This window comes from Streptomyces sp. NPDC056734, from assembly GCF_042790455.1.
Taxonomy (GTDB): Bacteria; Actinomycetota; Actinomycetes; order Streptomycetales; family Streptomycetaceae; genus Streptomyces.
This window is the reverse complement of record NZ_JBHTZD010000007.1, coordinates 255,075-361,303: the sequence shown is the minus strand read 5'-3', so window position 1 is coordinate 361,303 and position 106,229 is coordinate 255,075. Positions and strand designations below refer to the sequence as shown.

Annotated in this window: 97 protein-coding genes, 11 tRNA genes, 1 other RNA gene, 2 pseudogenes, 1 CRISPR repeat array and 1 riboswitch; of the genes and pseudogenes, 59 read left to right on the top strand and 52 right to left on the bottom strand. The window is 70.9% G+C overall.

What is annotated here, in order from left to right; genetic code table 11:
* Nucleotides 1–458: 458 nt before the first annotated feature.
* The 4 genes from ACFRFC_RS13750 to ACFRFC_RS13735 all read left to right on the top strand — a co-directional run bounded on the left by ACFRFC_RS13750 (nt 459) and on the right by ACFRFC_RS13735 (nt 5,992).
* The gene (locus ACFRFC_RS13750; protein ID WP_382682141.1) at nt 459–1,883 is read left to right on the top strand and encodes an MFS transporter; all 1,425 of its coding nucleotides are present in this window, start codon (nt 459–461) and stop codon (nt 1,881–1,883) included.
* Between the two features lie 283 nt (nt 1,884–2,166).
* On the top strand, nt 2,167–3,402 hold the full coding sequence (lhgO, locus tag ACFRFC_RS13745) for an L-2-hydroxyglutarate oxidase (RefSeq protein WP_382682144.1): 1,236 nt from the start codon (nt 2,167–2,169) through the stop codon (nt 3,400–3,402).
* 234 nt (nt 3,403–3,636) lie between these two features.
* The gene (trmB, locus tag ACFRFC_RS13740) at nt 3,637–4,431 is read left to right on the top strand and encodes a tRNA (guanosine(46)-N7)-methyltransferase TrmB (protein WP_382682147.1); all 795 of its coding nucleotides are present in this window, start codon (nt 3,637–3,639) and stop codon (nt 4,429–4,431) included.
* Between the two features lie 121 nt (nt 4,432–4,552).
* Entirely contained in the window at nt 4,553–5,992 is a 1,440-nt protein-coding gene (locus ACFRFC_RS13735; RefSeq protein WP_382682151.1) for a PrsW family intramembrane metalloprotease, read from the top strand.
* Between the two features lie 15 nt (nt 5,993–6,007).
* Here the strand turns inward: ACFRFC_RS13735 and ACFRFC_RS13730 are convergent, their stop codons facing one another.
* From ACFRFC_RS13730 to ACFRFC_RS13715, 4 genes are all read right to left on the bottom strand, one after another.
* Nucleotides 6,008–7,057 carry a M23 family metallopeptidase gene (locus tag ACFRFC_RS13730; RefSeq protein WP_382682850.1) on the bottom strand — a complete coding sequence of 350 codons (1,050 nt, stop codon included), beginning with the start codon at nt 7,055–7,057 and terminating at the stop codon, nt 6,008–6,010.
* A 12-nt stretch (nt 7,058–7,069) separates the two neighbouring features.
* A riboswitch (cyclic di-AMP (ydaO/yuaA leader) is annotated at nt 7,070–7,226 on the bottom strand.
* Nucleotides 7,227–7,450: 224 nt separating this feature from the next.
* Nucleotides 7,451–8,593, bottom strand: a complete 1,143-nt coding sequence (locus ACFRFC_RS13725) for a PP2C family protein-serine/threonine phosphatase (RefSeq protein ID WP_382682852.1) — start codon at nt 8,591–8,593, stop codon at nt 7,451–7,453.
* Nucleotides 8,594–8,888: 295 nt separating this feature from the next.
* Nucleotides 8,889–8,962, bottom strand: a tRNA-Met gene (locus ACFRFC_RS13720).
* 69 nt (nt 8,963–9,031) lie between these two features.
* Complete coding sequence (locus ACFRFC_RS13715; RefSeq protein ID WP_382682153.1) at nt 9,032–10,213, bottom strand: dihydrofolate reductase family protein; 1,182 nt, start codon at nt 10,211–10,213, stop codon at nt 9,032–9,034.
* Nucleotides 10,214–10,300: 87 nt separating this feature from the next.
* On the opposite strand from ACFRFC_RS13715, the gene ACFRFC_RS13710 reads away from it, so the two are divergent.
* Entirely contained in the window at nt 10,301–10,834 is a 534-nt protein-coding gene (locus ACFRFC_RS13710; RefSeq protein ID WP_382682156.1) for a MarR family winged helix-turn-helix transcriptional regulator, read from the top strand.
* A 126-nt stretch (nt 10,835–10,960) separates the two neighbouring features.
* Nucleotides 10,961–11,647 (top strand): GTP cyclohydrolase II, encoded by a 687-nt coding sequence (ribA, locus tag ACFRFC_RS13705; protein WP_382682159.1) that lies wholly within the window; start codon nt 10,961–10,963, stop codon nt 11,645–11,647.
* Between the two features lie 64 nt (nt 11,648–11,711).
* Here ribA and ACFRFC_RS13700 read toward each other — a convergent pair whose 3' ends face one another.
* The 7 genes from ACFRFC_RS13700 to ACFRFC_RS13670 form a co-directional block, all read right to left on the bottom strand.
* Complete coding sequence (locus tag ACFRFC_RS13700; protein WP_382682162.1) at nt 11,712–12,770, bottom strand: PucR family transcriptional regulator; 1,059 nt, start codon at nt 12,768–12,770, stop codon at nt 11,712–11,714.
* 195 nt (nt 12,771–12,965) lie between these two features.
* Nucleotides 12,966–14,555, bottom strand: a complete 1,590-nt coding sequence (locus ACFRFC_RS13695; RefSeq protein WP_382682164.1) for a flotillin family protein — start codon at nt 14,553–14,555, stop codon at nt 12,966–12,968.
* 71 nt (nt 14,556–14,626) lie between these two features.
* The gene (locus ACFRFC_RS13690) at nt 14,627–15,136 is read right to left on the bottom strand and encodes a hypothetical protein (RefSeq protein WP_382682167.1); all 510 of its coding nucleotides are present in this window, start codon (nt 15,134–15,136) and stop codon (nt 14,627–14,629) included.
* Between the two features lie 124 nt (nt 15,137–15,260).
* Nucleotides 15,261–16,127 (bottom strand): M15 family metallopeptidase, encoded by an 867-nt coding sequence (locus ACFRFC_RS13685; RefSeq protein ID WP_382682169.1) that lies wholly within the window; start codon nt 16,125–16,127, stop codon nt 15,261–15,263.
* Nucleotides 16,124–16,777: a GNAT family N-acetyltransferase gene (locus ACFRFC_RS13680; RefSeq protein WP_382682172.1), complete on the bottom strand. Its 654-nt coding sequence runs from the start codon at nt 16,775–16,777 to the stop codon at nt 16,124–16,126. The genes ACFRFC_RS13685 and ACFRFC_RS13680 overlap by 4 nt, the downstream gene beginning before the upstream one ends.
* Nucleotides 16,778–17,182: 405 nt before the next feature.
* Complete coding sequence (locus tag ACFRFC_RS13675) at nt 17,183–17,602, bottom strand: arsenate reductase ArsC (protein WP_382682174.1); 420 nt, start codon at nt 17,600–17,602, stop codon at nt 17,183–17,185.
* A 25-nt stretch (nt 17,603–17,627) separates the two neighbouring features.
* Nucleotides 17,628–18,326, bottom strand: coding sequence for a low molecular weight phosphatase family protein (locus ACFRFC_RS13670; RefSeq protein ID WP_382682176.1), 699 nt, complete (start codon nt 18,324–18,326; stop codon nt 17,628–17,630).
* Nucleotides 18,327–18,442: 116 nt separating this feature from the next.
* Here ACFRFC_RS13670 and ACFRFC_RS13665 point away from each other — a divergent pair, with 116 nt between their 5' ends.
* Both ACFRFC_RS13665 and arsB read left to right on the top strand, forming a co-directional pair.
* Nucleotides 18,443–18,751 (top strand): ArsR/SmtB family transcription factor, encoded by a 309-nt coding sequence (locus ACFRFC_RS13665; protein WP_382682178.1) that lies wholly within the window; start codon nt 18,443–18,445, stop codon nt 18,749–18,751.
* Between the two features lie 65 nt (nt 18,752–18,816).
* Nucleotides 18,817–19,920, top strand: a complete 1,104-nt coding sequence (gene arsB / locus ACFRFC_RS13660; protein ID WP_382682855.1) for an ACR3 family arsenite efflux transporter — start codon at nt 18,817–18,819, stop codon at nt 19,918–19,920.
* A 148-nt stretch (nt 19,921–20,068) separates the two neighbouring features.
* Here the strand turns inward: arsB and ACFRFC_RS13655 are convergent, their stop codons facing one another.
* Nucleotides 20,069–20,440, bottom strand: a complete 372-nt coding sequence (locus ACFRFC_RS13655; protein WP_382682180.1) for an ArsR/SmtB family transcription factor — start codon at nt 20,438–20,440, stop codon at nt 20,069–20,071.
* Between the two features lie 184 nt (nt 20,441–20,624).
* Here ACFRFC_RS13655 and ACFRFC_RS13650 point away from each other — a divergent pair, with 184 nt between their 5' ends.
* Nucleotides 20,625–21,941 carry an NAD(P)-binding domain-containing protein gene (locus ACFRFC_RS13650; RefSeq protein ID WP_382682182.1) on the top strand — a complete coding sequence of 439 codons (1,317 nt, stop codon included), beginning with the start codon at nt 20,625–20,627 and terminating at the stop codon, nt 21,939–21,941.
* A gap of 305 nt (nt 21,942–22,246) precedes the next feature.
* Nucleotides 22,247–22,397: a CRISPR direct-repeat array (repeat unit 20 nt; unit sequence GCCCCGCGCCTGCGGGGGTG).
* A gap of 286 nt (nt 22,398–22,683) precedes the next feature.
* On the opposite strand, the gene ACFRFC_RS13645 is transcribed toward ACFRFC_RS13650, so the two are convergent.
* The gene (locus ACFRFC_RS13645; protein WP_382682184.1) at nt 22,684–23,238 is read right to left on the bottom strand and encodes a GNAT family N-acetyltransferase; all 555 of its coding nucleotides are present in this window, start codon (nt 23,236–23,238) and stop codon (nt 22,684–22,686) included.
* A complete protein-coding gene (locus ACFRFC_RS13640) occupies nt 23,208–24,422 on the bottom strand; it encodes an XRE family transcriptional regulator (RefSeq protein ID WP_382682187.1) in 1,215 nt (404 codons plus the stop codon). The genes ACFRFC_RS13645 and ACFRFC_RS13640 overlap by 31 nt, the downstream gene beginning before the upstream one ends.
* A 482-nt stretch (nt 24,423–24,904) precedes the next feature.
* On the opposite strand from ACFRFC_RS13640, the gene ACFRFC_RS13635 reads away from it, so the two are divergent.
* The 8 genes from ACFRFC_RS13635 (at nt 24,905) to ACFRFC_RS13600 (ending at nt 28,173) form a co-directional block, all read left to right on the top strand.
* Nucleotides 24,905–25,114 (top strand): hypothetical protein, encoded by a 210-nt coding sequence (locus ACFRFC_RS13635; RefSeq protein WP_382682189.1) that lies wholly within the window; start codon nt 24,905–24,907, stop codon nt 25,112–25,114.
* Entirely contained in the window at nt 25,111–25,449 is a 339-nt protein-coding gene (locus tag ACFRFC_RS13630; RefSeq protein WP_382682191.1) for a hypothetical protein, read from the top strand. Before ACFRFC_RS13635 ends, ACFRFC_RS13630 begins: the two co-directional genes overlap by 4 nt.
* Nucleotides 25,446–25,619, top strand: a complete 174-nt coding sequence (locus ACFRFC_RS13625; RefSeq protein ID WP_382682193.1) for a hypothetical protein — start codon at nt 25,446–25,448, stop codon at nt 25,617–25,619. Before ACFRFC_RS13630 ends, ACFRFC_RS13625 begins: the two co-directional genes overlap by 4 nt.
* Before the next feature lie 47 nt (nt 25,620–25,666).
* On the top strand, nt 25,667–25,834 hold the full coding sequence (locus tag ACFRFC_RS13620; protein ID WP_382682195.1) for a hypothetical protein: 168 nt from the start codon (nt 25,667–25,669) through the stop codon (nt 25,832–25,834).
* Between the two features lie 154 nt (nt 25,835–25,988).
* Entirely contained in the window at nt 25,989–26,393 is a 405-nt protein-coding gene (locus tag ACFRFC_RS13615) for a hypothetical protein (RefSeq protein ID WP_382682198.1), read from the top strand.
* Nucleotides 26,394–26,712: 319 nt separating this feature from the next.
* Nucleotides 26,713–26,901 carry a hypothetical protein gene (locus tag ACFRFC_RS13610; protein ID WP_382682200.1) on the top strand — a complete coding sequence of 63 codons (189 nt, stop codon included), beginning with the start codon at nt 26,713–26,715 and terminating at the stop codon, nt 26,899–26,901.
* Between the two features lie 102 nt (nt 26,902–27,003).
* A complete protein-coding gene (locus tag ACFRFC_RS13605) occupies nt 27,004–27,660 on the top strand; it encodes a hypothetical protein (protein ID WP_382682202.1) in 657 nt (218 codons plus the stop codon).
* A 36-nt stretch (nt 27,661–27,696) separates the two neighbouring features.
* A complete protein-coding gene (locus ACFRFC_RS13600) occupies nt 27,697–28,173 on the top strand; it encodes a DUF6907 domain-containing protein (protein ID WP_382682204.1) in 477 nt (158 codons plus the stop codon).
* A 585-nt stretch (nt 28,174–28,758) separates the two neighbouring features.
* On the opposite strand, the gene ACFRFC_RS13595 is transcribed toward ACFRFC_RS13600, so the two are convergent.
* The 5 genes from ACFRFC_RS13595 to ACFRFC_RS13575 form a co-directional block, all read right to left on the bottom strand.
* Nucleotides 28,759–29,052 (bottom strand): hypothetical protein, encoded by a 294-nt coding sequence (locus ACFRFC_RS13595; RefSeq protein ID WP_382682207.1) that lies wholly within the window; start codon nt 29,050–29,052, stop codon nt 28,759–28,761.
* Nucleotides 29,049–29,966: a TauD/TfdA family dioxygenase gene (locus ACFRFC_RS13590; protein WP_382682210.1), complete on the bottom strand. Its 918-nt coding sequence runs from the start codon at nt 29,964–29,966 to the stop codon at nt 29,049–29,051. The genes ACFRFC_RS13595 and ACFRFC_RS13590 overlap by 4 nt, the downstream gene beginning before the upstream one ends.
* Nucleotides 29,967–30,191: 225 nt before the next feature.
* Nucleotides 30,192–30,362 (bottom strand): hypothetical protein, encoded by a 171-nt coding sequence (locus ACFRFC_RS13585; protein ID WP_382682213.1) that lies wholly within the window; start codon nt 30,360–30,362, stop codon nt 30,192–30,194.
* 197 nt (nt 30,363–30,559) lie between these two features.
* Nucleotides 30,560–31,081: a hypothetical protein gene (locus tag ACFRFC_RS13580; protein ID WP_382682216.1), complete on the bottom strand. Its 522-nt coding sequence runs from the start codon at nt 31,079–31,081 to the stop codon at nt 30,560–30,562.
* 5 nt (nt 31,082–31,086) lie between these two features.
* Nucleotides 31,087–31,452 (bottom strand): ATP-binding protein, encoded by a 366-nt coding sequence (locus tag ACFRFC_RS13575; protein WP_382682219.1) that lies wholly within the window; start codon nt 31,450–31,452, stop codon nt 31,087–31,089.
* Between the two features lie 283 nt (nt 31,453–31,735).
* Between ACFRFC_RS13575 and ACFRFC_RS13570 the strand changes: the two genes are divergently transcribed.
* On the top strand, nt 31,736–32,980 hold the full coding sequence (locus tag ACFRFC_RS13570; RefSeq protein ID WP_382682221.1) for a helix-turn-helix transcriptional regulator: 1,245 nt from the start codon (nt 31,736–31,738) through the stop codon (nt 32,978–32,980).
* A 55-nt stretch (nt 32,981–33,035) separates the two neighbouring features.
* Here ACFRFC_RS13570 and cutA read toward each other — a convergent pair whose 3' ends face one another.
* Complete coding sequence (cutA, locus tag ACFRFC_RS13565) at nt 33,036–33,359, bottom strand: divalent-cation tolerance protein CutA (protein WP_382682223.1); 324 nt, start codon at nt 33,357–33,359, stop codon at nt 33,036–33,038.
* A gap of 163 nt (nt 33,360–33,522) precedes the next feature.
* Entirely contained in the window at nt 33,523–33,903 is a 381-nt protein-coding gene (locus ACFRFC_RS13560; protein ID WP_382682226.1) for a hypothetical protein, read from the bottom strand.
* Nucleotides 33,904–34,043: 140 nt separating this feature from the next.
* Between ACFRFC_RS13560 and ACFRFC_RS13555 the strand changes: the two genes are divergently transcribed.
* From ACFRFC_RS13555 to xerC, 3 genes and pseudogenes are all read left to right on the top strand, one after another.
* On the top strand, nt 34,044–35,009 hold the full coding sequence (locus ACFRFC_RS13555; RefSeq protein ID WP_382682228.1) for an ISL3 family transposase: 966 nt from the start codon (nt 34,044–34,046) through the stop codon (nt 35,007–35,009).
* Nucleotides 34,915–35,559, top strand: coding sequence for a transposase (locus tag ACFRFC_RS13550; RefSeq protein WP_382682231.1), 645 nt, complete (start codon nt 34,915–34,917; stop codon nt 35,557–35,559). Before ACFRFC_RS13555 ends, ACFRFC_RS13550 begins: the two co-directional genes overlap by 95 nt.
* Before the next feature lie 318 nt (nt 35,560–35,877).
* Nucleotides 35,878–37,550, top strand: a pseudogene (gene xerC / locus ACFRFC_RS13545) (tyrosine recombinase XerC).
* Here the strand turns inward: xerC and ACFRFC_RS13540 are convergent.
* The 4 genes from ACFRFC_RS13540 to ACFRFC_RS13525 all read right to left on the bottom strand — a co-directional run bounded on the left by ACFRFC_RS13540 (nt 37,548) and on the right by ACFRFC_RS13525 (nt 42,839).
* Nucleotides 37,548–37,620: transfer RNA gene (locus ACFRFC_RS13540), tRNA-Lys, on the bottom strand. The pseudogene xerC and the gene ACFRFC_RS13540 overlap by 3 nt on opposite strands.
* A 188-nt stretch (nt 37,621–37,808) precedes the next feature.
* Nucleotides 37,809–39,380, bottom strand: a complete 1,572-nt coding sequence (locus ACFRFC_RS13535; protein WP_382682233.1) for an amino acid permease — start codon at nt 39,378–39,380, stop codon at nt 37,809–37,811.
* A gap of 133 nt (nt 39,381–39,513) precedes the next feature.
* The gene (locus ACFRFC_RS13530; RefSeq protein ID WP_382682236.1) at nt 39,514–41,979 is read right to left on the bottom strand and encodes a DEAD/DEAH box helicase; all 2,466 of its coding nucleotides are present in this window, start codon (nt 41,977–41,979) and stop codon (nt 39,514–39,516) included.
* Between the two features lie 287 nt (nt 41,980–42,266).
* On the bottom strand, nt 42,267–42,839 hold the full coding sequence (locus ACFRFC_RS13525; protein ID WP_382682239.1) for a hypothetical protein: 573 nt from the start codon (nt 42,837–42,839) through the stop codon (nt 42,267–42,269).
* 268 nt (nt 42,840–43,107) lie between these two features.
* Between ACFRFC_RS13525 and ACFRFC_RS13520 the strand changes: the two genes are divergently transcribed.
* From ACFRFC_RS13520 to ACFRFC_RS13480, 9 genes are all read left to right on the top strand, one after another.
* A complete protein-coding gene (locus ACFRFC_RS13520; protein WP_382682242.1) occupies nt 43,108–43,458 on the top strand; it encodes a metallopeptidase family protein in 351 nt (116 codons plus the stop codon).
* Between the two features lie 102 nt (nt 43,459–43,560).
* Nucleotides 43,561–45,210, top strand: coding sequence for a metallophosphoesterase (locus tag ACFRFC_RS13515; RefSeq protein ID WP_382682244.1), 1,650 nt, complete (start codon nt 43,561–43,563; stop codon nt 45,208–45,210).
* 80 nt (nt 45,211–45,290) lie between these two features.
* Nucleotides 45,291–45,363: transfer RNA gene (locus tag ACFRFC_RS13510), tRNA-Glu, on the top strand.
* A 37-nt stretch (nt 45,364–45,400) separates the two neighbouring features.
* Nucleotides 45,401–45,475: transfer RNA gene (locus ACFRFC_RS13505), tRNA-Asp, on the top strand.
* Between the two features lie 24 nt (nt 45,476–45,499).
* Nucleotides 45,500–45,573: transfer RNA gene (locus ACFRFC_RS13500), tRNA-Phe, on the top strand.
* 60 nt (nt 45,574–45,633) lie between these two features.
* Nucleotides 45,634–46,893, top strand: a complete 1,260-nt coding sequence (locus ACFRFC_RS13495) for an SLC13 family permease (protein WP_382682247.1) — start codon at nt 45,634–45,636, stop codon at nt 46,891–46,893.
* 67 nt (nt 46,894–46,960) lie between these two features.
* On the top strand, nt 46,961–50,950 hold the full coding sequence (gene hrpA, locus ACFRFC_RS13490) for an ATP-dependent RNA helicase HrpA (protein ID WP_382682250.1): 3,990 nt from the start codon (nt 46,961–46,963) through the stop codon (nt 50,948–50,950).
* Between the two features lie 94 nt (nt 50,951–51,044).
* Nucleotides 51,045–51,119, top strand: a tRNA-Asp gene (locus tag ACFRFC_RS13485).
* Between the two features lie 214 nt (nt 51,120–51,333).
* Complete coding sequence (locus ACFRFC_RS13480) at nt 51,334–51,537, top strand: DUF6274 family protein (protein WP_382682254.1); 204 nt, start codon at nt 51,334–51,336, stop codon at nt 51,535–51,537.
* A gap of 461 nt (nt 51,538–51,998) precedes the next feature.
* On the opposite strand, the gene bldC is transcribed toward ACFRFC_RS13480, so the two are convergent.
* Nucleotides 51,999–52,205, bottom strand: coding sequence for a developmental transcriptional regulator BldC (bldC, locus tag ACFRFC_RS13475; protein ID WP_003949541.1), 207 nt, complete (start codon nt 52,203–52,205; stop codon nt 51,999–52,001).
* Nucleotides 52,206–52,707: 502 nt separating this feature from the next.
* Complete coding sequence (locus ACFRFC_RS13470) at nt 52,708–53,559, bottom strand: hypothetical protein (protein ID WP_382682256.1); 852 nt, start codon at nt 53,557–53,559, stop codon at nt 52,708–52,710.
* A gap of 504 nt (nt 53,560–54,063) precedes the next feature.
* Between ACFRFC_RS13470 and ACFRFC_RS13465 the strand changes: the two genes are divergently transcribed.
* Both ACFRFC_RS13465 and ACFRFC_RS13460 read left to right on the top strand, forming a co-directional pair.
* On the top strand, nt 54,064–55,161 hold the full coding sequence (locus tag ACFRFC_RS13465; RefSeq protein WP_382682257.1) for a Leu/Phe/Val dehydrogenase: 1,098 nt from the start codon (nt 54,064–54,066) through the stop codon (nt 55,159–55,161).
* Between the two features lie 307 nt (nt 55,162–55,468).
* A complete protein-coding gene (locus tag ACFRFC_RS13460; protein WP_382682259.1) occupies nt 55,469–55,729 on the top strand; it encodes a DUF3073 domain-containing protein in 261 nt (86 codons plus the stop codon).
* Between the two features lie 137 nt (nt 55,730–55,866).
* Here ACFRFC_RS13460 and purM read toward each other — a convergent pair whose 3' ends face one another.
* The 10 genes from purM to purS form a co-directional block, all read right to left on the bottom strand.
* A complete protein-coding gene (gene purM, locus ACFRFC_RS13455) occupies nt 55,867–56,967 on the bottom strand; it encodes a phosphoribosylformylglycinamidine cyclo-ligase (RefSeq protein ID WP_382682261.1) in 1,101 nt (366 codons plus the stop codon).
* A gap of 35 nt (nt 56,968–57,002) precedes the next feature.
* Complete coding sequence (purF, locus tag ACFRFC_RS13450; protein WP_382682264.1) at nt 57,003–58,532, bottom strand: amidophosphoribosyltransferase; 1,530 nt, start codon at nt 58,530–58,532, stop codon at nt 57,003–57,005.
* A gap of 72 nt (nt 58,533–58,604) precedes the next feature.
* A complete protein-coding gene (locus ACFRFC_RS13445; protein ID WP_382682266.1) occupies nt 58,605–59,432 on the bottom strand; it encodes an META domain-containing protein in 828 nt (275 codons plus the stop codon).
* Nucleotides 59,433–59,561: 129 nt separating this feature from the next.
* On the bottom strand, nt 59,562–60,365 hold the full coding sequence (locus ACFRFC_RS13440) for a sterol carrier family protein (protein WP_382682269.1): 804 nt from the start codon (nt 60,363–60,365) through the stop codon (nt 59,562–59,564).
* Between the two features lie 41 nt (nt 60,366–60,406).
* Nucleotides 60,407–61,258: a M23 family metallopeptidase gene (locus ACFRFC_RS13435; RefSeq protein WP_382682858.1), complete on the bottom strand. Its 852-nt coding sequence runs from the start codon at nt 61,256–61,258 to the stop codon at nt 60,407–60,409.
* Nucleotides 61,259–61,296: 38 nt separating this feature from the next.
* Entirely contained in the window at nt 61,297–61,806 is a 510-nt protein-coding gene (locus tag ACFRFC_RS13430) for an ArsR/SmtB family transcription factor (protein ID WP_382682272.1), read from the bottom strand.
* A 44-nt stretch (nt 61,807–61,850) separates the two neighbouring features.
* Complete coding sequence (locus ACFRFC_RS13425) at nt 61,851–63,065, bottom strand: hypothetical protein (RefSeq protein WP_382682274.1); 1,215 nt, start codon at nt 63,063–63,065, stop codon at nt 61,851–61,853.
* A gap of 140 nt (nt 63,066–63,205) precedes the next feature.
* Nucleotides 63,206–65,464: a phosphoribosylformylglycinamidine synthase subunit PurL gene (purL, locus tag ACFRFC_RS13420; RefSeq protein WP_382682277.1), complete on the bottom strand. Its 2,259-nt coding sequence runs from the start codon at nt 65,462–65,464 to the stop codon at nt 63,206–63,208.
* Nucleotides 65,461–66,141, bottom strand: coding sequence for a phosphoribosylformylglycinamidine synthase subunit PurQ (gene purQ, locus ACFRFC_RS13415; RefSeq protein WP_382682280.1), 681 nt, complete (start codon nt 66,139–66,141; stop codon nt 65,461–65,463). Before purQ ends, purL begins: the two co-directional genes overlap by 4 nt.
* Nucleotides 66,138–66,410, bottom strand: coding sequence for a phosphoribosylformylglycinamidine synthase subunit PurS (purS, locus tag ACFRFC_RS13410; protein WP_382682283.1), 273 nt, complete (start codon nt 66,408–66,410; stop codon nt 66,138–66,140). Before purS ends, purQ begins: the two co-directional genes overlap by 4 nt.
* Before the next feature lie 278 nt (nt 66,411–66,688).
* Between purS and ACFRFC_RS13405 the strand changes: the two genes are divergently transcribed.
* The 8 genes from ACFRFC_RS13405 to ACFRFC_RS13370 all read left to right on the top strand — a co-directional run bounded on the left by ACFRFC_RS13405 (nt 66,689) and on the right by ACFRFC_RS13370 (nt 71,748).
* The gene (locus ACFRFC_RS13405) at nt 66,689–67,006 is read left to right on the top strand and encodes an Lsr2 family protein (protein ID WP_382682286.1); all 318 of its coding nucleotides are present in this window, start codon (nt 66,689–66,691) and stop codon (nt 67,004–67,006) included.
* Nucleotides 67,007–67,187: 181 nt separating this feature from the next.
* Nucleotides 67,188–67,259: transfer RNA gene (locus ACFRFC_RS13400), tRNA-Gly, on the top strand.
* An 80-nt stretch (nt 67,260–67,339) separates the two neighbouring features.
* Nucleotides 67,340–67,415: transfer RNA gene (locus ACFRFC_RS13395), tRNA-Gly, on the top strand.
* A gap of 188 nt (nt 67,416–67,603) precedes the next feature.
* A complete protein-coding gene (locus ACFRFC_RS13390) occupies nt 67,604–68,611 on the top strand; it encodes an ABC transporter ATP-binding protein (RefSeq protein ID WP_382682288.1) in 1,008 nt (335 codons plus the stop codon).
* Nucleotides 68,608–69,441: an ABC transporter permease gene (locus ACFRFC_RS13385; RefSeq protein ID WP_382682291.1), complete on the top strand. Its 834-nt coding sequence runs from the start codon at nt 68,608–68,610 to the stop codon at nt 69,439–69,441. The genes ACFRFC_RS13390 and ACFRFC_RS13385 overlap by 4 nt, the downstream gene beginning before the upstream one ends.
* Nucleotides 69,442–69,475: 34 nt before the next feature.
* Nucleotides 69,476–70,774: a sensor histidine kinase gene (locus ACFRFC_RS13380; RefSeq protein ID WP_382682294.1), complete on the top strand. Its 1,299-nt coding sequence runs from the start codon at nt 69,476–69,478 to the stop codon at nt 70,772–70,774.
* A gap of 173 nt (nt 70,775–70,947) precedes the next feature.
* On the top strand, nt 70,948–71,553 hold the full coding sequence (locus ACFRFC_RS13375; RefSeq protein WP_382682297.1) for a response regulator transcription factor: 606 nt from the start codon (nt 70,948–70,950) through the stop codon (nt 71,551–71,553).
* Nucleotides 71,554–71,672: 119 nt separating this feature from the next.
* Nucleotides 71,673–71,748: transfer RNA gene (locus ACFRFC_RS13370), tRNA-Gly, on the top strand.
* Nucleotides 71,749–71,812: 64 nt separating this feature from the next.
* Here ACFRFC_RS13370 and ACFRFC_RS13365 read toward each other — a convergent pair.
* The 6 genes from ACFRFC_RS13365 to ffs all read right to left on the bottom strand — a co-directional run bounded on the left by ACFRFC_RS13365 (nt 71,813) and on the right by ffs (nt 81,317).
* Nucleotides 71,813–72,712 carry a phosphoribosylaminoimidazolesuccinocarboxamide synthase gene (locus ACFRFC_RS13365; RefSeq protein WP_382682299.1) on the bottom strand — a complete coding sequence of 300 codons (900 nt, stop codon included), beginning with the start codon at nt 72,710–72,712 and terminating at the stop codon, nt 71,813–71,815.
* A gap of 146 nt (nt 72,713–72,858) precedes the next feature.
* On the bottom strand, nt 72,859–74,391 hold the full coding sequence (locus tag ACFRFC_RS13360; RefSeq protein WP_382682301.1) for a N,N-dimethylformamidase beta subunit family domain-containing protein: 1,533 nt from the start codon (nt 74,389–74,391) through the stop codon (nt 72,859–72,861).
* A 212-nt stretch (nt 74,392–74,603) separates the two neighbouring features.
* Nucleotides 74,604–77,000 (bottom strand): hypothetical protein, encoded by a 2,397-nt coding sequence (locus ACFRFC_RS13355; RefSeq protein WP_383112616.1) that lies wholly within the window; start codon nt 76,998–77,000, stop codon nt 74,604–74,606.
* A 304-nt stretch (nt 77,001–77,304) separates the two neighbouring features.
* Complete coding sequence (purD, locus tag ACFRFC_RS13350; RefSeq protein WP_382682306.1) at nt 77,305–78,582, bottom strand: phosphoribosylamine--glycine ligase; 1,278 nt, start codon at nt 78,580–78,582, stop codon at nt 77,305–77,307.
* A gap of 86 nt (nt 78,583–78,668) precedes the next feature.
* A complete protein-coding gene (locus tag ACFRFC_RS13345; RefSeq protein ID WP_382682308.1) occupies nt 78,669–81,092 on the bottom strand; it encodes a DNA polymerase III subunit gamma and tau in 2,424 nt (807 codons plus the stop codon).
* A gap of 126 nt (nt 81,093–81,218) precedes the next feature.
* Nucleotides 81,219–81,317: signal recognition particle sRNA small type (gene ffs, locus ACFRFC_RS13340), an RNA gene on the bottom strand.
* 71 nt (nt 81,318–81,388) lie between these two features.
* Here ffs and ACFRFC_RS13335 point away from each other — a divergent pair.
* Nucleotides 81,389–81,476: transfer RNA gene (locus tag ACFRFC_RS13335), tRNA-Ser, on the top strand.
* A 141-nt stretch (nt 81,477–81,617) separates the two neighbouring features.
* Here the strand turns inward: ACFRFC_RS13335 and ACFRFC_RS13330 are convergent.
* The gene (locus tag ACFRFC_RS13330) at nt 81,618–82,001 is read right to left on the bottom strand and encodes an ATP-binding protein (protein WP_382682310.1); all 384 of its coding nucleotides are present in this window, start codon (nt 81,999–82,001) and stop codon (nt 81,618–81,620) included.
* Between the two features lie 76 nt (nt 82,002–82,077).
* On the opposite strand from ACFRFC_RS13330, the pseudogene ACFRFC_RS13325 reads away from it, so the two are divergent.
* The 5 genes and pseudogenes from ACFRFC_RS13325 to ACFRFC_RS13305 all read left to right on the top strand — a co-directional run.
* Nucleotides 82,078–82,325, top strand: a pseudogene (locus ACFRFC_RS13325) (hypothetical protein); the annotation flags it as partial.
* Between the two features lie 748 nt (nt 82,326–83,073).
* A complete protein-coding gene (locus tag ACFRFC_RS13320; RefSeq protein WP_382682313.1) occupies nt 83,074–83,841 on the top strand; it encodes a S1 family peptidase in 768 nt (255 codons plus the stop codon).
* A 290-nt stretch (nt 83,842–84,131) separates the two neighbouring features.
* Complete coding sequence (locus ACFRFC_RS13315) at nt 84,132–84,446, top strand: hypothetical protein (protein ID WP_382682315.1); 315 nt, start codon at nt 84,132–84,134, stop codon at nt 84,444–84,446.
* A gap of 3 nt (nt 84,447–84,449) precedes the next feature.
* Nucleotides 84,450–84,767, top strand: coding sequence for a hypothetical protein (locus ACFRFC_RS13310; RefSeq protein WP_382682317.1), 318 nt, complete (start codon nt 84,450–84,452; stop codon nt 84,765–84,767).
* A gap of 425 nt (nt 84,768–85,192) precedes the next feature.
* Nucleotides 85,193–85,684 carry a hypothetical protein gene (locus ACFRFC_RS13305; protein WP_382682320.1) on the top strand — a complete coding sequence of 164 codons (492 nt, stop codon included), beginning with the start codon at nt 85,193–85,195 and terminating at the stop codon, nt 85,682–85,684.
* A 218-nt stretch (nt 85,685–85,902) separates the two neighbouring features.
* Here ACFRFC_RS13305 and ACFRFC_RS13300 read toward each other — a convergent pair whose 3' ends face one another.
* The 3 genes from ACFRFC_RS13300 to ACFRFC_RS13290 all read right to left on the bottom strand — a co-directional run bounded on the left by ACFRFC_RS13300 (nt 85,903) and on the right by ACFRFC_RS13290 (nt 90,374).
* On the bottom strand, nt 85,903–87,705 hold the full coding sequence (locus ACFRFC_RS13300; protein ID WP_382682322.1) for a stealth family protein: 1,803 nt from the start codon (nt 87,703–87,705) through the stop codon (nt 85,903–85,905).
* Nucleotides 87,706–87,719: 14 nt separating this feature from the next.
* Nucleotides 87,720–89,417, bottom strand: coding sequence for a stealth family protein (locus ACFRFC_RS13295; RefSeq protein WP_382682325.1), 1,698 nt, complete (start codon nt 89,415–89,417; stop codon nt 87,720–87,722).
* Between the two features lie 219 nt (nt 89,418–89,636).
* Nucleotides 89,637–90,374 carry an SDR family oxidoreductase gene (locus ACFRFC_RS13290; RefSeq protein ID WP_382682327.1) on the bottom strand — a complete coding sequence of 246 codons (738 nt, stop codon included), beginning with the start codon at nt 90,372–90,374 and terminating at the stop codon, nt 89,637–89,639.
* A gap of 166 nt (nt 90,375–90,540) precedes the next feature.
* Between ACFRFC_RS13290 and ACFRFC_RS13285 the strand changes: the two genes are divergently transcribed.
* The gene (locus tag ACFRFC_RS13285; RefSeq protein WP_382682329.1) at nt 90,541–90,987 is read left to right on the top strand and encodes an SRPBCC family protein; all 447 of its coding nucleotides are present in this window, start codon (nt 90,541–90,543) and stop codon (nt 90,985–90,987) included.
* 5 nt (nt 90,988–90,992) lie between these two features.
* Here the strand turns inward: ACFRFC_RS13285 and ACFRFC_RS13280 are convergent, their stop codons facing one another.
* Nucleotides 90,993–91,664, bottom strand: coding sequence for a response regulator (locus ACFRFC_RS13280; RefSeq protein WP_382682331.1), 672 nt, complete (start codon nt 91,662–91,664; stop codon nt 90,993–90,995).
* The gene (locus ACFRFC_RS13275) at nt 91,661–92,938 is read right to left on the bottom strand and encodes a sensor histidine kinase (RefSeq protein WP_382682860.1); all 1,278 of its coding nucleotides are present in this window, start codon (nt 92,936–92,938) and stop codon (nt 91,661–91,663) included. The genes ACFRFC_RS13280 and ACFRFC_RS13275 overlap by 4 nt, the downstream gene beginning before the upstream one ends.
* A 352-nt stretch (nt 92,939–93,290) precedes the next feature.
* On the opposite strand from ACFRFC_RS13275, the gene ACFRFC_RS13270 reads away from it, so the two are divergent.
* Nucleotides 93,291–93,917, top strand: coding sequence for a heme-binding protein (locus tag ACFRFC_RS13270; RefSeq protein ID WP_382682334.1), 627 nt, complete (start codon nt 93,291–93,293; stop codon nt 93,915–93,917).
* Between the two features lie 27 nt (nt 93,918–93,944).
* Here the strand turns inward: ACFRFC_RS13270 and ACFRFC_RS13265 are convergent, their stop codons facing one another.
* Both ACFRFC_RS13265 and ACFRFC_RS13260 read right to left on the bottom strand, forming a co-directional pair.
* Nucleotides 93,945–95,747: a copper resistance CopC/CopD family protein gene (locus ACFRFC_RS13265; protein WP_382682862.1), complete on the bottom strand. Its 1,803-nt coding sequence runs from the start codon at nt 95,745–95,747 to the stop codon at nt 93,945–93,947.
* 189 nt (nt 95,748–95,936) lie between these two features.
* Nucleotides 95,937–98,135 carry a penicillin acylase family protein gene (locus tag ACFRFC_RS13260; protein ID WP_382682336.1) on the bottom strand — a complete coding sequence of 733 codons (2,199 nt, stop codon included), beginning with the start codon at nt 98,133–98,135 and terminating at the stop codon, nt 95,937–95,939.
* A 174-nt stretch (nt 98,136–98,309) separates the two neighbouring features.
* Here ACFRFC_RS13260 and ACFRFC_RS13255 point away from each other — a divergent pair, with 174 nt between their 5' ends.
* The 8 genes from ACFRFC_RS13255 (at nt 98,310) to ACFRFC_RS13220 (ending at nt 102,938) form a co-directional block, all read left to right on the top strand.
* Complete coding sequence (locus ACFRFC_RS13255; RefSeq protein WP_382682338.1) at nt 98,310–99,032, top strand: siderophore-interacting protein; 723 nt, start codon at nt 98,310–98,312, stop codon at nt 99,030–99,032.
* A 27-nt stretch (nt 99,033–99,059) separates the two neighbouring features.
* Nucleotides 99,060–99,686 (top strand): HhH-GPD-type base excision DNA repair protein, encoded by a 627-nt coding sequence (locus ACFRFC_RS13250; protein WP_382682341.1) that lies wholly within the window; start codon nt 99,060–99,062, stop codon nt 99,684–99,686.
* 70 nt (nt 99,687–99,756) lie between these two features.
* Nucleotides 99,757–100,440: an HdeD family acid-resistance protein gene (locus tag ACFRFC_RS13245; protein WP_382682344.1), complete on the top strand. Its 684-nt coding sequence runs from the start codon at nt 99,757–99,759 to the stop codon at nt 100,438–100,440.
* Complete coding sequence (locus ACFRFC_RS13240) at nt 100,437–101,024, top strand: hypothetical protein (protein WP_382682347.1); 588 nt, start codon at nt 100,437–100,439, stop codon at nt 101,022–101,024. Before ACFRFC_RS13245 ends, ACFRFC_RS13240 begins: the two co-directional genes overlap by 4 nt.
* Nucleotides 101,025–101,074: 50 nt before the next feature.
* Nucleotides 101,075–101,212, top strand: coding sequence for a hypothetical protein (locus ACFRFC_RS13235; RefSeq protein ID WP_382682349.1), 138 nt, complete (start codon nt 101,075–101,077; stop codon nt 101,210–101,212).
* A gap of 141 nt (nt 101,213–101,353) precedes the next feature.
* Entirely contained in the window at nt 101,354–101,542 is a 189-nt protein-coding gene (locus tag ACFRFC_RS13230) for a YegP family protein (RefSeq protein WP_382682352.1), read from the top strand.
* Between the two features lie 272 nt (nt 101,543–101,814).
* Nucleotides 101,815–102,111, top strand: a complete 297-nt coding sequence (locus tag ACFRFC_RS13225) for a type II toxin-antitoxin system VapB family antitoxin (protein ID WP_003991361.1) — start codon at nt 101,815–101,817, stop codon at nt 102,109–102,111.
* 137 nt (nt 102,112–102,248) lie between these two features.
* Complete coding sequence (locus ACFRFC_RS13220) at nt 102,249–102,938, top strand: LytR C-terminal domain-containing protein (RefSeq protein WP_382682354.1); 690 nt, start codon at nt 102,249–102,251, stop codon at nt 102,936–102,938.
* A 69-nt stretch (nt 102,939–103,007) separates the two neighbouring features.
* On the opposite strand, the gene upp is transcribed toward ACFRFC_RS13220, so the two are convergent.
* Nucleotides 103,008–103,643 (bottom strand): uracil phosphoribosyltransferase, encoded by a 636-nt coding sequence (gene upp, locus ACFRFC_RS13215; protein ID WP_382682357.1) that lies wholly within the window; start codon nt 103,641–103,643, stop codon nt 103,008–103,010.
* 1,189 nt (nt 103,644–104,832) lie between these two features.
* Between upp and ACFRFC_RS13210 the strand changes: the two genes are divergently transcribed.
* The 3 genes from ACFRFC_RS13210 (at nt 104,833) to ACFRFC_RS13200 (ending at nt 106,012) form a co-directional block, all read left to right on the top strand.
* Nucleotides 104,833–105,360 carry a hypothetical protein gene (locus ACFRFC_RS13210; protein WP_382682864.1) on the top strand — a complete coding sequence of 176 codons (528 nt, stop codon included), beginning with the start codon at nt 104,833–104,835 and terminating at the stop codon, nt 105,358–105,360.
* 5 nt (nt 105,361–105,365) lie between these two features.
* Nucleotides 105,366–105,860 carry a tRNA adenosine(34) deaminase TadA gene (gene tadA, locus ACFRFC_RS13205; RefSeq protein WP_382682360.1) on the top strand — a complete coding sequence of 165 codons (495 nt, stop codon included), beginning with the start codon at nt 105,366–105,368 and terminating at the stop codon, nt 105,858–105,860.
* A gap of 64 nt (nt 105,861–105,924) precedes the next feature.
* Nucleotides 105,925–106,012: transfer RNA gene (locus tag ACFRFC_RS13200), tRNA-Ser, on the top strand.
* Nucleotides 106,013–106,229 lie beyond the last annotated feature (217 nt).

Sequence of the window (106,229 nt, the reverse complement as noted above, 5' to 3'; positions counted from 1 at the left end):
GTTTTTTGCCTGCGGGCGGGTCTGTTTTTTTTTGGCCAACAGCCGCCCCCCCTCCACCACCCAGATCGCGTTTTTGAACACCCCCGCTCGATGCTCGGCCCCCCCCCGGGGGGGGCCCGGTCCGGGAGGCGGCAGTGCGCCTCCCGGACCCTTCCGCCGCCCGCGGGGATGAAGGCGGCGGTGTCCCCCAGCCCACTGGTCCAGTACAGCGGGCCGACCCACGCAGAGCCATGGAACCGCTCCCCCGATGGCCGGAGAAGAGCGCACGGACAGGCGCACGGCCACACACCGGGAGCACGCCGCAACGCACCGTGCCCGGGCCGCACTTCCGTACGGACCACAATCCCGCCATCCGGAAAAAGGCCCCTTAACGCTTGGGATGCGGCGAACTACGCTGGGTTTACGAATGCCGCGTGCCTATGCCAGAGCGGCAGCCGGATGTGTCGAGGGGTGGCGCAATGTCCAGGGAGCAACGCGGGCCGAACGACAAACTCGGCGCCGTTCTCGCCCTCGCGGGCATCAGCAACGCAGGGCTCGCGCGACGCGTCAACGACCTCGGGGCGCAACGCGGGTTGACGCTGCGCTACGACAAGACCTCGGTGGCGCGCTGGGTCTCCAAGGGCATGGTGCCGCAGGGCGCGGCGCCGCACCTGATCGCCGCCGCCATCGGACAGAAGCTCGGCCGCCCGGTGCCGCTGCACGAGATCGGGCTGGCCGACGCCGACCCCGCGCCCGAGGTCGGCCTCGCCTTCCCGCGCGACGTCGGACAGGCCGTGCGCTCGGCGACCGAGCTGTACCGCCTCGACCTCGCCGGACGCCGGGCCGGATCCGGCGGCATCTGGCAGTCGCTGGCCGGCTCCTTCGCGGTGAGCGCGTACGCGACGCCCGCCTCGCGGTGGCTGATAACCCCGGCCGACAGTTCGGTCGCGCGCGACGCACACCTCTCCGAGGGCTCCGGCGCACCGCTCAAAGTCGGCCACAGCGATGTGCGCAAGCTGCGCGAGGCAGCGGAGGACGCCAGGCGCTGGGACTCCAAGTACGGAGGCGGCGACTGGCGTTCGTCGATGGTGCCGGAGTGCCTGCGCGTGGAGGCGGCCCCGCTGCTGCTCGGGTCGTACTCCGACGAGGTCGGCCGCGCCCTGTTCGGCGCCGCCGCCGAACTCACCCGGCTCGCGGGCTGGATGGCCTTCGACACCGGCCAGCAGGAGGCGGCGCAGCGGTACTACATCCAGGCGCTGCGGCTCGCCCGCGCGGCGGCGGACGTCCCGCTCGGCGGCTATGTGCTGGCATCGATGTCGTTGCAGGCGACCTATCGCGGCTTCGGCGACGAGGGGGTGGACCTCGCGCAGGCCGCGCTGGAGCGCAACCGGGGGCTCGCCACCGCCCGCACCATGAGCTTCTTCCGGCTCGTCGAGGCACGCGCGCACGCCCGCGCGGGGGACGCCCAGGCGGCGGGGGCGGCGCTGAAGGCGGCGGAGGGGTGGCTGGAGCGGTCGCGTGAGGGTGATCACGATCCGTCGTGGCTGGGGTTCTACTCCTACGACCGGTTCGCGGCGGACGCGGCCGAGTGCTACCGGGATCTGAAGGCGCCGCGTCAGGTGCGGAGGTTCACCGAGCAGGCGCTGTCCCAGCCCACGGAGGAGTTCGTGCGGTCGCACGGTTTACGGCTGGTGGTGTCGGCGGTGGCCGAGCTGGAGTCGGGGAATCTTGACGCGGCGTGCGAGCAGGGGGTGCGGGCGGTTGAGGTGGCGGGGCGGATTTCGTCCGCGCGGACTACCGAGTACGTGCGGGATTTGTTGCACAGGCTTGAGGCGTATGGGGATGAGCCTCGGGTTGTGGAGTTGCGGGAGCGGGCTCGGCCGTTGTTGATGGCGCCGGCGTAGGGGTTCTCGTTGCCGGGGGCGGCTGCCTGGCTGGGGTGGGTTTCGGGCTGACCGCCGTGGGGGGTTCTCGCGCAGTTCCCCGCGCCCCTGAAGGCGTGGGCTGATCCGGCGATTCCACCTGGCGGTCCTAGTGACATCTGCTGATCCGGCGATTCCACCTGGCGGTCCCAGTGACATCTGCTGATCCGGGGATTTCGCGTGGCCCCAGGGTGCGGATACAGGATGCCGGGGGCGGTGCGTTTGAAGGGGGTGTCAGTGGCGCAGTGCACTATCTAGGTGGGAGGTGGTGCAGGTGCGAGGTGGTGTGTACGACTGTGATGTGCTCGTCGTCGGTGGGGGGATCGTCGGGCTGTCCACGGCGTATGCGATCAGCCGTGCCGCGCCCGGCACCCGGGTGACCGTGCTGGAGAAGGAGCCGGGGCCCGCCCGGCACCAGACGGGGCACAACAGCGGGGTCATCCACAGCGGGATCTACTACCGGCCGGGCTCCCTCAAGGCGCGGTACGCGGTGCGTGGCGCCGCCGAGATGGTGAAGTTCTGCGCCGAGTACGGCATCGCGCACGCCGTCACCGGCAAACTGATCGTCGCCACCGACCGCGCCGAGCTGCCCCGCCTGCACGCCCTGGTGCAGCGCGGCCGGGAGAACGGCATCCCGGTGCGCGAGCTGGGCGCCACCCAGATCGCCGAGTACGAGCCCGAGGTGCGCGGCCTCGCCGCCATACACGTCGGCACCACCGGAATCTGCGACTTCGTGGGCGTCGCCCGCCGCCTGGGCGAGGCGTCCGGTGCGGAGATCCGGTACAGCCAGGAGGTCGTCCGCGTCGACCGGCGCCCGGAGCGGGGCGTGGCCGTGCGCACCCGCGCCGGGGACATCGTGCGCGGCCGGGTGCTGGTGAACTGCGCGGGGCTGTACTGCGACGAGATCGCCCGGCTGACCGGCGACGACCCGGACATGCGGATCGTGCCGTTCCGGGGCGAGTACTACGAGCTGGCGCGGCCCGGTCTGGTGCGCGGACTGGTGTATCCGGTGCCCGATCCGGCGTTCCCGTTCCTCGGCGTCCATCTCACCCGGGGCATCGACGGCGGCGTCCACATCGGCCCCAATGCCGTCCCCGCCCTCGCCCGCGAGGGATACCGGTGGGGTGTCGTACGGCCCCGGGAGATCGCCACGACCGTGAGCTGGCCCGGGTCATGGCAGCTGGCCCGGCAGCACTGGCGGTACGGCGGCGGTGAGCTGCGGCGCTCGCTGTCGAAGGGGGCGTTCACGGCGGCCGTGCGCCGGCTGCTGCCCGTCGTACGGGAGGACGATCTGGTGCCCGCGCCGGCCGGGGTGCGCGCGCAGGCCGTGCTGCGGGACGGGTCCCTGGTCGACGACTTCCTGATCAAGGAGGCGCCCCGGGCCGTCCATGTCCTCAACGCCCCCTCCCCGGCCGCCACCGCCTCCCTGCCGATCGGGCGGGAGGTGGCCCGGCGCGCGCTGTCGGCGCTCTCGGCGCTCACGACGCCGGGGGACCTGTGAGGCGCGGTGACGCGGGGCGGACCGTGGTGGTGGGGCGCCTCCAGTGACCTGCGAGGACGCCGGGCGGGCAGGCGCAGGGGTGGAGACCCCGTCCGCTCCCCGGCGTAAAATCGACCCACTGTGTCTGACTCGCCCCTCTCCCCAGAAACCTCCCGGCCCGCCCGGGACCCGCAAGCCCGGCAAGAGGCGCGGCCCACCCCGGACCCGCACCCGCACCCGCCGCACCACCCCGGCGTGCCCCTGCGGCACACCCGGGCCAAGGGGGAGCCCCGGTTCCCGGACGGGCCCCGGGCCGATCCCGCCGGGTCGCACTTCGAGCGGCGGATCCGCAGCTTCCAGCCCCGGCGCAGCCGGGTGACCGCCGGGCAGGCGGACGCGCTCCAGCGGCTGTGGCCCGGGTGGGGGCTGGACATCGACGGTCAGCGTGTCCTCGACCTGGCGGAGATGTTCGGCAACGCCGGTCCCGTCGTCCTGGAGATCGGGTTCGGGATGGGTGAGGCGACCGCGCGGATGGCCGCCGCCGATCCGGACACCAACATCCTCGCCGTGGACGTCCACACCCCCGGCCAGGGCAATCTGCTCAACCTCGCCGACCAGGACGGACTCACCAACGTCCGGGTCGGCAACGGCGACGCCATCATCCTGCTGCGCGAGATGCTCGCCCCCGACTCCCTCGACGGACTGCGCGTCTACTTCCCCGACCCCTGGCCCAAGAAGCGGCACCACAAGCGGCGGCTGATCCAGCCCGAGTTCCTCGACCTCGCCGCGACCCGGCTGCGGCCCGGCGCGCTGCTGCACTGCGCCACCGACTGGGAGCCGTACGCCGAGCAGATGCTGGAAGTCCTGACGGCACACCCCGACTTCGTGAACACCCGGGCCGACGGCGGTTTCGCGCCCCGCCCCGCCTTCCGCCCGCTCACCCGCTTCGAGGGGCAGGGGCTGGACAAGGGCCATGTGGTGAACGACGTCATGTTCCGCCGCGTACCGCACGGGGAACATGCCCAGAACCCTGCCCACAACCCCGCTTGAAACCCCGCCCAAAGCCCCTTCCACCAGCACCGCCAGGACCGTTCCGCGACCCGGCGGCCCCACGCCGGCTGAGCACCGGGCACCGTCGCGGGCGGTACGCCGCCTCGTTAGGGTCGATGCCGTGGCCAGCAACTCCCCGTATCCGACGCCCTCCTGCGATCCGCCCGCCGACCCGCCCCGGCCTATGCGGTGGTGGCGGCGCTGGGGCTACCGGTACACCCGGGCCGCGCAGGCCCACCCCACCGCCTGGCGCCGGGTGCGGCACGGCTCGCTGGCCATCCTGCTGGCGCTGTCGGGGCTGGTCATCCTCGCGCTGGTCCGCCAGGAGACCGGCACCGAGGGCTTCCTGGTGGGCCTGGGACTGGCCGTGCTGCCGGTGCCGCTGCTGATCGGCGCGTTCCGCTGGCTGGACCGGGTGGAGCCGGGCCCCTGGCGCAATGTCGTGTTCGCCTTCGCCTGGGGGGCCTGCGCGGCGGCCCTGATAGCGATCGTCGCGAACAGCTTCGCGACCCGCTGGATAGCCATCGCGACCGCCGACCCGGCCGGCGCGGACACCTTGGGGACGACCGTGATAGCGCCGGTGGTCGAGGAGTCCGCGAAGGGCGCCGCGATCCTGCTGCTCTTCCTGTTCCGCAGCCGGGACTTCACCGGGATCGTCGACGGCGTGGTGATCGCCGGGGTCACCGCGACCGGCTTCGCCTTCACCGAGAACATCCTCTACCTCGGCACCGCCTTCGGCACCGACCAGTCCCGCGGCGACGCCGGGCTCGCCTCGGTCACCGTCGCCACCTTCTTCGTACGGGTCGTCATGTCGCCGTTCGCGCATCCGCTGTTCACCGTGCTCACCGGCATCGGCTTCGGCATCGCGGCGGCGGGCGGGGAGCGCCAGCGGATGCGGCGGGTGCTGCTGCCGCTGTCCGGGCTGCTGCTCGCGATGGGCGTGCACGCGTTCTGGAACGGCTCCGCGGCCTTCGGCGACCACGGCTTCTTCGCCGTGTACGGCGCCTTCATGGTCCCCGCGTTCGCGCTGCTGACCTGGCTGGTGATCTGGACCCGGCAGCGGGAGCTGCGGGTGGTGCGCGAGGAGCTGCCCGCGTATGTCACCACCGGCTGGTTCTCCCCCGCAGAGCCCTACGCGCTCGGCTCGATGCGGGCCCGCCGCCTCGCCCGCGAGTACGCCGGACGCCGGCTCGGCAAGCAAGCGGCCCGCGCGGTGGCCGAGTACGAGGCGTACGCCACCTCGCTCGCGGTGCTGCGCCGGCGGGGCAGCCGGGGCCGGGCCCGCGCCGACTTCGTCCCCCGCGAACGGGAGCTGCTCGGTGAGCTGTGGCGCCGCCGGGACCTCGCGGCCCCGGCCCTGACCCACGCGGCCCACGCCACGGCCCCGCCGCCCCCCGTACCTACGCCGATGCCGGTCCCACCCTGGCCGCCATACCGAGGCGACGGGTACGGCACCGGTCACGGCACCGGGTACGACGGCGGCCACAGCACCGGTCACCCGGGCCCCGGCGGTGCCGTCACACCGCACCCCGCGTACTACAACAACCCTTACCGCACCTGAGGCCGAGGGGGGCCGTCAGGGATTGAGGCCCTTGTCGCGCAGCCAGGCCAGCGGGTCCACGCCGCCACCCGACGCGGTGTGCACCTCCAGGTGCAGATGGGCCCCGGTGACATTGCCGGTGGCGCCGACGCGCCCGATGACATCGCCGGTGGTGACCTGCTGGCCGACGCTGACGCTGATCGAGGACTGGTGCGCGTACCAGATCTCGGTGCCGTCATCGAGGGTGAGCACGGTCTTGTAGCCGTACGAACCGTCCCAGCCGGCCTGGGTGATGGTGCCGGAGTGGACGGCCTTGATGAGGGTGCCGGTGGGGGCGGCGAAGTCGAGGCCGGTGTGGTAGCCGGAGGACCACAGCGAGCCGGCCTGGCCGTAGGTCGAGGTGAGGGTGTACGAGGAGGTCGGCAGCGCGAACTGCTTGGCCAGCTCGGCGAGGCGCTCTTCCTCGGCCTTGCGCGCGGCTTCCTCCTCCGCCTCCTTCTTCTCGGCGGCGGCCTTCTCGCGGGCTTCCTGCTCCGCCTTCTCGGCGGCCTCGGCGGCCTCCTTCTCGGCGGCGGCCAGGAGCGCCTCGGCGGCCTTGGTGTCGAGCTGCTCCTGCTGGCTCTCGGCCTGCGCCATGATGCGGGCGCGCAGCGCCTCACCGGCGTCGGTGGTGCCCTGCTCGCTGTCGGCCGGGGTGACACCGAGGCTGCTGAGCGGGGTGGCCTCGATCGCGGTGGCCGGCTCGGCCGTGTCCTCGCCGTCGTCCGTGAAGGTGGCGAGGTCGGGCAGGGAGATGGCGACCGGCGGCTTGCCGGTCTGCGCGGTGGCCATGCCGCCCGCGCCGACGGCGGCTATGACACCGACGCCGAGGACCGTGGAGCTGCGGGCCAGTCCGCCGCGGGCGAGTCCGCCGCGCTGCTTGGCGACGCGGTGCCGGCCGCCACGGACCGGGCGGACGGTCTCCGCGGTGGGGTTCCATTCCTCCCACGGGCCCTCATCGGTGCGGGGGCCGCCGTAGACGACGGTGTCGTCGGTGCGCTGGGCGGGCACGAACGAGGCCCCTGGAGCAGGCCGGTTGGACGCCACGTAGGCGTACTCCTTTCCTTCCCTCATCGCCTACCGGGTTAGCTGACGGGTTCGGAGAGGAAGGTCTCCTACGCGCGTCAATCAGCCATGTCTCCATGGTGACGTACGCGCGATTCACCCCAAGTTGGTGGTTCCCCGGTTCCCTCACGAGATTCGGCGCTTGAGCACGGAGCCGACTCTTGTGACGGCTGGGACGACCGCGCTGCGTTATCGGACAGTAATAGAACCCAGGGGTGATTTCCAAGCGCTTCCACTTGATCTTTAACGCTCTTCCGCCGGACGTACAGGCTATGAGCGGCGAAAATCGGGCGAGTCGACCTCGCCATCAGGGCCGTTCGGGCAGTGCCAATTTCTGACGGTGACTCAGATGTTATGCGGAGGGCAGTCGCTCACTTACCCACCGTGACCGAGGCCCGGACCGTCGTGCGCCGGACCCGGCCGCCGTACCGCGAGCAGCGCCATGTCGTCCGTCATCCAGCCCCCGGCATGCCCGCGCACCTCTTCGGCCAGGGCCGCCACCAGTTCCTCCGGCCCACGGAAGAGCCGGCCCGCCAGCCGCTCCTCGGGTTCGTAGAACCTCCCGTGCCCGTCCCGCGCCTCCGACAGCCCGTCGGTGAACAGCAGCAGCGTGGCCCCGTCCGGGAACTCCGCCTCCTGCGCCCGGTCCGGCCAGCTGCCCAGGTCCCCCATCCCCAGCGGCAGCGCGGGCTCGTCGGCGGACAGCGCGCGCAGGGTGCCGTCGGCGTACAGCAGCAGCGGCCCGGGGTGCCCTCGGTTGACCATCCGTACGATCCCGTGGCCGTGCGGGATCTCGGCGAGCACGGCGGTGGTGAACCCCTCGAAGGCGTCGAGCCCGTTCCGCCGGGTGCCCTCGCGGGCCAGCGCCCGCTCCAGCCGCGCGGCGACCGCCTCCAGCGTCGATTCCTGCTCGGCGGCCTCCCGGAACGCCCCGATCAGCACGGCCACGGCGGCCACCGCGCCCATGCCCTTGCCGCGTACGTCCCCGAGCACCAGCCGGACGCCGTGCGGGGTGTCCTGCACCGCGTACAGATCGCCGCCGATGAACGCGCCCGCCTGCGCGGCCTCGTAACGGGCGGCGATCTCGAAACCGCCGATCCGCTCGTCCGGTTCGGGCAGCACCGCCCGCTGCGCGGCCTCGGCGATCTCCCGGGCGGAGGCCAGCCGGGCGTCGCTGCGCCGCACCAGCGTGTTGATCAGCACGGCCAGCACCGCGACGGTCGCCACCGTGACGACCTCGGTGATCGTCTCCGCCGCGAACGGCTGGTCGACCCCGAAATGCACCACGAACAGCACCAGCACCGCCGCGATCCCGGTCAGCACGGTGTAGCGCCGCCCGAACAGCGGCGCGGCGACCAGGGGCGCGGCCGTGAAGAACGGCACGCCGGTGAACTGTTTCGGGGTCACGTACTCGTACAGCGCGCCGCCGAGGATCAGCAGGACCGGCAGCAGCCGTACGAACGGGCGCGCGTAGGAGATGCTCCCCGACCGCCCCGGCCGCGCGGGCGGCGCCACCATGCCCGCCGCGCTCCCCGGTGGCCCGGTGTACGGCCCCTCGCCCTGCGCCTCACCCGGCCCCACCACGCGTCTCCCGCCTCGTCTCCCGCCGCAGGTCCTCACCGGTCACGGCCCGGCCTCTTGGTCCAGGGTTGCCGCAGCGGGGCGCCCCGGCGAGCCGGGCGGGCCGACCGGATGACACGACGACCGGCCGGGAAGGGGCGGGGGAGGCGACCGAGGCGACCGAGGGGACCGAGGGTCGGGAAAACACTCAGGGCCGGAATCCGTGATCCGGATTCCGGCCCTGAGCCTTGAGTAGCGGGGACAGGATTTGAACCTGCGACCTCTGGGTTATGAGCCCAGCGAGCTACCGAGCTGCTCCACCCCGCGTCGTTGTGTTCACCAGCATACGCCATGGAATGGACGTGCTGCACACAGGTATGCGGACGGGGGTCCTGCTCAGCCCAGTAGGTGGGCGTTCGGGGACTTGGCCTGCTGCTCGTACTCCGGGAGTACGACGACCGTGGCGCCGGACGTGGTCAGCAGGCCGGTGCCGTCGGCGGCTGCGACGAAGGTGTCCGGCTCGCGCCACGCCGTCACCACGCGGCGGACGCCCGCGTCCAGGATCAGCCGGGCGCAGGGGCGGGGCCGGGACGCGCGGCGGGCGCAGGGTTCCAGGCTGGAGTAGACCGTCGCGCCGGGCAGGCGTGGATCGGCGGGGTCGATCTTCGCGAGGGCCGCCTCCTCGGCGTGTACGACGGGGTCGGCGCCCTCGCGGGAGTGGCCCCGGGCCAGTTCGGTGCCGTCCTCGGCGACGACGACCGCGCCGACGCTGAACGCGGTCCGCGAGGGCGGGCAGTCCGCCGCCAGGGCGCAGGCCAGCCGCAGCCAGTGCCGGTCGGCGGCGAACGGGACCTCGGCCGGGCCGGGGGCGGTGGGCTCGTAGCGCATGAGGACGATGTCCTCGATCCGCCGGGATTCCAGCAGGCGCAGCCGGCCGGGCGGGTAGCCGCCCGGACCGAAGAGGCGGGGGGCGGCCGGGTCGCCGACGAACAGCGGGGCGAGGACGAGGTGGAGTTCGTCGGCGAGGCCCTGGGTGAGGAGCTGGGTGTGGACCGTGCCGCCGCCCTCGACCATGAGCCGCCGGACGCCGTGCCGGTCGTGGAGGTGGGTGAGGAGGGTGTGCCAGTCGAGGTTCTTGCCCAGGGGGATGACATGGGTGGAAGTGCCGGTGCCGGTGCCGGTGCCGGTGCCGGTGTCGGTGTCGGGGGTGGCCAGGCCGTTCGTCCGGGCGCGCTCGGCGCCCTGGTCCGTGGTGTAGAGGAGCTTGGCGCCGCCGGTGTGCCAGAACCTGGCGGTGGGGTCGAGGTCGCCCGAGCCGCTGACGGTGACCTTGAGCGGGTACGCGGGCCGGCCGGCGGCGATCCGGGCGGCGCGGCGCTCGGGGGAGTTCACGAGCAGCCGGGGGTTGTCGGCGCGGATCGTGCCGGCGCCGATCAGGATCGCGTCGGCGGACGCCCGCACCTCGTCCACCCGGTCGAAGTCGGCCGGGCCGGAGAGCAGCAGGCGGTCGGGGCCGGTGTCGTCCAGGTAGCCGTCGAGGGAGACGGCTGCGGAGAGGAGGACGTGGGGGTGGGGCATGGGCTTCCCTCTGGTTCACATGTGGTTTGTGGTGCGCATTTGTGGTGCGCATTTGATTCAAGTTTTAAGCAAAACTACACTGGCGCCATGACGACTCGCTGGCTCACCCCGGAGGAACAGCGCGCCTGGCGTGCGTACGTGGGGGCCGCTCTGCTGCTGGAGGACGCGCTCGACCGGCAGCTCCAGCAGGAGGCCGGTATGCCGCATCTGTACTACTCCATCCTGGCCCACCTCTCCGAGGCCGAGGACCGCCGGCTGCGGATGACCGGCCTCGCCGGGCGGCTGAAGATCACCCGCAGCCGGCTGACGTACGCCGTCACCCGGCTGGAGCGGGACGGGCTGGTCCGGCGTGAGGACTGCCCCGGGGACCGGCGCGGCAGCATCGCCGTGCTCACGGACGCGGGGATCGCCCTGCTGGAGCGGATCGCGCCGAGTCATGTCGAGACGGTCCGGGCGGCGCTGTTCGACCGGCTCACGCCGGAGCAGGTGGGGCAGCTGGAGGAGATCTTCACGGCAGTCACGCGGGGGCTGGAGGGGGCGGAGCCCGGGGGTGGGGAGGATGTAGGTGGGGGTGGGGGTGGGGATCTGCCGTGGTTGCGGCGGTCGTCGCCCTGTTCTTGAGGCATCCGCGCCTCGCCGTAAATCGGGTTGCTTCAACTTTCAAGTGTGGCGTATGGTCACGTTCGTCCGATCATCTGCTTCAAATCTGAAGCAGTCAGCAGCGATGCGCACCGCTCGGAGATTCGTATGTCCGACAGCTCAGCAGACAGCCCGGCAGGCAGCTCGGTCGAGGGCGGCCCGGCCCCCGCCGCCGCCATCCGTACCCGCGTCCGCGTTCCGCTCCGCTTCGGGGACGGTTACGGCGTCGACGCCGAGTTGGTCACCTTCCACGGGCTGACGGACGGGCGGGAACACCTCGCCGTCGTCCTCGGCACCCCCGCGCCCGGCGCGACGCCCCTGGTGCGGCTGCACTCCGAGTGCCTGACCGGCGATGTCCTCGGCTCCGCCCGCTGCGATTGCGGTCCGCAGCTCCGCGAGGCCGTCGAGCGCATCGCCGAGCGCGGCGGCGTCCTGCTCTACCTCCGCCAGGAGGGGCGGGGCATCGGTCTCTACAACAAGCTCGACGCGTACGCCCTCCAGGACCAGGGCCTGGACACCTACGAGGCCAACGCGGCCCTCGACCTCCCGGAGGACGCCCGCGACTACACGGTGGCGGCCCAGATGCTGGGCGCCCTCGGGATCACCGGTCTTGATCTGCTGTCCAACAATCCGGACAAGGCCGCGCAGCTCCGGGGCCTCGGGGTCACGATCCACGACCGCGTCCCGACGGGGGTCTTCAGCACGGCCCACAACGTCCGCTATCTGCGGGCGAAGGTGCTCCGGACGAGCCACACCCTGCCGCTGGGCCAGCTGACGGAGCGGACGGCGGGGTGAGGAGAGTGAGGGGAGTGGGGGGAGTGGGGGGAGTGGGGGGAGTGGGCTTTGGGCGGGGGGGCGCTCACACCTCGGTCTCGGGCCAGCCCAGCAGCCGGGCGCCGATCACCGCGGTCTGGAGGGTGTAGCGGTGCATGGGGTCGGCGGGGTTGGTGCCGGTGAGCTTGTGGATGCGGTCGAGCCGGTAGGTCAGCGCGCGCACGCTCAGGCTGAGCCGCCGGGCCGTCTCCGCGGCAACGCAGCCGGAGTCGAAGTACGCGGTGAGGGTGTCGACCAGGGGCTTGGCACCACCCCGGGCCTCCCGTAGCGGGCCCAGGGTGTTGCGCACCAGGTCGGTCATGGCCTGCCGGTCGCGGGTGAGCACCGGGTAGACCAGCAGGTCGGCGGCGCGCAGTACGGGTTCCCGCAGGTGGAGGCGGGCCGCCAGGTCGAGGGCGTTGAGGGCCTCCTCGTAGGAGTGGGCGACGCCACCGGCGCCGGGGTGCGCGCGGCCGATGGCGACCTGGCCGCCCTCGGTGGCGGCGTGCGCCTGCTTGGCGAAGAAGGCGAGGATCTCGTCCTGGTCGCCGGGGACGATGCAGATCAGCCGCCCGTCCTTGGTGGCGAGCAGTATCCGCCGCTCGCCGAACCGCGCGAACAGCACCTGCTCGATCTGCCGGGTGGCCGGATGGGTGTCGTCGACCGGCGTCGCGGCCTGGGCGACGGCGACCGCGTGGGCGTGCGAGAGCAGCAGCCCGAAGCGTTCGGCGCGCTCGATGATCCGGCCGACGTCGCTGCGGCCGTACAGCAGGTCGTCGATGAACTCGCGCCGGGCGGCCTCCTCCCGGCGTACGGCGAGCTTCTGCGCGCGCTCGTGCCCCTCGGCGAAGGCGTCGATGGCGTGCTCGACGACCGCGAGGGCGTGTTCGCTGCCGGAGGACGGCAGCGTGGGCCAGATCGCCCGCGCCGCGGCCAGATGCCGGCGGACCTGCGTCCGCAGCCCGTGTCCGGCCTCGGCGGCCCGCTCCCCCTGGGCCCGCAGCGACTCCAGCTCGGCGCGGGTGAGCCGCCGCCCGGTGGCCCCCGCGTCGCGGACGATCTCGGCGTATCCGGCCAGGTGATCGTCGTCCCCGGTCTCGGCCATGGTTCCGTTCCCCCCTCTCTTCTCCCCGAACGGCTGATGCGCCACCGGTGTCTCCCCCCGATGGGAGAGGTGGGACCAGTGACGCATCGATTTTGCCGGATTCCGGAAGGAGAAGGGGCGGGGAAGGAGACGGGGCGGGGAACGGGAAGGGGAACGGGAAGGGGAACGGGGGGCGGGTGGACGGAGAGAGCGGATTCAGCCGGCGATCTCGATCTTCCCGTTGCCGCGCGGGACGTCGTTGCCGTCGGTGCGGTTGGGGCGGTTGGGGCCGTCAGGACCCTCAGGACCCTCGGGACCCTCGGGACCCTCGGGACCACTCCCCCGCCCGATAAGGCTCTTGAGCAGCGCGGGAAGGTCCATGCCCGTGGTGGCACCGAGGAGTTCGACGCCCTGGGCCACGTTGTCGGCGACGGTCCGGGAGAGCTGGCTCGCCCCGTCCGTGGAGATGACGGTCATCTTGTCCACGGCGCTCAGCGGCTCGGACGCCTTGGCCACGACCTCGGGCAGCACCTCGACCAGCATCTGGAGCACGGCCGCCTCGCCGTACCGCCCGAACGCCTCGGCCTTCTTCTGCATGGCCTCGGCCTCGGCGGCCCCCTTCGCCGCGATGGCCGCCGCGTCGGCGTCGCCCTCCAGCCGTACCGCCTCCGCGATCGCCGCACGCCGGGACCGCTCGGCCTCACCCTGCTTGAGGCCCTCCATGGCCTCCGCCTCGGCCAGCGCGGTACGCCGCTGCTTCTCGCCCTCGCCGGTCAGCCGGGCCCGCTCGGCCTCGGCCTGCGCGGCGGCGATCGCGGCGGCCCGCTCCGCCTCGGCCTGCTTGACCCGGGCGACCCGCTTGGCCTCGGACTCCTGCTCGGCGGCGTACCGCTGGGCGTCGGCGGGCTTACGGACCTGGGTGTCGAGCTGGCGGTCGGTGAGCGCGGCCTGGTGCTCGGCGACCTTCTCCTGCTCGGCGAGGATCTCCTGCTGCCGCGCGGCCTCGGCCAGCGGACCGGCGGCCGAGGCGCGGGCGGCGGCCTCGTCGGTCTGCGCCTTGATCTCGGCCTGCTTGAGGTAGAAGGTCCGCTGCGCGACCGCGATCTCCTCCTCGGCCTTCAGCCGCGCCTGCTCGGCGGCCCGCCGGGCGACCGCCTCGGCGATGTCGGCCTCCTGCTTGGCGCGGGCCGCCTCGGGGCGCCCGAGGTCCTCCAGATACGACCCCTCGGTGGTGATGTCCTGGATCTGGAAGGCGTCCAGCACCAGCCCCTGCCCCGACAGACTCGCCTCGGCCTCCTCGGCGACCTGCCCCGCGAAGGCGGCCCGGTCCCGTATGACGTCCTCGACCGACATCCGCCCCACGATCGCCCGCAGCGCGCCGGACAGCACCTCCTGGGTGAACCCGACGATGCCGTCCTGCTGCATCAGGAACCGCTGGGCAGCGGCCCGTATCGAGTCCTCGGTGCCGCCGACCTTGACGATGGCGACCCCGTCCAGGTTGGCCTTCACCCCACGCAGGGTGACCGCCCCGCGCACGGCGACCGGGATGTGCCGCGACGACAGGTCCAGCGTGAACTTCTGCTGCACGAACGGCACGACGAACACCCCGCCGCCGACCACGACCTTCTGGCCGCTGTTGTCCGTGAACACCCGCCCGGTCTCGGGATCGGTGGACTTCTTGCCGCGCCGCCCGGTGACGATGAACGCCTCGCTGGGCCCGGCGACTTTGTACCGGCTGACGACGACAAGGGCCAGCAGCACAAGGAGTACGACGACTCCGGCTACGGCGACAAGGACAGGACTCATGGCAGCACCCCCGGCGAATGGAACGACGTAGAGAACAGACGTGGAGAACACAGGTGGGGAGGACGGGACCGTCAGCGGGTGACCGGCCGGACCAGGACCGAGGTCGCCGAGGGCGTCGCCTCGACCCAGACCTCGGTCCCCCGGGCCACCGGCACGGCGCTGCGGGCCGCGTACTTGACCGGTTGTCCGGCGAGCCGCAGCAGCACCTCGCCGAACCCGTCCGCCGGAATGGCCGTGACCACACTCCCGGACGTACCGATCAAGTCCTCCCCCGTGGGTGCCACGGCCGTCCGGTCGCGCATCAGCGCCCGGCCGAACCGGTAGGTCAGCCACCCGGTGCCGCCCCCCAGCACCGCCCCCGCGCAGGTCGCGGCCACGGGACCGAGCCCGAACGCCTCCTGCGCGATGACCCCGCCGAAGCCGGTCATCGCCAGGAACCCGGCGACGACCGGCAACGACAGCCACCCGTCGAGACCGCCCCCCAAGGCCCCGTCGAGCACCCCCTCCAGCACCCCGTCGAAGATCAGCGACAGGGCGAGCAGCGCGACCCCCGCTATGCCGATTCCCAGAAACCAGGCCATCCGCGCACCCCCGTCCCGCCTGCCGCTGATCTCCGTCTTGACGGAATCTTGACACGGTTCGTCATGCTCGGACATTGCCTGAACCCGGCAATCTTTACGCGTTCTTAATGCCTTGTTCCGGCGCTCACGGTGCCGGGGTGCCCGGGGCGGAGTAGGGCGTCGACGGATAGCCGGTGTCGAAGTGCATGTAGTCCGGTACGTCGATGTCCTGCCAGACCCAGCCCTCGTCGTCGAACGCCTGCCAGACCGGCCCCCCTTCGAGGATCTTGCCCTCGCCCTCGGTGCGGGCCTGGAACTCGGCGCTGGGCTGCCAGCAGTCGCAGCGCAGGTCCTTCCAGGGGTTCTCCAGGGGGTTGATGTCGATGGCCCGGCCATTGGCGTGCGGTGACTCGGCGGGTGGCGCGTTGATCTGGTCCGGGGTACGGCAGTTGAAGGCGGCCGTGTTGTCGGCGGCGAGGCTCGCGGTGTTGTCGCCGTCGTACTCCTCCATCGGCCGCATGCTGCGGATCGGGAACTGGGCGTCGAAGATCTCCGTGAAGATCCGGGCGACGCTCTCGGCGGTGTCCGCGTTGACCACCAGCACGCCACGGTGGATCTGCCCGTCGAACCCGTGGTAGTTGACCTCCACCCGCCGCAACTGATCGGGCGAGGTCACCGGACACCCCTCCCGGACCATCCCGGCGTCCCGCATCTCCTCCCACTGTTCGGCGGGGACGTCCTCCACGACGGCATCGGCGGCGGGGGCGAGGGTCTGGGTGGGGGTGGGGGTGGCAGTCGGAGTGGGGGTGGGGGACGGGCTGCTGGAGGAAGGTGAAGGGGAGGGGGTGGAGGAGGGGGTGGCCTCGGGGGCGCCGGACGGGTTGTCCGAGGTGGTGGTGCAGGCGGTGGCGAGCAGGAGGGCCACCAGGGTGAGCGGGGCGAGGCGACGGGCATGGCCACGGTCATGGGTGCGGTCATGGGTGCGGGCGGGCCTGCGGGCGGGGCGGATCACGGTGCTGTTCCTCGTTGACGATGCCGGAGGGGAAACTCGTACGTCAGCATGAGCCGGCCCTCGGGGGTGCGGTGTTCGCCGGTACGGAGCCAGCCGAGCCGCTCGTAGTAGCGGCCCGCGCCGCCCGGCCCGGCGACGGTGACCAGGCAGACGCGGGCGCAGCCGGCCGCGTCCGCGTCCTGGACGAACCGCTGGACGAACGCCGAGCCGAGGCCGTACGAACGGAGGTGGGTACTGACGACGACATGGGCGAGCACGGCGCTGACGCCGGCACCGGATGTGCCGGGCGCGGGCTCCGGGTGCTGCTCGCGCACACGGGGCAGGAGTTTGCGGGCGTAACGCCCCAGCCGGGTACGGACGAAGTGCAGGGCGAGGCGGGGTCGTACCGACAGCGCGGCGCAGGCACGCAGGGCGAGCCCTCTGCCGTGCTCGTCCAGGACATGTCTGCGGTGCGCCACGGGGTCGATCACACCGACGAGGAAGCCGACCGCCACGCCGTCGGACTCGGCGACGTACGCACGTGCGTGACGGCTCGTCAGATAGGTGCGGGTGTAGGCCGTCAGATAGGGGCGCCCGAGCCGGGCGAAGAACCCGTCGGGGAAGTGCACCAGATGTTGGTCGACCACGAACGCCAGGTCCTCCGCCGCCATGGGGCGCAGGGCGCAGCTGCTCGGGTGGCCGTGGCCGGGGGTGCGTGGCGGCGGAACACGGCCGGCGGGCCCTTGGACGGACAGGCCAGGGCTCGACGCAGCGAGGGCGTTTCGGTCGGTATCCACGGCGCAAATTTGCTACCCGGAGTAGAAAATCCAGGTAAAACCCCGCTGTGTGCCAGCTGTCGGTGATCCGTTGCGGGCGGATCGTGGCCGGTCAGGGGGGCGGCGCCGGTACCGAAACTTTTTTGAATTCCTTGGTGGTCGGGGCGGGAGACCGGCCCCGGCCGGGGGGCGGACAGCCCACTCAGTGACCCGACCGCCCGCCACCTTCGCCACCGCCGCCACCCGTCATCGCTGCTACCGCCGCCCGGCGTCGCTGCTACCGCCCGCCCGGTGTCGCTGCTACCGCCCGGCGTCGATCGCGGCGACCAGATCCTCGACGCGCGCCCTGATCTCGTCGCGGATCGGACGGACGGCCTCGACGCCCTTGCCCGCCGGGTCCGCCAGGGCCCAGTCGAGGTACGTCCTGCCGGGGAAGACCGGGCAGGCGTCGCCACAGCCCATGGTGATGATGTAGTCGGACGCCTGTACGGCGTCGGCGGTGAGGATCTTCGGCCTGGCCTCGGAGATGTCGATGCCCAGTTCCGCCATGGCCTCGACGGCGGCGGGGTTGACCCGGTCGCCGGGCAGGGAACCGGCGGAGCGGACCTCGACGCAGTCACCGGCGAGATGGGTGAGGAATCCGGCGGCCATCTGGGAGCGGCCGGCGTTGTGGACGCAGACGAACAGGACGGACGCGAGGGGGCTGACGGGGTCGGACATCGGGACTTCTTTCGTGACGGGGAGGTCAGTTGGGCGGCAGCGACGCGAGGAGCTGGGTGATACGGGCGTCGATGGCGTCCCGGATGGCCCGTACGACGGCGATGGGAGCGGCCTTGAGGTCGGCGACCGGCCAGTCCAGATAACGGGGGCCCGGCAGCACGGGGCAGGCGTCGCCGCCGCCCATGGTGATGACGAGGCCGGCGGCCCGTACGACCTCGTCGGTGAGCGGCTTGGGGAACGCGTCCGACACGTCGATACCGGCCTCGGTCAGGACCAGGGCGACGACGGGCTCGATGTCGGGGCCGGGTTCCGTGCCCGCCGAGGAGACCACGACCTGTCCGGCGGCCCGGTGGGCGAGAAGGGCGGCGGCCAGTTGCGAGCGGCCGGTGTTGTGCCCGCACACGAACAGCACGCGCGGCAGGCCGGTGCCGGGTGCGCCCTCTATGTGGGCGAGGGCGTCGAGGCGTTCGGCGGCCAGTTGCTCGGTCAGCAGGGCGAGGTGGGCGCGGACGCGGGCGTGCTCGGCGAGACGGTCGTAGGAGTCGGTGACCAGGCGCTGGACGGTCTCCGGCGAGAAGTGCCCAGGGTGGCGCAGGGCCAGACGGGCGACGCCGGTGGCCAGGCGGTGGTCGGGCAGGGCGGGAAGATCAGACAGATCAGACAGATCAGGGACATCGGGGAGATCGGGGAGATCGGGGAGATCCGGGAGCGGGGACGTGGTCACGGAGGCCCTTTCAGGCTGCGGTCCCGGCGGGGGCCGGGTACGGGTCCCAGGAATCGTGGGTTGGAGTCAGCTCGGGCTGGTGTCGGTCTCGGCGGCCGATGTGAAAGTATCAGCACATGCTGACGTCAGTCGATACTGATCTATTGCGGGTCCTGGCCGATCCGCTCCGCCTCCGGATCGTCACCCTCCTCGCCAAGGAGACGCTCTGCACCACGCACTTGGTCGAGGAGACCGGCGCACGGCAGACGAACCTCTCCAACCATCTGAAGGTGCTGCGCGACGCCGGGGTCGTGGACACCGAACCGTGCGGCCGGTACACGTACTACCGGCTCCGCCCGGACGTCCTGGCCCAGCTCTCGGACCGGTTCGCCGAGCTGGCGGAGTCCGCACGCAAGGCCGCCGGCAGCAAGCGGGCGTGCCAGTGACCGAGGCCGAGGCGTCCGCGACCACCGCGAAGTCCCCCACGCAGACGTCCACCGCGCAGACGCCGATCGCGCAGACGTCCACCACGCAGACGCCGATCGCGCGGACGCCGATCGCCGCGAACCTGTCGACCCTCGACCGCTACCTCGCCGCCTGGATCCTGCTCGCCATGGCCCTCGGGCTGGGCCTGGGACGCGCGGTCCCCGCCCTGAACGACGCCCTCGCGAAGGTCGAGATCGGCGGGATCTCCGTCCCGATCGCCGCCGGCCTGCTGGTGATGATGTATCCAGTCCTGGCGAAGGTCCGCTACGACCGGCTCGACGCCGTCACCGGCGACCGCAAGCTGATGATCTCCTCGCTGCTCATCAACTGGATCGCCGGCCCGGCGGTGATGTTCGCCCTGGCCTGGATCTTCCTGCCGGATCTGCCGGAGTACCGCACCGGCCTGATCATCGTCGGCCTGGCCCGCTGCATAGCGATGGTCATCATCTGGAACGACCTGGCGTGCGGCGACCGGGAGGCGGCGGCCGTCCTGGTCGCCCTGAACTCCGTCTTCCAGGTCCTGGCGTTCGGTGTGCTGGGCTGGTTCTACCTGGACCTGCTCCCAGGCTGGCTCGGCCTCGGCGACGGCGAGAACCTCGACATCTCGATGTGGAAGATCGCCCTGAACGTGGTCATCTTCCTCGGCGTCCCCCTCCTCGCCGGATTCCTCACCCGCCGCATCGGCGAGAAGAGGCTCGGCCGCGACGCGTACGAATCCGGCTTCCTCCCGAGGATCGGCCCCTGGGCGCTGTACGGCCTCCTGTTCACCATCGTCATCCTCTTCGCCCTGCAAGGAAAGACGATCACCTCCCAGCCACTGGACGTCGCCCGGATCGCGCTCCCCCTGCTGGTCTACTTCGCGCTGATGTGGTTCGGCACCTTCGCCCTCGGCAAGGCCATCGGCCTGGCCTACGACCGCACCGCGACCCTCGCCTTCACGGCCGCCGGCAACAACTTCGAGCTGGCCATCGCGGTCGCCATCGCCACCTTCGGCGTCACCTCCGGCCAGGCCCTGTCGGGCGTGGTCGGCCCGCTGATCGAGGTGCCGGTCCTGATCGGGCTGGTGTATGTGTCCCTCGCGTGGCGGAGGAGGTTCACCGCAGGCGGCCGGGGGGCTTCGCCGCAGTAGCGGCGGACGCGCTGGGCAGCCCCGGGAGTGTGGCGCCGGACTGGGCACTGGGGCTGGCCTGCGGCACCGGCGGCCTGATCGGCGGCTACCTCGGCGCCCGACTCCAGCCCCGGCTTCCGACTCCAGCCCCGGTGGCCCGCGATCCGCTTCAGCCGGAGGCGGGCATCAGCAACGTACCCATGGCGGCGAGCACGGACGGCTCGACCCGGTAGTACACCCATGTACCCCGCCGCTCGGAGCTGAGCAGCCCGGCTTCCTTGAGCTTCTTCAGATGGTGGGACACGGTCGGCTGGGAAACCCCCACATCGGAGATGTCACACACGCACGCCTCACCCCCCTCATGGGAGGCGACGGCGGAGAACAGCCGCAGCCGCACCGGGTCCCCGAGCGCCTTGAACATCCGCGCGGCCGTCTCGGCCTCCTCGGCGGAGAACGGCCGCGCACTCAGCGGCGGGCAGCAGGCCACCACGGCATCGCCCCCTCCGGACTCGACCAGCGGAAACCCGCTCACATTCGACACACATCTATGTTGACACACATCGAATCAGGCACGCCAGAGCGGAGACAGCCGACCGAACACCCGAAGCCTCACCACTACATTGACGCCCATCAAATCAGCTGTCACGCTGGACTCCCGAAAGACATAGACGCTCATCAAATCAACTGTCGAATGAGCCATCGCATCGCACCAAAAGGGGACCCCCGTGAACGCACCACCCCCCAACCCCTCACCCCCCGTCGTCGTCATCGGCGCCGGTCCCATCGGTCTGGCCGCCGCGGCCCACCTCGTACAGCACGGCATCGAACCGCTGGTCCTGGAGTCAGGGCCCTCGGCGGGCACGGCGGTACGAGGCTGGGCCCACGTACGGCTCTTCTCACCGTGGGCCGAGATCACCGACGCGGCCGCCGAGAAGCTCCTCGCCGCCACCGGCTGGAACCGCCCCGACCCCACCGCCCACCCCACCGGCGGCGACTGGGCCGAGCACTACCTCCAGCCGCTGGCCGACGCCCTCGGCGACCCGGTCCGCTACGGCACCACGGTGACCGGCGTCGCCCGGGCCGGCCGGGACCGGATCGTGGACGCCGACCGCGACGCGCAGCCCTTCACCGTGCACGTCACCGCGTCCGACGGCGGCGAGGCCCGGATCACCGCGCGAGCCGTGATCGACGCGTCCGGCACCTGGTCCCTCCCGAGCCCGATGGGCGCGGACGGCCTCCCCGCCCTGGGCGAGCGGGCGGCAGCCGCCCACATCTCGTACCGCGTCCCGGACCTGACCGACCCGGAGGTCCGCGCCCGCCACGCCGGACGCCGCACGGCGGTCATCGGCTCCGGAGCCTCCGCCTTCACCACCCTGGCCCACTTGGCCGACCTGTCCAGCCTTGCACCCGGCACCCACACGGTATGGATCGTGCGCCGCGGTATCGGAGCGAACACCTTCGGCGGCGGCGAGACCGACCAGCTCCCGGCCCGCGGCGCCCTCGGCCTGCGAGCGAAGGCGGCGGTGGAAAACGGCCACGCGACCGCCGTGACCGGCTTCCGCACCCAGGCCGTGGAACACGCCGACGACGGACTCGTCCTACTCTCGGAGGACGGCCGCCGCCTCGCCCCCGTCGACGAGATCATCGTCCTGACGGGCCTGCGCCCCGACCTGTCCTACCTGTCGGAGCTACGCCTCGGCCTGGACGAACGCCTCCAGGCCCCAGCGGCACTGGCCCCGCTCATCGACCCCAACGTCCACTCCTGCGGCACCGTCTACCCCCACGGCGTCAACGAGCTGTCCCACCCCGAGAAGGACGTGTACCTGGTCGGCATGAAGTCCTACGGCCGCGCCCCCACGTTCCTGGCCATGACCGGCCACGAGCAGGTCCGCTCCGTGGCCGCCGCGATCGCCGGCGACCACGAGGCCGCCCAACGCGTAGAACTCACCCTCCCGGAAACCGGCGTGTGCGGCGGCGCGGGCCTGTACGACACCCAGCCCGACGGTTGCTGCACCACAACCGTCAACGCCGGGACCCGGTGACCCCGCAGACACGGAGCCGACCCCTCGTGCGAGTTCGACGGACGACATCCTCGGGGTGCGTTGCCCTCGGACTTCCCCGGCAGCCCGCCAGGAAGACCACGGCAACTGCGGGACGCCTCAACTCCGTTCGTGGAGTTCGGCTCCGTAAGGTGACTCGGGATCCTAAAGTCAGCACCGACAAGGAGCAGCGGACTGACCATCGTTGTCCTTCCTCACCGTCTATTGACGCATCCTGATCAAGGTTTCGGGACGCTCCCACTGAATGAGAATGGGGTCCTTCGCTGATAGAAGCGCAGGTCGCGAAGGGTCGGCCCCGCGCCTGCGGGGGTGGTCCGAAGCGCACGTCGGTGGGGGCAATGTGCCACGGTCAGCCCCGCGCCTGCGGGGGTGGTCCGGTCTGCACCTCGTCCTCGTTGGTGCCGGTCCAGTCGGCCCCGCGCCTGCGGGGGTGATCCGTCGATCGCGCACGAACTGGCCGAACTCCGGCGGACGATGGAAGTGGGTTCACGCGGGTCGACCGCCAGCTCCCGCCCCTGGTGCAGCGCGGCGAGCAGACGGACAGAACACTCGACGATCACGAGCAGCAGTCGGACACGCTGGAGCGGAACCGCTGGCCGGTGACGGCGCCACCGCACTGACGGCCGTGGGCGCGCTGGGCCTGGCCGTGTGGCAGGCACTCGCACGCTGAACCACGACGCCCCCTCGCACGGCCCGCATCAGGCCCAGGAAAGGGGGCGTTTCGTCATGCCCGGTTACTACGCTGGGGCTTGAGAAGTCTCAGCATTACGGCGAATACCGGGGAGTCTTCATAGGGTTTGGACTCGTCAACTTTCTCGTAACCCCATGATTCGTAGAGGGCCACGACCTTGGGATGTGAAAGGTCGACAAACAGCGTCACCGCCCCTTCGGTCCTGCTCGCCAGCAGGGTCTCGTGAAGTCTCAAAGAGGCGCCGGTCTTTCGCCACCGGGGCAACACCATCAGTTCAGACAGCGCGAAGGCTCGGTCCTCGGCGCCCAGAAACTCAGGCCGATTTGATCCCCTCCACCAGCCACCGGGGCTGAAAGGGGCTCCGTAAAGGTAGCCAACTGGTTCACCCTCGTCAAAGCCGATGAGGCAGACCCAGCCGTCCCGACTGCTCCAACCATCAACGAAATCAGCAAAACGCTCTCTGGAGTCAAAGGAATCCGTCGACCCCTCATAGGCCGCATCGTGGATATCCAGAAGCATCGTCCGGATACCCTTCGCATCCTGCTGTCCGTAGGATTTTACTTCCACTGCTGCGACCTTTCGATCCATGAAGTCACTTCAGGTGCCCTTGACCCCGCCGAGACAACCACAGTCCGCACCCTGCCCAGAGTGTCAATGGTGCGCTTCGATCCCGACCCAGCGAGCCGGCCAAGCGCTTCCTGGCTTGTGGCGCACGCCAACTCCAACTCCCCCTGACATGCTTGGGCCAGCGCGAGGTGAGCCGTGTACAGAGACACGTTGCGAACGAGTTCGGGACGGATCCCTGAGAGCGTTCGATGAAAGAAGTATTCGGCCTTCCCGAAGTCACCCACACAGAACCAGATGCTGGCCGAGAGTCCGTCCAGTTCGCTCTGATCATAGAAATCGATCCAGGCTGGCCGCTCTTCATTGCCAGCCCTGCAAAAGAATCTCTCTGCGGCGGCAAGGGCTCGGAGGGCTTCGCTTCGCCGACAACTCCGGGCCAATTCCTTTGCATTGCGCATGTGGGCAAGGGAAGCATACAGAGGATCACGCCGGGCGATCCAAAGCCCTTTCATGGTCTCAGCGGCGGCCACCCCTTCGACATGGTCTTCTCGCTGTCCGGCCGCCATCGCCAAGTGGTTCCACACGTGGTACTGCGTCTCGGATTCCCCGGATAGCCCAGCCAATGCGACGGCCCTGTCGAGGTGTCTACGAGCACGGGTGCGAACCTTGGCATCAATGGCGGCGAAGGCAGCAGTGCTGATTACGTCGGAGGCAAGGGAGTACAGCGCATGCCGCACCCGGGTCGAGGCCGTTCCCAAGGAGAGAGTGGACTGGATGCGCATGGAAAGCTCGACAGCATCGTTCTCCACCTTCCTTGCGCCCCCGACCTTCCAGTCATCCTGGAGGATCTGCACATACTCGCTGTGGAAGCGGCATACGTCACTCATACCGAGTCGGGTGAGTAGGGGAGCACCGGCTGGTAGAGGCCCGCTGGCGGCAGTGTTGGATCGGCGGCGCGCTTGAGCGGTCTTGCCCCGGCTGAACCCCAACTCGGTGGCCGATCGCCCAAATACCTTCTCAAGGCAGAGACGTTGCCTCGCATGAGGCCACTGGGTGTCGCCATCGAGGTACCGCCGCACATCCCGGTCCGTCAGGCGCCCTTCGGACCCCGTCAGTGCTTCGTTCTCGGCATTCAGTCTGCGGGCTAGCTCCGCTTGAGAGAGGACCAGATCAGCCATGGCTGCGGCCAGTGCTTTGTTCTTCGCCACATCTGCAAGGTAGCGCCGGCGTCTCGACTACGGCAGTCCGAAGGTAATAATCACCGGGGTCACGTTCTCACTGGCAAGGCATCTTCGCCTGGTCTACAGGCTGGTTCAGGGGTGGACTTCCTTCTGAGCCCCCGCCGTGTAGGTGGATTGCCCGCTCGGGCTTGGCAGGGCTCACACCCCGCGGCCCCCTGGAGAAGCCCGTGACCGGCACCATTCACGACATCCCGCCCTCCGTGATCGAGCGCCTCGCGATCCTGGAGGTGCAGCCGTGATCCCCCCGGCCAGCCCGCCCGAGCGGCGGATCTGCGGTGCGCCGGGGAGGATGCCGGTGGACCTGATCGCGCTCATGCTCATCCACATCCCGGACAGCAGCGACCCCCAGGTAATCGGTCCACTCGTCCCTGCTCTGCATCCTGGAGGAGCACCCGGACGGCCCCCACCGCGATCTGACATGGGAACTCGACACCCCGACCCACGGTGAGGTGTGGGCGGAGTGGGCGGACGGACGCCCCGCGGAGAAGGTCCTCGTCCTACCGGACTGCAACACCGACAACGCCGACGAAGTGTGCGTCTCGTTCGCGGGGCATCCGGGCTGCCACACCTTCGAGTACACCGACCCCGAGGATCCCGCCCACCTGTACCCGTCCGTAGGGATGAGCGCCGAGCGCGAGGCCGGAGGGCGGCCCCGGTGACCAGGACCCTGCACGACATCACGGGCGAGGCCGCCGCCCTGCTCGCGCTCCCCCCGCTGGACACCCTGACCGACGCCCAGGCGCGCGGCGCGGTCTGCGTCTGGGGCACCACCGAGAAGCCCCTGACGGCCGAGACCGCCATCGACCTCGGCGAGCGCCAGGACGACACCGGCCACTGGTTCCCCCGCGCCTGCCGCCACCACACCGCGGAGCGTGCGTACCAGGCCCTGTTGGACCACGCACCCGCGTGCGAGCAGTGCGTGGACGCTGCGGGCAACTGCCCGACCGGCATCGCCCTGCGGCGCCTCATGAAGGACGGACGACGCACCACATGAACTTCCCCCTGCCCCCACCCCAACCGCACCCCGGCTGCACCCAGTGCGCGAACTGGGCCCGCACCCGCCACCAGGCCCAGGCCGCCGGCGACCTGTCCCGCGTCATCGACATGAACGTCCTGATCCGCCGCCACCACCCGCCAGCTGCTGGCACCCGGAGGACACTGTGACCGGCACCGGGTGGCAGTGGCACGACGGAGGTAGCGGCACTGGCCACATGCAGCGCGCCGCGAGCAACATCGAGTACACCGCCAAACAGACCGCGTACCGCGCCTACATCGACCACGTCAGCAGCTGTCTGGTCTGCGCTGCGGACAGCGAGACCTGCGCCATGGCGCAGGCCCTGTGGGAGGCGTACACGGCGCGGGCGGAGACCAGCCTGTGACCGCCGCCCGCCCCTCAGTCGGTGAGTGGCGGGTGGTGTCCCCTGCGGTCCCGGCCGGTGCCCCCGTCCCGGCCGGGACCGCAGGCGCCAACGGCGCATCGCACTCCGCGCACTCCTGAACTGGCACGGCCCGCCCCGAGAGGAATTGATGCCCATGCGCTCCCGCCGGTTCCAAGCCTTCGCCCTCGACGCCCTGAAGAACACGCCGGGGGTGACCCAGGTGCAGACCCTGGCGGACGCCGGGGACACCAAAATCCCCAACGGCCTGGCCGTCACTGCGGACGGCAAGGAATCCCGCTGGCAGATCGTCGGGCAACTCGCCGACGGCGAGCGCCACGAGCACGACGAGCAACCGCAGCAGGGCACCCCGGCCACCTGGGCGGAGCCGACGCCGGGCGACAACGCCGAGGGCTGGTTCGCGGCGGCGATCGGCCGGGCCGAGTCCCCGGAGATCGAGCGCATCGAACGCTGGTCCGCCCGCGACGGCGAGCGCCCCGACAACCAGGGCGTCACCGTGTTCTTCCACAACGGCGCCCGCGCGTTCGTCCGCAAGCTCTAGATGTACTCGCACTTCGGGCTCGGCTACGAGGGCAACCTCGTCCAATTCATCGGCCCGAGGCCCGCACCGACTCGAACCGGCACTCCGGCGGGACGAGCGTCGTGTCTATCGAGACCGACAACCAGGACGAGCAGGTGCTTCGCTGTCCACTCACCCCTCGTGAGTAGAGAAGAATAGGAGTATCTTTTGGTACCAGAGAGAGGGTGTGAGCATGAGAATCACAGGGGAAGCCCGCAGTCGGACGACCCGGACGACAGCACCGTTGAAAGTCGATGCGGCCATAGACGAGCTGATCGCGGACGGCGCTCACTTTCTGGGGATGACGAAGAAGGACCTGGTCGCGGAGGCCGTCCGAACCTACTTGGAGATCCGCCGTGAGGAGGTTCGGGCCAGCATGCTGGAGAAGCTGCGCAAGCTTGACGGATCCGTGGAATCGAGCGTCTCGCTGCTCACCGGGCTGTCACCGGAGCGGATCAAGGAACTCGGTGGAGTAGGCGAGGACGACTGACCCGTGCGGCCCGTTCGACCCACCCTCCGCGCACTCCGCGAGGACTTGAAATTACCGCTTCCGCCAGCCAGGGAACCGCTCGATGAACTGGATCATCCGATCTTGGCCAAGGCCCGGGAACACTTCGCCGACGACGAGGCGGGACATGAGCGGATCCGCTCGGTCGATGATGAGGTGCTCTTCAAAGTCAAGGTCCGACGCTGGCGCGGAGCGGTCTGGACCGACGAGGATCTGCCCTGGCTCATCGCTGCCGGGCAACGCGAGGACGGGTCACCAGACGACTTCTACTCGGCCCTGGAGACGACCGCGAGCGCTGCACGAGCTCGCTACAACGCCGACAACCGCCAACCCCTGAGCACCAAGACGTACGTCGGGCATCTCCTCCCTGACCAGAACGACCGTGATCGCTACCAGCTCGAAGCCGGTATCCGGCTTGTCCGCCGTCTCGCTGCGACCGTCCGGGAGCTGGCTCGTGGATCACTGCACGACGGGCATGAGCACGCCGCCGACTTTCCCACTTTTCGCCTCGGCATCCTCGTACGCGCCGACGACGGCCATGAGACCTATGCTGCGGTGCGCATCACCGGCTCCGTACCCGACGATCTCATCGCGGTCATCCTGCGCCAGGTCCCCGGCTGCGACCCCACCGTCTGGTACCCCGAGTACGCCCTGCCCAGCCGCCCCCTGTTTCCCGCCGAGCAAGCCTGGTCGACCCTCATGGATCCGAAGGCCGCGGCTGAACTCCTGAACGAGGAATGAGCCGAGATCCCCACCCCAAACGCTGGCCCAGGACCGATGACTACCGGAACAAGGAACGCGCCCATTCCTGATCATGACAACTCATCCCGGACCGTGACTGTCCCCACTTGCGATCACGGACCCGTGACCGTCTGGGAACCCGACTGGTGTGCGGGAAGCGAGACGGAGCACCAGCCCGGCGGGTACCGCGTCGACATCGCGCACGCGAGCCCTGACTACCAATTCACTGTCTCAACAAGCAGTAGCACGCCGGTGGTTCTGCGTGCTTGCTTCGAACAGCGCCCCTTCACCGAGCGCCCACCCGGTCACGCCCCCTTCATCAACGTCGAGATTGATGGCGACTGGTATCCCCATGGCTCCGACGACTTGCGCCGCCTTGCGGACACCCTGACGGCACACGCGGATCGGCTCCGGGAACTTGCCGACCGCCTCGGCGGTCTCACCGACGCCTTCGATGCCACGAAGGCGGGCACGCCTGCGGCACCGAACCCTGAGAAAGGACACGGCGGCTGAACAAGCCACGCTGCCTGTCGGCACACCCGCTCACGCAGACGGACTCCACACAGGGCATGGCCCCGACCAGGAGGACTGGTCGGGGCCGCTAAACCGCTGGTCAGAACCTTAGAGCGGCTCTGGCCTCGGTAGGCCCTGTGGGACTCGAACCCACAACCAATGGATAAAAGTGAGAGGGAGATCGTGCCAGCGGGTGCGGGGCGCTGCAGTGTGACCCTGTTCTCGCTGGTCAACGCCGTGCAGCGTGCCACGCGGTCCGGCCTGTGACACCTCGTCCAGGAGGGTCCGCTCACGCATCGCTCACGCATCGACGAGGTCGGCAGCCTTGCCACTGCTGCCCCGGCCGACTGGCAATTTGGGCTGGCGGTCCGGCCGTCAAGGGCTTCCGGTTCCTAGCGCCGGGAGCCGCTGACCGTGGACCTCAGCGGTGCACGAGACCGGCAGCGCCACGTCACGTTTTACGCCAAAGAGAGCGCTGCCCGCCGGCCGGGACGACGTCATCCGCAGAATGGCGAACCAATCAGGCTGACAGAGGGGTCGGGCTCTGGGTGAATCCCAGACGGCCACAGGATCTACACCACCCTGTCAAAAAATAGTGGGAAGACTGAAAATCAGGTCAAAATGCGACATCTTGGGCTTCCGGGCCTTCGCCAGATCCGCCGGGAATTTGAAGATCTGCGGGACGAGTACGAAGTCCATGACGGTGGCGGCGTGGGTGGCGAGTCCGGCGACGGCCTGCGGCATCGTCTCGGCGGACACTGTCTGCTGTGTGTAGGTGAGGTCGCAGAGCCAGACCCTCAGGTTCGTCTTCGGCCGCCGCTCGGCTACGGCCGGGGAGAGCGCTACGGCGAGCGGCATCCCCAGGTCGGCGGTCGTCATCGCGCGTCGGCCTCCGTAGCGCGCAGGAACATCTGCCACAGCAGGCGACGCCGTTCCTCCGGCACCTCCTCCTGCCCCACTCCCAGGGCCTCGCGGCCGTGCACGCACAGGTGCTGGTTCACGACGATCAAGTCCCCGAAGCCGAGGAGGAACCTCTTCTGCTCGGCGATCAGCTCCCGCTCCAGCGCGCGTACGGCGCTGATGTGCGGGTCCCGGAGATCCATGGCGGGGAGCATCTTCGCGGTGAACCGCACGAAGCCTTCCGCCGGCGGCAGGCCGTCGAGCGCAGGGAACGGGTCGTACTCCGTGCCGACGCCGGTCAGGTCGTGGAACGCGCCGTCGTGGAACACCGGCTCGGCGAGGAGGGCACGCTCGCCCTCGCTGAGCCGGTCTACGGCCCGGCGGAGCCGAGAGACGATGCTGTACCCCTCGCCCTGCGGGTCGGGACGTACGCACAGCAGGGCGCTGTAGTCCGGCGGCTCGGTCGCGTTCACCACGTCGATGTGCAGCGGGTTGTACCCGGAGCCAGTGGCACGCATCGGGTCGATGGTCAGATTCGTGCCGATCGGCTTCCACAGCGGCCACTTGTCGAACGCCCGCAACGGCGTTCCGAGCCAGGAGAGCAGGACGGTCGCAGCTTTCTGTCCGTCGTCGAGACCGTACTGGTCGAGCAGCGGGCCGACCTCGATCACGGCGAAGCCTTCGCCGTCGGGGTCATCGAGGAGTTCACGGCAGCGGTCCACGACGATCTGCGCGTCGGGCGACATGACGCGGATGCGGTCGTAGGCCGCGCGCACGTTGTCGTGCAGCAGGCCCCTGGTGAGTCCGGCAGCCGGAAGGGCGGTGACCTGGCCGAGGCGTTCGATCAGGGGCTCGGGCAAGGGGACTCGGTAGGTGCTCGGTGCCATGGTCATACTGGCTTTCTCCTATGCCTTCGGAGTTCACGGAGCAGATGGAGGTACCGGCGTGGGGCGCCTGTACGCCCCGTGTGGAGAAGGCGGGTGGTGCCGCGTTCTCCACACGCCGGATGGTGGGAGCCGACTCCCGGCCCACGCCCTGTGAAGCTGCGGGCCGGGAGGCGGATCTTGGAACGGACCGCCTGCGTCTGCGGCTGGTGAGGCCCGAAGCGCAGGCGGAGATCAGGCGTTGTCCTGCTGCGACTCGTCCTTGAAGTGGTCGGCGAGAAGGCTGACAAGGCTCGCGTCCGCAGCGCGTTCCGCGTCGGTGCGCGAGGGGTCTGAAGCGCCGGCGGCTGCCTGGCCCATCACGACGAGGGGATCGAGTTCGCTGTCGTTCGGTCTATCGGTCATGTGGTGCTTTCTATGAGATTCGGAGCCGCGCGGAGGAAGCGGGTGGTGCCGCGGATTCGGTTGGATGTCGGAGCCGCCTCCCGACCTGCTTCGTGAGCAGCAGCGGGCTGGGATGGGGAGCAGGCAGTCAGAGCCAATGAGGGTGAGGACGGTCACCGGCTGGGCTGGCCAGCAGGCGCGCGGCAAGAGGCCCCCCTTCACCTCGGCCCTCCGCCGTCGAAATCGGGTAAGGGACCGGTGTCGTCGTCGCTGACGACATCGAGGAGGTCGGAAGCGGCCAGGGCCAGCCGACGCAGGTGGACGCGGTCATCCACGAACTCGCCCACAGGTCGCGTCCAACCGGCGCGTAGGCCCTCGGCACGTGCCACGGCCTCGGCGAGAGCGGGGACGGGGGCGCCGAGTCCACACATGCGCTCCCGGGCGATGCACACGAGTTCGCCGAGTATGCGGTCCAATCGAGTCAGGCACCGACCCAGCTCCGCGACCGCCGCACTTCCGGGTGCCGGGATCTCCTCCGCCATAGTCCGGTGGTGGCGAATCAGACCGCGCCCGTCAGTTCGATGCTTCGGTCCTGCGACGCCAACCGGTCCGGCGAATTCACCCAGGACGGCATCCAGATCGTTTTCCAAGTCATCGTCATGGAGAAAGGAGTGCCGCAGGGCGGCCAGCAGTACCCCGGCGCTCTTGGCGAACTGCTCATCGGTAAGCCGAGCCGACACAGAACTCATTCCGTCTCACCAGGCGTCGTCTCGTACAGGAACGAGCACCACGTCTCCTCGCCCGTGCTGTCCCAGTCGTCCGCGAGCGCGTTCACCAGGGCCATCCCCCGCCCTGAAACATCGTCCAGGCCGGTGGCTTTCAGCACTGCCGGAGCCGGATCACTGTCCACCACCGAGATAAGGAGCCTGCCCTCGGCGGCGCGGACCAGCAGATCGACCGGTCCGTCACCATGCTCGATGGCGTTGGTGACGAGTTCCGACAGCGCCAGCACAACGTCGTCGAGGACCGGCCCCATCAGCCCGGACCGCCTCAGGAAGGCTTTCGCCGCCGCCCGCATCTCCGCAACGGCGGACATGTCGGGCAGGAACACCGCCTGGAAGACATGGGTCTCCGCTGGTGCGCTCTCTTGCCTCGGAGGACTCTGTCGGGCCTGTCGAAACGAGTGCGCGCTCGACGGGCGTTCTGTCACTGCACGGATGTCGGTGCCCCCACCGGGCGGGGCCGCCTCTTGGAGCCTGGTCATGGAAGCCATGGCACCGCGTGTCAAAGCGAACCACCAGGGGAACTCAGAGGGGGGAAATTCTGTCAAGGGGGGAAATCCGAGGGGGAATTGGGGTCATGATTGGATTCGCCCCCCAACAGAGGTCACACTCATGTCAGAGCCAGATCCGTTCGCCGCGCTGCTGCTGCGGCTCCGGAAAGAGGCCGGCCGGACCCAGGAAAGGCACGCGGAGGCCATCAACGCCGTCTCCGGCAGAGAGACGCTTACCCGCCGCGAGATCAGCCGCTACGAGAAATTCGAGACGGTTCCGACCGACCACACGCTGGAACACATCGCGGTGGCCTGCGGTATCCCGTTCGAGGATCTGAGGCGGGAGGCCCAGGCCGCCCGCGCCAGACGGAAGGGACGTGATCGCAACGAAGAGGAACAGGACGACGTGAATCGCCGCAAATTGCTGGGAGGCGCCGCCATAGGTGTAGGCGCGGCAGCCGAGCCGTGGGGACGGCTCGCCTTCGCCCTCGACAAGGGCTCCAAGATCGACGCCCCTTCGGCGAACGCACTCGTCGAGCGCGCTGCCGAGCTGCACATCAGGGAACTCAACCTCAGCGCCAGGCAACTACAGAGCACCGTCGAATCCCACCTCGACGCGATCACCGAAGCCCTGCCCCGCGCCGGCGAGAACGAACGGGCGCTCACCATCGCCGCCGGAGAGACCGCGGCCCTGGCCGGATGGCTGGCCTGGGATCTGGGCCAGCACGACAAAGCGGGCGCCTACTACAAAGTCACCTCGCGATGTGCCGCCGCCTCCGGCTACCCGCCACTCCGAGCCCTGGCCCTGACGTACGCCAGCTACGGGACCATGGCACCCAAGAAGAAGCTGGAGATCCTCTCCCAGGCCACCCAGGACGTACGCGGCCGAGGAAACGCCGCCGCTGCCGCCTGGGTCTTCGGCCGGCACGCCGAGGAGAGGGCGGCACTGGGAGACGGTACGGGGGCGCTGCGTGCACTGGAACGGGCGTACATCGCCTACGACTTCGCGGATCACGCCAGTGAACAGTCCTGGGTGCGGTTCGTCACCCCGTACCGCATGGACTCGCTGTCCCTGTCCGTGTACGGACAGCTAAAGCGGTCCGAACTCACCACCATGGCCGACACCGCCGTGGACCGTCTCGGGCAGGGCCTGTCCGCCGGCGGGGTCGTCGTACTGGGTGACCTTTCGGCGGCGTTGCTTCGCGGCGGAGACATCGACCGGGGCGTCTACGTGGCACGTCGGTTCGTGGCTGCATCGCAGGCCAAGCCGAACACGATGGGCAGGCAACGCGCACGGGCGGTTGCCCACAACCTCCCCGAACGGGAGAAAGAACTCGCCCGTCACCTTCGCCAGTTCGCAGCCTGAGCCCTCCCGACCTCGCGGTCGGTGCCGGGGCGAACACCGGTCGCACGACGTCGCGTCAGCTCCGGGTCGTCTCTTCAACCACCCAGGACAGGTAAGCGTCCGACCCACCGGTGACCGGCACAGTGGTCCAGTGAGGCACCTCATAGGGGTGCCTCTCGGCCACCCACGCCTCCAGCTCTTGGAGACGGTCCGTCGTCGTCATGTACGAGACCCGCCACTCCCGCGCCGTCTCCACCGTGCCCTTCCACCGGTACACAGCAGTGATCGGCGCGTCGATGTGAACCCCCGCCGCCAGCCTGTTCTCGACCGCACCCCGCGCCAGCGCCTGTGCCTGGTCCTCGTCATCGGTGGTCGTCTGCGCAATCACGATGTCCGCCACGCCACTACCTCTCCAGGTGGGAATGGCCCGACCCTACCCAGCGGCCTTCCGCCCTTCGGCTCGCTGCCCTAGCACGGAGGCCGCGGCGCCGACCACACATGCGACGCACCGACACGCAGACCAACACGCCCGTTGTTGCCCAACCGAGAGGCGTCACCCGTGGTCATCGGTGTCTTACCCCGGGCGGGTTCAGGGTGGTGATGACGGCCCTGTTGGCCTGGGTTGTGGGGCGCTGTTCTGTGTTCTTGGTCCGGGTGGCGTGTGCCGCGGGCTCTGCCGGGGTGGTGGTGAGGCGTTGGATGCGCCAGAGGAGGACGCGGGCGGGGTGGCGGGCGTCGTCGAGGGCGCGCTGGTCGGCGGCCTGGCGGAGGAGCGTTTCCGGGTCGTGGCCTGTGCTTTCGGCGTGGGCGAGGACGGTGGTGAGGGCGGGGAAGTGCTGGTCCTCGGTGATCTGCTCGGCGTGGGCGGGGATGGCCTGGTGGAGGTGGCGGATGTAGCGGTCGATGTTCTGCTGGGGCGGGCGCCGGGCGGCGAGGACTGCCACCGGTGCTGCGGCTGCTTGGTCGTAGGCGGCCTGGATGTGGGTGAGGGCGTTGTGCGCAGCGATTGTCTGCTGGTCGTGGTGGCGGAGCTGGTGCCAGCGGATGACTGGCTTTGTAGGCGAGAGCCGACGGGGACATTGAGGTGGTTCGGATCGAGGTTCGGTGCACGCGGGATGGGGCCGCGTGTCCGGGCTGTGGTGGTTGGTCGCAACAGCTTCACGGTTCCTACCTGCGGTTTCCTGTTGATCTGCCCAGCGCGGGGCGCCGGGTGGTGTTGTGTCTGCGCGTCAGGCGGTTCGTCTGCGGTAATGCGTTGTGCGAACGGCGGACCTTCGTCGAGCAGGTGCCGGGGCTGACGCGGCGGTACAGCAGGTGGACAGAGCAGGTGCGGTCCGCGCTGGCCGCGGTCGGCCTCGCGCTCGTCGGCCGGGCCGGCTCCCGGCTGGCGGACGTTTTCGGGATCCGGGTCAGCAGGAGCACAGTCCTGCGCATGGTCGACGCGCTCCCCGACCCCCAACCGCCAGCTCCGCGGGTCGTCGGCGTCGATGAGTACGCGATGCGCAGGGGCCGCGTCTACGGGACCGTACTGGTCGACGTCGAGACCCGCCGCCCGGTGGACCTGCTGCCCGGCCGGGAGTCGGCCACCGTCGCCGCATGGCTCGCCGAACGCCCCGGCATCGAGGTCGTCTGCCGTGACCGCGCCCCGTTCTACGCAGAGGCAGCACGCAACGGGGCACCGCAGGCCGTCCAGGTCGCCGACCGCTTCCACCTCTGGCACAACCTGAGCGAGGCCGCCGAACGGTGCGTCGCCCAGCACCGGCTCAGCTTGCGAGCCATCCGGACCGACCCGGTCCCGCCACCCGCATCACCGGCCCCGGCCCCGGTCGGGGCCGGACGAGCCGCTGTGGCCGACCGGTCACCGCTTCGCAGACAGCACCCGGGCCAAGCACGCCACCGTCCACGCCCTGCTGACCGCGGGCCACAGCCGGCGGGCCGTCGCACGCCAACTCGGCATGACCTACCGGACGGTGAAGCGATACGCCGACGTGGCGGCGCCGGAGGAACTCTTCCAGGGGCAGTGGCAAAACCGGCCCACCCTGCTCGATGACTTCAGGCCGTACCTGGACGAACGCTGGTCCGAGGGCTGCACCAACGCCTGGACACTGTGGGAGGAGATCACCGCCCGCGGCTACCGGGGCGGCTACGGAGCCGTCCGGGCCTACCTCTCCCCCAAACGAACCTCCCCTCAGCCGGCCGAAGCCCGGCCGCCTTCCGTCCGCACCGTGTCCGGATGGATCCTGCGGCACCCCGACCGGCTCCCGGAGTCCGACCGCCTCCAGCTCAAGGAGGTCCTGGCGCATAGTCCTGAACTGGACGCCCTCACCAAGCACGTCCGAGCGTTCGGACAGATCCTCACCCAGCGCGAGGGCGGACGAATCCCGGAATGGCTTGCCGCGGTCCGCGACGACGACCTGCCTGGTCTCCACACCTTCGCCGCCGGACTTGAACGCGACCTCAACGCTGTCATCGCCGGGCTCACCCTGCCCTGGAGCTCGGGAGTCGTTGAAGGACACGTCAACCGGATCAAGATGCTCAAACGCCAGATGTTCGGCCGCGCCGGCTTCACCCTGCTGCGAAAGCGTGTCCTTCTCTCCTGACCCGTTCTCGACTTCCCGCCCGCCTTCAGAACCGCCGACCATCACGGAGCGTGCGCGCTCCACAGAAGTTGAGCCAGAGCCGACTCTCGCCTACAAAGCCACCACCAGCACCACCCGCAAGGAAGAAGCCGAAAGCCGCCGCACCCACTACCACGACACCGCCATCACCACGAAGTACCGACTGCGCCACCTGCGCCGCAAACTCCGCGAACAGGGCGCCACCCCACCCGACCTACCCCACACACTCCACGACGTCGACGAACCCGGCACCAACCCCGAACCCGGCTCCCCAGCCGGCACTGCCCCGTAGGAACGCCTTTGAAGGGCTCCACCCACCGCCGCTGCTACTGCCGCGACCCCCACACCGGAAAACCCCTCGGCAAGCAATGCCCCAAGCTCACCAACCGCAAGCACGGCACCTACTCCGTCCGTCAGGAACTCCTACCCCGCCAAGACGGCACCCGCCGCTCCTTCAGCCGCGCCGGCTACACCACCCTCAAAAACGGCCAGACCGACCTCGACCACGTCCGCGCCCTCATCGCCCTCGCCGAAACCGACGACCCCGAGAACCTCGCCCGCATTGCCGACCTCCTGGAGAAGGTGGCTGACGAGAAGGCACCACTCCCCCACGTGGAAGAGACCCGGCGCCGCCTCAACCACGGCCTAGACCTCACCGGACGCCTCACGGTCGGCGAATGCTCGACCAGTGGTTCGCAGGAAAGCGGCGTCGCAAGACCACGCTGAACAGCTATGGCTCCCACATTCGCGTCCATCTGAAGCCCCGCATCGGCCACGTGCGCCTGGACCGGCTCAACGTCGGCCACCTGGTGGAGATGTTCGACGGCATAGCCGATGACAACGAGACGATCACGGCCGAGAACCAGGCCCGTCGCGAACAGATCGCCCGTTGCAAGCCAAGCAAACCAGGACGGCCCGCTGGAGCCGAACGACAGCTCCTCGCGGCCGAACGAGCCAAGCTCGCCGAGATGAAGCCCTTCCGGAAGATCACGGGCCCGACCAGCCGCCAGGCCATCCGCCGCACCCTCCGCACGGCACTGAACGCGGCGATCGCCCAGCAGTTGATCACCTTCAACCCGGCGTCCCATGTCGAACTGGAATCCGGCAAACGCCCGAAACCACTCCTGTGGACCGAGGAACGCGTACGACGCTGGCGCGAGACCGGTGAAGTCCCCGGCCCGGTCATGGTGTGGACCCCACAGCAGTTCGGCGCCTTCCTCGACGCAGCCGAAGGCGACCGCCTGTACGCGATCTTCCACCTCATGGGCACCCGCGGTCTCCGTCGCGGCGAGGCGGTCGGCCAGGACTGGCACGAAGTCGACCTCGACGCCGGCCTCATCACACCCGCCAAGGAGATTGTGGTGGACGGCTGGGACCCCTACGAGTCCGAGCCCAGGACGGACGGCAGCGCCAACACGATCGCGCTCGACAGCACGACCATCTCCGAACTGCGCGACCACAAAGCCCGCCAGGAGAAGGAGCGCGCGGAGTGGGGCGAAGCCTGGCATGACACCGGCAAGGTTTTCACCAAGGAAGACGGCTCCTGGCTACACCCGGAGACCGTCTCCGAGACCTTCCGCCGCGTCCTCGCCACGACCGACCTGCCTCCCATCACCCTGCGAGACCTGCGTCACGTCGCCGCGACGCTCACACACGGAGGCGGCGGCGACATCCACACAGTGAAGGAGACACTCCGGCACTCCACGATCACGCTGACCTCGGACACGTACACGAGCCTGCTCCCTGAGCTGGACCGCGAGATCGCCGAGAAGGCAGCCAAGCTGATCCCCGGTCGCGCAGGGCAACTGCCGATTCGTCCGCTCAAGCGGCGCCCCATCCGCAGGCCACGCCCACATCCGCTCACGCATCGCTCACGCAGTGGCTCGAAAACGAGGAAGCGCCCGAGTCGACCGAAGCCGACCCGGACGCTGCGTAGCAGGTCAGAGGGCATATCCCCCGCCTACAACTCGTAGGCCCTGTGGGACTCGAACCCACAACCAATGGATTAAAAGTCCACTGCTCTGCCAATTGAGCTAAGGGCCCACTCAGTGCTGCGTGATGTTGCCTCCCCGAGCATAGCCGGAGCGGGCCGCGTCTCCGATCGGGTATCGGGACACGGCCCGGCGCACGGGTGAAGAGGGACGAGGCAATCAGCCGAGGGAGCCACAGACGAGCCAAAGCCAGACAGAAACCTCTACGCCCTACCGTCCCCTACCGTCCCCACCCGCCCCCTACGGATCCACCCCACCCCCGGCCCCCACCCGAGACCCAGCCTCCCCCTCCCCCGAACGGGAACCACCCCCATCGCCGGAACCGCCCCCCACCCCCGCCCGCAAGAACCACCGCCGAGCCGAAACCCCCCACCACCCCGCCGCGAACCCCAGCACCACCAGCACAGCCACCGGCGCGTAGTTGAACGTCTCCCACGTCACCGGGGACACCTGCGGAAGCATGAACAGGACCGTGATCACGCCGACCCAGGCGACCGCGACCACCCCCACCACCCGCGACCAGCGCCCCAGATGCCACGGCCCCCGTTCGAACGCCTCGCCCTTGCGCAGTCGCAGGAGGGTGGGGATGACGTACGCGATGTAGAGACCGATCACGGCGATCGAGGTGACCGCCGCGTACGCGGTGACATTGATCAGGTACGGCAGCCCCAGCACCAGCGCCCCGCCCGCCGCCAGCCACACCGCCGCCACCGGCGTACGGGTGCGCGGGCTCACGGTGCGCCAGACGCGGGAGAAGGGGAGGGCGCCGTCGCGGGAGAACGCGTAGATCATCCGGCTGTTGGCCGTCACCGACGCCATCCCGCAGAACAACTGCGCCCCGATCACCACCAGCAGCAACAGCTTCCCGGCGGTCACGCCCAGCGCGTCCAGCAGGATCTGGGCCGGCGGCGCCCCCGTCGGAGACGTCAGCGCGCCCTCGTACGACTGGATGGCGAAGGTGAAGCCGAGGAGCAGGACGAAGCCGGCGATCCAGGAGGTCCAGATCGCCCGCACGATCCCCTTCGGGCCCGCCGTCGAGGCGTCGTGCGTCTCCTCGGTCATATGGGCGGACGCGTCGTAGCCCGTGAAGGTGTACTGCGCCATCAGCAGCCCCAGCAGCACCACGTACAGCGCGCTGCCCCACCCCGTGTTGTTCACGAACTCGCCGAAGACGAACGACGCCGACTGATGGCGGTCGGGGACGAACGCCAGCGCCCCCACGATCACCCCAACCCCCGCCACGTGCCACCACACGCTGACGCTGTTGAGGAAGGCGACGATCCGCACACCGAAGGTGTTCAGCAGACCATGGAGCACGAGGATCCCCGCGAAGAGGAGGATCGTGCGCCCGGGCGTCACCTCGAAGCCGAACTGGAGGTTCAGATACGCGCCGAGGAAGGACGCGGCCCCGAAGTCGACCCCCGCGGTCACCGCGATCTGCCCGAGCACGTTGAACCAGCCCGTGAACCACGCCCAGGCCGCGGCCGTACGTTCCGGAGCCAGCCGGTACGCCCAGAAGTACAGGCCCGCCGAGGTCGGGTACGCCGAGCAGATCTCGGCCATCGCCAGCCCCACGAAGAGGGTCATCAGGCCGACCCCGACCCAGCCCCAGGTGATCACGGCCGGGCCGCCGGTGTTCATGCCGAACAGATACAGCGTCAGGCAGCCGGACAGCACCGAGATGATCGTGAAGGAGACCGCGTAGTTGGAGAACGCCGACATGCGGCGGGCGAGCACCTGCGTATAGCCGAGCTGAGCCAGCCGTTCCTCGTCGGTGAGCCCACTCGCCTTGACGCCGTCTACGTCTGTCATGCCCCCAGCAATTCCCCCATCAAGGTCGTGACACACGTCACAACTTGACCCCATGGATCAGAAGAGGGAGCAGAACGTGAAAGGGCCCGTACGACCGAAGTCGTACGGGCCCTCACATCATCGGATTCAACCGTCAGCCGTTGCGCTTCCAGCGCGGCTTGTCGTCCCGGCGGCCGAAGGTGCCCGTGCCGGTACCGGTGCCGGTACCACCACGGTGGTCGTCGCGGCGACCGGTCGGACGCTCGTGCCCACCGGCCCGGAAGCCGGGGCGGTCACCCTGCCGGTCGCGGTTGAACGGCCGGTCGCTGCCCCGGTGCCCGCCCCGCTCGTCCCGCCGCTCGAAGGGGCGCGCGGGACGGTCGTCCCGACGGAAGCCACCCCGGTCATCGCGCCGCTGCTCGAACGAACGGCCACCCCGGTCGTCCCGACGGTCGTCCCGCCGGTCATCACGGCGATCGTCCCGACGCTCGAAGGAACGTCCGCCACGGTCGTCGCGCCGGTCACGGTTGCTGTCCCGGTCGTCCCGACGGAAACCACCACGGTCGTCCCGCCGCTGCTCGAACGAACGGCCACCCCGGTCATCCCGACGGTCATCACGGCGGTCGTCGCGACGCTCGAAGGTACGTCCGCCACGGTCGTCCCGCCGGTCGGAGGAGCGACCCCCACGGTCGTCGCGCCGGTCACGGCTGCTGTCCCGGTCGTCCCGACGGAAACCACCACGGTCATCCCGCCGCTGCTCGAACGAACGGCCACCCCGGTCATCCCGCCGGTCATCCCGCCGGAAGCCACCACGGTCGTCCCGCCGGTCATCACGGCGATCGTCGCGACGCTCCGGCCGCTCAGCGCGCTCAGGCCGCTCAGCCCGCTCGTACGACGACGAACCCGTCCCCGTCCGCTGCTCCGTCTCCCGCGCCACCGGCTGCTCGGGCACCGACACGGACGCCGGAGCCACCGCTCCCGCCTCCGCCTCCGTCGCCGGCTCCGCCACCACGGACCGCGCCTCGGTGATCGCCGTCTCCGGGTCCTCACCGCGCTCCCGGGCCGCGCGGGCGGTCAGCCGGTCGGCCTCGCCGCGCAGCTCGGTCGCGCGCCGCTGCGCCCGCTCCAGCTCCTTGGTGAGCTGGGTCACCTCACGCTCGGCCTGCTGAGCGGCGTTCCCGGCGGACTCGGCCTGGACCTCGGTCATCGAACGGGCACCGGTGATCTCGGCGACCTCCGGTTCGAACGCGCCCGCGCTCTGGATGATGTGGCGCGAGGCGTCGACGCCCGCGTCCTCCATCAGCCGGAAGATCTGCCGGCGCTGGTGCGGCAGCGAGAGGGAGACGACGGTGCCGGTACGGCCCGCGCGGGCGGTACGGCCGGCCCGGTGCAGGTAGTCCTTGTGGTCACCGGCCGGGTCCACGTTCAGGACGAGGTCGATGCCGTCGACGTGGATGCCGCGCGCGGCGACATCCGTGGCGACCAGGACATTGACGTACCCGTCCTTGAAGTCGGCCAGCGTCCGGGTGCGCGCACCCTGCGTCATGCCGCCGTGCAGCGCCTCGGCCTTGGCGCCCGCGTCCCGCAGCTGCTCGGCGACCCGGTCGGCGCCGAGCTGGGTGCGGACGAAGATGATGGTGCGGCCCCTGCGGGAGGCGATCGCGGCGGTGACCGGCGCCTTGTCCTTGGGCTTCACGATCAGGATGTGGTGGGACATGGTCGTCACCGCGCCCTGCGCCGCGTCGACCTCGTGCAGGACGGGCGCGTCGAGGTAGCGGTCGACGAGAGTCTTGATCTCGTTCTCCATGGTCGCGGAGAACAGCATCCGCTGACCGCCCGCCGGAATCTGGTCCAGCAGCTCGGTGACCTCGGGCAGGAAGCCCAGGTCGGACATCTGGTCGGCCTCGTCGAGGACGGCGATCCGCACGTCCTCCAGGGAGCAGGCGCCACGGTTGATGATGTCCCGCAGCCGCCCGGGGGTGGCGACGAGGATGTCGACGCCCTTCTCCAGGGCGTAGATCTGGTTGCCCATGGACGTACCGCCGCAGACCACCTTCATCCGCAGGCCCAGGACATCGCCGTACGGCTGGAGCGCGTCGGCGACCTGCATGGCCAGCTCGCGGGTGGGGGTGAGGATGACGGCGCGGGGCTTCTTGCGCTCGGTACGGCCGCCGGCGAGCGTGGCCAGGGTCGGCAGCCCGAAGGAGAGGGTCTTGCCGGAACCGGTACGGCCCCGGCCGAGAATGTCCTTGCCCTCCAGCGCGTCCGGGATGGTCGCGGCCTGGATCGGGAAGGGGACGGTCACGCCGTTCTGCGCGAGCTTGCGCACGACACCCTCGGGAAGACCGAGGGTGCTGAAGGTGATCTCGGGCTCGGCGTCCGGGTCGGCGGCGGTGTCGCCACCGTCGGTGTCGGCGTCACCCTCACCGTCGGTGTCGAGGCTGTCGGCCGCTTCGGCCTGGGCATCGCCCTCAAGGTCAGTCTGGGCCTCGACCGGAGTGTCGGCCTGGGCCTCAACCTGAGCGTCGGCCTGGGTCTCGGCCTGGGTGTCGTCCTGGAACGCGCCCTCAGGGGCACCGTCCTCGGGTACGACGACGTGATCGGCAGTGGAAATGGACATGCGAATGCGAAACCTTCCGGAGTCTCGTCGGCACGCGCCCGTCAACTCCGTGATTCGCACCACGACCGCCTCAATGCGGTCTGCCACGGCAAGGGAGAGAACGCGCCACACGGCGCGCTCTGCGATGGCGCCGGGCAAATGGGATCAAACGATCTACCACCATACGCACCCGAAGCCCGGCTAGGCAAATCGATACCCCGCCCCCGCCACCCCGCCCATCAAACCGGCTCATCACACCGGCCCGCACAGCAGCGTCCAACCCCTACGCCCGCCCCAACATCCGCCCCTCACACCGGCACCCCCGCCTGCGGCGCCGGCTCCCGTTGCACCAGTTGCGGGCCCGTCTGCTCGTGCGCGGAGGACGACGGCTCGGCGACCGTCGGCTCGGGCGAGGCGGGCGGCTCCGGCGACGGATCCGGCGGCTGCGGCTCCTCGGTCGTACGGGTCGGCGTCGGCAGCGGTTTGGGCGGCACCGGATCACCGCCCGGCGCGACCGTCCGTCCGGGGCCGGCCGGCGCCGGTGCGGAGGCACCCGGCAGGGCCGACGCGGACGCCGACGGCGCCCCCGACTCCCCCGGCTCACCCTCGTCCTCGTCGCCGTCCCCGTCCGCGTCCTTCTTCCGCCCGTCCTCGCCGCCCCCGTGCCCGTCCGGGGCGCCGCCCGCCGCCCCGCCGCCGAATCCGACGCCATCGCCCGGGACCACGACGCCCCCGTCGGGCGCCTCGCCGCCCTGCTGCCCCGCCGACTGCGACGGTTCGGCCCGCCGGCCTTCGTCGTCGCCGACGCTCATACAGCCGGCAGCCGCGGCGACGGCCACCACGGCGGCGGCCAGGCGGACGGGAACGTACAAGGAGCGCACGAGAGCCACCTCCGAGGGGGTGAACGAAGTCAACGTGCCCAACTCCCCCCGCCCGCAGGAGGACACGCGCGCGGTACGCCCTTGTCCCACGCCCTCCCCGATCTCACCCGAACCCCACCCGAACCCCACCCGAATTCCACCGGAACCCCACCGGAACCCCACTCGGACGACGCCCTGCCGACACCCCGACGATGTCCCCGCAACGCCCCGGCGCCGCCCGAAATCCCGTATCCGCCCCGTTCCCCCGCCCATCCCGGACAATGAACGTGTGCTGGAGATGACACGCGAGACGTTCGAAGAGCTGGTGAGCGAGGCGCTGGACCGGATCCCGCCCGAGCTGACGCGGGTCATGGACAACGTGGCGGTGTTCGTGGAGGACGAACCCGCCCCCGACGACCCCGACCTGCTGGGCCTGTACGAGGGGACCCCGCTCACCGAGCGCGGCGAGTGGTACGCCGGGGTGCTGCCGGACCGGATCAGCATCTACATGGGCCCCACCCTGCGCTACTGCGAGACCCCCGAGGACGTGGTCCACGAGGTGGCGGTGACCGTCATCCACGAGGTGGCCCACCACTTCGGCATCGAGGACGAACGCCTCCACGAACTCGGCTGGGGCTGACCCCCGGACCCCATCCCTCTCAGGAGCCCCCCAGACCCCCCAGGCCCCCCATACGGCATACGTCACCGCATATCCGCCCTCGAACATGGGCATACGGGATCAATGGCCCGCGTCCCCGACCGCCTCCGCCGCCGCACCCCGAAGAAGCCCCGCCCGCTCCCCCAGCCGGTCCTCGAACTCGTACCGCAGACCAGGCCCTGGATCCGGGGCCTGGGTCTGATAGCGGTCGTGATGCTGGGCGCGTGGCTCGGGCTGCTGGTCGTCGGGAATGTGCGGGTGCCGATCGGGCCGATGGACACGACGATGACCCTGCGCCCGTCCACCAGCGGCGGCACGAAGATCAACGTGTCCCCGCTCGGGGCGCTGCACCTGGACAGCCATGTCGCGCCGGTCCGGCTGGACGTGAACGTCGACCAGCTGGACCCGGTCCGCTCCCAGGCCCTGGTGGACCACCCGGAGCGGCTCTCCGGCCTCCAGGAGGAGGTCGCCCAGGACGTCAGCCACGGCGCCCTCGACCTGGCGGTGCGCTCCTGCGTCGCCGTGGTGGTCGGCGCGACCGCCCTCGGCCTGGTGGTCTACCGCCGCCCACGCCGCGCGCTCGGGGCCGGCGGCCTCGCCCTCGCGCTGCTGGGGGCGTCGGCCGGGACGGCGTACGCCACCTGGAACCCGAAGTCGGTCCTGGAGCCGCGCTTCTCGGGCCTGCTCTCCTCGGCACCCTCCGTGGTCGGCGACGCGCGCAGCATCGTCACGGAGTTCGACGTCTACCAGAAGGAGCTGGCCAGGCTGGTGACGAACGTGACCAAGCTGTACGACGCCACCTCCACGCTCCCCGCGTACGCGCCCGACCCGTCCACGATCCGGGTGCTGCATGTCTCGGACATCCATCTGAACCCGGCGAGCTGGAAGATCATCGGCTCGCTGGTGGAGCAGTACAAGGTGAATGTGATCGTGGACTCCGGCGACACCATGGACCACGGCTCGGCGGCGGAGAACGGCTTCCTGGACCCGATCGAGGACCTGGGGGCGCCCTATGTCTGGGTCCGCGGCAATCACGACTCGGGCCTCACCCAGGAGTACCTGGAGGACCTCAAGAACGTCCACGTCCTGGACGACGGCCGCGCGGTGACCGTGGCCGGGCTGCGCTTCGCGGGGATGGGCGACCCGCAGTTCAGCCCGGACCGAACGGCCACGCAGGGCGGCGAGCAGTCCCAGACGCTGGCCGGCGCCCGCCTCGCCTCCGCGCTGCGCGACCAGCGGCAGGCGGGTACGCCGGTGGACATCGCCATCGCCCACGAGCCGGACGCCGCCCGCGAGACGGACGGCGAGGTCCCTCTCGTCCTCGCCGGCCACCTGCACCACCAGGAGATGGAGGTGATGCGGTACGGCACCCGGCTGCGGATCGAGGGCACGACGGGCGGCAGCGGTCTGCGCGCCCTGGAGCAGAAGAACCCCGACCCCATCGAGGCCTCGATCCTCTACTTCGACCGCGACACCCGCCGCCTCCAGGCCTGGGACGAGATCCGTCTGGGCGGTCTGGGCCTGACCACGGCGGAGGTCAGCCGCCACCTCCCGGAGGAGAACCGGCCAGGAGCCACCCCGTCCCCCACGGAGTCCTCGACGGGGACCACGGCACCCTCTCCGGCGACCACAGACCCCTCCGCGGCCACCCCGAGCACTCCGGCCGCCACCCTGGACACCCGAACCCCGCCGGGCGCCACAACCCCCCAACCCGGCCCCCCACCCTCCCCGTAAACCGTTTTGGCGATACCTCCCGCCATCCCATATGCTTCTCACGTCCCCGACGCGCTGAGAAGCGCCCAGGCGGGCCGATAGCCCTCATCGTCTAGCGGCCTAGGACGCCGCCCTTTCAAGGCGGTAGCACGGGTTCGAATCCCGTTGGGGGCACGCAACACCGTGTGCGACACTGTCGTACACAACGCTTGGTCCTGTGGAGCAGCTTGGAGTGCTCGCCACCCTGTCAAGGTGGAGGCCGCGGGTTCAAATCCCGTCAGGACCGCTGGTGTTTCACGTGAAACACCGTGGCTGGGTAGCTCAGTTGGTACGAGCGTCCGCCTGAAAAGCGGAAGGTCGCCGGTTCGACCCCGGCCCCAGCCACCGCAGCCCCTCTTCTTCACGGAAGGGGGGCTTTTTCGTGTCGTGGGCCGGGCTGCGGGGATGATCGACGCCGTGGTCCTGGAAACCGTCTCCGTCGTGGCGCTGGTCGTCGTGCTGGTGGGTGCCGTCGTGCGGCCCTTTCGGTGGCCCGAGGCGGTGGTCGCGGTGCCGGTCGCCGGGGTGGTGGTCGGCAGTGGGGCGATCTCGGTCGATGCCGTGCGGGAGGAGGTCGCGCGGCTCGGGCCCGTCGTGGGGTTTCTGGCGGCCGTGCTGGTGCTGGCGAAGCTCTGTGCCGACGAGGGGCTCTTCCATGCCTGCGGGACCTGGATGGCTCGGTGGGCGCGGCGGCGGCCCCGGCGGCTGCTCGGGGCGGTGTTCGGGCTGGCTTCGGTCATCACGGCCGCGCTCAGTCTGGACGCCACCGTCGTGCTGCTCACGCCCGTCGTGTTCGCCACGGCCGCGCGGATGGGAGCCCAGCCCAAGCCGCAGGTGTACGCCAGTGCGCATCTGTCCAACACGGCGTCCCTGCTGCTGCCGGTCTCCAATCTGACCAATCTGCTCGCCTTCGCCGCCACGGGGCTGTCGTTCACGCGGTTCGCGGTGCTGATGTTTCTGCCGTGGGTGGCGGCCATCGCCGTCGAGTACGTCGTTTTCCGTCGGTTCTTCCGGCAGGATCTGGACGCCGTCGCCGAGCCCGTCCAGGCCGAGGAGCCCGTGGAGGTTCCGCTGTTCGCGCTGGTCACCGTTGGTGCCACGCTCGGCGGGTTCGCCGTCGCCTCCGGTGCCGGGATCGATCCCGCGTGGGCCGCGGCGGCCGGCGCGGGTGTGATGGCCGTGCGCGCGCTGGTCCGGCGGCACACCACCCCGCTCGCCGTGCTGCGCGCCGCCGATCCGCTGTTCCTGGCGTTCGTGCTGGCCCTCGGGATCGTCGTCCGGGCGGTCGTCGACAACGGGCTCGGCGACGCGCTCGACGGACTGCTGCCCGACGGCACCGGCCTGGCCGCCCTGCTCGGCACCGCCGCCGTCGCCGCGCTGCTCGCCAACCTGATCAACAATCTGCCCGCGGTGCTCGCCCTGGTCCCGCTGGCCGCGCCCGCCGGGCCCGGGGCGGTCCTCGCCGTGCTCCTCGGGGTCAATATCGGGCCGAACCTCACCTACGCCGGGTCGCTCGCCACCCTGCTGTGGCGGCGGATCGCCCATCGGCACGATCACGAGGTGGCGTTGCGGGAGTTCACGCTGCTCGGGCTGCTCACCGTGCCCGCCGCGCTGCTCGCGGCCGTCCTCGCGCTGTGGGTCGCGCTGCTGACCATCGGCCCGTGACACGCGGAAGGTCCAGGTCAATAAGCGATAGCCAGTGTTTTCCGTGAGGTGAGATCCTGGGACGCGTATGTCTACGCACCCCGCCCCCGCCCTCGGCGCTCTCGCCCCCCGTCTGACCGACCTGTCGCTGCGTGATGCGCACCGGCTCGGACGGCGGCTCGAAGGTGCCCGCAAGATCCGTAAGCCGGAGGCGCGGGCCGCCGTGCTCGCCGAGATCGAGGCGGAGGTCGAGAAGGCGGCAGGCCGGATGGCCGAGCGTCGTTCCCGGGTGCCGGCCGTCACCTACCCCGAGCAGCTGCCGGTCAGCCAGAAGAAGGACGTGATCGCCGACGCGATCCGCGACCACCAGGTCGTGATCGTCGCCGGTGAGACCGGGTCCGGGAAGACCACGCAGATCCCCAAGATCTGTATGGAGCTGGGGCGTGGGGTGCGCGGCATGATCGGGCACACCCAGCCCCGCCGGATCGCCGCCCGGACCGTCGCCGAGCGGGTCGCCGAGGAGCTGGACACGCCCCTCGGCGAGGCCGTCGGCTGGAAGGTGCGGTTCACCGACCAGGTGAACCCCGAGGCCACCTTCGTCAAACTGATGACCGACGGCATCCTGCTCGCCGAGATCCAGACCGACGGCGAGCTGCGCGCCTACGACACGATCATCATCGACGAGGCCCATGAGCGGTCCCTCAACATCGACTTCCTGCTCGGGTATCTGGCGCAGCTGCTGCCCAAGCGGCCGGACCTGAAAGTCGTCATCACCTCGGCCACCATCGATCCCGAGCGGTTCTCCCGGCACTTCGGCCAGGCCCCGATCATCGAGGTCAGCGGCCGTACGTACCCGGTCGAGGTGCGCTACCGGCCGCTGCTGGAGGAGGACTCCGAGGACAGCGACCGCGATCAGATCACCGCGATCATCGATGCCGTCGAGGAGCTTCAGGGCGAGGGGAAGGGCGACATCCTCGTCTTTCTCTCCGGTGAGCGGGAGATCCGGGACACCGCCGACGCGCTGATCAAGAAGGCGTTCCGGTTCACCGAGGTCCTGCCGCTGTACGCGCGGCTGTCGCACGCCGAGCAGCACCGGGTCTTCCAGCCGCACACCGGCCGCAGGATCGTGCTGGCCACCAATGTCGCCGAGACCTCGCTGACCGTCCCGGGCATCAAGTACGTCATCGACCCCGGCTTCGCCCGGATCTCGCGCTACAGCCATCGCACCAAGGTCCAGCGGCTGCCCATCGAGGCGATCTCGCAGGCCAGCGCCAATCAGCGCAAGGGCCGCTGCGGCCGTACGTCGGACGGCATCTGCATCCGCCTCTACGACGAGGACGACTTCCTCGCCCGCCCGGAGTTCACGGACGCCGAGATCCTGCGGACGAACCTCGCCTCCGTCATCCTCCAGATGACCGCGGCCGGCCTCGGCGACATCGAGAAGTTCCCCTTCATCGACCCGCCGGACCACCGCAACATCCGCGACGGCGTGCAGCTCCTCCAGGAGCTGGGCGCGATCGACGCCACGGAGAAGGACGCCCGCAAGCGGCTCACCGACACCGGGCGCAAGCTCGCCCAGCTGCCGGTGGACCCGCGGCTCGCGCGGATGGTCCTGGAGGCGGACCGCAACGGCTGTGCCCGCGAGGTCATGGTCATAGCCGCCGCGCTGTCCATCCAGGACCCGCGCGAGCGCCCCGCCGAGAAACAGACCCAGGCCGACCAGCAGCACGCCCGCTTCCGGGACGAGACCAGCGACTTCCTCGCCTATCTCAATCTCTGGCGGTACGTCCGCGAGCAGCAGAAGGAGCGCGGCTCGTCCTCCTTCCGGCGGATGTGCAAGCAGGAGTATCTGAACTTCCTGCGGATCCGTGAGTGGCAGGACATCTACACCCAGCTGCGGACCGTCGCAAGACAGCTCGGCATCCATCTCAACGAGGACGACGCCCCCGGCGACCGCATCCATGTCTCCCTGCTCGCCGGGCTCCTCTCCCATATCGGGATGAAGGACGTGAAGGAGTCCAAGGACGCGAAGGAGACGAAGGGGGCCAAGGACACCGCCCGCCGGGAGCGCGGCGAGTATCTCGGCGCCCGAGGCGCCAAGTTCGCGATCTTCCCCGGCTCGGCGCTCTTCAAGAAGCCGCCGCGGTTCGTGATGTCGGCGGAGCTGGTGGAGACCTCCCGGCTCTGGGCCCGCGTCAACGCGAGGATCGAGCCCGAGTGGGTCGAGCCGCTCGCCGAGCACCTCCTCAAGCGCACCTACAGCGAACCGCACTGGGAGAAGGACCAGGCCGCGGTGATGGCGTACGAGAAGGTCACGCTGTACGGCGTCCCGATCGTCGCCCAGCGCAAGGTGAACTACGGCCGGATCGACCCCGAGACCTCCCGCGAGCTGTTCATCCGCAACGCGCTGGTCGAGGGCGACTGGCGCACCCACCACAAGTTCTACGCCGACAACCGCAAGCTCCTCACCGAGGTGGAGGAGCTGGAGCACCGGGCCCGGCGCCGGGACATCCTGGTCGACGACGAGACGCTGTTCGACTTCTACGACCAGCGGGTGCCCGGCGATGTGGTGTCCGGCGCGCACTTCGACTCCTGGTGGAAGCACCAGCGGCACGAGCAGCCCGACTTCCTCGACTTCGCGCGGGAGATGCTCGTCCGGGAGTCGGCCCAGGCGGTCACCAAGGCCGACTATCCGGACAACTGGCGTCAGGGCCCGCTGAAGTTCCGGGTGACGTACCAGTTCGAGCCGGGCGCGGACGCCGACGGGGTCACCGTCCATGTCCCGCTCCAGGTCCTCAACCAGGTCACGGACGAGGGCTTCGACTGGCAGATCCCGGGCCTGCGGGCCGAGGTCGTCACGGAGCTGATCCGCTCCCTGCCCAAGCCGATCCGCCGCAACTACGTTCCCGCCCCGGACTTCGCCCGGCGTTTCCTGGACCGGGCGGTGCCCTTGCAGGAGCCGCTGACCCTCACCCTGGCCCGCGAGCTGAAGCGGATGGTCGGCGTCCCCTTCGACGCCGAGGACTTCGACTGGGCGAAGGTGCCGGATCATCTCCGCATCACCTTCCGGATCGTGGACGAGCGGCGCCGCAACCTGGCCGAGGACAAGGACCTGGAGGCCCTGCGGCTCCGGCTGAAGCCCCGGGCCCGCCAGGCGCTCTCCCAGGCCGCCGCGGCCACCGCGTCCCGCCAGGGCGGCGAGTCCCTGGAGCGCACGGGCCTGACCGACTGGACGATCGGCGCGCTCACCCGCGTCTTCGAGACCCGCCGGGCCGGCCAGCCGGTGAAGGCGTACCCGGCGCTGGTGGACGACGGCGACACCGTCTCCGTACGCCTCTTCGACACCGAGGCCGAGCAGGCCGAGGCCATGTGGCGGGGCACCCGGCGGCTGATCCTGCGCAACATCCCGGTCAACCCGGCGAAGTTCGCCTCCGAGAAGCTGACCAACCCGCAGAAGCTCGCCCTGTCGGCGAACCCGCACGGCTCGATCCAGGCCCTGTTCGACGACTGCGCCACGGCGGCGGCGGACCGGCTGATCGCCGATTTCGGCGGCCCGGCGTGGGACGAGGAGTCGTACCGCAAGCTGTACGACAAGGTGCGCGCCGAGATCGTGGACACCACGGTCCGTACGGTCGCCCAGGTGCAGCAGGTGCTGGCCGCCTGGCAGGCCGCTGAGCGCCGTCTGAAGGGCGTACGCAGCGCCGTGCTGGTGGCGAACCTGGCGGACGTCAGGGCGCAGCTGGACGGGCTTGTGCGGCCGGGGTTCGTGACGGCGACGGGGCTCGGGCGGCTGCCGCATCTGGTGCGCTATCTGATCGCGGTGGACCGCCGGCTCCAGCAGATGGCGACGAACGCCCAGCGGGACACGGCCCGGATGCAGAAGGTCCACGAGATGCAGGACGAGCACGCCTGGCTGCTGGAGCAGCTGCCCCGGGGGCGGCCGGTGCCGTCCGCCGTCCGGGAGATCCGCTGGATGATCGAGGAGCTGCGCGTCAGCTATTTCGCGCACGCGCTGGGGACGGCGTATCCCGTCTCGGACAAGCGGATCGTGAAGGCGATCGACGCCGCCGCCGGGTGACGGCGGCGGCACGCTGGGTGAGTTCGACCGGTGGGCTCCCCCTCCTGTACAGTCCTTCTCGCAGCGCAACGCACCGAAAAGCGCCGCAAAACCTGGTCCTGTGGAGCAGCTTGGAGTGCTCGCCACCCTGTCAAGGTGGAGGCCGCGGGTTCAAATCCCGTCAGGACCGCAGAAGAACAACCGCACCAGAAGAACCGCAGAAGAAGAGAAGACGCAGCAAAGGCCCGCACCCGTCGAGGGTGGCGGGCCTTTTTCATGCCCGCTGACGGCACCGGCGCCGACATCCCTTCTTGACGGCCGTCTTGACGCCCGCGACCTGGGTGGGTACCCAGGAGAGCAAGGGCCGTTCCACCCGGGCCCCCGGTGGAGCGTGGAGGTGGCGTATGCCGGCATCGGCCAGGCACGAGACGCGGGCGCTGCTCCGCGCGCATCTGGCGGCCGCGTCGTCCTACCGGCACCTGACGCGTCACTGCCCCATCTGTCACCGCCTGCTGCGCCTCGCGATGGACGGCACGCCCCCGGCACCGGCCACCCTGGTGGCCGACAGCGACGGCGACCGCGGCCAGGACGGGAGTCCCCCGACCTGACGACCAGCGGCCGGCGCCGCTCCGGCTCCCGCGCACAGCGCCGGAACACGCGCATCCACTAGCGCAGATACGCCAGTGGCAACAAGTACCCTGGCATGTGACGGTAGTCACCGCGAGATTTTCCAAAACCATGGGGCTTACCGCACCCCTACAACTAGTCAATTTAATATGTGCAATTGCACCCCCCTTGTGAGGGGTGCCCCGGCTGTTCCGACAGCCCTCCCCAGACTCCCACAAGGCCGCGCACAGGCTGCTCCACACCTCGACCACCGGGGCACAAAAAAGATCGCGCTGGACCCGGCGGAGTCCAGCGCGATCGACGACGCACCCTGTTGATGTTCAGTTGCTGTGCAGTGCTTGGGCGTGGGTTCTGTTGGGGCAGTTCCCGCGTCGCTTGGAGCTAGGGTTTCGGGCGTTGCGGCGGGTTGGGGGACCTACCGATCTGCCCGGTATTGAGTTGTTCAGGCTTCGCTGCGCTGCTGAGGGATGCCCGCGAGCAGTGCGCGGACTTCGGCCTCGCGGTAGCGGCGGTGCCCGCCGAGCGTGCGGATGGACGTAAGCTTTCCGGCCTTCGCCCACCGCGTGACCGTCTTCGGGTCGACACGGAACATCGTGGCGACCTCAGCCGGGGTCAGCAGCGGCTCGGCATCAGGGGTGCGAGCGGTCATGAGCGGCCTCCTCGGGAGAACCGATCGTTCTCGGTTCTTTCCTCTAAATTCTGCACCTTGACCCGCGTTGCCCGAAATGGCGGACGCGAGTCGAGTCGGTTATAGGACGAACGGCTTGTCCTCGGCACTACAACTACACCATCTGTCCAGCCGCGTCGGCCAAACCGATGGAATTGCCCTCCCAGGTGTTCATCAGCGACGGAAGCCGATGGACCATGCCATAGCGGACAGTCACGCCACTGTGACGATCAGTCACAGGGCGATCAGGAGTCACGAGACCCCCCAAAGCATGCAATGCTCAGAAAGAGCCCTCCCCGGGCTCCTTGTCCTATTTTGGCATGAGGAGGGGTACGGGAGGCAAGAGCCGCGTACGTGCGGTCTGTCACGCTTGACACAAAAGCCCGGATCGGGACCTACGTCCCGTCAACTCCCGGACACGCGGTCGACCGTACGCGGTATCCCACCTCAAAAACGTGTGACTTGCCTCACATATTCTGGGCTGTCAGTTCGCCGAACGCAGATCGCGCACCGAGCGCCAGCGCTCCACCAGCCGCGCGTACGCCCGCGCCGCCGCCTCACCGTCGCCCTTGCGCAGCGCCTCGATCCCCTCGGCCACATCCGCCGCCGAGTGATCGTCCTCCAGCTCGCCGGCCGGCAGGGCGTGCACCAGACCGCCGTAGTCCAGCTCGACCAGCGAGCGCGGATGGAACTCCTCCAGCCAGCGCCCGACCTCCACCACACCCTCGACCAGCGGCCCCTCGTCCACCGTGTCCCGCAGGGTGCGCAGCGCGCGGGCCACCCGGCGCCGGGCCTGCACCATCGGGGTGCGGTAGCGCAGCACCGGCACCTCGCCGGCCCCGTCGGCCGCCGCCTTCGCGTACTCCCGCTCGTCGTCGGCGACCAGCACGAACCAGTTCAGCGGCACCTGCCAGGTCGCCGTGCGGATCCACGGCCGGGCGTCCGGGTGGCCGGCCAGCCAGCGCTCGTAGTCCTGGGCCGCCTGGTGGCGCACCAGCGGCGGCAGCACCGCGTCCAGCACCGGCGCCGGGAACTCCGCCGCCAGCTCGCCCAGCGCCTGCCAGCCACGCAGCCGGGTGCGCCACGGGCAGACATGGACCACGCCGTCCGCCTCCAGCACAAAGGCGTCCGGGCTCTCGTGCACCGGCACCGCGATCGGCGGGGTGGGCAGCAAGTCCGCCAGCGAGCGACGCAGTTCGTCCTGGTACGAGGGACGGTCCGAGCGCCGGGCGTAGCGCGCCCAGTGGCCGCGCTCCCGCTCCGGGAAGGCCGCCAGCGGCTCGTACACCCGCAGGTACGCCGCGTACGGGACGATCACCGAGGACACCTTGGGCACGCCTGCTCCCTCCCCCGAGGCCTGCCGGGGAAAACTGCGGGACCCGCACCCAGACGTGCGGGAAAACTATCCAGATCGTCGCACGGACGTACCCCATGGGGAGGTGATCCCGGGCACTGCGCGGCCGACGGGCCGACGGGGATCGGGGGGTCCGCCGTCCGGATCGGCCCGGCCGTGGGGCGCCGTGCGGTTCGTCCGACCCGAGCGGGGCCGAAGGTGCGCACCGGAGCCCGCGAGGCCGGGGATGATCCAATCGACAGGCCCTGGGGCGTGTCTGACCATTCCCGTCGTCGCCCGGAGGGCGGCGCCGCGGGGTCAGGTGCGTGCTCTCGGTGTGCCGGGCACGAGCTCTCGTACTGGTTGTACGTGGGCTTGTGCCCGGTGCGGCGAGAGCGCGTGCATGGCGTCGCGGGGCAGACGGGAATGGTCAGACAGGCCCTAGTCTCGTCCCGTACGGCCCACCGGCCGTGCCACCCGCCGCTACTTGCTTCAGGAGTCACCACCGTGACCGATGTGACCGGCGCACCCGCTGATGTCCTGCACACCCTGTTCCACTCGGACCAGGGAGGCCATGAGCAGGTCGTGCTCTGCCAGGACCGTGCCAGCGGCCTCAAGGCCGTGATCGCCCTCCACTCCACCGCCCTCGGCCCCGCCCTGGGCGGCACGCGCTTCTACCCCTACGCCACCGAGGCGGAGGCCGTCGCCGACGCGCTCAACCTCGCCCGCGGAATGTCCTACAAGAACGCCATGGCCGGGCTCGACCACGGCGGCGGCAAGGCCGTGATCATCGGAGACCCCGAGAAGATCAAGACCGAACAGCTGCTGCTCGCCTACGGCCGTTTCGTGGCCTCCCTCGGCGGCCGGTACGTCACCGCCTGCGATGTCGGTACGTATGTGGCCGACATGGACGTCGTCGCCCGGGAGTGCCGCTGGACGACCGGCCGTTCGCCCGAGAACGGCGGCGCCGGCGACTCCTCCGTGCTCACCGCCTTCGGCGTCTACCAGGGCATGCGGGCCAGCGCCCAGCACCTGTGGGGCGACCCCGCGCTGCGCGGCCGGCGGGTCGGGGTCGCGGGCGTGGGCAAGGTCGGCCACCACCTGGTGGAGCACCTGGTCGCGGAGGGCGCCGAGATCTTCGTGACCGATGTGCGCGAGGACGCCGTACGGCGGATCACCGAGCGCCACCCGCGGGTGCGGGCCGTGGCCGGCACCGAGGAGCTGATCCGGGTCGAGGATCTCGCGATCTACGCCCCCTGCGCGCTGGGCGGGGCCCTGAGCGACGCGTCCGTGCCGGTGCTGACCGCCGAGGTGGTGTGCGGGGCGGCCAACAACCAGCTCGCCCACCCGGGCGTCGAGAAGGACCTCGCCGACCGCGGGATCCTCTACGCGCCCGACTACGTGGTGAACGCGGGCGGGGTCATCCAGGTCGCCGACGAACTGCACGGCTTCGACTTCGAGCGGTGCCGGGCGAAGGCCGCGACGATCTACGACACCACGCTCGCGATCTTCGCACGTGCGAAGGAAGACGGTGTTCCGCCGGCCGCCGCGGCCGACCGGATCGCCGAGCAGCGGATGCACGAGGCCGCCGCGGCCCGCCGCTGACGCGGGCGGTTCACAGCGGTCTCGAATGTTTGCGCGGTACCCGCCGGCGGGTTGTTGGAGAGAACTCTCACTCCGACCGGCGGGTCGTGCTCCGATAAGTGGTTAAAATCGCCACTGACCAGCGAGGACAGGGCTCCTCGACGGTTGTGTGCACACGCCCTTCCTGCGGGCGACGTACCGTATGGGCGTGGGCTCAGGTACCGTGGAAGCCCTACGGACCGGTCTCTCTGCGGAGAGCCCGTTCCGGATCATGAACGCGTGTCAAGACTCTGGGGCCGTCGAGCCCCGTCGTTGAGGGGGTCGAGCCATGGGGCGCGGCCGGGCCAAGGCCAAGCAGACGAAGGTCGCCCGCCAGCTGAAGTACAACAGCGGTGGGACGGATCTCTCACGCCTGGCTGAGGAGCTGGGCGCATCGACAGCGAATCCACCGCCGCCAAGCACGGGCGGCGAGCAATTCGAGGACGATGAGCACGGCGAAGACTTGTATTCACGCTATGCCGACCTCTATGAGGACGACGACGAGGAGGACGGGGACAGCCAGTCCTCGCAACACCGTCGCGGCGCGTGATGCCAGCAGCGGCTTAGCCGTTTCATCCCGGTCCGGGTTCAGCACCGGACCGGGATTTGTGCTGCTTTCGGGGCCTGCGCGTCGCAGTCGGCGCAGGCACACCCCCGTCGGCCCCTGGCTCAGCTCCTGGGCGGTTCCTAGTCGGTGTGGTCGCCCACCAGCTTCGCGCCGGTGGTCTCCTCGCCGCGGTCGGTGATCTCGCCGGCCACCCATGCCTCGACGCCGCGGTCCGCCAGGGTGGCCAGGGCCACGTCCGCCGAGTCCTGGGGGACGATCGCGATCATCCCGACGCCCATGTTCAGGGTCTTCTCCAGCTCCAGGCGCTCGACGGAGCCCGTGCGGGCGACCAGGTCGAAGATCGGGGCCGGGGTCCAGGTGGAGCGGTCGACAACGGCGTGCAGGGTGTCGGGGACGACCCGGGCGAGGTTCGCCGCGAGTCCGCCGCCGGTCACATGGGAGAAGGCGTGGACGTCCGTGGTGCGGGTCAGCGCCAGGCAGTCCAGGGAGTAGATCTTGGTGGGCTCCAGCAGCTCCGCGCCCAGTGTGCGGCCGAGGTCGGCGATCTCGGCGTCCAGGGCGAGCCCGGCCCGCTCCAGCAGCACATGGCGGACCAGGGAGTATCCATTGGAGTGAAGACCGGAGGACGCCATGGCGATCACCGCATCACCCGTACGGATGCGATCCGGGCCGAGCAGCCGGTCGGCCTCCACGACGCCCGTACCGGCGCCCGCCACGTCGAAGTCGTCCTCGCCCAGCAGACCCGGGTGTTCGGCGGTCTCGCCGCCGATCAGGGCGCAGCCGGCCAGCACACAGCCCTCGGCGATGCCCTTGACGATGGCGGCGACCCGCTCGGGGTGGACCTTGCCGACGCAGATGTAGTCGGTCATGAACAGCGGCTCGGCGCCGCACACCACGATGTCGTCCATGACCATGGCGACCAGGTCGTGGCCGATGGTGTCGTACACACCGAGCCGGCGGGCGATGTCGACCTTGGTGCCCACGCCGTCGGTGGCGGAGGCCAGCAGGGGGCGCTCGTAGCGCTTGAGGGCGGAGGCGTCGAAGAGGCCGGCGAAGCCGCCGAGGCCGCCGAGGACCTCGGGGCGCCGCGTCTTCTTCACCCACTCCTTCATCAGCTCCACCGCGCGGTCGCCCGCCTCGATGTCGACGCCGGCGGCGGCGTAGGAAGCACCGGCCAGGGCGCCCGTCGCCGGCGGCGAGGGGTCGGACACAGAAGACATTGCCTGGGAATCTTTCGGGTTGGTTGCTGCGGGGCTTACGGGCGACGGATCGCGTCGGCCGCGGCCGTGGCTGCCGGACCGGCGGCCAGCTCGGTCTCCAGCAGCTGCTTGCCGAGCAGCTCCGGGTCCGGAAGCTCCATGGGGTACTCGCCGTCGAAGCAGGCGCGGCACAGGTTCGGCTTGGCGATGGTGGTCGCCTCGATCATGCCGTCGATGGAGATGTAGGAGAGGGAGTCGGCGCCCAGCGAGGTGCCGATCTCGTCGACCGTCATGCCGTTGGCGATCAGCTCGGCGCGGGTGGCGAAGTCGATACCGAAGAAGCAGGGCCACTTGACGGGCGGCGACGAGATCCGGATGTGGACCTCGGCCGCGCCGGCCTCGCGCAGCATGCGCACCAGGGCCCGCTGGGTGTTGCCGCGCACGATCGAGTCGTCCACGACGACCAGGCGCTTGCCCTTGATGACGTCCTTCAGCGGGTTCAGCTTGAGGCGGATACCGAGCTGGCGGATGGTCTGGGAGGGCTGGATGAACGTACGGCCGACATAGGCGTTCTTCACCAGGCCGTTGCCGAAGGGGATGCCGGACGCCTCCGCGTAGCCGATCGCGGCGGGGGTGCCGGACTCCGGGGTCGCTATGACGAGGTCGGCCTCGGCCGGGGCTTCCTTCGCCAGCCGGCGGCCCATCTCGACGCGGCTCGCGTAGACGTTGCGCCCGGCGATGTCGGTGTCGGGGCGGGCCAGATACACGTACTCGAAGACACAGCCCTTGGGCTTCGCTTCTGCGAAGCGGGAGGTGCGCAGGCCGTTCTGGTCGACGGCGATGAACTCGCCCGGCTCTATCTCGCGGACGAAGCTGGCGCCGCAGATGTCGAGGGCGGCGGACTCGGAGGCGACGACCCAGCCGCGCTCCAGGCGGCCGAGGACCAGCGGGCGGATGCCCTGCGGGTCGCGGGCCGCGTAGAGGGTGTGCTCGTCCATGAAGACGAGGCTGAAGGCGCCCTTGACCTGCGGGAGGACCGAGTGGGCGGCCTCCTCGATGGTGAGCGGCCGGCCGTCGGTGTCCGCCTGGGCGGCGAGCAGCGCGGTCAGCAGGTCGGTGTCGTTGGTGGCCGCGACGCGCGGGACCCGGCCGCCCTCCTGCTTGGGGAGGTCGGCGACCATCTCGGCGAGCTGGGCGGTATTGACCAGGTTGCCGTTGTGCCCGAGGGCGATGGACCCGTGGGCGGTGGCGCGGAACGTCGGCTGGGCGTTCTCCCAGACGGAGGCGCCGGTGGTCGAGTAGCGGGCGTGACCGACCGCGATATGACCCTGGAGGGAACCGAGCGAGGTTTCGTCGAAGACCTGGGAGACCAGGCCCATGTCCTTGAAGACGAGGATCTGTGAGCCGTTGCTGACCGCGATTCCCGCGGATTCCTGGCCTCGATGCTGGAGGGCGTAGAGCCCGAAGTAAGTGAGCTTGGCGACCTCTTCGCCCGGAGCCCAGACGCCGAAGACGCCGCAAGCGTCCTGGGGGCCTTTCTCACCGGGGAGCAGATCATGACTGAGTCGACCGTCACCACGTGGCACGGCACCGAGTGTAGGCGAGATCGACCACTGGTCCGAATTGGGGAACGGGAAATTCCTTCGCCGCGCAAACGATCATTGATCCGCGACGGCCGTCACCGTTTCGCCGTTCTCGCTGGTCAGCGTGAGGGTGCGATGGTCGAGGCGGTATTCGGCCGTGGCATCGAAGAGGCGCAGCAGCGTCTTCTCGGTGTCCATGAGTGAGGCGTCGCACATCATTCGGGTCGTCGACGGCGTGCCGAGAGTGATAACGCCGTCGCCGACCGTCGCCTGCGCGTTCACCTGGTTGCAGCCCAGGTTTCCGCTGACGGCTCCCGTCTCGCGGTCGAAGGTGAGGTGGGGTGCGGCCGGTCCGGGCAGGGAGCCGGTGGTGGAGTCGGCGCCGGTGGCACCGAGTGCCGTTACGTTCCATTTCGTGCCGTACAGCCCCGCGGGCCGCTCCTCGGTGAGGCGGACCGTGTCCCCGGCGTCGGTGGTGAGGGTGAGGCGGTCGCCGGTGATCTCGGTGGTGAGGGCGCCCGCGGCGAGGGTGGCCGCGAGGGTCCGCTCGAAGGCCATCGGCTCGTCGGCGCAGGCCATCTCGGTCATGGTGGCGTCGCCGAGGCGCACCCGGTCGCCGTCGAATTCGGCCTGGGCGGTGAAGTGGTTGCATCCGTAGTTGCCCTGGGCCCCGCCGCCGGCGTCGATGGTGACGTGGGCGCCGGCCGGGGCGTCCTGGGTGGTGCCGTCGACGGTGACGCTCTCGACGTTCCAGTGCACCCCGGTCACGGGCGGGGGTGCGCCCACCGAGGCGGAGCCGCTGCGGTCGGTGCCGCAGGCGGCGGCCAGCGGGAGGAGGGCGACCGCCGTCAGGGTCAGCCGCCGGGTCTTCCCGGACGGGTCCAGCTGCTTTTTCCGGTACATGTCCGTTCGACGGGAGGGGTGGGGGGATCGGTTCCGTCCGCCGCCGGGGGCGGGGGGAGGATCGGTTCCGTCCGCCGCCGGGGACGGGGGGTATCGGTTCGGTCCGCCGCCGGGGGGGCGCCGCCGCCCTCAGCGCATCAGGGGCAGCAGCGCGGAGAGGTCCGCCCGCTCGCCGCTCGCGCTCACCTTGGCGTCCGCGAGCGCGTCCGGCCAGGTCAGCCGCCCGGTGGCGAGGCGGATCCAGGTCAGCGGGTCGGTCTCCACGACGTTGGGCGGCGTGCCCCGGGTGTGCCGGGGCCCTTCGACGCACTGCACCACGGCGAACGGCGGGATCCGCACCTCGGTCGCACCGCCGGGGGCCTTCGCGGCGAGGGTGTCGGCCAGCACCCGGGTGCAGATGGCCAGGGCCTGCCGGTCGTACGGGATCGCCAGCTCCGGCACGGCGGCGTTCAGGTCGTCGGTGTGGACGACCAGCTCGATCACGCGGGTCACCAGGAAATCGGTGAGGGTCATCGCGGCGGACTGCAAGTCGACGATCCGGGTCTGCGGGTGGGCGACCTCGGCGAGACGGGCGGTCAGGTCGTCCCCGGTGGTGGCGTACAGGGCGGTCAGGTCGGGGTGGGCGGCGGCCAGGCGCCGGGTGCCCTCGGCGACGGACTCGGCGGACAGGACGGTGGCCGCCGGGTGGTCGAGCAGCGCGGTGTCCGCTTTGGCCGGTGCCTCGCGGGCCAGGGCGCGGCCGGTGGCGGCGACCGTCAGGGCGAGGTGCGCGGCCAGCTCGCGCACGGTCCAGTCACCGAGCCGGGTGGGACGCGCGAGCCGCTCGTCGTCCAGCTCCCGCACGGCGTCGCGGACCTGCCCGAACTGGGTGAGCACGGCCGCGCGGGTCTTGGCGGGGTCGTAGGCGCGGGGGCGCTTGGTGGCCGGGGGCATGGGGAGAGCCTATGCGGGGGCGACGGGGGAGGGGTGTGCGGTTATTTCGGGGCCGGGGCGGGCTGTTCCCAGGGGGCCTGGAACGTCTCCCGGTTGCGCGGCACGCCGATCCCCCGCCAGTGGAACGGGATACCCCGGGCGGCCACCGGATCCGGTCCGTCCATCAGCTGGAAGTGCAGATGCGGCTCGGTGGAGTTGCCGGAGTTTCCGCAGTGGGCGAGAGGTTCCCCGGCCCGCACCCGGTCGCCCTCGCGGACCGTGACCGAGCCCTGCTTCAGATGGGCGTACAGGGCGTAGTGGCCGTCGCCGAGGTCCAGTACGAGGTGGTTGCCGAGGATGCGATGGGCGCCGGTCAGTTCCCGCACGGTCGCCTCGATGATCATCAGGTAGACCAGCGCGGGCAGCGAGTTGCGGCTGAGGTGGTCGCGCTGGCCGTCGCTCACGCGGACGACGGTGGCGTCGGCGACGGAGACCAGCGGGGCGTCGAAGGCGGGGAAGTCGGTGTTGCGGCGGGTCATGGGCCACAGGAGGCGGAAGGCGGGGCGGGTGCGGGGCTCTGCCTCCGGGTCGGGCTCGGCGACGATGTCGATGGCGTAGGTCTGGGCGTAGGAGTGGACGCCGTGGCTCGGGGTGCGGTCGGCCGGGCTGTTCAGGGCGGACCAGCGGCCGGTGACGGGCGGGCCGACCTCCACCGGCTCGCGGGCGAGACGTGCGCTGTCGGGGGCGCCGCCCCAGCGATTGCCGACGATGACGACGACGTACGCCAGGACCAGCGGGGACAGGGTCAGCCACCAGGGGTCGAACAGGTCGAAGGTGACATCGGCGATCACCAGGGCGAGGAAGACGAGCAGCAGCCAGCGGAAGGCGGTCATGGCGAGTTTGCGGGCGGTCATCGGGTCCCCCTTGAGGTCTCCTGGAGCTGCGGTCGTGGTCATAGGCGGGCCAGCGTCAGCGCCACCAGCAGGGGTACGACCCTGGCCGGCGGTACCTCGTGGCGGCCCCGGCCGCTGGTGTGCAGCCAGCCTGCGGAGGTGAGCTGGCGCAGGTGGTGGTAGATCTGGCCGGTGGTGCCGACGCCGTCCAGCTCGGCGAGTTCGGCGGCGGTGCGCCGGCCGCCGATGATCTCGCGCAGCAGCCGCAGCCGGACGGGGTGGCCGAGGGCGGCGAAGGCGTCGGCGGTCTCCGTCCAGTCGCCCTCCATCAGCCCCGAGGTCAGCCGGCCGTACTGCCACTCGTAGTACTCACCGCCGGGCAGCCGGACCGCGCCGGTGTACAGCACGCCCCCGTCGGCCGCCTCCAGCTCCGCGAGCTGGGCCTTGAGCCCTTCCAGTGCCCAGAAGTCGCCCTCGCCGAAGCGGGATCCGGTGGGGGCGGCGGCCTCCAGCGCGGCGAGCCGGCGTTCGAGGTCGGTGACGCGCTGTTCCAGGGTCGGGTCGTTCACGGGGTTGAGATTACGGAAGTACGTAATCTCGTGCAAGTGGGTCTCTAGTCCTGAGGGCGGCTGAAGGAGTCGGACTCCGGGAAGGCGAGGTCCGTGCAGTCGCGGCGGTCGGTGATCTCGGTGACGTAGACGCGGAAGAGGTCTTCCGCGTCGGCGGCCACCACCCGGTCGTAGCCGTGTCCGATGGTCATGGTGTGGAGCTGGGGGGTGCCGTCGCACTGGGAGGAGGCCCACCAGACCGTATTGCCGGGGGTACGTCCGGCTGTGCCGGGGCGGGCGGGGATGTCGTCGCCGGAGCCACCCGCCGCCGACACGTTCTTCGCCTGCTCACCGCGGTAGGTGTGCAGGGTGACGAACCACTGGCCGGGCAGATCCGGGGAACTGAGCAGATCGCGTTCCTCCTGGAGGGCGCGGTAGGTGGCCAGGGCCTCGCTCCTGCTCACGACGAGTGCGCAGGGTTCGTCGCTCAGAGTGTCGTCCACCCGTCCCTCCAGCACCTCGTCCGGGAAGCCGGTCCGGGCGGCGAGGCCGGACTCGCGGTACCAGGCGCAGGTGCCCTCGGCCCGCCCGACCGGGACCGGGCCCTCGGGCAGGGCGGGAAGGTCGGCGGGCGGATCGGGCAGCCGTTCGGCGCAGCCGAGGCGCTCGGCGAGGTTGTTGGCGGTGATGACGGCGATCTCGGCGAGGACGTCGCGGTCGTCGTCACCGGGCTGGCCCCAATCCGTGAAGATCGAGGGCGGCTCCAGGCCCGCCCACGCCCACAGGGCCTTCACCGGCTTGCCCGCCACTTCCCCTCCGGTGCAGGGCATTTCCACCCGCACGCCCTGGTCGTCCAGGGAGCCGGTGATGCCGCCGCCGAGCGGCTGGGCGGGATAGGTGCGCGAGTCGAACTGATCCACCGGAGGCAGCATCTGATCGTCGGTGACCAGTGCGGCTTCCATCGGGTGCACCCCGACCGCGCCGATGAAGAACCACCGGCCCCCCGCCTCCTCGCTGAACAGATCGCACTGCTCGACGCCCTCGGGGAGACCGTCCAGCTCGATGGTCCCGGAATCCGCCCGCCGATGGATGATCTCCCCGCCCGCCCGGTCCAGCGCCAGCACCCGCCCCGCCGGGACCAGCCCCCCGCACCCGGCGTCGATCTGCCAGCGGCTGTGCAGGTTCTGCCAGATCTCCCGGCCGCTGAAGCCGATCCCGGCGACGGCCACCAGGCAGAGCACAACATTCGCGGACTTGCGTATTCCGTCCGGGAGTTGCACGGACGTTCCCCCTCCGAGCGTCGATACGACAACCCGGCGAAGTTAGCAGGACCCCGTGGCAGCAAACCGCACACGAACAAGCCGCCGCCCCGGGAACCCGCAGATTCCCGGGGCGACGGCCCGATCGATACGTATGCGCGTTACGCCAGCAACGCCGGGATCGTCCCCTCGTGGGCCTCGCGCAGCTCGGGCAGGGACAGGGCGAAGTGGCCCTGGACGTCCACCGCGTCGCCGTCGATGACACCGATGCGGGTGACCGGGAGGCCCCGGGCGCCGCACATGTCGTTGAAGCGGACCTCTTCCGAGCGGGGGACGGCGACGAGCGCGCGGCCGGCCGACTCGGAGAGGAGGAAGGTGAACGCGTCCAGGCCGTCCGGGACGATCAGCCGGGCGCCCTTGCCGCCCAGCAGCGCCGATTCCACGACCGCCTGGATCAGACCGCCGTCGGACAGATCGTGCGCGGAGTCGATCATGCCGTCGCGGGAGGCCGAGATCAGGATCTCGGCGAGCAGGCGCTCGCGCTCCAGGTCGACCTCGGGGGGCAGTCCGCCGAGGTGGTCGTGGACGACCTGCGACCAGGCCGAGCCGCCGAACTCCTCGCGGGTGTCGCCGAGGAGATACAGCAGCTGGCCCTCCTCCTGGAAGGCGACCGGGGTGCGCCGGGCCACGTCGTCGATCACGCCGAGGACCGCGACGACCGGCGTCGGGTGGATCGCCACCTCGCCCGTCTGGTTGTAGAGGGAGACATTGCCGCCGGTCACCGGGGTGCCGAGCTGCTGGCAGGCGTCCGCGAGACCCCGTACGGCCTCCGCGAACTGCCACATCACCGCCGGGTCCTCCGGCGAGCCGAAGTTCAGGCAGTCGGAGACGGCGAGCGGCTTGGCGCCGGTCGTCGCCACGTTCCGGTACGCCTCCGCCAGCGCGAGCTGGGCGCCCTTGTAGGGGTCGAGCTTGGCGTAGCGGCCATTGCCGTCCGTGGCGAGGGCCACGCCGAGGCCGGTCTCCTCGTCGATGCGGATCATGCCCGAGTCCTCGGGCTGGGCGAGGACCGTGTTGCCCTGCACGAAGTGGTCGTACTGGGAGGTGATCCAGGACTTCGACGCCTGGTTGGGGGACGCGACCAGCTTCAGGACCTGGTCCTTCAGCTCGGCGGCGGTCGCCGGGCGGGGCAGTTTGTTCGCGTCGTCGGCCTGGAGGGCGTCCTGCCAGGACGGGCGGGCGTAGGGGCGCTCGTAGACCGGGCCGTCGTGCGCGACCGTGCGCGGGTCGACGTCCACGATCTTGCCGCCGTGCCAGAAGATCTCCAGGCGGTCGCCGTCGGTCACCTCGCCGATGACGGTGGCGATGACGTCCCACTTCTCGCAGATCTCCAGGAAGCGGTCCACCTTCGCCGGCTCCACGACCGCGCACATGCGTTCCTGCGACTCGCTCATGAGGATTTCCTCGGGCGAGAGCGTCGAGTCGCGCAGCGGTACGTCGTCCAGGGTGACGCGCATACCGCCGGAGCCGTTCGAGGCCAGCTCGGAGGTGGCGCAGGACAGGCCGGCCGCGCCGAGGTCCTGGATGCCGACGACCAGCTTCTCGGCGAACGCCTCCAGGGTGCACTCGATGAGGAGCTTCTCCTGGAAGGGGTCGCCGACCTGGACGGCGGGGCGCTTGCTCGGCTTCGCGTCGTCGAAGGTCTCGGAGGCCAGGATCGAGGCGCCGCCGATGCCGTCGCCGCCGGTCCGGGCGCCGTACAGGATGACCTTGTTGCCCGCGCCGGACGCCTTCGCGAGGTGGATGTCCTCGTGCCGCATGACGCCGATACAGCCGGCGTTGACCAGCGGGTTGCCCTGGTAGCAGGGGTCGAAGACGACCTCGCCGCCGATGTTGGGCAGGCCCAGGCAGTTGCCGTAGCCGCCGATGCCCGCGACGACGCCCGGCAGGACGCGCTTGGTGTCGGGGTGGTCGGCGGCGCCGAAGCGCAGCGGGTCCACGACCGCGACCGGGCGGGCGCCCATCGCGATGATGTCGCGGACGATGCCACCGACGCCGGTGGCCGCGCCCTGGTAGGGCTCGACATAGGAGGGGTGGTTGTGCGACTCGACCTTGAAGGTGACCGCGTAGCCCTGGCCGACGTCCACGACGCCCGCGTTCTCACCGATGCCGACGAGCAGGGCGTCCGACTGCGGGGCCTTCTCGCCGAACTGGCGGAGGTGGACCTTGCTGCTCTTGTACGAGCAGTGCTCGGACCACATGACCGAGTACATGGCGAGTTCGGCGCCGGTCGGGCGGCGGCCGAGGATCTCCACGACCCGCTCGTACTCGTCCTTCTTGAGGCCGAGCTCGGCCCAGGGCAGCTCGACATCCGGGGTCGCGGTCGCGTGCTCGACCGTGTCCAGGGGAGTCCGGCTCATGCGGTGACCAGCTTCTTGAGGATCGAGGTGAAGAAGGGGAGGCCGTCGGTGCGGCCGGTGCCGATGAGCGGCTCGACGGCGTGCTCCGGGTGCGGCATGAGGCCGACGACATTCCCGGCCTCGTTGGTGATGCCCGCGATGTCGCGCAGGGAGCCGTTGGGATTGACGTCCAGGTAGCGGAAGACGACCCGGCCCTCCGCCTCCAGCATGTCGAGGGTGCGCGCGTCGGCGACGTACCGCCCGTCCATGTTCTTCAGCGGGATGTGGATCTCCTGCCCGTCCGTGTAGTCACCGGTCCAGGCGGTGTCCGTGTTCTCCACGCGGAGCTTCTGGTCGCGGCAGACGAAGTGCAGATGGTCGTTGCCGAGCATGGCGCCGGGCAGCAGATGGGCCTCGGTGAGCACCTGGAAGCCGTTGCAGATCCCGAGCACCGGCAGTCCGGCCCGCGCCTGCTCGATGACGGTCGCCATCACCGGCGAGAAGCGGGAGATGGCACCGGCGCGCAGATAGTCGCCGTAGGAGAACCCGCCGGGCAGCACCACGGCGTCGACCTGCTGGAGGGAGGTGTCCTTGTGCCACAGGGCGACCGGCTCGGCACCCGCGTGCCGGATCGCGCGCTGGGTGTCACGGTCGTCGAGACTGCCCGGGAAAGTGACGACGCCAATACGAGCGGTCACTTCGCGGCCCCCGCGACTTCCGCCGCCTCTTCGACCTTCACCGTGAAGTCCTCGATCACCGTGTTGGCGAGGAAGGATTCCGCGAGATCGCGGATACGGGCGAGCGCCGCGTCGTCGACCGGCCCGTCAACTTCCAGTTCGAATCGCTTTCCCTGACGTACGTCGGAGATCCCGTCGAAACCCAGGCGGGGCAGCGCACGCTGGACCGCCTGGCCCTGGGGGTCGAGGATCTCCGGCTTGAGCATGACGTCGACTACGACGCGTGCCACGGGCACTCCCGGTGTGTGGTGCTGAGCAGGTTCCTACAGTTGGCTTCAGACTACCCGCACAAAATTTCTACGCGCGTCGACTTGTAGGAAGCTACGTGAGAACGGTCACGGCCCCGCGTGGGAGCCGCTGTTCGCGAAAATTTCCGGGAAAGATCCCGGATCGACACCCGATACCTATTGCGTTCGGACACGCGGAAGGATTTAGTCGAGCCTCGCAATACATTGTCGGGCACTGTACAAATGAATTGGCAACGTGCCGCACGAAGGGACCGATATTCGTGGCGCAGAAGGTCGTGGTCACGCTCTTTGACGACATCGACGGCTCGGAAGCGGCGGAAACGATCGCCTTCGGACTCGACGGCAAGTCGTACGAGATCGACCTGAATGAAGCCAATGCCAAGAAACTGCGTAAGGCGCTCGCGCCCTACGTGGAGGCGGGCCGCAAGCGGTCGAGGTCCGGCCGGGCGTTCAAGCAGACCGAGATCGCTCCCGACCCGGCCGCCGTACGCGCCTGGGCCCAGGCGAACAAGATGGACGTGCCGGCCCGTGGCCGGATCCCCAAGAGGGTCTACGAGGCGTTCGCCGCCGCGCGCTGACGCCCGCCCGGGCATCGGGCACCTCTTCTGGGTGCTTCTGGGTGCTTCCGGGTGCCGTCGGGTGCCTCAGGGTCCGTCAGCGGGCCCTGGGAGCAGCCGACTTGCGCTACCCCCCTGCTGATCAGCTAATGTCTGGAGCACGCCACCGAGCGGGGCCGAAAAGCCCAGCTCAGAAGGTCGCGCGGGTGTAGTTCAGTAGTAGAACATCCCCCTTCCAGGGGGAAGGCGCAGTGTGCAATCCCTGTCACCCGCTCTGCATCGCCGTCCCGACCACTCAATTGGATCAGGTAGGCTGGTGCACGCGCCGATCGGTGAGAGCCGGTCGGAGGCGATGCGGACGTAGCTCAGTTGGTAGAGCGCAACCTTGCCAAGGTTGAGGTCGCGAGTTCGAACCTCGTCGTCCGCTCCAGAAGAGATAGATGAAGCCCCCGGTTCCGCCGGGGGTTTTTTCGTATGCACGGGACTTGCGTGTGCCGGGCTTCGTGGGGTGGTGCCCCGTGGGCTGTCCGTCGGGGCTTGTCGGGATCTGACATTTGTCATGCCGAGTGATGACAGCGCGCACTGCCGGCACGGCCCGGCCGCCGGGAAGCTGAGTTCATGGAAACCAACGAGCACGTGATCGAGGTCACCGGACTGCGGCGGGTGTACGGGGGCGGTTTCGAGGCCGTGCGGGGGATCACGTTCTCCGTCGGCCGGGGCGAGATCTTCGCGCTGCTGGGCACCAATGGCGCCGGCAAGACGTCCACCGTGGAACTGCTGGAAGGACTCGCCGAGCCGAACGGGGGGCAGGTGCGCGTCCTCGGGCGTGACCCCTACCGCGAGCGGTCCTACGTACGGCCCCGGACCGGGGTGATGCTCCAGGAGGGCGGCTTTCCGTCCGAGCTGACCGTGGCCGAGACGGTCCGGATGTGGGCGGGCTGTGTCAGCGGGGCGCGGCCCCACCGGGAGGCGCTGGGGCTGGTCGGGCTGGCCGACAAGGGGAACGTACGGGTCAAGCAGTTGTCCGGCGGGGAGCGGCGGCGGCTGGATCTGGCGCTGGCGCTGCTCGGCCGGCCCGAGGTGCTGTACCTGGACGAGCCGACCACCGGGCTGGACGCCGAGGGGCGCCGGGACACCTGGGAACTGGTCGCCTCGCTGCGTGACACCGGCACCACCGTGCTGCTGACCACGCATTATCTGGAGGAGGCCGAGTCCCTCGCCGACCGGCTGGCGATCATGCACAAGGGGCGGATCGCGGCCACCGGGACCCCGGCCGAGGTGACCGCCGCGCAGCCGTCCCGGATCTCCTTCGAGCTGCCCGACGGCTACTTCCTCGGCGATCTGCCGCCGCTGGCCGAGCTGGGCGTGGACGGGCACGAGGTGCACGGCAACGTCGTACGGCTGCGGACCATGGATCTTCAGCGGGCGGCCACCGGAGTGCTGGTGTGGGCCTCGCGGGCGGGGGTGGAGCTGCGCCGGCTGGATGTGCGGTCGGCGTCGCTGGAGGAGGCGTTCCTGGGGATCGCCGGACGGGCCGCGGCGGAGGACTCAGAGGGTTCAGACGGCCCAGAAGGCTCGGGGGGCTCGGGAGACGCGAAGACGATGACGGTGGGGGTGGCCCGATGAGCACGAGCACGGGCACGGGCACGACACGGACGGCGGTCGAGGCGGGCACGGCCGGGCGGGGCGGTACGACGACCGTCGCCGGGCGCCTCGGCGCGCTCGCGCGGGCCGAACTGACGCTGCTCGGGCGCAGCCGGACCACGCTGGTGACGGCCGTGTTCGTACCGCTGGTGGTGCCGGTCAGTCTGCGCAGCGCCGCCGGGGAGATGGACCTGGAGGCGAACGGCCTGGACATCGGCACGATGCTGCTGCCCGCGGCGATCGGCATGTCCCTGCTGTTCGCCGTGTACGCCGCGCTGACCGCGGTGTACGTGGTGCGCCGCGAGGAACTGGTGCTCAAGCGGCTGCGCACCGGGGAGCTGCGGGACAACGAGATCCTGGTCGGGGCCGCGCTGCCGTCCCTGGCGATCGGGCTCGGGCAGTCGGTGCTGCTGGCGGTGTTCTGCGCGCTGCTGCTCGACATGGAGGCGCCCAAGGCGCTGCCGCTCGCGGTGCTCGGGGTGCTGCTGGGGCTGGTGATGTGCGCGGCGCTCGGCGCGGTCACCGCCTCCTGGACGCGGACCGCCGAGAGCGCCCAGGTGACGAGCCTGCCGCTGCTGTTCGTGTCCATGATCGCGTCGGGGGTCACCATACCGCTGGAGCTGCTGCCGGACCGGGTGGCGGCGGTGTGCGAGCTGCTGCCGCTGTCGCCGGTGGTGACGCTGGTGCGCGGGGGCTGGACGGGGGCGCTGTCGGGCGGCGAAGTACTGGCGGCCGTCGTGACCGCGCTGGCCTGGACGGTTGTGTCGGTGTTTGCTGTACGGCGGTGGTTCCGGTGGGAGCCGCGGCGATGAGGATCGACTGAGGATCTTGCTGAGGATCAGGGACATGAGCAGGACCGACGGTTGGTGGCGGAGCAAGAGCACGCCGGCGAAGGTGGAGACGTACACCCGCTGGTCGTTCCATCTGTTCACGGTGATGGAGGTCGTCTTCTTCGGGCTGCCGCTGTTCGGGCTGAACGGGTTCGGGAGTCCGGAGACCGCCGTCTGGGTGTGTCTGATGGTCACCGCGCACGCGCTGTACTGCGGGGTGACCGCCTCACGGTCGCTGAGCTGGGTGTGCGGGCGGCGGCGCCGGCCGGTCGGGACGATGTGGGGGCTCGGGGCCACCACCGTGCTGGTCGCCGGCGGCTGTCTCGCCCTCGCCGGCACCGACACGGGCGATACGGACGCCCGCACGGCGCTGGGCGCGGTGGCCGGCGGGGTGCTGATCTTCGGGGTCGGGTCGCTGACGATCGCGATGCGCGAGCGGCGGCACAGCGTGTATCTGGTGACCGGGTTCTCGCTGGGTATGGCCGTGCTGTCCTGGGTGGTCGGCGCGTCCGGCCGGTCCGTGCTGACCAGCTCGCTCACCACCCTGCTCGGCGGCGCGTTCCTCTGCGTCACCTCCTTCTTCTCCGTCTGGCTGCTGAACGCGGTCTACGAACTCGACGCCGCCCGCGAGACCCGGGCACGGCTCGCGGTCGCCGAGGAGCGGCTGCGGTTCGGGCGGGATCTGCACGATGTCCTCGGCCGCAATCTCGCGGTGATCGCCCTCAAGAGCGAGCTGGCGGTGCAGCTGGCGCGGCGGGAGCGGCCGGAGGCCGTGGAGCAGATGATCGAGGTGCAGCGGATCGCCCATGAGTCGCAGCGCGAGGTGCGCGATGTGGTCCGCGGGTACCGGGAGGCCGAGCTGGGTGTCGAACTCGCCGGTGCGCAAGGGGTGCTGGACGCGGCCGGGATCAGCTGCGAGGTGCGCGGGGAGGCGCTGGCGGGCGGGCTGCCGGGCGCGGTGCAGTCGGCGCTCGGCTGGGTGGTCCGCGAGGCCACCACCAATGTGCTGCGGCATGGGGACGCGGGGTGGTGTTCGGTGGGGTTGCGGATGCGGGAGGGGGGTGCGGTGCTGACCGTGGAGAACGATGGGGTGGGGAAGGGGGGTGCGGGGAGCGGGAGCGGGGGTGGCGGCGCTGGGCGCGGGGGTGAGGGGTCCCGGGGCGCGGGGTCCGGGCTTGCCGGGCTGCGGGAGCGGCTGGCCGCCGTGGGCGGGACACTGGAAGCGGGGCCGGTCGGCGGGGGGCGGTTCCGGCTGGTGGCGGAGGTGCCGTTGGGGACGTCGGTGGGGGTTGGGGGGAGTGGGGTTCTGGCGTGAGCGGGGCGGGTGGGTGTTGGCGTGGGCGGGGCAGGTGGCTGTGAGGCGTGGGTGTGAGGTACGGGCATGGGTGTGAGGCTTGGCGTGGGTGATCGGGTGGAGGGGGTCTGGTTGGAGGGCGCCGAGGTGGAGAAGGTCGAGGTGGAGGGCGTCGGGGTGGAGGGCGTCGGGTGATGGTCAGGGTGTTGCTCGCTGATGACGAGCATCTGATCCGTGGGGCGCTGGCCGCGCTGCTGTCGCTGGAGGACGATCTGGTGGTCGTCGCCGAGGCGGCGAGCGGGCCCGAGGCCCTGGCGATGGCGCGGGCGCACCCGCCCGACGTGGCGGTGCTCGATCTTCAGATGCCGGGCGCGGACGGCGTGAAGGTCGCCACATGGCTACGGGCCGAGCTGCCCGACTGCCGGGTGCTGATCGTCACCAGCCATGGGCGTCCGGGGCATCTGAAGCGGGCGCTCGCGGCGGGTGTGCGGGGGTTCGTCCCCAAGACGGTGAGCGCCCAGCGGCTCGCCGAGATCATCCGGACCGTGCACGCCGGAAACCGTTACGTCGACCCCGATCTGGCCGCCGACGCGATCTCCGCCGGGGACTCGCCGCTGACCGTGCGCGAGGCCGAGGTGCTGGAACTGGCGGCCGACGGGGCGCCGGTCGCGGAGATCGCCGAGCGGGCCGCGCTCTCCCAGGGGACCGTACGGAACTATCTGTCGTCGGCCGTCTCCAAGCTCGGGGCGGAGAACCGGCATACGGCGGTGCGGATCGCGCGGGAGCGGGGTTGGGTATAGTTGCAGTCGCGCCACGGCATTTCGGTGTCTCGGTACTTCGATGCCGGAGCACCTGGGTGTCACAGCACTTCGGTGTCACAGCACTTCGATGCCGGAGCATTTCAGTGCTACAGCGCGCTGCGGACGTAGCTCAGTTGGTAGAGCGCAACCTTGCCAAGGTTGAGGTCGCGAGTTCGAACCTCGTCGTCCGCTCCAGTAGGGCCCCCGGTATCCGGGGGCCCTTTTCGTTGCGCGCGCTACGGATGACGCGTAGGGCGCGTCACTCCCAGCTCATGCCCGTGAGCCGCTCGTACGCCTCCACGTACTTGGCGCGGGTGGCGTCCACGATCCGCTGGGGCAGCGGCGGCGGGGGCCGCTCGCTCTTGCGGTCCCAGCCGGACTCCGGCGAGGTCAGCCAGTCCCGTACGAACTGCTTGTCGTACGGCGGCTGCGCGCGGCCCGGCTGCCAGGTGTCGGCCGGCCAGAAGCGGGAGGAGTCCGGGGTCAGCACCTCGTCGGCGACGACCAGCCGCTCCCCGTCGTACCCGAACTCGAACTTGGTGTCGGCCAGGATGATCCCGCGCTCGCGGGCGATGTCCCGGCCACGGGAGTAGATCGCGAGGGTCGCCTGGCGCAGCTCGGCGGCGATGTCGGCGCCGACCTGGCGGGCGACCTCCTCGTACGGGACGTTCTCGTCGTGCTCGCCGACGGCCGCCTTGGTCGCGGGGGTGAAGATCGGGGCGGGCAGTTCGCTGCCGTCGGCCAGGCCCTCGGGGAGGGCGAGTCCGCAGACCGTACGGGACGCGTTGTACTCGGTGAGGCCGGAGCCGGTGAGGTAGCCGCGGGCCACGCACTCGACCGGGACCATGCGCAGGGACGTGCAGACCAGGGTGCGGCCTGCCCACTCGGCGGGGGCGCCGGGCGGCAGGTCGGTGCTCAGGACGTGGTTCGGTACGAGGTCGGCGAGCTGGTCGAACCACCACAGGGAGAGCCGGGTGAGGATCCGGCCCTTGTCGGGGATCTCGGTCGGCAGCACCCAGTCGAAGGCGGAGATGCGGTCGCTAGCGACCATCACCAGCTCGCCCGCCGCGTTCTGGTACAGCTCCCGCACCTTGCCGGTGTGCAGATGCACCAGGCCCGGGACCTGGAGCGGCTCGGGCTTTTCTACGAATCCGGACACGGTTGTTCTCCGTCCTGGTGTCCAACGGGTTCGATTGTCCCGCATGGGGGGTGGGGGCGGGGACCGGGGGCGCGGGGAGGGGTGTGGGGAGCGCTTCGGGGGGGCGGGGGGCCGCTTCGGGGGGGTGATGGCCTCCGTCGCGGATCTCAGTCGCGTTTGCAGATGCGGTCCAGGAGGTTGGCGGTCGCGCGCTGGACGCGGGCGTCGACATGGCCGGGGCGGTCCAGGGCCGGGGACCAGGCGAAGGTGCCGGAGGCGAAGACCAGGGCGCCGGACGGGGCGCGGTACAGGGAGGTCTCCTGGTGGCGCAGGGTGCTGTCGCCGTCGGTGTACGGGGAGTGGGCGAGCAGGGTGCGTTCGTCGTGCTCGGGGAGCGGGGTGCGCGGAAAGTAGCGGTCGGCCTCGCCCGCGACCAGGCCGGGCAGCTCGTCGCCCTCGTGCGCGCCGGTCGCCTCCCACAGCCAGTGCCCGGCGTTGCGCACGATCAGCGGATGCGGCTCGGGCACCCGGCCCGCGTACTGGATGCCGATCGTCTGCTGTTCGGCGCGGTCGATCTCCCGCCACAGCAGCGGGCGGCCGGGCCCTTTGCGTTTGCGGCAGATCAGCAGCCGGTCGGCGACGCCGGACGGGGACGCGGCCAGGTCCACCTGCCAGTACATGGTGTTGGCGGAGAGGAAGACGAGGGACGTACCGCTGTCTCGGGCCAGCTCGACGGTCCGGCGCATGTTCGCCGACCAGTACTCGTCGTGGCCGGGGAAGACCAGGCCCCGGTAGCGGGTGGGGTCGATCCGGCCCGCGTGCAGATCGCGGGCGTCGGCGTAGGCGAGGTCGTAGCCGTACCGCTCGGCCCAGCGGATGAAATCGTAGGCGTGGCCGACATGCATCGGGAGGCCCGCGCCCGCGTACGGGCGGTCGAAGGAGACGGTGGTCGCCGCGTCGGCCTCGCCCAGCAGCCGGCCTTCGTCGTCCCAGGCGTGGTAGAGGCTGGCGCCGGTACGGCCGTCCTCCGGGTAGAGGTTGTACGCCTGCCAGGTGATGTCGGGCAGCAGGAGCAGCAGATCGGCCGGGTGGCTGTCGCGGACGGTGAAGGGGATGTGCGAGCGGTAGCCGTCGGCGGTGGTCAGCACGGCGACGTACGCGCCGATGCTCCAGTACGAGGGGATCTGCAAGCGCCAGGACAGCCACCAGTGGTGGCAGGAGACCGAGCGGTCGGCGGCGAGCGGTGGGGGCTGCACGATGCCGGACAACCGGGGGCTGGTGGTGATCTTCGCGGCGCCGTCACCGCCGTAGTGGCCGATGCGGTAGATGTCGACGGCGAATTCCTGGGGCGGATCGACGGTGATGTGGAAGTCCACCGCCTCGCCGGGCGCGACGGCGCCGGTGGAGATGAAGCCCTTGATCTGGCGGTGTACGTCGTCGGCTGAGCGGGGGGTGGAGGTGGAGGTGGAGATGGGGGCGGGTCTGGGGGTGGGGGGTGTGGTGAGGGAGGGGGAGGTGGCTGGTGGGGGCTGGTGGGGGTCGGTGCCGTCGACGCGGTCGACGTACCAGGGGACCACTTGGCCGGAGTCGTCGAAGTAGGTCTCGCTGCCGCGCAGCCAGGGGACCGGGCCCTGGCCGAAGGGGTCCGACACCGCGTGTGCCAGCGCTCCCGACTCCCAGCGGCGGACGCGTTTCGACACCGTGATGCTCCCCTCCCCTGCCCCCGTGTGCGTAGGTCGTACGCGCTTGTGCGTAAGTCGTACGCGCTTGCCATGTGCGCGATCGGGCCCAGCACATCACATTGCGCACTTGATCCGTCACGGTTCGTCTTCGATTGGTCGAAAGTGGATGACGGGGTTCCGGTTGGTGGGGGTTGTGTGGGGTGGTGTGGTGTGGGGCGGAGTGAGGGGGGTCAGACCAGCCGGACGGGCTTCTCCGGGCGTATGCCCGTCTTGGTGAGCCAGCCACGCAGGGGGGCCGGGTCGCCGTGCTCCAGCAGGCTGAGGACCTTTGGGGTGAGGTCGGTCGAGCGCTCGCCGGCGACCATCAGGGACGGGCCGTCGAGCCAGTCCAGACCGGGCTTGGCACCGGCGGTGTCCATCGCGGCACAGCACACCATCGCGGTGACATGGTCGGCGAGCAGCTCGCGCGGGCTGCGGGGCGGCTGGAGGGGGAAGAGGGGCAGGGTGCCGTCGTCCCAGAGGTCGGCGCCAGGGAGGGACGCGGTGGCACGGGCGTCGGCGGCCTGGGCGGAGGTGGCGGCCTGGGCGGCCCGGGCAGCCTGGGCGGCCTGGGCGGCTTCCTCGCGGGCGAGTTCGCTGCTCAGGCGTTCGGCGAGGGTGGTGCTGCGGGCGGTGGTGGTGGGGATCAGGTCTTCTTCGGGGAAGGGGTCTTGGGTGGGGGGGAGGTCTTGGGCGGGGGGCGGGTCTTGGGGGGAGGGCGGGTCTTGGGATGGGGCGGGGGCCTGGGTGGAGAGGGGGTCTTGGGAGGGGGCGGCCTCGGGGGTGTTGGTGGGCGGGTGGGAGGGGGTGGCCTCGTCGGCAGGGGGGGCCAAGTCGGCGGGGGTGGTTGAGGGGGAGTGCGTGAGCGCAGGGGAGTCGGGGGCCGCTTGCGGGTCGCTGGTCGACGGGGAGTCGGGGGCCGCGTGCGGGTCGCCGGCCGACGGGGAGTCGCTGGTCGACGGGGAGTCGGGGACCGGCGGAGGGTCCGTGACCGGCTGGGGATCACTGGGCGTCTGGGGATCACTCGGCGTCTGGGAGTCACTGGGCGGCGGCGAGTCACTGAGCGGCGGCGAGTCCGTGGCCGTATGCGAATCGCTGGACGGCGATGAACCCGTGACCGGCGGGGAGCCCGTGGCCCCGTCGGCGGCCGTGGTGGTCCGGGAGCGGGAGTCGTCGGGCCGCTGGTCGGGGAGCGGCCCTTGGGTGGTGGGTGTGGCGGGGGTGGGCGACGGCTCGGGGCGAGGCCCGTGGGTGGGGGCGGCCTCCTGGCTGGGCGGCGGCTCGGGGAGCGGCCCATAGGTGGGGGCGGGTGCTGGCTCGGTGAGGTGGCTGAGCACGCGGTCCAGGGTGGGGGCGTCGGAGTGGGGGCCGCCGGTGCGGCGGACGCCGAGGGCGTCGAGGACGCGGTGGAGCCGGGCGGCGTCCGTACGCCATTTGCGGTCCACGACCTCGTCCGGGTACTCCTGCCAGTCCACCGGCGACCAGTCCGGGCCGGCCTCGGCGGGGCCGCCGTGGAAGAGGCGGGCGGCGAGGAGCGAGGTGGCCTCGTCGATCACGCCGGGCTCTTCGAGCAGATCGCAGGCGGGGCGCTCGCCGAGGCGGGAGGCGAAGCCCTCGGCCAGCCGGTCTCGGCGGGACAGCTCGGTGAGCGCGGCGACCACGCCCGCGTCCAGCCGGGACGGCCAGCGGCCCATCCGCCAGGCGGGCAGCGCGACCCGGGTGAGCAGCCGGTCCCAGCCCGCGTAGGCGAGGCCGACCTGTTCCTGGGCGACGATCCGCAGCCCGTAGTCCACGGCCTGGGCCCGCTCGGCCGCCGCGGCGGCGACCCCGCGCTCCATCTCGGCCGCGTGCACCCGGCAGCCGCGCAGCAGCATCCTGGCCACCGAGCCGATCCCGGCGAGCACCGCGCGGGAGACCGGATCGCGCCCGGCGGTGGCGGTGACGGCCACGGCGGCGTCCAGACCCCGGACGAAACGCCGGGCGGCGGCTATGTCGGGGTGCGCGGAGGGTCCCGTACCCGCGACGACCGGGGCGAGGACCGCGCGCAGCTCGCCGACGCGCATCCACCACAGGAACGGGGAGCCGATGACGAGGACGGGCGCGGCGGAACCGCGGCGGTGGGCGCGGCCGACGCCCGCGATCTCGTCGGCGTGGCCGGACGGGGGCGGGCCGCCCTGGGCCGGATGCGTACGGTCCTCCAGCCAGCTGTCGCAGTCCGGTGTGAGCGCTATGGCGGAGGGCGCCGGGACGTCGAGCCGGTCGGCGAGATCGCGCACCAGCCGGTAGAGGTCCGGGGCGGATTCCTCGGGGATGGCGACCGTCGGCGTCACGGCGGGGCGCGCGCGGGCGATGACCAGGGCGATGACCCCGGCCGCGGCGAGCACCAGGACGGCGAGCACCCCGGCGACCCAGCGGGCGATGTCCCAGCCCTCTCCGACGAACTGCCCGGTGGAGCCGCCGGCCAGCAGGATCACCGCGGCGGCGGCCGGCAGCAGGGCCACGGCCAGCGCACGGCTGCGCACCCGCAGTACGGCCAGCGCCCGGGCCCGCGCGCTCTGGGATCCTGTCTCCGCTCCGATGCCTGTCACGACCGGACCTCGCCCCCTCCCTGCCGTCCTGACGCTTTCCTGGCGTTGCTCACTCCCCCACTGTGGCACCCGCCACTGACATCGCAATGCCGGTGGGCCAAGTGCCGGAACGCTTGCGCCGCACCCTAGTTGGGGGTCGGGCCCCCGTCAGCCGGATGGGGGACCGGTCACTCGATGGAATGGCTTTGGGGAGAGGTGGATGACACAGGGCAAGGATCAGGCCCCGATTCCTGAGACGGAATCGGGGCCTGGGGGGTTCAGTGGGGCAGCACTGCTGGTCGGCACCGCTGCGGGGCCCTTCCGCTCAGGCCTGGGCCTGGGCCTGGGGTCGGGCTCCGGCCGCCGCGTCGGCCGCGATGTCCGTACGGTGCTGGGAGCCGTCGAGATGGATGCGGGCGAGGGCGCGGTAGGCGCGCTCGCGGGCCTCGGTGAGGTCGTCGCCGGTCGCGGTGACCGACAGGACCCGGCCACCGGCGCTGACGACGGCGTCACCGTCGCGCTGGGTACCGGCGTGCAGGACATAGGCGTACGGGGCGTCCTGGGCGGCGATCTCGTCGAGGCCGGTGATGGGGTCGCCGGTGCGCGGGGTGCCGGGGTAGTTGTGGGAGGCGACGACGACGGTGACGGCCGCGTCCTCGCTCCAGCGCAGGGGGGCCAGATCGGCGAGGGTGCCCTCGGCGGCGGCGTGCAGGACGCCGGCCAGCGGGGTCTTGAGGCGGGCGAGGACGACCTGGGTCTCGGGGTCGCCGAAGCGGGCGTTGAACTCGATGACCCGTACACCGCGCGAGGTGATCGCGAGCCCGGCGTACAGCAGGCCGGAGAACGGGGTGCCGCGGCGGCGCATCTCGTCCACGGTCGGCTGGAGCACGGTCTCCAGCACCTCCCGGACCAGCTTCGGGTCCGCCCAGGGCAGCGGGGAGTACGCGCCCATGCCGCCGGTGTTCGGGCCCGCGTCGCCGTCGAGGGCGCGCTTGAAGTCCTGGGCGGGCTGGAGCGGGATCACCGTCTCGCCGTCGGTGACGGCGAAGAGGGAGACCTCGGGTCCGTCGAGGAACTCCTCGATGACCACGCGCTCGCACGCGTTGGCGTGCGCCCGGGCGGCATCGAGGTCGGGGGTCACGACGACGCCCTTGCCCGCGGCGAGACCGTCGTCCTTGACGACGTACGGAGCCCCGAAGGCGTCGAGCGCCTCCTCGACCTCCTCGGGATTCGTACAAACGTACGAGCGACCCGTGGGTACTCCGGCCCCCGCCATCACATCCTTGGCGAACGCCTTGGAGCCTTCCAGCTGCGCGGCCTCCTTGGAGGGGCCGAAGACCGGGATCCCCGCCGCGCGCACGGCGTCGGCGACGCCCGCGACCAGCGGCGCCTCCGGTCCCACGATCACCAGCCCGGCACCGAGCCGCCCGGCCAGCGCGGCCACGGCCGCGCCGTCCAGCGCGGCCACCGGGTGCAGCTCGGCGACCTCGCCGATACCGGCGTTGCCGGGCGCGCAGTGCAGCGCGGTCACGGCGGGATCGAGGGACAGGGAGCGGCACAGGGCGTGTTCGCGGGCACCGCTGCCGATGACGAGGACCTTCACGGGGGTCAGCCTAGCCGCAGCGGGCGGGGGGTCTTTGTGAGGGTTGCCGAGGGGGTGGGGGTGGTGGGGTTGTTACTCGTCTTCTTCTACTCGTTGGTGAACTCGTCCAGCACTGTGGCCCCCAGCTCCCGCACGATCAGCTCCTGACCAGACAGGGCCGACTCGTCGAGATCGGGATCGTCGTCCTCCGGCATGTCGTCCTCGGGGGCGACGGGATCGGGGACGCGGGCGGGGGCGGGGGCGGCAGGTCTGGGGGCGGGCGGGTTGACGGAAGCGGCCGGGGCGGAGGCGGCTGCCGGCGGGGAGGGGGCCGTGGCCTGGGGGGAGGGCGGCGACTGTACGGCCGTAGCGCCACCGCCATAGCCACCGGCCGTACCGCCACCGCCGTAACCACTGGTGGGAGCGCCGCCGCCGTAGCCTCCGCTTCCGCCGCCACCGGAGAATCCGGAGCCGCCGGCACCGCCGGACCCGCCACCGCTGCCTCCACCGGTATTGCCACCGGCAGTGCCGCCGGAGAAGGCGGCGCCGCCCGATGGGCCGGAGCCGAAGGAGCCGCCGGAGGGGGGCGGGGCGGAGCCCCCGGACGGGTCGACGGACGCTTCGATCTTCCAGTTGACATTGAACTGCTCGACCAGGGCCTGCCGTAGTACGTCCTCGCTGCCACTGCCCGCGAAGTTGTCACGGGCGCCGGCGTTGACGAAGCCGAGTTGGAGGGTGGTGCCGTCGAAGCCGATGACCTGGGCGTTCTGGCTGAGGAGGATCCAGGTGAAACGGCGGCGGTTCTTGACCGCCTCCAGGATGTTCGGCCAGAGGACGCGGGGGTCGAGCCCGCCGGAGGGGGGCGGGCTCATCGGGGCGGGGGCGCTCGCGGGGGGTGGGGAGGGGGCGGCCGGGGATACGGGGGGCGCGGGGGATGCGGGGGTCGGGGAGCCCGTCGTAGGGCGGCCGCCACCGCCGGCGGGCGCGGCGGTGGGCCAGCCGCCGGGGCGACGGCCACCACCGCCGGCGGGCCAGGCGCCGGGGGCGGGGGGCGCGGCGTCGGCGGCGATGGCGGTGGGAGATCCGGCAGCCGGGCCACTGGCGGTACTGGCGATGTTGGAGGTATTGGAAGTACTGGGGCCAGGGTCGTAGCCACCACCGGCGTCGCTGTGACCCTCGTCGCTGGCGGGCCCGTCACCGCCCTGAGGCCGCACGGCGGCGCGCGCTGCGGCAGGCCCGCCACCGGGCGGAACGGGCGCAGCGGTCGGGGCGGGCATGGGCGAGGGCATCGGGGAAGCCGGGTAGCCATGGGAGTCGGGCCCGGGAACGTACCCCACGGCGGGCATCCCGGCGGGTCCGCCCCCGACGAACTGGACGCCGCGCTCCAGCTTGTCGAGGCGGGCCATGACGGAGCGCTCGTCGCCGTAGGCGGCGGGGAGCATGACGCGGGCGCAGATGAGTTCGAGCTGGAGGCGGGGGGAGGTGGCGCCGCGCATCTCGGTGAGACCTTCGTTGACGAGGTCGGCGGCGCGGCTCAGCTCGGCGGCGCCGAAGACGCCGGCCTGGGCCTGCATCCGCTCGATGACATCGACGGGCGCGTCGATGAGCCCCTTCTCGGCGGCGTCCGGGACGGCGGCGAGGATCACGAGGTCACGCAGGCGCTCCAGGAGGTCGGCGACGAACCGCCGAGGGTCGTTGCCCCCCTCGATGACACGGTCGACGATCTCGAAGGCGGCGGCGCCGTCGCCGGTGGCGAAGGATTCGACGACGGAGTCGAGGAGGGAGCCCTCGGTGTAGCCGAGGAGGGAGGTGGCCATGGCGTAGGTCACACCGTCGGGACCGGCGCCGGCGAGCAGCTGGTCCATGACGGACATGGAGTCACGCACGGACCCGGCGCCGGAACGCACGACGAGCGGAAGCACTCCATCCTCGACCGGAATGTCCTCTTTCTGGCACACCTCGCCGAGATACTCGCGCAGGGTGCCGGGCGGGACGAGCCGGAAGGGGTAGTGGTGGGTCCGCGACCGGATGGTCCCGATGACCTTCTCGGGCTCGGTGGTGGCGAAGATGAACTTCAGATGCTCGGGCGGCTCCTCGACGACCTTGAGCAGCGCGTTGAATCCGGCCGACGTGACCATGTGGGCCTCGTCGATGATGTAGATCTTGTACCGGCTGCCGGCGGGCCCGAAGAACGCCTTTTCGCGCAGGTCACGGGCGTCGTCCACACCACCGTGAGAGGCCGCGTCGATCTCGATGACGTCGATGGAACCGGGCCCGGTGCGGGCGAGATCCTGGCAGGACTGGCACTGCCCGCATGGGGTAGGCGTGGGCCCCTGCTCACAATTCAGGCACCGCGCCAGAATCCGGGCACTGGTCGTCTTGCCGCACCCGCGCGGCCCGCTGAACAGGTACGCGTGATTGACCCGGTTGTTCCGCAGCGCCTGCTGCAACGGGTCGGTGACATGCTCCTGCCCGATGACCTCGGCGAACGACTCCGGGCGATAACGGCGGTACAGCGCGAGAGACGACACGCATACGAGGTTATAGGCGCCCACTGACATCGGGCTCCGCCGTGGGGAGGGAGAGGGTGGGGAGAGCGGGGGCGGGGCCCCGGGGCCCGAGGCCCGGAGGTCCGGTGAACCGGAAGCTGGGGGCGAAACGTCAGCGCCCCCCACGCACCCGCCAGAGCCAACCTACCCTTGCTGCCTTCCGGCCCTGGGGGAGTTCAGTCAGATAGCGCCGCGTGAGGGGCTTCGCACAGGGTACCCGATGTGAGGTGCGGGAACGAGTTCGCGACCACTCCTCTCGGTCATGTAATGTTCCTGGCGGAGGATTCGCCTAGAGGCCTAGGGCGCACGCTTGGAAAGCGTGTTGGGTTCACACCCTCACGAGTTCGAATCTCGTATCCTCCGCCAGTGCCTCACCGGGCACGATGTTGAAGGGCCCCGCTGTTCGCAGCGGGGCCCTTCAACGTTGTCCGGCTCAGATTCCCGCCTGAGATGTGTCCGCCAGACAAACGACACTTGGCTTGTCGGACCAGGCGGGTTCTGTATCGGTTATGTCGGCCAGGCGTCGGCCATGGTGAAGGAGACAACCGTGCCGCCGAAGTGGCTGGGGCCGGAGTGCCAGGAGTCGGCGATGGCGTCGACGAGGAGGAGAGCGCGCCCGTGCGCGTCGTTCGCGTCCGGCCGGCGCAGTTGTACGTTCGCCGGGTAGCCGGGGTGCACCTCCACCCTGCGTGAGTCGCCTTCGCGGTACCAGGCCACCCGGACGTGCCACGGATCATCCGACCGGCCGTGGACGATGGCGTCGGTGGCCAGTTCCGAGAACTTCCGGAACCAGCGCCGGGCTCTGGGTACGGATTCCGGGATCGGGTGCAGGGTCATCGCCCCGAGTCGCGGTGAGTCCGGGCTGGGGTGGTTGTCGATGATGTAGATCATCCGTGCTCACTCCTTGCCGGTGCCGTCGCAGTCCAGGCACCGCCGCTTCGAGGTGGCACGGGCATGGTCGTTGAAGGTCCACGAAGCCGACATGGACCACGCGTTGAGCCGCAACGAGTTGGCCCGCGCGATCATGGCGACGGCGAGCCTGGACGAGGTGGAAGCCCTCAGTCGCGAGATCTGCGGGTACTCGGAGAGTGACTACGAGCGCAACAAGGCGGCGTGGCTCACGGACCAGCCGACGGGGAAACTGGACCCGGAGACGCTCTGCCCCGACTGGACCAGTTCGAGACCGAGGCCCGGTACCGCGGAGTCACACACACGCGACGCTCCCCTGTGGCGCATCACCACGACTGAGCCTGAGTAACAACCTTCTCCGCTGGTTCAAGGCGGCTCCCCCCGCGCGCCCCGGCCCCGGCCGGGCCTGCACCGCCGCTACGAACGCAAGGCCGACCACTTCCTGACCTTCACCAGCATGGCCTGCACTCCGATCTGCTACCGCAGACTTGCCAAATGAGATGACTTCTGTGCCGGACCCGTTCCTCTCACGCCGGAGGGCCATACACGACGGTCCGGAAAGCCCTCATCGAGGCACTGCAGAATGAAGACGCCCAACACGTGGTACCCCAGGTCGTTGATGGTCGTTGACGAGTTCACCCGGCGGATCTCTGAGGAGCCGGAACAGCTCCCGTTCTGACATCCATCCCTGACACAAACGACGATAGAAGAGGGCAGCCCTAGACAGTCGGCGACGGCCTTCAGCCCGCGATCCCGAGTGCTGTGAGGCCCCGAGGGTCGAACTCCTAAAACGGTGATCACTCCCAAAGCCGCTCAGTACGAGAGTGTGAAGCCAGCGGGCTGGTCGATATGGAACGCGGAGCCCGGAGCCGTCGGAGTCCAACCCTCGTTCAGGGCAGCCCGAATAGCCGAGGCTACGCCGGACGGCAGTACAGGTTCAGCCTCGCGCCCTATCCGACCAACTTCGCCGAAGCCCTGCTCGGCTGGCGGAGCGGAGCAGAGCGCGCAAGACTGGCTGAGGGGCACCCTGATCGGCGGGAGAGAAGGGCAAGCCATGTCTTTCGAACGTCTAAGAACTCTCAGAAATTCATTGCTTCTATTAGTCGTCGGCGGCCTGATCAGCGCAGGAATAACAGGCCTCGCCCCGCCCTCCGCCCAGGCGATAACCGGCGGCAATGCGGTCACCGACGCCTCTTTCAACTTCGTTGCCAAAGTCTCGTACGTCGGGGGGACCTTTTGCACCGGAACTCTCATCAAAACCAACTGGGTGCTCACTGCAGCCCATTGCGTGGGCGGTGTCACCAATCCCGGCGACATGACCGTGCGTGTCGGCACCAATCTCAAGGACACCGGCGGGCAAGTCAGGAAGGCCATCGCGCTCTACTCCTATCCCGGGTACACCGGCGGGCACAATGATATAGCTCTTCTGAAACTAGAATCTCCGGTGACCGACATCGCTCCGATCAGTTTGGCCGATACCAGCCAGAGCTACCGGTGGGACGGCCAACAGGGTGGTCCGTTCACGCACTACGACGACGGCGTCATTGCGGGATGGGGCCAGAACGGCGCCGGTCAGCTTCCCGCTCAGATGCAGTTCAAGGGCGTGTCCATTATGCCGGCCCAACCGGACGACGCAGGACTGAAATCGATCCCGACCAGCGGCGGCCCCTGTCCCGGCGACAGCGGAGGCCCGTTGATGGTTAGCATCGGCGGTGAACTCTTCCAGGTGGGCGTCATGAAAGGACAGAACTGCTCCACCGGCGCGAACTACAGCGAAGTGGGAGCCGGCTATCTGCAGAACTGGATCCTTAGCCACTTCTGATCGACCCCACTGATTAAGTCGTCGCTGTCCTATCGATCTTGATGAGCGTGTAGTTCGAGGTCGTCGACTCGGTGGGGTGCGGTCAGCCGGGGGCGAAGACGTAGTAGCGGTTGGGGGGTGCTTCCGCCCAGCAGAGACCAGCAGCGCTCAGGCCTCCGGTAGGCCATTCCAGTACATTTTACCGACGACTCCGTGCGCCTGCGGTATAAAGCAGTCTCCCTACCTAACCTTGCCGGTGAGCCACGATCGAACCCACACGCTGCAGACGACGGCGAATAGGAGACGAGAATATGTCCACTATCATCGGCCAAAACTGGCAGTGGTTCACAGTCCCCGGGGATAACACGTTCTACTTCCGTACTTTCAATTTTTCTGCACGCCCCACAGTTGCACGCGTATCACTATTTCAGGCATCCGGTTCAGGTAGTGCTATGACCGGGATCTTCAGATTCTCCGGCTTCGATGCCAACGGACAGTTTTTCACGCGTGACACACCGGGCCTACCTCCCATCATCAACGATGAGAAAGTAACCTCGGTAACCGTCTTCGCCTATGGCAATGGATCAATTGTTTCATCGTTGGCCGTCTGTGACACATGGGGTTAAATCATGGATTTCGGATCCACCATTCAGGAACGAGTTGAGTCCACCCAATGCTGCGTCGTATACGAGAAGACGAGCGGACAGATTCGGCTTGTCTATGAAACGGTGACGCTCGAAGGCGGCACACAGGAAACCGAGGACGAGTTCCGGCGCACTGTTCTGAATGCCCTACACCAACTGCCGCTCCAAGGAATCAGCCTCGACGTGGACGCTCATGACCTTTTGCTGCAGAGAGAGCTCTTGGAGCCGGGCATCGCGTATCGTGTCGACGTCGCCAAAAGATCACTCGTGCGTATCGACGGGGGCGCGGCAGCCGCTCCGTAACTGATCCACTCCGGCTACTCACAGCGGAATCTCGTATCCTCCGCCAGTGCCTCACCGGGCACGATGTCGAAGGGCCTCACCGTTCGCGGGGACGAGTGGCCGTAGATCGCTGATCAGTGCGGGTTCGGCCTGGTCGGGCTCCAGCACCTTGCGGTCAGCGGCCACCTGCACGGTCGTGGCCTGCACATGCCCGATCCCCATCCCGGTCCCGATCTCGCAGACACAACCGCGGCCTCAGCCGACCTGCAAGCACTTGCCGGGTGACGTTCGCCCCGCAGGAGTGTGCCTCCTCGGCACACCCCTGGTCCCCGGCCTCACCTGATCGCGGCCAGCAGATCTGCACCGTCGCCATGTACCGGTATCCATACGGGAGTTGCAGTTGGCGGAAGGGTACGTGCGGCGCGCGAACCTGCTTCGCTGACGGTATGGAAGTCGTTGCGACAAGCCTCATAGCCGTGCTGGGTACGCTGCTCGGCTCTGCCTTGACCCATCTGTTCCAGCGGCGCACCGCGCTGCGGACCGAGCGGTTCACCCGTGACGAGCAGTTGCGGCGGGAACGGATAGACGCCTATTGCGCCTACGCGGGTGCGCTGGCGAACTATCGGCGCGGTCAGCTGGACTTCTGGTTCGCCAGGCACGATCTCCGCTCTGGCGAGGAGGGTTCGGTGACTGAGCTGCGGCGGGAAACGGAGCGGTCGCGGACCGCGGCCATGGAGGCCATGTTCCGCTCCGAGTTGCTCACGCACTCGGCGGCGCTGGACGCGCTGGGGCGCGAGGCGCTCAAGGCGGCCGACCGGATCCACGGTGCGCGGTCGCGGGAGGAGCTGGAGTCGCTCCGGGACACCTCACGGTCCTTGATCTATGAGTTCGTCGCGGCCTCTCGGCTGCATATTCCAGGGCTGTACGTCGACCAGTAGTCCGGCGGACGGGGGTGCTCCCCTGTCGTCGGGACGGCCGAGAGCGCCGTGCGCGTCGGCAGTTCACCGTCCTGGAGGGTCGCCGCTCACGGAACGGCGACCCTCGACTGCGAAGCACACCTGCCCCACGTCCCTCAGCGTGCCCTGCCGTCGATGGCGGTGGACCCGTCACCGTTGGGGAACAGCGCCGTGACCTCGCGCCCGGCCCGGACCTGCGGTCAGTCGTGAGGCTGGGGCTCCTTGTGGAGGGGCTGGGACGAGACCGTTTCCGGCAGGTGGGTGCGCGGGGCCGTGGCCTCGTAGCGGCTGGGGAAAGGGTATTTGCGGGTCAGGAAGGTGTGGATCGCCGACTGGGCCGCTGCTCTGGACTCGGGTGGGGTGTCCACGTCGTTGAGGCAGAAGAAGTCGACGGCTTCGCCGGAGGTCAGGCGGGCCAGGCGGCGGGGCATGTCGGGGGTGCCCAACTGGACGTAGCGGAAGTGGTATTCCGCGGGGATGGCCCGGCCGGTGGCGATGGCCCAGTGGTGGTGGAGGGTGGAGGCGGGGGCCAGGTCGGTGGTGGAGCGGAAGCGGGAGTAGGAGGTGCGGTGGAGTTCCTCGATGCCGAGGGACTCCATTTCGCGCATCACCGAGAGGAGTTGGGGGTGGGGGGTGTGGAGGGATTTGTGGGTGATGTTGCGGCCGTGGTAGCGGCTGATCACCTCGCGGGTGTTCTTTCCCGCTGAGTTGGGGGCCGGTTCCAGGGGGTGGGGGGTGCCTACGCCCAGTTTGAGGGGGGAGAAGGGGATGCGGGCTATTCCGTTGCCGTGGAAGAAGTGTTCGGCGGTGACCGGGCGGTTGATGAAGACGTCGTCGTTGAAGTAGAGGTAGTGGTCCGACAGGCCGGGGATGTGGTGCAGGCGGCTTTCGATCGCGTGCGAGTTGAAGACGGGGAGGGCGTCCGGCGGGAGGATGTCGCGGTGGTCGATGACCGTCAGGCCGGGGGTCGCCGGGTCCAGCCAGGACGGGGTCTGGCCGTCGGTGACCAGATAGACGTGGCGGATGAAATCCGCGTACATCTCCAGTGAGCGCAGGGCGTACTTCAGCTCGTCGTGGCTCGTGTAGCGGGACGCGCCCGTCTCGCGCGCGGCGATCTCGCCCGCGGACCGGCTCTGGTGCGCCCGGCGTTTCGCGGCCAGCGCGGGATCGTCGCCGTCGACCCAGGTGTACACGGCGTCGACGGGGAAGAGCACGTCGTCGATGCCGGGCTCGGCGAACGGGGCGAACGTCGGCACACTGCGGCGGCGGCCCGGGACCGCGGCCGGGAGCTGCGCGGCCGGCGGGAGCACCTCCGAGACCGGGTTGCGGCGCGGGGCGACGAGCGCCGGGCCGAAGACGTCGGGCAGACGGCTGCCCGGCACGGTGAGCCAGGCCGGGTCGGTGCCGGGGGAGGTTGCCAGGTCGCGGCCGTGGCGCCAGAACTCTATGTCGCAGCCCGCCTCCAGGCCGCTGAGCAGCTGGCCCGCCGGGCCCAGCCGGATCACGCCGGTCCGCAGCACCGGGGCCCCGCGGAGCGGCTTCGGCAGCCGGCCGTCCGCCCACAGCACGGCCCGGGGCACCGAGCCGTCCTGGGCCACCTCGGCCACATAGACGGGGGTGCCCGCGAACCGCTGCGCCGCACGGGACAGGACGGTGGCCCGGTGCCGCTCCTCCACGCCGATGATCTGGCGGGGCGCCCCGCGGCCGTGCTCGGCGGGCACCAGGAAGTACGGGACGCCGATGGCCTCCAGCAGCGTGCACATCCGTTCGAGGTCGGCCTCGGCGGCGTCCGCCGCGGTGTAGGCGGCGACGGTACGGCCGTACAGGCGCGTCGGTCCGAAGGTGATCCGGCGCAGGCCGGGGACGGCGGCGCGCAGGCGGCGGCGGGACCGGGCGCGGCGCAGGGTCCACAGGCGGGACGACAGCCCGCGCCGCAGCCCGACCAGCAGGTCCCGGGTGGCTCGCAGGCCGGTCGGGGCCGCGAGATGCTGTCGGAAGTCCATGCCCCCGGCCCCCGTCAGTCGCGCTTCTCGAACGGGCTCGGGAAGGGGAAGTAGTCCTCCAGGAACTCGGCCATCCGTACGCTGACCTGCTCGCGCTCCTCCTGCGGTACGTCGACGTCGTTGAGGCAGAAGAAGTCGAAGCGGCGGTTGCGGCGCAGGTCCGTGAGGCGGCGCTCGGCGTCCGGGCGGCTGATGTTCACGTACCGGAAGCTGTAGCGGCCCGGTACGCCGCGGCCGGTCATCAGGGAGTACTGGTACAGGAGCGGGGCCGTCAGGGCGATGTCCTGCGGGGAGCGGAAGCGGGAGGCCGTGGTGCGGCGGATGTCCGCCGGGAAGGTCTCCTCCAGCGTGCGCAGGGTCTCGCGCTGCTGGGGCAGCGGGGTGTGCATGAAATTGTTCGTGGTCATCCGGCCGAACTTGTCGAACAGCAGCCGCCGTACGTTCTTGCTGGCGGAGTTGGTGGCGGTCTCCTCGGCGTGCGGCTTGCCGATGCCGATCTTCAGGGGGGAGACCGGGATCCTCATCAGACCGCTGCCGTGGAAGAAGTGCTCGGCGCTGACCGGGCGGCCCACGAACACGTCGTCGTTGAAGTAGAGGTAGTGGTCCGACAGGCCCGGGATGTGGTGCAGGCGGGTCTCGATCGCGTGCGAGTTGAAGACCGGCAGGACGTCCGCCGGGAAGATGTCCCGGTGGTCGACGACGGTGATGCCGGGGACGCTGTCGTCCAGCCAGTGGGGCTTCTGGCCGTCGGTGACCAGATAGATGTGGCGGATGAAACCGGCGTACATCGCGAGCGAGCGCAGCGAGTACTTCAGCTCGTCGTGGCTGGTGTAGCGGGAGGCGTTGGTCTCCTTGTCCAGGATCTCGGCGACGCCCCGGTCCTGGTAGCGGGCGCGCTTGGCGCGCATGGCCGGCTCCTCGCCGTCCACCCAGGTGTAGACGACGTCAACCGGGAAGGTCACGTCGTTGACGGTCGGCAGGGTCAGCGGGACGAAGCTCGGCAGCTCGCGGTCGCCGACGCGCACGGTGGTCGGCTTCTGGTCGGCGGCCGGCAGGACGTCCGTGAGGCCGTTGTTGCGGGGCGCGACGAGGGACTCGGCGAACACGTCCTCCGACGCCTGCGGCTGCACCTTGGCCAGCCGGCGCTCGCCCTCCTCGCCCGCGAGGAGCATCGCCCCGTCCTCCCAGAACTCCACGTCGCAGGCCAGCTCGAACCCGGCGAGCAGCTGCCCGGCGGGGCCGAGGTGGTTCTCGCCGATGCGCAGCACGGGCGCGGTGCGCAGCGGGGTCGGCAGGACGCCGTCCATGAACAGCGCCGGGTGCTTGAGCTTGCCGCCGGGCAGGGGGCGGCCGATGGACACCGCCTTGCCCGCGTTCTGCGCCTCCAGGGCGGTGAGGAAGCGCTCGCGGTCCACGGCGTTCACCCCGACGGTGTGCCGGGTGCGGGAGGCCGGGACCAGGAAGTACGCGATGCCCTCCTGCTCCAGGGCGGCGACGACCAGGGCGAGGTTGGCGGCGGCGGCCTCGACGGCGGTGAACCGGGTCACGACCCGGCCGTAGAGCTGCTGGCCGCGTACGGCCACGGGGCGGAGCACCGGGTCCGTGACCGCTGCCCTCCGGCGGCGCCGCATGGTACGCAGCTGCCACACCTTCTCGGACGCCTTCCGCTCAACTCGCGGTCGTATCCGGCGGGCGAAGGAACGGACGGTCACGTTCTGGGCTCCTCTTCATGTCCACCTGCACATCCCTGCCTTAGGCAGACGGACGCACGCGGCGGAAGGTTGTAGAAGTCTTCCTTGAGAATTAACTAGGAAAGAGTAGTTCGCATAGCCGAACGACAGGCGCGAATGCTAGGGCCTTATGCGGGCTGGGGGGTGTGATGGTTGTCACGAGTGACCGGCCCGCGCCTGGGCGGGGGCCCGCGCCTGTCATCAGCCGGTCCTCAGCCAGTCCTCGTACCGGGTCGCCGTCGTCTCGATGGTCTCGGGGCCCGTCAGAACGTCCGGCATCCCCGCGAACAGGCTCGCGTTCTCGTCCGTGACGACCGTGCGGCCGTCGGGGCGGGCCGTGAGGGTGATCTCGCCGAGGCGGTCGAGGCCGTGGATCTCCGGTCCCGCGATCTCGCGCACCCCGTTCGTGGGGGCGCCCTGGGCCGCCCGGGCCACCGCCGCCGCGACGTCCGCCGAGGCGATCGGGCGCAGGGGCAGGGACGGCAGCCGTACCCGTGTGCCCTCGGTCGCCATGTCCATCACCGGCGCGATGAACTCGTAGAACTGCGTCGCCCGCACGATGCTGTACGGCATCCCGCTGCCGCGCACCGCCCGCTCCTGGGCGACCTTCGCCAGGTAGTAGCCGTAGCCGGGCACCTGGTCCACGCCGACGATGGACAGGCCGACGTGATGGCGGACGCCCGCCTCGTGCTCGGCGGCGAACAGGTGCTGGGCCGACCGGGTGAAGAAGTCCAGCGCCGGTCCGTCCTCGAAGGACGGGGAGTTCGAGACGTCCACGACCACGTCGGCGTCCTTGAGCGCCTCGGGCAGGCCCGCTCCGGTGAGGGCGTTCACGCCGGTGGAGGGGGCGGCGGGGAGGGCCTCGTGGCCGTTCGCGCGCAGCAGCGCGACCACCTGCGAGCCGATGAGGCCCGTACCTCCGACAACCACGATCTTCATCGCTGTCTCCGTTCGCCGATGTTCGCCGATGTTCTCCGGGGTTCTCCGGTGTCTGCTGATGTTCGCTGATATCCGCTGAAGTCGTCCGATGTTGTTCGATGCGCGGATGCGTGATCCGCTCGGGGGCGTTTCGCTGGTCATATCGCCCTTTTAGGAGTGTGGTCCTGTGGCACGCAGCCGGCGATTGATCCTCACCGCGCCGGGCGACGTCTGGGCGCTGCTCGCCGACGGGCACCGGTACGGGGAGTGGGTCACCGGCACCCGGGCCGTGCTGGCCGTGGATCCGCGCTGGCCGCAGGTCGGGGCGCGGCTGCGGGTGCGGGTGGGGGCCGGGCCGCTGACCCTGGACGACAGCTGTGTCGTACGGATCTGTGAACCCGGACGGCGGCTGGAGCTGGAGGCGCGGGCCGATCCGTTCGGGGCCGCGCGGATCGCGATGCGGCTGCTGCCGTGGGGCGGGCACACCCTGTTCACCCTCGACTGGCATCCGCTGCGCGGGCCGGGCACCCGGATGCACGGGCTGCCGGTGGACTATCTCGTCGCCGTGCGCAACGGGATGATGCTCACCAAGTTCGCCCGGATCGCGGTAGGGGAGTCGCGTCCGGCGCGCTGAGGTCGTCAGCCCAGGAGGCGTCGTTCGTTCGCCGCCGCGACCGCGCCCGAACGGGTGTCCACGCCGAGTTTGTCGTAGATACGGCGGAGATGGGTCTTGACGGTGGCCTCGCTGATGAACAGGGCGCGGGCGATCTCGCGGTTGGGCAGGCCCTGGGCGAGGTGGGTGAGGATGTCGCGCTCGCGGGCCGTGAGGGTGGGGGCGGGGCTGCGCAGCTGGGCCATGACGCGGCCCGCGACCGGCGGGGACAGGGCCGTACGTCCCTCGGCCGCCGCGTGGATCGCCGCGAAGAGTTCGTCGGGGCCCTCCGCCTTGAGGAGGTAGCCCGTGGCGCCCGCCTCGATGGCGCGGGTGATGTCGGCGTCCGTGTCGTACGTCGTCAGGACCAGGACGTGCGGGCCGCCGGCCGGCGGACGGCCAGTCGGCGGACGGTCGGCCGGCGGACGGTCGGCGACCAGGCGTCGGGTGGTCTCCACGCCGTCCATGCCCTCGCCCAGTTGCAGATCCATCAGTACGACGTCCGGGCGCAGCTTGCGGGCCATCGCCAGCGCCTCCTCACCGGTGCCCGCCTCGCCGATCACCTCGATGTCCGGCGCGCTGCCCAGCAGGGCGAGCAGGCCCGCGCGGACGACCGCGTGGTCGTCGCAGAGGAGGATGCGGACGGGGGGCGCGGTCATCTGGGTTGTCCTTCGGGGGTGGGCGGGGCTGTGTGGGGCGGGGACGTGTGGGGCGGGGACGTGTGGGGCGGGGACGTGTGGGGCGGCCCTGTGTGCAGGGGGATCGACGCCGATACGACCGTGCCCTCGCCCGGCGCCGACTCCACCGTCAGCGTGCCGCCGAGCTGGCGCAGCCGGGCCCTGGACGCCGGGAGGCCGTGGCCGCGCGTCCGGCCCGAAGGCCGCTCGGCGCGGGTGTCGAAGCCGGCCCCGTCGTCCGCCACGTCCAGCACGATCTGGTCGTCCAGGCAGGTCAGGGTGACCGTGGCGGTACGGGCGTGGGCGTGTTCCCGTACGTTCGCCAGGGCGCCCTGGGCGATACGGAGCAGCGCCGCCTCCACGGGGGCCGGGATGGGGGCCGCCGGGGTGCCCTCGGTGTGCACGCGGACCGTGAGGCCGGTCCCCGCACCGGACCCTGACCCCGACCCCAGCCCACCTCCAGCCCCAGCCCCGGCCCCGGCCCCGGACTCCCGCTCCGCCACCGCCCGCAGCGCCGCCACCAGGCCGCCCGCCTCCGCCAGGTCGGCCGGGGTGAGGTCGTGCACGAAACGGCGGGCCTCGGCCAGATTGCTCTCGGCGATGGCCGCGGCGGTGTGGATGTGGCCGCGGGCGGTCGCCGCGTCGGTGTCCCACAGCCGGTCGGCCGCCTGGAGCAGCATCCGCTGGCTGGACAGGCCCTGGGCGAGCGTGTCGTGGATCTCCCCGGCCAGCCGTTCGCGCTCGGCGAGGGTGCCCTCGCGGCGCTCGGTGGCGGCCAGTTCCCGGCGGGTGCGGACCAGGTCGTCGATGAGGGCGCGCTGGCGGGCGGTCTGGCGTTCCATCGTGACGAAGACGGTGGTGGCGACGGCCGCCACGGCCGGGGGCGCCAGCAGGACGTTCGGATCCGGCCAGCCCGCCAGCTTCAGCTGGGCCGCGACCGTCAGCGCGGTGAGCAGACAGACCAGGGTCACGGCGGCGCGCAGCGGCAGGGTGCGCAGGCCGGTGTAGAACAACGGCACCGCGCACCAGGCGAAGCTCGGCGCGAGCACCACCAGCACCGCCCAGGCGGCCACCACCGCGCCCAGCCAGGTCACCCGGCGCAGGGTGAGCCGGGCGCCGAGGGCCGGGCCGAGCACGTACAGCGCTGCCAGCAGCACGGACAGGGCGATGACCAGCGGGGACAGCGGATCGCCGGGGTGGCGGGAGAGATAGCGGGCCAGGGACGCGCCGAGCAGCACGAAGAAGGCCGTGTGCATGACGAGGGTGAGGGGGGCGTGGGTGGTGTCGTCGTCCACGGTTCCCGGTGTCGCTTCCTTGAGGCCCTCTCCCTTGAGCGCCTCTCCCTGGAGTGCCTCCTCCTTGCGCGCCTCTCCCTTGGATGCCATCGCCTGGACCTCCCTCCGCCTTCGCCGCTCGCACCCGCCGCCGATCCGGGCAAACACCTCCATTCTTCCCTCCACCACCCCGGCCCCCTGTCATCCGAACGGACGACCCGGCCCTCCCCCGATCCGTACGGCGGCCCGAGCCGGTCCGGCGACGGGGACGGCCCGATCCCGACCCGAGGATCGAGGCATCACCCCGACGTACACCTCGGAAAGGTCACCCACCATGCAGCAGACCGCCAACCACCGCACCCGTACCCGTACCCGCATCCGCACCGCCGCCGCCTCCCGCCGCGCCCGGCTGTTCACCGGCGGTGCGGTCCTCGCCGTCGTGGTCGCGGGCGGCGCCGGTACGGTCGCCGCGAACGCCGCCGGTTCCGCCCCGGCCGGTGCCCCCGCCGCCGCGCCCGGGTCCCGCTCGGCCTCCGGTGACCCGGCGCGCGGCAACCTCACACAGTCCACCCACCTGACCGTCGACGCCGCGACCAAGGCCGCGCGGGCCGCGCTGGACGCCGCCGAGAAGGAGAACCAGCGGATCTCCGTGGCCGTCGTCGACCGCAGCGGCAACACCCTGGTCACCCTGCGCGGCGACGGCGCCGGCCCGCAGTCCTACGAGTCCGCCGAGCGCAAGGCGTTCACCGCCGTCTCCTGGAACGCCCCCACGTCCGAGCTGGTCAAGCGCCTGGAGCAGACGCCGAACCTCAAGGACATCCCCGGCACCCTGTTCCTCGGCGGCGGCGCCCCGGTCACCGCCAAGGGCGCCCCGATCGCGGGCATCGGCGTCGCGGGCGCCCCGTCGGGCGACCTGGACGAGAAGTTCGCGAAGGCGGGCGTCGCCGCGCTGAACCGCTGACGCCGGTCACCTCCGCTCCGGCAGGGCTCAGCGCTCCACCCGTACCGTCCGGGTCTCGCTCACCTGGTCCAGCTCGGACACCCGGACCGTCAGTTTCATCGTCCAGGTGCCCGCGAGGGGCAGGGTGAGCGTGTCGGTGGCCCAGTAGCCGCCGCGGTCGGTCAGCCCGGCGTCGATCGGCCCGAGGCCGTCGTCGGACAGGGCGAACGACAGCCGCAGTTCGGGCAGGACGACGAGCCCGCCGTCCGACCCGAAGACCACCGCCTGGACGGAGTTGTCCCCGACCCGGGCCGGGTCCAGCGTGATCTCGACCGTCCCGGACCCGCCGGGCGTCCCCGCGTCGAACGGCACCGACACCGACGCCGTACGCGGCTGCCCCGCCACCGGCCCGGCGGCAGCCGCCTCGGCCTCGGCACGGGCGGGCAGGGTGGCGGTCAGCACGGTGGTGACGAGGAGGACCACGAGGGCGAGGGCCGCCTCGATGAGCACGGAACGGCGGAGGGCGCGGCGGTGGTGATCGGCGTAGGCGTCGGGGTCGGCGTAGGCGTCGGCGTCGGGGTCGGCGTCCTTCTCCTCACCGGGCGAGCGGTCGGAAATGCCCCCCGCGTCCACCCCACCACCGGCACCCACCCCCACCCCCACCCCCACCCCCACCGGCACCCGTACCGTGTCCACCCCCGCCCACCGCAAGGTGAACCGCCGCGAGAACCCCGCCACCCCCACCAGCACCACCACCACCGCCAGCTTCATCAGCAGCAGCCGCCCGTACGTGGTCCCGGTCAGCGCGGACGGTGAGCCCAGCCCCCGCCACGACTGATACACACCGGTCAGCACCAGCACCACCACCGCCGCGAACGCGACTCGCGAGAAACGGCTCACCGCCGCGACCGTGAGCCCGCCCCCTCCCCTCCGGTACAGCGTCACCAGCACCGCGGTCAGCCCGCCCAGCCACACCCCCGTCGCCAGCAGATGCAGCGTCGAGGACGCGATGGCCACCGGCACCTGGATCCCGGCCGACGCGTGCTCCGCCGCCGCCCAGGTCACCGCCAGACCGACCGCGACGGCCGCCCCCGCGCCGAGCAGCACCCGAGACCGGCGCCCGGAGAGCCGTACGAGGAGCAGGGCGGCCGGGGCCAGCAGGAGCAGCCGGGTGGCCAGCAGGATTCCGGGGCGGCCGGAGAGGGTGCGGGTCAGGCCGGCCGGGTCGAGCGCGGTCGCCGGGGCGGTGCCCGCCTCGTAGGGAGCGCGGAGCAGCAGCAGGGCGACGGTGGTGACCAGCAGCGTCCACCAGGCCGTGCGCAGCAGCGGGGCGAGAGCGGCGGTGCCGGACGGGCGGCGGACCAGCGCGAAGGCCGCCGCGCCGATGAGGACCGCGCCCGCGAGATACGCGAGATAGCGGGCCGTGTTCTGGAGGGCGCTGGTGGCCGGGTTCTGGGGCGGGCCGGTGTCCACGGTGGCCGTGGTCGGGGAGGGGGCGCCGACGGAGAAGGTGAAGGCGCCGGAGACGGGGTGGCTGTCGGAGGACACCACCCGCCAGGCCACCGTGTAGGTGCCCTCGTCCGAAACGGCGGCGGGAAGCGTGACCCGGACAGCCTCGGAACTGCCGGGGGCGTGGGCGACCGAGTCCGGGCGGACGCGGTGGTTGCCGGGGTCGTACACCCGTATGGAGCCCTCCAGGAGTCCGACGGACTCGGTGAAGGTCAGGGTCAGGGTGCGCGGGGCGGTGGCTACGACGCTTCCGTCCCCGGGGTCGGTGGAGCGCAGGGCGGCGTGGGCGGACGCCGGTCCGGCACCGGCGAGGAGCAGGACCAGCAGGGCACCCAGCACCACCAGCCCGCGAAGGCACCGGATTCCGTCATCGCCCACCACGTCGTCTCTCCGTCTTCGGAAACCTTCCGGGTACGGACACGGATACGGACGACGGCCCCCTTCTGCTCAGCGACGAGCGTGCTCAGCGACAAACCTGCTCAGCGACAAACCTGCTCAGGACGAGCCCGCTCGGCCATGAACCCGGCGTACTCAGCCATCGCTCTCCTTGACCAGCCGGTCCCAGTCGGTGACGACGGGGACCAGTTCACCCCTGAGCCACAGCGGCAGCTGATCGCGGTGGTGCGGTGAGCCGGGGACGCCGGACGCGCCGAGCGGCACCACCCAGCGGCTGTCCTCGCGCCGGGCCAGGTCCCAGACATAGCGGGCGGCCGGGCCGCGCACGGCGAGATCGGTGACGCCGGGCACGGAGGAGGTGGACAGCACACAGTCGTGGTCGCCGGAGAGCCCGGGTCGCGCGTACGGCTTCCCGGGCGCCGTCCCCAGGGCCCGCCACGGCACCAGGCGGTGGGTCTCACCCCAGGTGCGCCGGGTCGGTTCGGGCCGCCGGGCCGTCTCCTCCAGCGCCTCGCGGAGGATCGGTGCGCGGTCGATGCCGTACAGGTGTTCGGCCGTCAGCAGTTGGGCGAGGGCCGGTCCGATACGGGGGACCAGGGCGAGCCACGGCTGGAGCGGCTCGGGGTAGGCGGGCGGCTCGGTGAGCGGGGCGAACGCCGGGTGCGCGGCGAGCCGGCGGACGACACCGGAGCGCAGGGCGGCGAACGCGGCGGCGTCCCGGCTGGTGGCCGCCATCCGACGGTCCCAGCGCAGCAGGCGTGCGCGCAGGGCGAGGGCGCCGGGCGTGAGGGTGTCGTCGGGCAGCGCGGCGAGGCCGTCCAGCAGGGCTCCAGCGCTGATCAGGACGGTGTCGGTGTGCAGGGCGGCCATGTCGGCGGCGGACCAGCGGTCCCGTTCGGCGAGCCGGGCGGTGATGCGGTCGGCGCGGTGCGGGGCGGCGAACTCGACGCCGAGCGGGGTGGCGAGGCCGCGCTCGTTGGCCATCACGGCGATGCCGCCGGTGAGCGGGGCGCGGGGCGTCTCGTGCCAGCCGGTCCACTCGTGGCCGGGCTCCCAGGCGGGCACCGGCCGGACCCGGTTGGCGGCGGCCCGCGTCGGCACCCGGCCCGCCACCCGGTGCAGGGTGCCGCCCTCGGTGTCGGCGGCCAGCACGACGTTGACCGGCTCGGCCCAGCGGTCGAGGGCACGGTCCACATCGGCGACCGTACGGGCACGCAGCAGCGGGAGCAGGGCGGCGAAGCCGAGGTCGGAGGTGACGCGGGGCGGGTGACGGAGGCTGAGGGCGAGGGGGGTGGGAACGGGTTCACCCGGAGCGGCGTCAGGGGCATCACCCCACAAAACCCCGTCCCGTACGGCGTCCCCCCGGCCCCCAACCGCCCCGCCGAGCCCGTCCATCACCCCACCCTCCAGCCCCTCCGGCCCACCCGCGATCACCGGCCCCCGCTCGGTCTCGATCACCTCGACCGGCACCCGTTCCTCCCCGGCCACGGCCACGGACTCGGTGTGCAGCCGGGCCCGGCGCCAGGTGCCGTCGGGGCCGAGGGCCTCCACCCCGGCGCCGGTGCGCCGCAGCCGTTCGCGGTAGAGGTCCTGGTGGTCGGCCATGGCGTCGGTGATGGCCCAGGCGACCGTGCCGGTGTGGCCGAAGTGGGCGATGCCGGGGACGCCGGGCACGGCGAGGCCGAGCACGTCGAACTCGGGGCAGGCCAGCCGGATCTGCTGGTGGACGCCGGGGTCCTCGATGACCTGGTGGGGGGCACCGGCGAGCACGGCGTGTCCGGTGACGGTCCGTTCGCCGGCGACCAGCCAGCCGTTGCCGCCCGTGGTGCCGGGACCGTCGGCGGCGAAGAGCCCGACCGCGCCCGGCCCCAGGTGCCGTATCGCCTCCTCCCGCCAGAGCTTGAGCGGCAGGCCGGTGGACAGGACGTGGGTGGCCAGCCAGACGCCGAGCGGGGTCCAGGGCTCCCACCGGCCGGGGGCGAGGCCGGTCGCCGCGAACTCGGGGGCGCGGCGGGCGCCTTCCGCGAGGGAGGCATGGACGCCGTCGACGTAGGCGCCGACCCAGTCGGCGGTCTCCGGGTCGTCGGCGGCGAGCCGGTCGAAGCAGCGGCGGGCGGTGTCGGCGAGCCGGGCGCGACGGGCGAGGACGTCCCAGGGCAGGGCGGACGGGCCGAGGAAGGAGGCGGAGGTGCCGAGCAGCCGGTGGCGTTGGGTCTCCAGTTGCCAGGCGCGGTCCAGGGCGGTCACCCGCCCCTGGGCGTGGGCGAGTTCGCGGGCGCCGGGGGCACGCAGGTGCGGGATGCCGTGGGCATCGCGGTAGATCTCGGTACTCACCCTGTCGTCCTCCGCACTCTTCTTCCCCGACCCCGACCCCGCCCCCGAGCCCGACCCCGGCGACGGCGAAGGCGACGGCTCTTCCCGGCCCCTGGCGCTCCCCGCGAATCTTAGGTTAGCCTTGCCTAAGTAGCCCGGTGGGGAGAGATCGTACGCGAGGCGTGAAGGGGCACCATGGCGCAGGGGCACGGCTGGCAGGGCAGGGTCCTGCGGCTGATGGGCGCGAAGGACTTCGTCCTGACCGTGACGGACGTGCAGGACGTGAGCCCGGTCTACCGGCGGCTGCGGCTGCGCGACGGCGACCTGCTCACCGCGCACGGCCCGCACCCCACGATGTGGGCGCGGCTGTGGTTCGACAACGCGGGCAAGCCCCATCAGCGCGCGTACACGCTGGTCGACCCGGACCGGGAGACCGGCACCTTCTCCCTCGAATTCGCACTCCATGAGGGGTGCGCCAGTGACTGGGCGCGGGCGGCGCGGCCCGGGGACACCATCGAGGCGACGGTCCAGGGCACGGGCTTCCAGCGGCCCCGGCCCGAGCCCTCGCACGTCTTCGCGATCGGTGACCCGGCCTCGCTGCCCGCGCTCAACTCCCTCCTCGACGCGTTCCCGTCGGCCCCGGCCACCCTGTGGTTCGAGGGCAGCCTCGACGGCCTGCCGAGCCTCACCGACCCCGACCGCCACGAGGTCCGCGAGATCCGCGAGATCCCCCGCCAGGGCTCCGCCCTCACCGACCGTGTCCGCGCCGAACTCCCCGCACTCCTGCGCGCGACCCCGCACCCGTACGTCTGGATCGCCTGCGACACGGCGACGACCCGCACCCTGTCGTCGTACGTACGCAGGGAACTGGGCGTGCCGAAGGAGCGGACGCACGCGCTGGGGTACTGGCGCGCGTAACCGCGAGGGGCGCGGCATCATCGACGCATGGACGTCAGCCTTCACCTCGCCCAGGACCCGGACGCCGACGCGCTGCTCGGCCGCTCCCCGCTCGCCGCGCTGGTGGGGATGCTGCTGGACCAGCAAATCCCCATGGAATGGGCCTTCCGGGGACCTCGTACGATCGCCGACCGGCTCGGCGCCGACGATCTGGACGCGCACGAGATCGCCGCGCGCGACCCGGAGGCGTTCGCGGCGGTGCTCTCCGGGAAACCGGCTGTGCACCGCTACCCGGGGTCGATGGCGAAGCGCGTCCAGCAGTTGTGCCAGTACCTGGTCGAGCACTACGACGGCGACGCCGAGGCGGTCTGGCGGGGCGTGGACAGCGGCGCCGAACTGCTGAAGCGGCTGGAGCAATTGCCCGGCTTCGGCAAGCAGAAGGCCCAGATCTTCCTCGCCCTGCTCGGCAAGCAGCTCGGCGTACGGCCGACGGGCTGGCGTGAGGCCGCCGGAGCGTACGGCGAGACCACGTCGTACCGCTCGGTCGCCGACATCACCGGCCCGGAGTCGCTCGCCAGGGTCCGGGCCCACAAACAGGAGATGAAGGCGGCGGCGAAGGCCGCCAAGACGGCGAAGCCGGCGACGTCGGCGAAGCCGGGCAAGAAGAGGGCGTAGGGCCGGGCGGCGGTCAACCGCTTGGACCTCCCGGGTGGCGGGTCCGCCGGGCGCGATCCAAGCATGGATCATGACCGAGCCATCGAGTGGTCCCTCCTGGGACCCCGAGTACGACGACCGCAAGGTTCACGGCGGCCGGAACCCCACCGCCTCGCCACCCGGCGGTGGCGGCTACGAGCCGGAGCCGCCCTTCGAGGGCCCGCTGCACGCCCTGTCCCGCGCCGCCTGGCAGGTGGTGCTGGTCACCGGCATCGCCTCGCTGATCCTGGGCGTGCTGATCCTTGTCTGGCCCAGCGCCTCCCTACGGGTCGCGGGCATCCTCTTCGGCCTCTACCTCCTCATCAGCGGCATCTTCCAGCTCGCCGCGGCCTTCGGCACCCACCGCACGACCTCGCTGCGGGTGCTCGCGTTCATCAGCGGCGCGGTGTCGATCGTGCTGGGCCTGTTCTGCTTCCGCGGCCTGACCCAGACGATCCTGCTGCTGGCCCTGTGGATCGGCATCGGCTGGCTGATCCGCGGCATCACCCAGACGCTGGCCGCGTCCTCCGACAGCGCGATGCCCGCCCGTGGCTGGCAGATCTTCCTGGGCATCGTCACCTTCCTCGCCGGGATCGTGCTGATCGTCTCCCCCTTCGAGTCGATCGCCGTACTGACCCTGGTCGCCGGCATCTGGCTGCTCGCCGTCGGCATCGTCGAGATCATCACCGCCGTGATGATGCGGGGACGCGCGCGAGAGGTGCCCCGGACGCTGTGAACGAGGGGCGCGGCCCGGCCGGCGTCCGGGAGACCGGGAGAGAAGGTCCACGCCGGGCGGCGTCCGGATCTCCGCTCCGACACGCGTTCCCCGCCGAACCGCCCACCGTACGGCCCGCCGTACCGCCCACCAGACCGCCCGCCAGACCGCCCGCCGTACCGCCCACCGCACGCCCCGCCGTACGAACCACCGCACAGCCCCCCACACGGCCGGGCCCGCCGCACGGCGCGCTGCCCTGGGCGGACCGGACGGTGGTGCCCCGCCGCCACTCCCCCCACCCCACCTGGTGGCTGCGGACCGCACTCCTGCTGCTCGCCCTCCTGGTACCGGGCACGCACACCGGCGCGCACGCCCTGCCGCTCACGGTGGGCGTCCACGAGAACGGCGGTACGGCGGCCGAGTGCGACCTCCTCGACTCCGCCCTGCGCCCGGTCACCCGGGTCTCCCGCCGCCCGGCCACCGCCGCGCGCCCCGTCCCCGAACGCCCCGCCCCGCCCGGCCGCGCCGCGCACCGCCCGCACCCGGCGCCGCCCGCCCCCTCGTACTCCCTGCACCACCTGCGCTCGGTGGTCCTGCGCTGCTGACGGGACCCGCCCCGGCAACAGCCCCCACCCCCCGAGCGAGGGAGAACGTCATGCCCAGAGACCCGTACGCCGTCCTGCGCGCCCTGCTGCGCGCGGAAGCCCGCCGCAACCCGCCCGAGCCGGAACCCGAACCACAGCAGCCCGCCCCGCGCCCCGCCCCCGTCCTGCGGGAGCGGCAGCGCGGCTGACCCGGAGCCGGACGCCTCACGCCCGGGGCGTCCGGCTCGGCGACGACGGGCCGTTCCGGTCGCTCCCCCCGGCCCGAGCTGCGCCGGGCGCCACTCTGGATTAGCGTCAATTGAGGGGGTACGTCCGAGAGGTGGCATGCCATGGCAGGCAAGTTCGAGGTCTACAAGGACAGGTCGGACAAGTACCGGTTCCGGCTCAAGGCGGGCAACGGCGAGATCATCGCGGTCGGTGAGGCCTACGAGAGCAGGGCGTCGTGCCTGCATGGCATCGAGTCCGTGAAGGCGAACGCCGCCAGCGCGCCGGTGGTCGAGAAGGAACCGACACCGTAGACGGACCCACCCGCACAGGCGAACGCACCCGCACGGGCCGCGAATCCGGCCCCACGTTCCCGCTGGACCGGGCGGATTCGACGGCCGCGGGGGCGGGCTCGGCGCCGCTCAGGTCGGACCTCGGCATCGACCTCGGCATCGACCTCCGCGTCGAACCCGCGCCCGACACCCACCGACACCCATCCGTTCTGCCCCGAATAACGGCATCTTTCCGGGCTCGTACTGCCTCTCCATGGCTGCGCCGCGAAGCGCTTGGCCGGTAGGCTTTCCGTGTGATCTTCAAGCGCATCGGAAACGGCCGGCCGTACCCCGACCATGGCCGGGACAGCACCCGGCAGTGGGCGGACGTCGCGCCGCGCCCGGTCCGCCTCGATCAGCTCGTCACGACCAAGCAGCAACTCGACCTCGAGACGCTGCTCGCCGAGGACTCGACCTTCTACGGCGATCTCTTCGCGCATGTCGTCAAGTGGCAGGGCGATCTCTATCTGGAGGACGGACTGCACCGCGCGGTCCGCGCCGCGCTCCAGCAGCGCCAGGTGCTGCACGCGCGCGTCCTGGAACTCGACTGACCCGGCAGCTCCCTGACTCCGCCCTGACTTCGCCCTGACCCCACCCCGGCCCGTCCGTTGGCCCTTTCGGGTTGGACCGGGCCACGTCGAATGATCATCTAGTAGGCATCACCGCTCAGGCGCACTACGCTGCGCTCATGAGCATGCTGACTCCCCCCGGCATGGGTGGGCAGTACCGGATCACGGGGGACAAGTTCCCGCGAATGCGCCGGCCCCGGCGGCGAGGCAGGCTCGTGCTCGCCCTCGTGGCCTCGACGACCGCGATCGGGTTGATCGGCTGGGGCACGTTGCAGCTCATCGACGTCTTCACCGGCGGCGGCGACAGCGCGGCGGCGGCCGGTGCCGACGGGCGCTGTCCCGGATCGGCGAGTCCCTCACCCGGTGCGGGGGCCTCCGCGCAGGCGGGCGGAGCGGCCGAGGGGACGACGCAGGGCTCGGCCGCCGTGCCGGCCCCCGGCAAGATCACGGTGAACGTCCTCAACGCCACCACCCGCGCCGGGCTCGCCAAGAAAACCGCCGACGAACTGGCCGAACGTGGCTTCAAGATCGGTGAGATCGGGAACGCGGCGAAGCAGTACGACAAGAAGGTGAAGGGCACCGGGATACTGCTCGGGCCGAGCGCCTCCTTGAACACCTCGCTGCCGGTGCTGGCGACCCAGCTCGCGGGCGCGGAGCGGCGCACCGATGCCGGGCGCAAGGGCACGGAGGTCGATCTGATCCTCGGTGACGCCTTCAAGCAACTGGCCGCGCGGGCCACGGCCGACCAGGCCCTGACGGCCCTGACCTCACCGTCACCGACGCCGAGCGGGACCTCGAAGGGCTGCTGAGAAGGGCTACTGAGAAGGGCTGCTGACCGTCGGGGCGGGACCTTGCTCCCGCCCACCACCCCGGCGTCCCTACTCGGCCGCTCCATACATACGATCCCCCGCGTCCCCCAGCCCCGGCACGATGTACCCCTGCTCGTTGAGCCGTTCGTCGACCGACGCGGTGACGACGGTGACCGGCGTGCCGGCGAGTTCGCGTTCCATGACCTCGACGCCCTCGGGGGCCGCGAGCAGCACCACGGCGGTCACATCGTCGGCGCCGCGCCGGATCAGCTCCCGGATCGCGGCGACGAGCGTGCCGCCCGTGGCCAGCATCGGGTCGAGGACGTACACCTGGCGTCCGGAGAGGTCCTCGGGCATGCGGGTGGCGTACGTGGACGCCTGGAGGGTCTCCTCGTCGCGGATCATGCCCAGGAACCCCACCTCGGCGGTCGGCAGCAGCCGGACCATGCCGTCCAGCATGCCGAGCCCGGCCCGCAGGATCGGCACCACCAGGGGGCGTGGGTGGGACAGCTTGACACCGGTCGTCTCGCTGACCGGCGTGGCGATGTCGACCTGCTCGGTGCGCACGTCCCGCGTGGCCTCGTAGGCGAGCAGGGTGACCAGTTCGTCGGCGAGCCGGCGGAAGGTCGGGGAGTCGGTGCGCCGGTCGCGCAGCGTGGTGAGCTTGTGAGCGACCAGGGGGTGGTCGACGACATGGAGACGCATGCCAATAACAGTAACCGCGGCCCCTCCACCCGCGCGCTGGCATCAAACCGCCCATCCGGGGGAAAGTGGGATGGACCGACCGGGGTGGTGAAACCATGCGTGACCTGCCGGACCTGCCGGACCCACCAAATCCAGCGGACCCGTCGGACCTGCCGGGCCCACCAGCTCCGCCGGGCCCATCGGACCCATCGGACCGATCCAACTCACCGGACCGACCGGGCCAGGCTGCCCCACCGGACCCACCGAATCCATCGGGCCCATCGGACCTGCCGGGCCCATCGGACCCATCCGACCCACCGGACCGACCGGACCGACCGGACCCAGCGGACCCGCCGGACGTGGGCAACTCGGCCCGGCCATCGGCCCAAGAACCCGCACAGCAGCCCACCCGGCAGCCCACCCGGCAAGCGGCCCGGCGGCCCGCCCTGGAATCCGCTCGGGAGTCGGTCGCCCGGGAGTCGGTCGCCCAGAAGCCCGCAGGACAGTCCACCCGGCAACCGACGCCCCAGAAGCCCGCGGAGCACCCCGCGCCCCAGCCCGCCCCGCAGTCGGCCCGACAACCCGCCCGGAAGTCAGCCCAGGAGCCCACCCGACAGCCGCCCCAGAAGCCCGCACGGCAGCCCACCCGGCAACCGACGACCCAGGAGGCCGCGGAGCACCCTGCGGAACAGGAACACCCGGCGGAGCACCCCCCACAGAACCCCCCACAGGACCCCGCCCCCGACCCGGATGCCGGAGCGCGCGAGGCGGATGCCGAGCGCCGGAGGCGCCGGGCGCAGTTTCTGCGGGAACTCTCCGAGGCACGCGCCCTGCGCGATCGGGTGCAGCCCCGCCGGGCCAAGACCGCCCGGCTGCGACACGCGATGCGCATGCGAACATTCCGCTGGTAGACACGCCGGGCGGACCACACCGGGAAGATCCGTGCGGCGTACGGGCGTTGACCGGGTGGTCGTGCGAGGCACCGCAGGAAAGCCGCGTACGATCCGCACGTGGTGGCGACAAGTGCGCTGGTGACTCTTTGCTCACGTGCGATCAAAAGTGCCAGACACAGGGAGCCGAAGACGTCCCCTGGACGCCTTGTTTCTGCCACGATTCCGAGTGGGTGGGGCTCGGAGCACCGCTCCTCCACCCGCGACCTCCGCCGGGGGGACCCCCAACCGGCACGCCTATGACCAGTGGGAGAGTCACGGTGTACTTCGCCGCACTGCTCGCGCGCACCGAAGACGGGTGGGAAGCGAGCGATACAGAGCTCGACGATGTGGAGACCCTGTCGGATCTGGCCGACCTGGCCCGGGAAGCCGCTCCGGACGAGGACACGGTGCTCGTTCTGATCGAGCAGGAGGACGCCTGGTTCGGCGTCGTCCGCTTCGACGGTGAGGACGACGCCCGGATCTATGTCTCCGACGCTGTCGCCGCTGCCCGCAGCAGCTACGGCGAGATCCTCCTCACCGACGAACTGCTCGGCCGGGATCCCGACGACCCCGGCGACGACCTGGACGCCCTCGATCTCGACGGCACCGAGGACGGCGAGAACGAGAACGACGACACGGACGACGCCGCCGGCGACGATTCGCTGCCGCACGGCCCCGTCGGCGACCGGGCCATCCTCGACGACCTCGGCGTCAGCGAGAAGGAGCTGCTGTCGCTGTCCGGGGACGCCGTGGGTGAGATCGCCGACGCCCTGGGCGCCTCGGAGGTGCTGGAGACCGTGCGCTGACCGCGATGCCCCCGCCCCCCGACCTCGACCCCGCCGCCGACCCGGTACGTGCCCCTTGGCGGGCCGCCATGCGGCTCGCCCTGGACCAGGCCGGACGGGCCGTCGCCGGTGGTGACGTGCCCGTCGGAGCCGTCGTACTGGCCCCGGACGGCACGACCGTGCTGGCCACCGGGCACAACGAGCGCGAGGCCACCGGCGACCCCACCGCGCACGCCGAGGTGCTCGCGGTGCGCCGGGCCGCCGCCGCGCTCGGCCGGTGGCGGCTCACCGGCTGCACCCTGGTGGTCACCCTGGAACCCTGCACGATGTGCGCGGGCGCCCTGGTGCTCGCGCGGGCCGACCGGGTCGTCTACGGCGCCCGGGACGCCAAGGCGGGCGCGGCCGGCTCCCTCTGGGACGTCGTGCGCGACCGCCGGCTCAACCACCGGCCCGAGGTGATCGAGGGCGTGCTCGCCGACGAGTGCGCCCGCCTCCTGACCGACTTCTTCCGGACCCGCTGAGCCGTCCCACGGCGGCCGGATACCGATTTCAGACCATGCCGCGCCTTGTTGTAAGGTCTCTCTCGGTAGCGTGTCCGAGCGGCCGAAGGAGCTCGCCTCGAAAGCGAGTGTGGCGCAAGTCACCGAGGGTTCAAATCCCTCCGCTACCGCCACCGAGAAGGGCCCCGTCGAAAGACGGGGCCTTATCTTTCGTCCCGGCCGTCTCTTTCGTCCCGGCCGTCGCCGACTCCTGCCAGAACCGCCTCGGCCTCGGCCTCCTCGTCCTCCTCGTGGTCCGCGCGGCGGTCCGGGGCACGGTGGCGAACGGCCCCGCCGATCGGGCCGTTGGTCCTTCAATCACGCGTGAAGCTACACTCACCGCCGGCAGCA

Bases quoted from the DNA above. Each gene is read 5' to 3' on its own strand.
- ACFRFC_RS13270 (WP_382682334.1), top strand. From the start codon at position 93,291: ATGCAGCAGACCGCCAACCACCGCACCCGTACCCGTACCCGCATCCGC.
- ACFRFC_RS13535 (WP_382682233.1), bottom strand. From the start codon at position 39,380: ATGACAGACGTAGACGGCGTCAAGGCGAGTGGGCTCACCGACGAGGAA.
- ACFRFC_RS13750 (WP_382682141.1), top strand. From the start codon at position 459: ATGTCCAGGGAGCAACGCGGGCCGAACGACAAACTCGGCGCCGTTCTC.
- ACFRFC_RS13570 (WP_382682221.1), top strand. From the start codon at position 31,736: ATGTCAGAGCCAGATCCGTTCGCCGCGCTGCTGCTGCGGCTCCGGAAA.
- ACFRFC_RS13680 (WP_382682172.1), bottom strand. From the start codon at position 16,777: ATGGCGGCGGAGGACCTGGCGTTCGTGGTCGACCAACATCTGGTGCAC.
- ACFRFC_RS13550 (WP_382682231.1), top strand. From the start codon at position 34,915: ATGACCTACCGGACGGTGAAGCGATACGCCGACGTGGCGGCGCCGGAG.
- ACFRFC_RS13665 (WP_382682178.1), top strand. From the start codon at position 18,443: ATGCTGACGTCAGTCGATACTGATCTATTGCGGGTCCTGGCCGATCCG.
- ACFRFC_RS13375 (WP_382682297.1), top strand. From the start codon at position 70,948: ATGGTCAGGGTGTTGCTCGCTGATGACGAGCATCTGATCCGTGGGGCG.
- ACFRFC_RS13440 (WP_382682269.1), bottom strand. From the start codon at position 60,365: ATGCCCCCGGCCACCAAGCGCCCCCGCGCCTACGACCCCGCCAAGACC.
- ACFRFC_RS13300 (WP_382682322.1), bottom strand. From the start codon at position 87,705: ATGGACTTCCGACAGCATCTCGCGGCCCCGACCGGCCTGCGAGCCACC.
- ACFRFC_RS13690 (WP_382682167.1), bottom strand. From the start codon at position 15,136: ATGGCCTGGTTTCTGGGAATCGGCATAGCGGGGGTCGCGCTGCTCGCC.
- ACFRFC_RS13390 (WP_382682288.1), top strand. From the start codon at position 67,604: ATGGAAACCAACGAGCACGTGATCGAGGTCACCGGACTGCGGCGGGTG.
- purL (WP_382682277.1), bottom strand. From the start codon at position 65,464: ATGAGCCGGACTCCCCTGGACACGGTCGAGCACGCGACCGCGACCCCG.
- ACFRFC_RS13600 (WP_382682204.1), top strand. From the start codon at position 27,697: ATGACTACCGGAACAAGGAACGCGCCCATTCCTGATCATGACAACTCA.
- ACFRFC_RS13620 (WP_382682195.1), top strand. From the start codon at position 25,667: ATGCAGCGCGCCGCGAGCAACATCGAGTACACCGCCAAACAGACCGCG.
- purM (WP_382682261.1), bottom strand. From the start codon at position 56,967: ATGTCTTCTGTGTCCGACCCCTCGCCGCCGGCGACGGGCGCCCTGGCC.
- ACFRFC_RS13310 (WP_382682317.1), top strand. From the start codon at position 84,450: ATGGATTTCGGATCCACCATTCAGGAACGAGTTGAGTCCACCCAATGC.
- ACFRFC_RS13385 (WP_382682291.1), top strand. From the start codon at position 68,608: ATGAGCACGAGCACGGGCACGGGCACGACACGGACGGCGGTCGAGGCG.
- ACFRFC_RS13315 (WP_382682315.1), top strand. From the start codon at position 84,132: ATGTCCACTATCATCGGCCAAAACTGGCAGTGGTTCACAGTCCCCGGG.
- ACFRFC_RS13590 (WP_382682210.1), bottom strand. From the start codon at position 29,966: ATGACCATGGCACCGAGCACCTACCGAGTCCCCTTGCCCGAGCCCCTG.
- ACFRFC_RS13675 (WP_382682174.1), bottom strand. From the start codon at position 17,602: ATGTCCGACCCCGTCAGCCCCCTCGCGTCCGTCCTGTTCGTCTGCGTC.
- ACFRFC_RS13445 (WP_382682266.1), bottom strand. From the start codon at position 59,432: ATGTACCGGAAAAAGCAGCTGGACCCGTCCGGGAAGACCCGGCGGCTG.
- ACFRFC_RS13320 (WP_382682313.1), top strand. From the start codon at position 83,074: ATGTCTTTCGAACGTCTAAGAACTCTCAGAAATTCATTGCTTCTATTA.
- upp (WP_382682357.1), bottom strand. From the start codon at position 103,643: ATGCGTCTCCATGTCGTCGACCACCCCCTGGTCGCTCACAAGCTCACC.
- ACFRFC_RS13245 (WP_382682344.1), top strand. From the start codon at position 99,757: ATGACCGAGCCATCGAGTGGTCCCTCCTGGGACCCCGAGTACGACGAC.
- ACFRFC_RS13585 (WP_382682213.1), bottom strand. From the start codon at position 30,362: ATGACCGATAGACCGAACGACAGCGAACTCGATCCCCTCGTCGTGATG.
- ACFRFC_RS13250 (WP_382682341.1), top strand. From the start codon at position 99,060: ATGGACGTCAGCCTTCACCTCGCCCAGGACCCGGACGCCGACGCGCTG.
- ACFRFC_RS13275 (WP_382682860.1), bottom strand. From the start codon at position 92,938: ATGCACACGGCCTTCTTCGTGCTGCTCGGCGCGTCCCTGGCCCGCTAT.
- ACFRFC_RS13615 (WP_382682198.1), top strand. From the start codon at position 25,989: ATGCGCTCCCGCCGGTTCCAAGCCTTCGCCCTCGACGCCCTGAAGAAC.
- ACFRFC_RS13725 (WP_382682852.1), bottom strand. From the start codon at position 8,593: ATGGTGGCGCCGCCCGCGCGGCCGGGGCGGTCGGGGAGCATCTCCTAC.
- ribA (WP_382682159.1), top strand. From the start codon at position 10,961: ATGTCCGACAGCTCAGCAGACAGCCCGGCAGGCAGCTCGGTCGAGGGC.
- ACFRFC_RS13305 (WP_382682320.1), top strand. From the start codon at position 85,193: ATGGAAGTCGTTGCGACAAGCCTCATAGCCGTGCTGGGTACGCTGCTC.
- ACFRFC_RS13645 (WP_382682184.1), bottom strand. From the start codon at position 23,238: ATGGATCGAAAGGTCGCAGCAGTGGAAGTAAAATCCTACGGACAGCAG.
- ACFRFC_RS13695 (WP_382682164.1), bottom strand. From the start codon at position 14,555: ATGAGTCCTGTCCTTGTCGCCGTAGCCGGAGTCGTCGTACTCCTTGTG.
- ACFRFC_RS13220 (WP_382682354.1), top strand. From the start codon at position 102,249: ATGAGCATGCTGACTCCCCCCGGCATGGGTGGGCAGTACCGGATCACG.
- ACFRFC_RS13255 (WP_382682338.1), top strand. From the start codon at position 98,310: ATGGCGCAGGGGCACGGCTGGCAGGGCAGGGTCCTGCGGCTGATGGGC.
- ACFRFC_RS13330 (WP_382682310.1), bottom strand. From the start codon at position 82,001: ATGATCTACATCATCGACAACCACCCCAGCCCGGACTCACCGCGACTC.
- ACFRFC_RS13460 (WP_382682259.1), top strand. From the start codon at position 55,469: ATGGGGCGCGGCCGGGCCAAGGCCAAGCAGACGAAGGTCGCCCGCCAG.
- ACFRFC_RS13530 (WP_382682236.1), bottom strand. From the start codon at position 41,979: ATGTCCATTTCCACTGCCGATCACGTCGTCGTACCCGAGGACGGTGCC.
- ACFRFC_RS13480 (WP_382682254.1), top strand. From the start codon at position 51,334: ATGCCGGCATCGGCCAGGCACGAGACGCGGGCGCTGCTCCGCGCGCAT.
- bldC (WP_003949541.1), bottom strand. From the start codon at position 52,205: ATGACCGCTCGCACCCCTGATGCCGAGCCGCTGCTGACCCCGGCTGAG.
- ACFRFC_RS13515 (WP_382682244.1), top strand. From the start codon at position 43,561: ATGGCCCGCGTCCCCGACCGCCTCCGCCGCCGCACCCCGAAGAAGCCC.
- ACFRFC_RS13435 (WP_382682858.1), bottom strand. From the start codon at position 61,258: ATGACCGCCCGCAAACTCGCCATGACCGCCTTCCGCTGGCTGCTGCTC.
- ACFRFC_RS13235 (WP_382682349.1), top strand. From the start codon at position 101,075: ATGCCCAGAGACCCGTACGCCGTCCTGCGCGCCCTGCTGCGCGCGGAA.
- ACFRFC_RS13290 (WP_382682327.1), bottom strand. From the start codon at position 90,374: ATGAAGATCGTGGTTGTCGGAGGTACGGGCCTCATCGGCTCGCAGGTG.
- ACFRFC_RS13715 (WP_382682153.1), bottom strand. From the start codon at position 10,213: ATGCCCCACCCCCACGTCCTCCTCTCCGCAGCCGTCTCCCTCGACGGC.
- ACFRFC_RS13495 (WP_382682247.1), top strand. From the start codon at position 45,634: ATGATCGACGCCGTGGTCCTGGAAACCGTCTCCGTCGTGGCGCTGGTC.
- hrpA (WP_382682250.1), top strand. From the start codon at position 46,961: ATGTCTACGCACCCCGCCCCCGCCCTCGGCGCTCTCGCCCCCCGTCTG.
- ACFRFC_RS13595 (WP_382682207.1), bottom strand. From the start codon at position 29,052: ATGACGACCGCCGACCTGGGGATGCCGCTCGCCGTAGCGCTCTCCCCG.
- ACFRFC_RS13710 (WP_382682156.1), top strand. From the start codon at position 10,301: ATGACGACTCGCTGGCTCACCCCGGAGGAACAGCGCGCCTGGCGTGCG.
- ACFRFC_RS13700 (WP_382682162.1), bottom strand. From the start codon at position 12,770: ATGGCCGAGACCGGGGACGACGATCACCTGGCCGGATACGCCGAGATC.
- tadA (WP_382682360.1), top strand. From the start codon at position 105,366: ATGCCCCCGCCCCCCGACCTCGACCCCGCCGCCGACCCGGTACGTGCC.
- ACFRFC_RS13230 (WP_382682352.1), top strand. From the start codon at position 101,354: ATGGCAGGCAAGTTCGAGGTCTACAAGGACAGGTCGGACAAGTACCGG.
- ACFRFC_RS13380 (WP_382682294.1), top strand. From the start codon at position 69,476: ATGAGCAGGACCGACGGTTGGTGGCGGAGCAAGAGCACGCCGGCGAAG.
- ACFRFC_RS13280 (WP_382682331.1), bottom strand. From the start codon at position 91,664: ATGACCGCGCCCCCCGTCCGCATCCTCCTCTGCGACGACCACGCGGTC.
- ACFRFC_RS13625 (WP_382682193.1), top strand. From the start codon at position 25,446: ATGAACTTCCCCCTGCCCCCACCCCAACCGCACCCCGGCTGCACCCAG.
- ACFRFC_RS13610 (WP_382682200.1), top strand. From the start codon at position 26,713: ATGACGAAGAAGGACCTGGTCGCGGAGGCCGTCCGAACCTACTTGGAG.